99 protein-coding genes and 2 pseudogenes (1 of these 101 only partly in view) are annotated in these 114,207 nt (G+C 62.7%); 51 read left to right on the top strand and 50 right to left on the bottom strand.

Features of this window, described 5'->3' with window-relative positions; genetic code table 11:
• Nucleotides 1-85: 85 nt before the first annotated feature.
• Entirely contained in the window at nt 86-427 is a 342-nt protein-coding gene (locus DNK06_RS05155) for a hypothetical protein (RefSeq protein WP_131178955.1), read from the bottom strand.
• A 179-nt stretch (nt 428-606) separates the two neighbouring features.
• Between DNK06_RS05155 and leuS the strand changes: the two genes are divergently transcribed.
• From leuS to DNK06_RS05125, 6 genes are all read left to right on the top strand, one after another.
• Nucleotides 607-3,213, top strand: coding sequence for a leucine--tRNA ligase (gene leuS, locus DNK06_RS05150; protein WP_131178954.1), 2,607 nt, complete (start codon nt 607-609; stop codon nt 3,211-3,213).
• Between the two features lie 114 nt (nt 3,214-3,327).
• Nucleotides 3,328-3,933, top strand: a complete 606-nt coding sequence (locus DNK06_RS05145; RefSeq protein WP_131178953.1) for an LPS-assembly lipoprotein LptE — start codon at nt 3,328-3,330, stop codon at nt 3,931-3,933.
• Between the two features lie 276 nt (nt 3,934-4,209).
• Complete coding sequence (holA, locus tag DNK06_RS05140) at nt 4,210-5,244, top strand: DNA polymerase III subunit delta (protein WP_131178952.1); 1,035 nt, start codon at nt 4,210-4,212, stop codon at nt 5,242-5,244.
• 86 nt (nt 5,245-5,330) lie between these two features.
• Entirely contained in the window at nt 5,331-5,483 is a 153-nt protein-coding gene (gene arfA, locus DNK06_RS05135; RefSeq protein ID WP_131178951.1) for an alternative ribosome rescue factor ArfA, read from the top strand.
• 71 nt (nt 5,484-5,554) lie between these two features.
• Nucleotides 5,555-6,847, top strand: a complete 1,293-nt coding sequence (locus DNK06_RS05130) for a lytic murein transglycosylase (RefSeq protein ID WP_131178950.1) — start codon at nt 5,555-5,557, stop codon at nt 6,845-6,847.
• A gap of 161 nt (nt 6,848-7,008) precedes the next feature.
• Nucleotides 7,009-8,160, top strand: a complete 1,152-nt coding sequence (locus DNK06_RS05125; RefSeq protein WP_131178949.1) for an acyl-CoA dehydrogenase family protein — start codon at nt 7,009-7,011, stop codon at nt 8,158-8,160.
• 14 nt (nt 8,161-8,174) lie between these two features.
• On the opposite strand, the gene DNK06_RS05120 is transcribed toward DNK06_RS05125, so the two are convergent.
• The 4 genes from DNK06_RS05120 to DNK06_RS25465 form a co-directional block, all read right to left on the bottom strand.
• A complete protein-coding gene (locus tag DNK06_RS05120; protein ID WP_131178948.1) occupies nt 8,175-9,815 on the bottom strand; it encodes a Na+/H+ antiporter in 1,641 nt (546 codons plus the stop codon).
• Nucleotides 9,816-10,061: 246 nt separating this feature from the next.
• Nucleotides 10,062-10,784, bottom strand: coding sequence for a hypothetical protein (locus DNK06_RS05115; RefSeq protein WP_131178947.1), 723 nt, complete (start codon nt 10,782-10,784; stop codon nt 10,062-10,064).
• A 538-nt stretch (nt 10,785-11,322) separates the two neighbouring features.
• Entirely contained in the window at nt 11,323-11,415 is a 93-nt protein-coding gene (locus DNK06_RS25470; protein ID WP_341352793.1) for an HD domain-containing protein, read from the bottom strand.
• A gap of 4 nt (nt 11,416-11,419) precedes the next feature.
• Nucleotides 11,420-11,599 (bottom strand): HD domain-containing protein, encoded by a 180-nt coding sequence (locus tag DNK06_RS25465; RefSeq protein ID WP_341352788.1) that lies wholly within the window; start codon nt 11,597-11,599, stop codon nt 11,420-11,422.
• Between the two features lie 338 nt (nt 11,600-11,937).
• Here DNK06_RS25465 and DNK06_RS05105 point away from each other — a divergent pair, with 338 nt between their 5' ends.
• From DNK06_RS05105 to DNK06_RS25495, 6 genes are all read left to right on the top strand, one after another.
• Entirely contained in the window at nt 11,938-12,285 is a 348-nt protein-coding gene (locus tag DNK06_RS05105) for an ArsC family reductase (protein WP_131178945.1), read from the top strand.
• Nucleotides 12,286-12,324: 39 nt separating this feature from the next.
• Nucleotides 12,325-13,359: a 2,3,4,5-tetrahydropyridine-2,6-dicarboxylate N-succinyltransferase gene (gene dapD, locus DNK06_RS05100; RefSeq protein WP_131178944.1), complete on the top strand. Its 1,035-nt coding sequence runs from the start codon at nt 12,325-12,327 to the stop codon at nt 13,357-13,359.
• Nucleotides 13,360-13,430: 71 nt separating this feature from the next.
• The gene (locus DNK06_RS05095; RefSeq protein ID WP_131178943.1) at nt 13,431-14,636 is read left to right on the top strand and encodes an aminotransferase class V-fold PLP-dependent enzyme; all 1,206 of its coding nucleotides are present in this window, start codon (nt 13,431-13,433) and stop codon (nt 14,634-14,636) included.
• Nucleotides 14,633-15,043 carry a SufE family protein gene (locus DNK06_RS05090; RefSeq protein ID WP_131178942.1) on the top strand — a complete coding sequence of 137 codons (411 nt, stop codon included), beginning with the start codon at nt 14,633-14,635 and terminating at the stop codon, nt 15,041-15,043. The genes DNK06_RS05095 and DNK06_RS05090 overlap by 4 nt, the downstream gene beginning before the upstream one ends.
• A 16-nt stretch (nt 15,044-15,059) precedes the next feature.
• On the top strand, nt 15,060-15,185 hold the full coding sequence (locus DNK06_RS25185; RefSeq protein WP_131178968.1) for a winged helix-turn-helix transcriptional regulator: 126 nt from the start codon (nt 15,060-15,062) through the stop codon (nt 15,183-15,185).
• Nucleotides 15,140-15,412: a PepSY domain-containing protein gene (locus DNK06_RS25495; RefSeq protein WP_369073642.1), complete on the top strand. Its 273-nt coding sequence runs from the start codon at nt 15,140-15,142 to the stop codon at nt 15,410-15,412. The genes DNK06_RS25185 and DNK06_RS25495 overlap by 46 nt, the downstream gene beginning before the upstream one ends.
• A gap of 34 nt (nt 15,413-15,446) precedes the next feature.
• On the opposite strand, the gene tcdA is transcribed toward DNK06_RS25495, so the two are convergent.
• Nucleotides 15,447-16,253 (bottom strand): tRNA cyclic N6-threonylcarbamoyladenosine(37) synthase TcdA, encoded by an 807-nt coding sequence (gene tcdA / locus DNK06_RS05075; protein WP_131178941.1) that lies wholly within the window; start codon nt 16,251-16,253, stop codon nt 15,447-15,449.
• A gap of 228 nt (nt 16,254-16,481) precedes the next feature.
• On the opposite strand from tcdA, the gene DNK06_RS05070 reads away from it, so the two are divergent.
• The 11 genes from DNK06_RS05070 (at nt 16,482) to DNK06_RS05020 (ending at nt 28,501) form a co-directional block, all read left to right on the top strand.
• Nucleotides 16,482-19,079: a glycosyltransferase gene (locus tag DNK06_RS05070; RefSeq protein WP_131178940.1), complete on the top strand. Its 2,598-nt coding sequence runs from the start codon at nt 16,482-16,484 to the stop codon at nt 19,077-19,079.
• 96 nt (nt 19,080-19,175) lie between these two features.
• Complete coding sequence (dapE, locus tag DNK06_RS05065; RefSeq protein WP_131178939.1) at nt 19,176-20,318, top strand: succinyl-diaminopimelate desuccinylase; 1,143 nt, start codon at nt 19,176-19,178, stop codon at nt 20,316-20,318.
• On the top strand, nt 20,318-21,127 hold the full coding sequence (locus DNK06_RS05060; protein ID WP_131178938.1) for a putative RNA methyltransferase: 810 nt from the start codon (nt 20,318-20,320) through the stop codon (nt 21,125-21,127). The genes dapE and DNK06_RS05060 overlap by 1 nt, the downstream gene beginning before the upstream one ends.
• A 25-nt stretch (nt 21,128-21,152) precedes the next feature.
• Nucleotides 21,153-21,524: a hypothetical protein gene (locus tag DNK06_RS05055; protein ID WP_131178937.1), complete on the top strand. Its 372-nt coding sequence runs from the start codon at nt 21,153-21,155 to the stop codon at nt 21,522-21,524.
• Between the two features lie 537 nt (nt 21,525-22,061).
• Entirely contained in the window at nt 22,062-23,183 is a 1,122-nt protein-coding gene (locus DNK06_RS05050) for a Re/Si-specific NAD(P)(+) transhydrogenase subunit alpha (RefSeq protein WP_131178936.1), read from the top strand.
• Nucleotides 23,184-23,238: 55 nt separating this feature from the next.
• Nucleotides 23,239-23,568, top strand: coding sequence for an NAD(P) transhydrogenase subunit alpha part 2 (locus DNK06_RS05045; RefSeq protein ID WP_131178935.1), 330 nt, complete (start codon nt 23,239-23,241; stop codon nt 23,566-23,568).
• A 1-nt stretch (nt 23,569) separates the two neighbouring features.
• Nucleotides 23,570-25,018, top strand: coding sequence for an NAD(P)(+) transhydrogenase (Re/Si-specific) subunit beta (locus DNK06_RS05040; protein WP_131178934.1), 1,449 nt, complete (start codon nt 23,570-23,572; stop codon nt 25,016-25,018).
• Nucleotides 25,019-25,436: 418 nt separating this feature from the next.
• Nucleotides 25,437-25,649 (top strand): DUF1127 domain-containing protein, encoded by a 213-nt coding sequence (locus DNK06_RS05035; RefSeq protein ID WP_131178933.1) that lies wholly within the window; start codon nt 25,437-25,439, stop codon nt 25,647-25,649.
• A 192-nt stretch (nt 25,650-25,841) separates the two neighbouring features.
• Nucleotides 25,842-26,159 (top strand): DUF2388 domain-containing protein, encoded by a 318-nt coding sequence (locus tag DNK06_RS05030; RefSeq protein ID WP_042555128.1) that lies wholly within the window; start codon nt 25,842-25,844, stop codon nt 26,157-26,159.
• Nucleotides 26,160-26,234: 75 nt separating this feature from the next.
• On the top strand, nt 26,235-26,555 hold the full coding sequence (locus DNK06_RS05025; protein WP_278248822.1) for a DUF2388 domain-containing protein: 321 nt from the start codon (nt 26,235-26,237) through the stop codon (nt 26,553-26,555).
• Complete coding sequence (locus DNK06_RS05020) at nt 26,555-28,501, top strand: DUF7844 domain-containing protein (protein WP_131178931.1); 1,947 nt, start codon at nt 26,555-26,557, stop codon at nt 28,499-28,501. The genes DNK06_RS05025 and DNK06_RS05020 overlap by 1 nt, the downstream gene beginning before the upstream one ends.
• Before the next feature lie 149 nt (nt 28,502-28,650).
• On the opposite strand, the gene DNK06_RS05015 is transcribed toward DNK06_RS05020, so the two are convergent.
• Nucleotides 28,651-30,012 (bottom strand): ATP-binding protein, encoded by a 1,362-nt coding sequence (locus DNK06_RS05015; protein WP_131178930.1) that lies wholly within the window; start codon nt 30,010-30,012, stop codon nt 28,651-28,653.
• The gene (locus DNK06_RS05010; protein ID WP_131178967.1) at nt 30,009-30,674 is read right to left on the bottom strand and encodes a response regulator; all 666 of its coding nucleotides are present in this window, start codon (nt 30,672-30,674) and stop codon (nt 30,009-30,011) included. Before DNK06_RS05010 ends, DNK06_RS05015 begins: the two co-directional genes overlap by 4 nt.
• Before the next feature lie 148 nt (nt 30,675-30,822).
• On the opposite strand from DNK06_RS05010, the gene DNK06_RS05005 reads away from it, so the two are divergent.
• The 3 genes from DNK06_RS05005 to DNK06_RS04995 are packed head-to-tail and all read left to right on the top strand — an operon-like array spanning nt 30,823 to nt 33,314.
• Nucleotides 30,823-31,089 carry a PepSY domain-containing protein gene (locus DNK06_RS05005; protein ID WP_131178929.1) on the top strand — a complete coding sequence of 89 codons (267 nt, stop codon included), beginning with the start codon at nt 30,823-30,825 and terminating at the stop codon, nt 31,087-31,089.
• The gene (locus DNK06_RS05000; protein ID WP_131178928.1) at nt 31,089-31,628 is read left to right on the top strand and encodes a cytochrome b/b6 domain-containing protein; all 540 of its coding nucleotides are present in this window, start codon (nt 31,089-31,091) and stop codon (nt 31,626-31,628) included. Before DNK06_RS05005 ends, DNK06_RS05000 begins: the two co-directional genes overlap by 1 nt.
• Before the next feature lie 15 nt (nt 31,629-31,643).
• Nucleotides 31,644-33,314 (top strand): phosphoethanolamine transferase, encoded by a 1,671-nt coding sequence (locus tag DNK06_RS04995; RefSeq protein ID WP_131178927.1) that lies wholly within the window; start codon nt 31,644-31,646, stop codon nt 33,312-33,314.
• A 41-nt stretch (nt 33,315-33,355) separates the two neighbouring features.
• On the opposite strand, the gene DNK06_RS04990 is transcribed toward DNK06_RS04995, so the two are convergent.
• Genes DNK06_RS04990 through DNK06_RS04980 form a run of 3 tightly spaced genes read right to left on the bottom strand, consistent with a single transcriptional unit; the run spans nt 33,356 to nt 36,864 of the window.
• The gene (locus DNK06_RS04990; RefSeq protein WP_131178926.1) at nt 33,356-34,591 is read right to left on the bottom strand and encodes a nucleoside permease; all 1,236 of its coding nucleotides are present in this window, start codon (nt 34,589-34,591) and stop codon (nt 33,356-33,358) included.
• Nucleotides 34,592-34,633: 42 nt separating this feature from the next.
• Nucleotides 34,634-35,701 (bottom strand): sugar phosphate isomerase/epimerase family protein, encoded by a 1,068-nt coding sequence (locus tag DNK06_RS04985; protein WP_131178925.1) that lies wholly within the window; start codon nt 35,699-35,701, stop codon nt 34,634-34,636.
• The gene (locus tag DNK06_RS04980) at nt 35,701-36,864 is read right to left on the bottom strand and encodes a Gfo/Idh/MocA family protein (RefSeq protein WP_131178924.1); all 1,164 of its coding nucleotides are present in this window, start codon (nt 36,862-36,864) and stop codon (nt 35,701-35,703) included. Before DNK06_RS04980 ends, DNK06_RS04985 begins: the two co-directional genes overlap by 1 nt.
• Nucleotides 36,865-37,035: 171 nt before the next feature.
• Here DNK06_RS04980 and DNK06_RS04975 point away from each other — a divergent pair, with 171 nt between their 5' ends.
• The 3 genes and pseudogenes from DNK06_RS04975 to DNK06_RS04965 all read left to right on the top strand — a co-directional run bounded on the left by DNK06_RS04975 (nt 37,036) and on the right by DNK06_RS04965 (nt 40,975).
• On the top strand, nt 37,036-38,022 hold the full coding sequence (locus DNK06_RS04975; protein ID WP_131178923.1) for a LacI family DNA-binding transcriptional regulator: 987 nt from the start codon (nt 37,036-37,038) through the stop codon (nt 38,020-38,022).
• Between the two features lie 151 nt (nt 38,023-38,173).
• Nucleotides 38,174-39,068: pseudogene (locus DNK06_RS04970) on the top strand (LysR family transcriptional regulator).
• 650 nt (nt 39,069-39,718) lie between these two features.
• A complete protein-coding gene (locus DNK06_RS04965) occupies nt 39,719-40,975 on the top strand; it encodes an OprD family porin (RefSeq protein ID WP_131178922.1) in 1,257 nt (418 codons plus the stop codon).
• Between the two features lie 372 nt (nt 40,976-41,347).
• Here DNK06_RS04965 and DNK06_RS04960 read toward each other — a convergent pair whose 3' ends face one another.
• From DNK06_RS04960 to DNK06_RS04890, 15 genes are all read right to left on the bottom strand, one after another.
• The gene (locus DNK06_RS04960) at nt 41,348-41,923 is read right to left on the bottom strand and encodes a nucleotidyltransferase family protein (protein WP_242674610.1); all 576 of its coding nucleotides are present in this window, start codon (nt 41,921-41,923) and stop codon (nt 41,348-41,350) included.
• Nucleotides 41,924-41,943: 20 nt separating this feature from the next.
• Nucleotides 41,944-42,912, bottom strand: a complete 969-nt coding sequence (locus DNK06_RS04955) for an XdhC family protein (protein ID WP_131178920.1) — start codon at nt 42,910-42,912, stop codon at nt 41,944-41,946.
• 37 nt (nt 42,913-42,949) lie between these two features.
• Nucleotides 42,950-45,172, bottom strand: coding sequence for a xanthine dehydrogenase family protein molybdopterin-binding subunit (locus DNK06_RS04950; protein ID WP_131178919.1), 2,223 nt, complete (start codon nt 45,170-45,172; stop codon nt 42,950-42,952).
• Between the two features lie 154 nt (nt 45,173-45,326).
• Nucleotides 45,327-46,310 carry an FAD binding domain-containing protein gene (locus DNK06_RS04945; protein WP_131178918.1) on the bottom strand — a complete coding sequence of 328 codons (984 nt, stop codon included), beginning with the start codon at nt 46,308-46,310 and terminating at the stop codon, nt 45,327-45,329.
• Nucleotides 46,310-46,993: a (2Fe-2S)-binding protein gene (locus DNK06_RS04940; protein ID WP_131178966.1), complete on the bottom strand. Its 684-nt coding sequence runs from the start codon at nt 46,991-46,993 to the stop codon at nt 46,310-46,312. Before DNK06_RS04940 ends, DNK06_RS04945 begins: the two co-directional genes overlap by 1 nt.
• A 678-nt stretch (nt 46,994-47,671) precedes the next feature.
• Nucleotides 47,672-47,995, bottom strand: a complete 324-nt coding sequence (locus tag DNK06_RS04935) for a hypothetical protein (protein WP_131178917.1) — start codon at nt 47,993-47,995, stop codon at nt 47,672-47,674.
• A 117-nt stretch (nt 47,996-48,112) separates the two neighbouring features.
• Entirely contained in the window at nt 48,113-48,577 is a 465-nt protein-coding gene (locus tag DNK06_RS04930; RefSeq protein ID WP_242674612.1) for a response regulator, read from the bottom strand.
• Between the two features lie 158 nt (nt 48,578-48,735).
• Entirely contained in the window at nt 48,736-49,140 is a 405-nt protein-coding gene (locus DNK06_RS04925) for a GFA family protein (RefSeq protein WP_131178916.1), read from the bottom strand.
• Between the two features lie 191 nt (nt 49,141-49,331).
• Nucleotides 49,332-50,507: an XdhC family protein gene (locus tag DNK06_RS04920; RefSeq protein ID WP_131178915.1), complete on the bottom strand. Its 1,176-nt coding sequence runs from the start codon at nt 50,505-50,507 to the stop codon at nt 49,332-49,334.
• A 56-nt stretch (nt 50,508-50,563) separates the two neighbouring features.
• Nucleotides 50,564-51,829: an OprD family porin gene (locus tag DNK06_RS04915; RefSeq protein WP_131178914.1), complete on the bottom strand. Its 1,266-nt coding sequence runs from the start codon at nt 51,827-51,829 to the stop codon at nt 50,564-50,566.
• A 271-nt stretch (nt 51,830-52,100) separates the two neighbouring features.
• On the bottom strand, nt 52,101-53,417 hold the full coding sequence (locus DNK06_RS04910; RefSeq protein WP_131178913.1) for an MFS transporter: 1,317 nt from the start codon (nt 53,415-53,417) through the stop codon (nt 52,101-52,103).
• Nucleotides 53,418-53,599: 182 nt separating this feature from the next.
• Nucleotides 53,600-54,238, bottom strand: coding sequence for an N-carbamoylsarcosine amidohydrolase (locus tag DNK06_RS04905; RefSeq protein ID WP_207389931.1), 639 nt, complete (start codon nt 54,236-54,238; stop codon nt 53,600-53,602).
• Nucleotides 54,239-54,248: 10 nt separating this feature from the next.
• Nucleotides 54,249-55,001 carry a maleate cis-trans isomerase family protein gene (locus DNK06_RS04900; RefSeq protein WP_131178911.1) on the bottom strand — a complete coding sequence of 251 codons (753 nt, stop codon included), beginning with the start codon at nt 54,999-55,001 and terminating at the stop codon, nt 54,249-54,251.
• Complete coding sequence (locus DNK06_RS04895) at nt 54,998-55,819, bottom strand: alpha/beta fold hydrolase (protein ID WP_131178910.1); 822 nt, start codon at nt 55,817-55,819, stop codon at nt 54,998-55,000. The genes DNK06_RS04900 and DNK06_RS04895 overlap by 4 nt, the downstream gene beginning before the upstream one ends.
• The gene (locus DNK06_RS04890; protein ID WP_131178909.1) at nt 55,816-56,964 is read right to left on the bottom strand and encodes an FAD-dependent monooxygenase; all 1,149 of its coding nucleotides are present in this window, start codon (nt 56,962-56,964) and stop codon (nt 55,816-55,818) included. The genes DNK06_RS04895 and DNK06_RS04890 overlap by 4 nt, the downstream gene beginning before the upstream one ends.
• Nucleotides 56,965-57,283: 319 nt before the next feature.
• Between DNK06_RS04890 and DNK06_RS04885 the strand changes: the two genes are divergently transcribed.
• The 4 genes from DNK06_RS04885 to DNK06_RS04870 all read left to right on the top strand — a co-directional run bounded on the left by DNK06_RS04885 (nt 57,284) and on the right by DNK06_RS04870 (nt 63,423).
• Nucleotides 57,284-58,336 (top strand): 2,5-dihydroxypyridine 5,6-dioxygenase, encoded by a 1,053-nt coding sequence (locus DNK06_RS04885; RefSeq protein ID WP_131178908.1) that lies wholly within the window; start codon nt 57,284-57,286, stop codon nt 58,334-58,336.
• 88 nt (nt 58,337-58,424) lie between these two features.
• Nucleotides 58,425-58,874, top strand: coding sequence for a MarR family winged helix-turn-helix transcriptional regulator (locus tag DNK06_RS04880; RefSeq protein ID WP_131178907.1), 450 nt, complete (start codon nt 58,425-58,427; stop codon nt 58,872-58,874).
• A gap of 515 nt (nt 58,875-59,389) precedes the next feature.
• A complete protein-coding gene (locus DNK06_RS04875; RefSeq protein ID WP_131178906.1) occupies nt 59,390-59,884 on the top strand; it encodes a (2Fe-2S)-binding protein in 495 nt (164 codons plus the stop codon).
• Complete coding sequence (locus DNK06_RS04870) at nt 59,875-63,423, top strand: molybdopterin cofactor-binding domain-containing protein (protein WP_131178905.1); 3,549 nt, start codon at nt 59,875-59,877, stop codon at nt 63,421-63,423. The genes DNK06_RS04875 and DNK06_RS04870 overlap by 10 nt, the downstream gene beginning before the upstream one ends.
• Nucleotides 63,424-63,429: 6 nt before the next feature.
• Here DNK06_RS04870 and DNK06_RS04865 read toward each other — a convergent pair whose 3' ends face one another.
• The gene (locus DNK06_RS04865) at nt 63,430-64,077 is read right to left on the bottom strand and encodes a TetR/AcrR family transcriptional regulator (RefSeq protein WP_131178904.1); all 648 of its coding nucleotides are present in this window, start codon (nt 64,075-64,077) and stop codon (nt 63,430-63,432) included.
• Between the two features lie 159 nt (nt 64,078-64,236).
• On the opposite strand from DNK06_RS04865, the gene DNK06_RS04860 reads away from it, so the two are divergent.
• The 4 genes from DNK06_RS04860 (at nt 64,237) to DNK06_RS04840 (ending at nt 70,194) form a co-directional block, all read left to right on the top strand.
• Nucleotides 64,237-65,151, top strand: coding sequence for an AEC family transporter (locus tag DNK06_RS04860; RefSeq protein WP_131178903.1), 915 nt, complete (start codon nt 64,237-64,239; stop codon nt 65,149-65,151).
• Between the two features lie 608 nt (nt 65,152-65,759).
• Nucleotides 65,760-66,533: a TerC family protein gene (locus DNK06_RS04850; RefSeq protein WP_131178902.1), complete on the top strand. Its 774-nt coding sequence runs from the start codon at nt 65,760-65,762 to the stop codon at nt 66,531-66,533.
• Nucleotides 66,534-67,141: 608 nt separating this feature from the next.
• Nucleotides 67,142-68,785: a Na/Pi cotransporter family protein gene (locus tag DNK06_RS04845; RefSeq protein ID WP_131178901.1), complete on the top strand. Its 1,644-nt coding sequence runs from the start codon at nt 67,142-67,144 to the stop codon at nt 68,783-68,785.
• Complete coding sequence (locus tag DNK06_RS04840; protein ID WP_131178900.1) at nt 68,785-70,194, top strand: M16 family metallopeptidase; 1,410 nt, start codon at nt 68,785-68,787, stop codon at nt 70,192-70,194. The genes DNK06_RS04845 and DNK06_RS04840 overlap by 1 nt, the downstream gene beginning before the upstream one ends.
• Before the next feature lie 86 nt (nt 70,195-70,280).
• On the opposite strand, the gene DNK06_RS04835 is transcribed toward DNK06_RS04840, so the two are convergent.
• Nucleotides 70,281-71,462 (bottom strand): fumarylacetoacetate hydrolase family protein, encoded by a 1,182-nt coding sequence (locus DNK06_RS04835; RefSeq protein WP_131178899.1) that lies wholly within the window; start codon nt 71,460-71,462, stop codon nt 70,281-70,283.
• Nucleotides 71,463-71,617: 155 nt separating this feature from the next.
• Between DNK06_RS04835 and DNK06_RS04830 the strand changes: the two genes are divergently transcribed.
• From DNK06_RS04830 to DNK06_RS04810, 5 genes are all read left to right on the top strand, one after another.
• A complete protein-coding gene (locus tag DNK06_RS04830) occupies nt 71,618-72,571 on the top strand; it encodes a LysR family transcriptional regulator (RefSeq protein WP_131178898.1) in 954 nt (317 codons plus the stop codon).
• Nucleotides 72,572-72,961: 390 nt separating this feature from the next.
• Nucleotides 72,962-73,951: a tripartite tricarboxylate transporter substrate binding protein gene (locus tag DNK06_RS04825; RefSeq protein WP_242674613.1), complete on the top strand. Its 990-nt coding sequence runs from the start codon at nt 72,962-72,964 to the stop codon at nt 73,949-73,951.
• A gap of 239 nt (nt 73,952-74,190) precedes the next feature.
• Nucleotides 74,191-74,646 (top strand): tripartite tricarboxylate transporter TctB family protein, encoded by a 456-nt coding sequence (locus DNK06_RS04820; RefSeq protein WP_131178897.1) that lies wholly within the window; start codon nt 74,191-74,193, stop codon nt 74,644-74,646.
• A 10-nt stretch (nt 74,647-74,656) separates the two neighbouring features.
• A complete protein-coding gene (locus tag DNK06_RS04815; RefSeq protein ID WP_131178896.1) occupies nt 74,657-76,177 on the top strand; it encodes a tripartite tricarboxylate transporter permease in 1,521 nt (506 codons plus the stop codon).
• Nucleotides 76,174-77,220: an Ldh family oxidoreductase gene (locus tag DNK06_RS04810; protein ID WP_131178895.1), complete on the top strand. Its 1,047-nt coding sequence runs from the start codon at nt 76,174-76,176 to the stop codon at nt 77,218-77,220. Before DNK06_RS04815 ends, DNK06_RS04810 begins: the two co-directional genes overlap by 4 nt.
• Before the next feature lie 130 nt (nt 77,221-77,350).
• Here DNK06_RS04810 and DNK06_RS04805 read toward each other — a convergent pair whose 3' ends face one another.
• The 6 genes from DNK06_RS04805 to DNK06_RS04780 form a co-directional block, all read right to left on the bottom strand.
• On the bottom strand, nt 77,351-78,475 hold the full coding sequence (locus DNK06_RS04805) for an alpha-hydroxy acid oxidase (protein ID WP_242674614.1): 1,125 nt from the start codon (nt 78,473-78,475) through the stop codon (nt 77,351-77,353).
• A 145-nt stretch (nt 78,476-78,620) separates the two neighbouring features.
• The gene (locus DNK06_RS04800; protein ID WP_131178893.1) at nt 78,621-79,469 is read right to left on the bottom strand and encodes a fumarylacetoacetate hydrolase family protein; all 849 of its coding nucleotides are present in this window, start codon (nt 79,467-79,469) and stop codon (nt 78,621-78,623) included.
• Nucleotides 79,466-80,383 carry an NAD(P)-dependent oxidoreductase gene (locus DNK06_RS04795; RefSeq protein ID WP_131178892.1) on the bottom strand — a complete coding sequence of 306 codons (918 nt, stop codon included), beginning with the start codon at nt 80,381-80,383 and terminating at the stop codon, nt 79,466-79,468. The genes DNK06_RS04800 and DNK06_RS04795 overlap by 4 nt, the downstream gene beginning before the upstream one ends.
• 197 nt (nt 80,384-80,580) lie before the next feature.
• Nucleotides 80,581-81,603, bottom strand: a complete 1,023-nt coding sequence (locus tag DNK06_RS04790) for a TRAP transporter substrate-binding protein (protein WP_131178891.1) — start codon at nt 81,601-81,603, stop codon at nt 80,581-80,583.
• A gap of 96 nt (nt 81,604-81,699) precedes the next feature.
• Entirely contained in the window at nt 81,700-82,977 is a 1,278-nt protein-coding gene (locus DNK06_RS04785) for a TRAP transporter large permease subunit (RefSeq protein ID WP_207389935.1), read from the bottom strand.
• 74 nt (nt 82,978-83,051) lie between these two features.
• Nucleotides 83,052-83,558, bottom strand: a complete 507-nt coding sequence (locus tag DNK06_RS04780; protein WP_131175969.1) for a TRAP transporter small permease — start codon at nt 83,556-83,558, stop codon at nt 83,052-83,054.
• A gap of 231 nt (nt 83,559-83,789) precedes the next feature.
• Here DNK06_RS04780 and DNK06_RS04775 point away from each other — a divergent pair, with 231 nt between their 5' ends.
• A complete protein-coding gene (locus DNK06_RS04775; RefSeq protein WP_131178889.1) occupies nt 83,790-85,325 on the top strand; it encodes a UxaA family hydrolase in 1,536 nt (511 codons plus the stop codon).
• Between the two features lie 10 nt (nt 85,326-85,335).
• Here the strand turns inward: DNK06_RS04775 and DNK06_RS04770 are convergent, their stop codons facing one another.
• The 7 genes and pseudogenes from DNK06_RS04770 to DNK06_RS04740 all read right to left on the bottom strand — a co-directional run bounded on the left by DNK06_RS04770 (nt 85,336) and on the right by DNK06_RS04740 (nt 93,063).
• Nucleotides 85,336-86,313, bottom strand: coding sequence for a GntR family transcriptional regulator (locus DNK06_RS04770; RefSeq protein ID WP_131178888.1), 978 nt, complete (start codon nt 86,311-86,313; stop codon nt 85,336-85,338).
• Nucleotides 86,314-86,640: 327 nt separating this feature from the next.
• A complete protein-coding gene (locus DNK06_RS04765) occupies nt 86,641-87,294 on the bottom strand; it encodes a methionine ABC transporter permease (protein ID WP_165493573.1) in 654 nt (217 codons plus the stop codon).
• Nucleotides 87,278-88,318: pseudogene (locus DNK06_RS04760) on the bottom strand (methionine ABC transporter ATP-binding protein); the annotation flags it as partial. The pseudogene DNK06_RS04760 and the gene DNK06_RS04765, both read right to left, overlap by 17 nt.
• Before the next feature lie 59 nt (nt 88,319-88,377).
• Nucleotides 88,378-89,172 (bottom strand): MetQ/NlpA family ABC transporter substrate-binding protein, encoded by a 795-nt coding sequence (locus DNK06_RS04755; protein ID WP_131178886.1) that lies wholly within the window; start codon nt 89,170-89,172, stop codon nt 88,378-88,380.
• A 19-nt stretch (nt 89,173-89,191) separates the two neighbouring features.
• Nucleotides 89,192-90,592, bottom strand: a complete 1,401-nt coding sequence (locus DNK06_RS04750) for an LLM class flavin-dependent oxidoreductase (RefSeq protein WP_131178885.1) — start codon at nt 90,590-90,592, stop codon at nt 89,192-89,194.
• Nucleotides 90,592-91,791: an SfnB family sulfur acquisition oxidoreductase gene (locus DNK06_RS04745; RefSeq protein ID WP_131178884.1), complete on the bottom strand. Its 1,200-nt coding sequence runs from the start codon at nt 91,789-91,791 to the stop codon at nt 90,592-90,594. The genes DNK06_RS04750 and DNK06_RS04745 overlap by 1 nt, the downstream gene beginning before the upstream one ends.
• Before the next feature lie 3 nt (nt 91,792-91,794).
• Complete coding sequence (locus tag DNK06_RS04740; protein ID WP_131178883.1) at nt 91,795-93,063, bottom strand: SfnB family sulfur acquisition oxidoreductase; 1,269 nt, start codon at nt 93,061-93,063, stop codon at nt 91,795-91,797.
• A 605-nt stretch (nt 93,064-93,668) separates the two neighbouring features.
• Between DNK06_RS04740 and plsB the strand changes: the two genes are divergently transcribed.
• The 3 genes from plsB to DNK06_RS04720 all read left to right on the top strand — a co-directional run bounded on the left by plsB (nt 93,669) and on the right by DNK06_RS04720 (nt 98,442).
• Entirely contained in the window at nt 93,669-96,152 is a 2,484-nt protein-coding gene (gene plsB, locus DNK06_RS04735; protein ID WP_131178882.1) for a glycerol-3-phosphate 1-O-acyltransferase PlsB, read from the top strand.
• A gap of 387 nt (nt 96,153-96,539) precedes the next feature.
• A complete protein-coding gene (locus DNK06_RS04725; protein WP_207389932.1) occupies nt 96,540-97,637 on the top strand; it encodes a peptidoglycan-binding domain-containing protein in 1,098 nt (365 codons plus the stop codon).
• 127 nt (nt 97,638-97,764) lie between these two features.
• Nucleotides 97,765-98,442 carry a DUF4197 domain-containing protein gene (locus DNK06_RS04720; protein WP_131178879.1) on the top strand — a complete coding sequence of 226 codons (678 nt, stop codon included), beginning with the start codon at nt 97,765-97,767 and terminating at the stop codon, nt 98,440-98,442.
• 83 nt (nt 98,443-98,525) lie between these two features.
• Here DNK06_RS04720 and DNK06_RS04715 read toward each other — a convergent pair whose 3' ends face one another.
• Nucleotides 98,526-101,612, bottom strand: a complete 3,087-nt coding sequence (locus DNK06_RS04715; protein WP_131178878.1) for an efflux RND transporter permease subunit — start codon at nt 101,610-101,612, stop codon at nt 98,526-98,528.
• A 6-nt stretch (nt 101,613-101,618) separates the two neighbouring features.
• Complete coding sequence (locus DNK06_RS04710) at nt 101,619-102,722, bottom strand: efflux RND transporter periplasmic adaptor subunit (protein WP_131178877.1); 1,104 nt, start codon at nt 102,720-102,722, stop codon at nt 101,619-101,621.
• 90 nt (nt 102,723-102,812) lie between these two features.
• Between DNK06_RS04710 and DNK06_RS04705 the strand changes: the two genes are divergently transcribed.
• Entirely contained in the window at nt 102,813-103,448 is a 636-nt protein-coding gene (locus tag DNK06_RS04705; RefSeq protein ID WP_131178876.1) for a TetR/AcrR family transcriptional regulator, read from the top strand.
• A gap of 161 nt (nt 103,449-103,609) precedes the next feature.
• Nucleotides 103,610-104,002 (top strand): GFA family protein, encoded by a 393-nt coding sequence (locus tag DNK06_RS04700; RefSeq protein WP_131178875.1) that lies wholly within the window; start codon nt 103,610-103,612, stop codon nt 104,000-104,002.
• An 87-nt stretch (nt 104,003-104,089) separates the two neighbouring features.
• Here DNK06_RS04700 and DNK06_RS04695 read toward each other — a convergent pair whose 3' ends face one another.
• From DNK06_RS04695 to galB, 3 genes are read right to left on the bottom strand one after another with little or no spacing between them, the layout of a single operon-like run.
• Complete coding sequence (locus DNK06_RS04695; RefSeq protein WP_131178874.1) at nt 104,090-105,157, bottom strand: 4-oxalomesaconate tautomerase; 1,068 nt, start codon at nt 105,155-105,157, stop codon at nt 104,090-104,092.
• A gap of 1 nt (nt 105,158) precedes the next feature.
• Nucleotides 105,159-105,875, bottom strand: a complete 717-nt coding sequence (locus tag DNK06_RS04690) for a 4-carboxy-4-hydroxy-2-oxoadipate aldolase/oxaloacetate decarboxylase (RefSeq protein WP_131178873.1) — start codon at nt 105,873-105,875, stop codon at nt 105,159-105,161.
• The gene (galB, locus tag DNK06_RS04685) at nt 105,872-106,606 is read right to left on the bottom strand and encodes a 4-oxalmesaconate hydratase (RefSeq protein ID WP_131178872.1); all 735 of its coding nucleotides are present in this window, start codon (nt 106,604-106,606) and stop codon (nt 105,872-105,874) included. Before galB ends, DNK06_RS04690 begins: the two co-directional genes overlap by 4 nt.
• 157 nt (nt 106,607-106,763) lie before the next feature.
• On the opposite strand from galB, the gene DNK06_RS04680 reads away from it, so the two are divergent.
• Nucleotides 106,764-107,966: a LysR family transcriptional regulator gene (locus DNK06_RS04680; RefSeq protein WP_131178871.1), complete on the top strand. Its 1,203-nt coding sequence runs from the start codon at nt 106,764-106,766 to the stop codon at nt 107,964-107,966.
• Between the two features lie 19 nt (nt 107,967-107,985).
• Here the strand turns inward: DNK06_RS04680 and DNK06_RS04675 are convergent, their stop codons facing one another.
• The 3 genes from DNK06_RS04675 to DNK06_RS04665 form a co-directional block, all read right to left on the bottom strand.
• Nucleotides 107,986-109,248 (bottom strand): gallate dioxygenase, encoded by a 1,263-nt coding sequence (locus tag DNK06_RS04675; protein WP_131178870.1) that lies wholly within the window; start codon nt 109,246-109,248, stop codon nt 107,986-107,988.
• Between the two features lie 21 nt (nt 109,249-109,269).
• Nucleotides 109,270-110,607 carry an MFS transporter gene (locus DNK06_RS04670; protein WP_131178869.1) on the bottom strand — a complete coding sequence of 446 codons (1,338 nt, stop codon included), beginning with the start codon at nt 110,605-110,607 and terminating at the stop codon, nt 109,270-109,272.
• A gap of 455 nt (nt 110,608-111,062) precedes the next feature.
• Nucleotides 111,063-111,917 carry a LysR family transcriptional regulator gene (locus DNK06_RS04665; RefSeq protein ID WP_131178868.1) on the bottom strand — a complete coding sequence of 285 codons (855 nt, stop codon included), beginning with the start codon at nt 111,915-111,917 and terminating at the stop codon, nt 111,063-111,065.
• Nucleotides 111,918-112,015: 98 nt separating this feature from the next.
• Here DNK06_RS04665 and DNK06_RS04660 point away from each other — a divergent pair, with 98 nt between their 5' ends.
• A complete protein-coding gene (locus DNK06_RS04660) occupies nt 112,016-112,927 on the top strand; it encodes a DMT family transporter (RefSeq protein ID WP_131178867.1) in 912 nt (303 codons plus the stop codon).
• 66 nt (nt 112,928-112,993) lie between these two features.
• Here the strand turns inward: DNK06_RS04660 and DNK06_RS04655 are convergent, their stop codons facing one another.
• Entirely contained in the window at nt 112,994-113,773 is a 780-nt protein-coding gene (locus tag DNK06_RS04655; protein ID WP_131178866.1) for a class I SAM-dependent methyltransferase, read from the bottom strand.
• A gap of 237 nt (nt 113,774-114,010) precedes the next feature.
• Here DNK06_RS04655 and DNK06_RS04650 point away from each other — a divergent pair, with 237 nt between their 5' ends.
• A protein-coding gene (locus DNK06_RS04650; protein WP_131178865.1) for a hypothetical protein crosses the window boundary here: on the top strand, nt 114,011-114,207 show its beginning. 211 nt of this gene lie beyond the right edge of the window; 197 of the gene's 408 nt are visible here — the first part of the coding sequence; the start codon lies at nt 114,011-114,013; its stop codon lies beyond the right edge, outside the window.

The raw sequence follows: 114,207 nt of genomic DNA, 5'->3' as shown, positions 1-114,207 counted from the left end.
GTCTGTTGCGGCTGCAGCACAAGCCGAGCCGCTTTTGAGTTAGAAGACCAAACCTGCTCGCCATCTCTCCGCGCTGCCCCGCACGTCATATTTCGGGAAGAACCGAAGCAGATGAGTGCCACCACTGCCCAGCAGAGAGGATCGAATGGCGTTCGAACGGTGGCTGCACAGGCTCCGAAGGCACCACACCTGACCAATACTGCTGCGCAGCCGTGGCATGCCAGCCCTTCAGCCAATCGTGATCGTTGGCCAGATAGGCCGCGATCAATGCCAGCTCGGCAGCGGACAAACCGCGCACCTCCATTTCACCGGGAGGCTCGTCGGACAGACGCGCAAGGCTGCTGGCCTCATCAAGGGCACAAGTCAGCCGTCGCAATAAACGCCCGTAGGGATCCGTCTCATCATCGATACTTGCTAAATGCTCCATCGCACACCTCCGGGCAGGACGCCCTACAAATGAGCTTAGCGCTCAGCCCGGGACGAGCCGGGTACCGCGACAAACGGCGACGCACACGCCCGGCAGAGCAATCAGCGTTTCCCTCCGTCAAGGGGGGTCATGTATGCTACGGCGTTTCCCGAAAGCCCCTTTCCCTAGCGCAAGTAGCCATGCACGAACAGTATCAGCCACGCGAAATCGAAGCCGCCGCGCAATCCCATTGGGATTCGCAGAACTCCTTTGTAGTCAGCGAACAGCCCGGCAAGGACACGTTCTATTGCCTGTCAATGTTCCCCTACCCGAGCGGCAAGCTACACATGGGGCACGTGCGCAACTACACCATCGGTGACGTGATTTCCCGTTACCAGCGCATGCTGGGCAAGAACGTGCTGCAGCCGTTGGGCTGGGACGCCTTCGGCATGCCGGCGGAAAACGCTGCCATCGACAACAACGTCGCACCGGCCAAGTGGACGTACGAAAACATCGACTACATGAAGACCCAGCTCAAGAGCCTGGGCCTGGCCATCGACTGGTCGCGTGAAATCACCACCTGCAAGCCGGACTACTACCGCTGGGAACAGTGGCTGTTCACCCGCCTGTTCGAAAAAGGCGTGATCTACCGCAAGAACGGCACCGTGAACTGGGATCCGGTCGACCAGACCGTACTGGCCAACGAGCAGGTCATCGACGGTCGCGGCTGGCGCTCGGGCGCGCTGATCGAGAAGCGCGAAATCCCCATGTACTACTTCAAGATCACCGCCTACGCGGATGAGCTCTTGAGTAGCCTGGATGAACTGGATGGCTGGCCGGAACAGGTCAAGACCATGCAGCGCAACTGGATCGGCAAATCCCGCGGCATGGAAGTGCAGTTCCCCTACGATCAGGCATCGATCGGCGAAGCCGGCACTCTGAAAGTGTTCACCACCCGCCCCGACACCCTGATGGGCGCGACCTATGTCGCGGTGGCCGCCGAGCATCCTCTGGCTACCCTCGCAGCGCAGGGCAATGCCGAGTTGCAAGCCTTCATCGATGAATGCAAGAGCGGCAGCGTGGCCGAGGCCGACGTTGCCACCCAGGAAAAACACGGCATGCCAACGCCGCTGTTCGTCGAGCACCCGCTGACCGGAGAGAAGCTGCCGGTGTGGGTCGCCAACTACGTGCTGATGCACTACGGCGATGGCGCGGTCATGGCCGTACCCGCCCACGACGAGCGTGACTTCGAGTTCGCCACCAAGTACGGGTTGCCGATCAAGGCCGTGGTTCGCACCAGTGCCGGCGACGAAACGCCTGCACCCTGGCAGGCCGCATACAACGAACATGGCCAACTGATCAACTCCGGCGAATTCGACGGCCTGGATTTCGCCGGCGCGTTCGACGCCATCGAAGTCGCTCTGCTGAAGAAGAAACTCGGCGCCTCGCGCACCCAGTTCCGCCTGCGCGACTGGGGCATCAGCCGCCAGCGCTACTGGGGCTGCCCGATCCCGATCATCCACTGCGATAGCTGCGGCGACGTGCCGGTGCCGGAAGATCAACTGCCGGTGGTGCTGCCCGAAGACGTGGTGCCCGATGGTGCCGGCTCGCCCCTGGCACGCATGCCGGAGTTCTACGCGTGCAGTTGTCCGAAGTGTGGCGCGCCAGCCAAACGTGAAACCGACACCATGGATACGTTCGTCGAATCGTCCTGGTATTACGCCCGCTACGCCTCCCCGCATTACGAGGGCGGCCTTGTCGAGCCAAACGCGGCCAACCACTGGCTGCCGGTGGATCAATATATCGGTGGTATCGAACACGCGATTCTGCACCTGCTCTACGCGCGCTTCTTCCACAAGCTGATGCGCGACGAAGGTCTGGTGACCTCCAACGAGCCGTTCAAGAATCTGCTGACCCAGGGCATGGTCAACGCCGAGACCTACTTCCGCATGGAAGCCAACGGCAAGAAGACCTGGATCAACCCTGCCGACGTAACCCTGGAGCGCGACGCCAAGGCCAAGGTCATCGCCGCCACGCTGACCAGCGACGGCCTGCCAGTCGAAATCGGCGGTACCGAGAAGATGTCGAAGTCGAAGAAAAACGGCATCGACCCGCAGACCATGATCGATCAGTACGGCGCTGACACCTGCCGCCTGTTCATGATGTTCGCTTCGCCGCCTGACATGAGCCTGGAGTGGTCGGACTCCGGTGTCGAAGGCGCCAGCCGCTTCCTGCGCCGCGTCTGGCGTCTGGCCCACGGCCACGTCAGCCAGGGCCTGCCGGGGGTGCTGGATATCGCCAAACTGGACGACGCCGGCAAGGGTGTTCGCCGCGCCATCCACCTGGCGATCAAGCAGGCCACTCAGGATGTCGGCCAGCACCACAAGTTCAACACCGCCATCGCCCAGGTGATGACCCTGATGAACGTGTTGGAAAAAGCCCCTCAGGACAACGATCAACAGCGCGCCCTGCTCCAGGAAGGCCTGGAAACCGTCGCCCTGCTGCTCGCCCCGATCACCCCGCATATCAGCCATGAGCTGTGGCAGGAACTGGGTCACGAGGAAGCGATCATCGACGCCGCCTGGCCCGTCGTGGACGAAGCTGCCCTGGTGCAGGACAGCCTGCAACTGGTGATTCAGGTCAACGGCAAGCTGCGCGGTCAGATCGACGTGCCGGCCGACGCCAGCCGCGAAGCGGTCGAAGCGGCTGCCCGCAGCAACGAAAACGTACAACGCTTCACCGAAGGGCTGACGATCCGCAAGGTCATCGTGGTGCCTGGCAAGCTGGTCAACATCGTCGCCAACTGAGGCGGCAAGTGAGGTGTCGGCGTGCTGCCGACACCGGGTCAACGTATCGGCAACGCAGGCACCCGTGCCTGCCCATGCCGGCCAGCGGAGCCGGCAGGACAAGGGGATAACGAGATGATCAAGCGCAATCTGTTGGTAATCGGCCTGGCAGGCCTGCTCGGCGCATGTGGCTTCCAGCTGCGCGGCACCGGTGACGTGCAGTTCGCCCTCGACGAACTCGAGGTCAGCGCCCGCGACAGCTACGGCGAAACCGTACGTGACGTTCGTGAAGTACTGGAAAACAACGGCGTGCGCGTCTTCCCGGGCGCCGCCTACAAGCTGTACCTGGCCAACGAGCAGGAAAAACAGCGCTCCGCCAGCTACACCAGCTCTGCTCGCAGCGTTGAATACGAGCGTACCCTGACACTGGATTACGAAATCCGCGGCGCCAAGGATCTGCTGCTGATGAGCAATCAACTGGAAGTGCAGAGCTACTACGTGCAGGACTCCAACAACCTGATCAGCAATGATCAGGAGTCGGCTCAGTTGCGTACGGAAATGCGCCGCGACCTGGTGCAGCAACTGGCCCAGCGCCTGCAGCAGATCACCCCGGATCAACTCGACGCCCTGCAACAAACCGCCGAAGCCAAGGCCAAGGCAGAAGCAGACGCCCTGGAGGCAGCACGTCAGCGCGAAGCCGCCCAGCCGCAGCAGTCACCCATCGAACTGCCGGTTCAATAAGAACCGGTTCACGATCTTGGTGTACTTGGCAAAGAGAACCCGTATCCCTATGGATCGACGGCAATAAGGCGGAAGCGGACGTAGGGTGGATGACGCTCTTTTCATCCACCAGCCCGTAGGATGGGTGAAACCCATCAATTTCCGATGGGTTTCACCCATCCTACGACCGTCCGCTTGCGCCTTTTTGCTGCCACTGCACGTGAAGGCTCGTCGAAAAATCGTGAACAGGCTCTAAGACGGATGGGGTCGCTCCTTCGGCCCTCAGGTTAGAAACTCATGAAACTCGCCCCCGCCCAACTCGGCAAACATCTTCAGGGTTCCCTGGCTCCCGTCTACGTGGTCTGCGGCGACGAAGCGTTGCTGTGCCAGGAAGCCGCCGACGCCATTCGCAACGCCAGCCGCACCCAAGGCTTCAGCGAGCGCGAGGTGTTTCACGCCGAAGCCAACTTCGACTGGGGCATGCTTTATGAAGCCGGCGCCAGCATGTCGCTGTTCGCCGAGAAACGTGTCATCGAGCTGCGTATTCCAAACGGCAAGCCCGGCGACAAGGGTGCTGCAGCGATCATCGAATACCTCGGCCGGCCGCCGGAAGACACCTTGTTACTGATCAGCCTGCCCAAACTCGACGGCAGCGCGCAGAAAACCAAGTGGGCCAAGGCGCTGATCGACGGCCCGCATTGCCAGTTCGTGCAAATCTGGCCGGTGGACGCCAATCAGCTGCCGCAGTGGATTCGCCAGCGCCTGGCACAGGGCGGCATGAACGCCACCGCCGACGCGGTGGATCTGATCGCCGCCCGGGTAGAAGGCAACCTGCTGGCTGCCGCCCAGGAGATCGAGAAACTCAAGCTGCTCGCCAACGGCCAACAGATCGATGCCGGCACGGTGCAGGCGGCGGTTGCCGACAGCGCCCGTTATGACGTTTTCGGTCTGATCGACGCCATCCTCAACGGCGAAGCCGCCCATGCCCTGCGCATGCTCGATGGTTTGCGCGGCGAGGGTCAGGAGTCGCTGTTCATCGTGGTTATGCTGGCTCGCGAGCTGCGTCAACTGGCCAATCTTTCCTACCAGTTCAGCCAGGGCGTACCGCTGGACAAGGCCTTCGCCTCGGCGCGCCCACCAGTCTGGGACAAGCGCCGTCCGCTGGTCAGCAAAGCCCTGCAGCGCCACTCGTCGGCACGCTGGAATGCGTTGTTGATGGATGCCCAGCAGATCGATGCCCAGGTCAAAGGCCAGGCGGCCGGCGATCCCTGGGCCAGCCTGTCGCGCCTGGTGTTGATGATGGCCGGCCAGCGCCTGAAGCTCGGTTCCTAAGCCTGCATCAAGTGTGGACATCGCCACCCGAGCGGCGCATGATTTCTACCGCTCGCACCGGCACGAGCACTGATCGAGGACATGCCATGAGCAAGAAAGCACGCCCGAACAAGGCCAAATCCATCGTCGCCCAGCCACTGTTCCGCTCACGCCAGGAACGCCCCGGCAAAGGAAAAGGCAGCTACCGTCGCCAAGCCTCCCAGCAAAACTGGGAGGCTTCTTCATTTATGGTGGCTTGAAAACCTCGCCCAGCCCGCATTCCTGCTCATCCGTGCTAAGGTGTTCGCCTGCAAAACGTGTTGAGATGACCATGCCCAACCTGTTCATTCGCGGCCTGCCAGCCACAGCTGCGGCCAGCTTCCTGCTCCTGCTCACGGCCTGTGCCGATGCCCCTGCCCAGCCCCTGGCGGCCCCGAGCACCCCGCAGAGCAATACCTCGATCAATACCGCGTTCACCCAACCCGTTCAGGAGCAACTGAGCTTCGAACAATGGCGTGACCTGCTGCGCAGCGACGCGATGGCCGCCGGTATCAGCCCGACCCTGTTCGACCGCGCTTTCGCGGGCGTCGTCCCGAACCCCGATGTGGTCAAGGCCGACAGCAGCCAGCCAGAGTTCAGCCGTCCGGTATGGGAATACCTGAAAGGGGCCGTTTCCCCCAGCCGCGTCGCCCGTGGCCGCATCCTGCTGACGCAGAACCGCGCCATGCTCAACCAGATCGAACAGCGCTATGGCGTCGACGCGGAAACGCTGGTCGCCATCTGGGGCCTGGAAAGCAACTTCGGCAGCAACATCGGCAGCCACAACGTGGTGCGCTCCCTGGCGACCCTGGCCTACGAAGGTCGTCGCCAGGCTTTCTGGCGCAGTCAGTTGCTGGCCGTCCTGCAGATTCTCCAGCACGGTGATATCGCTCCGGAAAGCCTGGTCGGCTCCTGGGCCGGCGCCATGGGCCAGACCCAGTTCATGCCCACCACCTATAACGAACACGCCGTGGACTTCGACGGCGATGGCAAGCGCGACGTGTGGACATCCTCTGCCGACGCGCTGGCCTCGGCGGCCCACTACCTACAAGGCTCCAACTGGCAACTACGCCAGCCCTGGGGTTTCGAAGTGCAGCTGCCGCAAGGCTTCGATTACGCCCTGGCCGACCCGGAGGTGCGCCGTAGCCTGAGCGAATGGCGCGCCCTTGGCATTCACCCCGTAGGCCAGCCGCTGAGAACCCCGCGTGACGATGCCAGCGCTACCCTGCTGCTGCCCGCCGGGCATCGCGGGCCGGCCTTCCTGCTGCTCGGCAACTTCCGCAGCATCCTGCGCTACAACAACTCCACGTCCTATGCGCTGGCGATAGGCCTGCTGTCCGACAGCCTGCGTGGTGGCAATGGCATTCAAGGCACCTGGCCGGAAGGTGATCGGCAGTTGGGCCGCAGCGAACGCGTCGAACTGCAGGAGCGCTTGAGCGCCCGAGGCTTCGACTCCGGCCACGCGGATGGCATCATCGGCGCCAACACGCGCAAGGCGATTCGCGCCTTCCAGCTGCACCTGGGCTGGCCGGCCGATGGGTATCCGGACAGCAACCTGCTCGAGCAGTTGCGCCAGCAGAACTGATCCCCTCCAGCGCGGTGACGACCGTCACCGCGCGCGTTCTTGCGTTTGCGATTAGCCCGTTCCTGGGCGACTCTGTAGTCAGCCTGCCACGCGATCCGTGGTAGCCGCACCTGCCCACCTGCCGTGATCCGGCTCGGGCCAATGACAACAGAGAGGTCGCTATGCACGACATCGAACTAGACGAAGAACAACGCATGATCCGCGACTGCACCCGGCAGTTCGCCCGGCGTGCCATCGCTCCGCACGCTCAGGAATGGGAAAAGGCCTGCTGGATCGATGATGCGGTAGTCGCCCAGATGGGCGACATGGGCCTGCTGGGGATGATAGTACCGGACACCTGGGGCGGCAGTTACCTCGACTATGTGGCCTATGCCCTGGCCGTGGAGGAAGTCTCCGCCGCCGATGCCGCCACCGGCACCCTGATGAGCGTGCACAACTCGGTGGGCTGTGGCCCCCTGCTCAACTATGGCAGCGATGCGCAGAAGAACGATTGGCTGCCGCGCCTGGCCAGCGGTGAAGTGATCGGCTGTTTCTGCCTGACCGAGCCGCAGGCCGGTTCCGAAGCCCATAACCTGCGCACCCGCGCCGAGCTGCGCGATGACCGCTGGGTACTCAATGGCGCCAAGCAGTTCGTCAGCAATGGCCGACGCGCCGGCCTGGCCATCGTCTTCGCCGTCACCGATGCCGCGTTTGGAAAACAGGGCATCTCCGCCTTTCTGGTACCGACCAATACACCCGGTTTCCGCATCGAACGCAGCGAACACAAGATGGGTATTCGCGCTTCGGATACCTGTGCCATCACCCTGGAAGACTGCAGCATCCCTGCGCAGAACCTGCTCGGCGAGCGCGGCAAAGGCCTGGGCATAGCCCTCTCCAACCTCGAAGGCGGACGCATCGGCATTGCCGCCCAGGCCGTCGGCATCGCCCGCGCCGCCTTCGAAGCGGCCCTGCTCTACTCCCGCGAGCGGGTGCAGTTCGACAAGCCCATCGGCGAGCATCAGAGCATCGCCAATCTGCTCGCCGACATGCACACCCAGATCAACGCCGCACGCCTGCTGACCCTGCACGCCGCACGCCTGCGCAGTGCTGGCCAGCCGTGCCTGTCGGAAGCCTCCCAGGCCAAACTGTTCGCCTCGGAAATGGCCGAGCGTGTTTGTTCCAAGGCACTGCAGGTTCACGGCGGTTACGGTTATCTTGAGGACTTCCCAGTGCAGCGCTATTACCGGGATGCACGCATTACCCAGATCTATGAAGGTAGCAGCGAGATCCAGCGCCTGGTGATCGCCCGTGAGCTGAAGCACTACGCGCTCTAGCAGGAAACGAGCGATCAGCCCTTGAGCAGGCGCGCCTCGGCGTTGTCCAGGTCGCGGAGGATTTCCGCCAGCATGTCATCGTCCAACTGGTTCTCCTTGCGCATCCGGTACAGCTCCAGGCGCTGAGTGCGCAGCGCCTGGAGTCGCATGCGGTATTCCAGCTGGTCGGCCTGGCGCTGATACTCGCGCGACTCTTCCGCACCGCGCGTGCGGGTGCGTTCGAGCAGGTCGCGGTATTCGCTCATCAGCTTGGCCCTGATCTCGGCAATGGCGATCGCGCCTTCGGCATTCGCCGCCTTTTCGTCGTCGGCTTCCAGGCTGAGAATGGCGGCCTGCAGCACCTGCGCGCGGTGACGATTGAGTTCGCTTTCCTGACGCGCCACGTTGTCCTGAGGCAACAGCGGCAGAATCCTCGGCAAGGCGACACTGGCAATCAGCAGCGATAGCAGAATCACTCCGGCGGCGATAAGGATCAGCAGATCGCGCTCGGGAAAATCCTGACCATTGTTGAGCAGCAGCGGCAGCGACATTACACCGGCGAGGGTCACTGCGCCGCGCACGCCACCGAGCGTCAGCACCGCAGTCAGAGCAAGACGGGATTGCCCGGCGAAACGCGTCGGCTTACCCCGCCAGCGGCGCAACATTCCGGACGTTCGCCAGTAGCTGTAGACCCACACGAAACGCAGCGTCATCAACACGGCGTACACCGCCAGCACATAACCCAGCGCCGGCAGCAGGAATTGCCAGGAATCGGCGTGATCGCCGACGGCGGCCTTGAGGATATCCGGTAGCTGCAGGCCCAGCAGCAGAAATATCAGGCCATTGAAGGTGAACTCCAGCATGGCCCACACGCCGCGGTTGAGCAGTCGCGTAGTGGTCTGCCGCGGCAGCAGGTCGAGGCGGCTCTGCATCATCCCCGCCGCCACCGCCGAGAGAATGCCCGACAGCCCCAGGTGTTCGGCCGCCACGTAAGCAGCGAAAGGCAGCAACAGCATCAGCAGCACATGGGGCGCCGGTTCTTCCCAGCCACGGGCGATCATCCAGGCCCGCAAGTGGCCCAACAGATAACTCAGTGCCATGCCGATCAGCAGCCCGCCGATGGCCACCAGGACGAACTGCACACTGGCATCGCCGAGGGAAAACACACCCGTCAGCGTCGCCGCCACGGCGAACTTGAAGGCCACCAGGCCCGAGGCATCGTTCATCAGTGCCTCGCCCTGCAGCAGATTGTTCAGCGTGCTGGGCAGGCGCCCATGGGCGATGGCCGAAACCGCCACCGCATCGGTCGGCGACAGCACCGCCGCCAGCGCGAAGCAGGCTGCCAACGGCACCTGGGGCAGCAACCAATGAATGAAATAACCAGCACCGAGAATGGTGAAGAACACCAGGGCGAAAGCGAGAAACAGGATCGGCGTACGCAGCTTGCGAAACTGCCCCTTGGGCATGCGCCAGCCATCGACGAACAGCAGTGGCGGGATGAACAACAGGAGGAACAGTTCGGGATCGAGCCGCACATGCAGCCCCAGTACCGGAATCGCCAAGAGCGCACCGATCAGAATCTGCAGGATCGGTAGCGGCAAGGGAATGAACTGGGCGCTGATACGGGTGCCACTGACCACCAGCAACATGATCAGAATGGTGTAGAGAAGCTGCATGACGGAAGGAATCCTTTACGAACATGACCGCATGACTTGTAGGTAGCGATGCATTCTAACGCACCAAGCATAGAGAGATATGGCTGACGAGCCAGGGTCGCACTATCTGGAGACTTACTATCGATTCGTCCCCGCTGGCGCGGGGAACACTACGTCACGTTCGGCCACCTATGCAGCCAACGCTGATCAGCCCCCCCTCCTGAGCCTCAGGACACACGCCGTGCCGGCATCAAGCCGGCACTGCCTTCATCTGTAAGCAACGACGGACTGGGGCTGATACTCGGGTGCATCGACCCACTGCCCATCCACGAGCTTTTCCCAACCGTCGTAGCGCTTCTCACCGTTGCGCCACAACTGGATGTCCCACTGACCGTTGAAACGATCCTGTCCGGACTGAGCGCCAACGCCAAGTGCCCGTCCAAGGTCGATCGTACTGGCGTAGTTGTCCAGATCCAGATGGAATTTGCCGTACTCATATACCGCGCTGGCAGCCACGAATTCCATGCTCAGCCTTGCAAAGCTATTGGCGGCATTCACCAGCGTAGAAGAAGTATTCATCGCCGTTTCGAGGCGCTGGATCTGATCTTGACTCAATGAACCTGCATTGACGGCAACCAGACGACCATCCTGACCGACACTGAAACCAAAGCTCTTCTCGGCAAGGTCAGGATCAGTCGCAGCCAGTGCCTTCTGAAAGTCCGTGTAGGCTGATGCCAAGGAAGTTTGAACGGCTCCGAGTTCAGCCAATACGACCGGTTCGGCGCGGGTCGCGTAGTTGGACGCGGGACGTCCCGTCTTCTGATACACGTCGAAATCGCCGCGATCGTCAGGGTCTTCCGAGCTTGGATGGTAGATCACCGAGGGCTCGGGTGCCGGCGCGTCGTGACGAACCAGAGGCGATTGCCCCTGCTGTGCCGCCTGCCCTGCGGACGCGACCTTGGCTTGCCACGCCAACAGCGTGGTGGACATTCCAGCGTTCTCCATCGCACTTCCCTCCTCTCACGACAGTGTACCCCTACCCAGAGCGTCGGCAGCACCTCCGAGAACTTGAGCGGGTACACGGCGGAACGCGATTGCCTCTACCCGGCGGCCTCCAGCCAATTGCTTGCGACCCTCGGTCGGCGCGCACCCGCATCGGCATAATGTTCGGTCAGCGACTCACACCGCTCCCCGGCCAGCCACTGCACCGCCGGTTGCGACAGGGCTTCGAGCTGCGGAGTGCCTGACGGCGCGGGCACCGCCCAGTAGGCGGCAAAGATTTCCTTACGCGCCTCGCTCCAGGCTGGCGGCTCGAACGACGGTTTGGCGCGATTGAACTCTGTCTGGTTGTCTGGTTGAAGTTGTAACCATGATGAGCACTGATGGCCTGCAAAGCGTGCCGTATCCACAACAGATGACTAATGTCCTGATGCGGCAGATGCTCCCACAGCAGCGCTGCACTGGCGCAGGCATGATCGGCGACACTCAGCGAGCGCGGCGGGAACGGCAAGCCCAGCGCCTCAGCCTGTCACCCTTCGAACCACTTGTCCTGAAAGCCGGGAATAGCTTTGCCAAAATCATGCAAACCAACCAGGCAGGCCACCCAGCGCGCCACATGCATTCGCTCAACGCCCAGCGCCTGCGCTGCCCAATCGAGCGAGGCTACTGACTGGCTCATGGGCCAGCATGCGCCCGGCAACCGCCGCGACATCCAGAAGGTGAGCCAGCACACCATGACCGAAGCCCTCACCACTTTTTGCCCACAACCTGCGAGCTTGATCGCTCAGGCCGGAGAATCCTTTCATCTGTCACTCCCAGTAAATAGGGCGTAAGCCTTGCCGCAGAAGCGACCGAGTACAAGCTGCCACCCTATATGCAGCCCGGCAAGACATCTCTGCGCCTCAACGGCTGCTTGTCATTGTAGGAATCCGCTAATGTGACGAACCGGTGATATGAGCATGTCATGCGGAGCCCGTAGCCTGCTTGCGAAACAGTGCATGCAACTCTGCACCTGCATGGCGCGATCACTTGATCGCCCCCAACAGCAGCGCCGCAAGCCGAGTCGACGTGGCATAATCCACCGCTCGGTATTAACAAGGTATTGAGGAGGATTCGACGAGTGGAATCCTTCCGAGGAAAATCAATGAGTAATGTCCTTTATGGGATCAAGGCCTGCGACACCATGAAGAAGGCCCGTACCTGGCTCGAAGAGCAGGGTATCGCTTACCGCTTTCACGATTACAAGACCGACGGTATCGACCGCGGCAACCTGCAGAAATGGTGTGACGAGCACGGCTGGGAAACCATCCTCAATCGTGCCGGCACCACATTCCGCAAGCTCGACGACGCCCGGAAAAGCGATCTCGACCAGGCCAAAGCCATCGAACTGATGCTGGCCCAACCGTCGATGATCAAGCGCCCCGTACTGGATCTGGGCGCACGTACGCTGGTCGGCTTCAAACCCGAGCGCTATGCCGCCGAACTGGCCTGATACCGTCACCTCAATCGAATTCGCTGCAAGGAAAAATCCATGTCCAATACGCTGTTCAGCCTGGCCTTCGGGGTCGGCACTCAAAATCGTCAAAGCACCTGGCTGGAAGTGTTCTACGCACAGCCCCTGCTCAACCCGAACGCCGAACTGGTAGCCAAGGTCGCCGAGAAGCTCGGCTACAGCGGCGGCAATCAGGCCATTGCAATCACCAACCAGCAAGCGGGTGAGCTGGCCAGTGCTCTGAAAGGTATCGATGCCGTTCAAAGCGCCCTGCTCACCCGTCTGGCGGAAAGCGCCAAGCCACTGGTCGTCACCCTGCTGGCCGAAGACGCCACCCTGACCAGCACCCCAGAGGCCTACCTCAAGCTGCACCTGCTGTCGCATCGTCTGGTCAAGCCCCACGGCCTGAACCTGACCGGCATCTTCCCGCTGCTGCCCAACGTCGCCTGGACCAGCCAGGGCGCTGTCGATTTGGCCGAACTGACCGAACGCCAGCTGGAAGCACGCCTGAAAGGCGACCTGCTGGAAGTCTTCTCGGTGGACAAGTTCCCGAAAATGACCGACTACGTGGTACCGACCGGCGTACGTATCGCTGACAGCGCACGTATCCGCCTGGGCGCCTACATCGGTGAAGGCACCACCGTGATGCATGAAGGTTTCGTCAACTTCAACGCCGGCACCGCTGGCCCGGGCATGATCGAAGGCCGCGTCTCGGCGGGCGTATTCGTTGGCAAGGGTTCGGATCTGGGCGGCGGCTGTTCGACCATGGGCACCCTGTCCGGTGGTGGCAACATCGTCATCTCCGTGGGCGAAGGCTGCCTGATCGGCGCCAACGCCGGTATCGGCATCCCGCTGGGCGACCGCAACATCGTCGAAGCCGGTCTGTACGTGACCGCTGGCACCAAGATCGCCCTGCTCGATGACCAGAACAACCTGGTCAAGGTGGTCAAGGGTCGTGACCTGGCGGGTCAGGCCGACCTGCTGTTCCGTCGCAACTCGCAGAGCGGCGCGGTAGAGTGCAAGACCAACAAGTCGGCGATCGAGCTGAACGAAGCCCTGCACGCTCATAACTAAGAGGCAGCGCCAAGCTGCAAGCCACAAGCTGCAAGCCGCAGCCCTGACTTGCAGCTTGCAGCTTGAAGCTCATGGCTCTCACTTCCCCTTGGCGCGCCGACTTTCCCGGCATGCTGGCTCTCGATAGCGAAAGCCAGACCTACCTCGACAGCGCCGCCACGGCGCAAAAACCGCAAGCGGTACTGGATGCCCTGCTGGCCTACTACGCGGGCGGCGCAGCCAATGTGCACCGTGCCCAGCATCTGCCCGGCGAACGCGCCACCCGTGCCTTCGAAGACACCCGCGACAAGGCGGCTCGCTGGCTGAACGCCGCCAGCGCCGAAGAAATCGTCTTCACCCGTGGCGCCACCGAATCCCTGAACCTGCTCGCCTATGGGCTGGAGCACCTGTTCAGCGCGGGCGACGAAATCGTCATCAGCGCCGCCGAACACCACGCCAATCTGCTGCCCTGGCAGCAACTGGCCGCGCGCAAGGCCCTCAGGCTGGTGGTACTGCCGCTGACGACTGCCGGCGATATCGACCTGCCACAGGCCACCACGCTTATTGGCGCAAGAACCCGGCTGCTCGCGGTCAGCCAACTGTCCAATGTATTGGGACGCTGGCAGCCACTGGAGTCGCTGATACAACTGGCGCGCGACCAGGGCGCACTGACGGTCGTGGATGGCGCCCAGGCCATCGTGCATGGTCGCCAGGACATGCAGGCACTGGGCTGCGACTTCTACGCCTGCTCCAGCCACAAGCTGTATGGCCCGGATGGCGTTGGCCTGCTCTACGGTCGGCGTAGTGCGCTGCAGTGCCTGCAACACTGGCAGTTCGGTGGGGAAATGGTGCAACAGGCGAATTATCACGCCGCCACTTTCCGCCATGCCCCCCTTGGTCTGGAGGCTGGCACGCCACCGGTGTCCGGTGTGATCGCCCTTGGCGCGACCCTGGATTATCTCGACAGTCTCGACGCCGATGCCGTCAGCGCCCACGAAGCCGCGTTGCACCAGATGTTGCTGGCCGGCCTGCAACGCTACGAGGATGTGCGCCTGCTCGGCGAGCCGCAAACAGCACTGGCCTGCTTTACCATCGACGGCATACACAGCGGCGACCTCGCCCACCTGCTCACCGAGCAAGGCATCGCCGTGCGGGTCGGCCATCATTGCGCGATGCCATTGCTGCAACGGCTGGGCGTGAACGGCGCCATTCGCGTGTCGCTGGGGCTCTACAACGACGAAAGCGACCTGCAGCGTTTCTTCGCTGCACTGGACAACGCCCTGGAGCTGCTGCGATGAACCTCCCCGACGGCGCCCGCGAAGCACTCGATGCGTTCGCTGCCTGCTCCGGCTGGGAACAGCGAGCGCGACTGCTGATGCAGTGGGGCGAGCGCCTGGAGCCTCTCGACGAAGCCGAGCGCAGCGAAGCGAATCGCGTGAACGGCTGCGAAAGCCAGGTCTGGCTGGTCGGCGAACAACTGGGCGGGCGCTGGGTATTTCGTGCATCCAGCGATGCACGCCTGCTACGCGGCCTGCTCGCTCTGCTGCTGGTACGCATTGATGGCCTGGATGCACAGACACTGACAAGCGTGGATGTCGCCGGCTGGTTTGAGCAGTTGGGCCTGTCGCGCCAGCTTTCGCCGTCACGCAGCAATGGTCTCAATGCCGTCGTGCAGCAGATGCGTCGGCTGACCGAACAGACCTGACCTCACGCAACAAGAACTGACCCGGCCACTGCGCCTGTTCGAACGCCGCAAGCTCGTTCAACGCACGATATATGCCGAGGTACCGCCGCGTGTGGAATACCAGATTACCGGGCTGGGCAGGTCACTGCGCCCAACGGGCTGACATCAGTCTGGCTGCACCCATGGTCTGGAGAGGTACTTGCCATCCATCGCTGGAACGAACTCGACCCCGGCGCACGGGCCGTCGCGGTGATCTATCCGCTTCACACGGGTGCGCTGGGAGGCACATGGCTGGAGGCTGTCATGGCCGCTGGTGGGCTGGCACTCACGCTTCTGGGCATTACCGGCATAGGGTTATGGTGGCGACGAAACAGGGTGCGGCGCACCTGATACGAACGTCAGCAACGAGCGTGCGGCACCCACATTACCCTGGCTCGCGCTCTGCCGGTCGCCGCGCACCCGCCACCAGCTTGTCGACGATACGCGCGGCGGCGACCATGCCGAAGGTCGCGGTGACCATCATCACCGCGCCGAAGCCACCGGCACAATCGAGTTTCACCCCTTCGCCCACAAAAGCCTTGCTCTGGCACACGCTGCCATCGGGCGTCGGGTAACGCAGCTGCTCGGTGGAGAACACGCAGGGCACGCTGTAGTTGCGCCCCGGTGTACGGGAGAACCCGTAATCGCGGCGCAGTGTGGAGCGCACCTTGGCAGCCAGCGGGTCGTTGAAGGTCTTGTTCAGATCCCCCACCTGCACCTGACTCGGATCGATCTGCCCACCCGCACCGCCAGTGGTGATGATGGCGATCTTGCGCCGCTTGCACCAGGAGATCAGCGCCGTCTTGGCCGCCACGCTATCGATGCAGTCGACCACCGCGTCGAGCTCGACGGTGATGTAGTCGGCCATGGTATCGCGGGTCACGAAGTCAGCCACCTCATGCACCACGCAGGCCGGGTTGATCGCCCGCAGCCGTTCGCCCATTACTTCGACCTTGGCGCGACCGACCTGGCCTTGCAGGGCATGGGCCTGGCGGTTGGTGTTGCTGACACAGACATCGTCCAGATCGAACAGGGAAATCTCGCCCACCCCGGAGCGCGCCAGCGCCTCGGCCACCCAGGAGCCGACACCGCCGATACCGACCACTGCCACGTGGGCAGCCGCCAGCCGCTGCGCGCCTTCACGGCCATACAACCGGGCGATTCCGGCGAAACGTTGCTCATCGAACGACATGCGGGCTCCTCTTGGTGGGCGCACATTATAGGAAGCCTGGTCGATCATCCCAAGCACCATCGGGCCGGCTCTCCGTACAAGCGTTCAGCGCGCGTAAAAACGACGCTGTGCATGCTCAAACAGACGTTCCGAGCCGTGCTATACAGTCCTTCAACGACGGAGTAGCATGCGCGCCAACCGGCGTTCGCCGGCCCTCTCCCCGTTCCAACTCCCGGAACCTGACACAGCATGCTTTCGCGCAAGTTCGGCCTCAATCTGATTGTTTTCCTGGCTATCGCCGCCTTGTTCACCGGCATCTGGGCGCTTTACAACCGTCCGGTCACGGCCCCGGACTGGCCCGAGCAGGTCTCCGGCTATTCCTTCTCGCCGTTCCGTCAGGGGCAGAGCCCGCAAACGGGCGTCTATCCCAGTGACGAGGAAATGCGCGAGGATCTCGAGTTACTGTCGCAGCAGACCGACAGCATCCGCACCTATTCGGTAGACGGCGCCCTGGACAAGATTCCGCTGCTCGCCGAAGAGTTCGGCCTGCGCGTGACCCTCGGTGTGTGGATCGGCACCGACGAGGAGCGCAACGAGCGCGAAGTCGCCAAGGCCATCCAGCTAGCCAACGATTCGCGCAGCGTGGTGCGCGTGGTGGTCGGTAACGAGGCGCTGTTCCGCCGCGAGGTCACCACCAAGCAGTTGATCGGCTACATGGATCGGGTGCGCTCGGCGGTCAAGGTGCCGGTCACCACGTCCGAACAATGGCACATCTGGCAGGAATACCCGGAGCTGGCCGATCATGCGGATCTGATCGCGGCTCACGTACTGCCGTACTGGGAATTCATTCCGATGAAGGATTCCACCCAATTCACCCTGGATCGTGCCCGCGACCTGAAAAAGCTGTTCCCGAAAAAACCGCTGCTGCTCTCCGAAGTCGGCTGGCCCAGCAACGGCCGCGTACGCGGTGGCGCCGAGGCGACTCAGGCGGATCAGGCCATCTACCTGCGTACGCTGGTCACCACGCTGAACGCCCAGGGGTACAACTACTTCGTCATCGAAGCCTTCGACCAGCCGTGGAAATCAGGTGACGAAGGGTCGGTGGGTGCCTACTGGGGCGTGTACGACCTCGATCGCCAGGCGAAATTCAATTTCGAAGGCCCGGTCGTGGCCATCCCGCAATGGCGCTTGCTGGCGGTCGCCTCGGTGGTCATGGCGCTGCTGTCCCTGGCGCTGATGCTGATCGACGGCAGTGCCTTGCGCCAACGCGGCCGCACCTTCCTGACCTTCGTCGCCTTCGCGGGCGGCTCGGCCCTGGTGTGGATCGGCTACGACTACAGCCAGCAGTACAGCACCTGGTTCAGCATGCTGGTCGGCGTATTGCTCGGCGTTGGCGCCATCGGCGTATTCATCGTACTGCTCACCGAGGCCCATGAACTGGCCGAAACGGTGTGGACGCAACGGCGGCGCCCGTTCACCCCAGTGATTGGCGATAGCGACTACCGGCCCAAGGTGTCGATACACGTACCGTGCTACAACGAGCCGCCGGAGATGGTCAAACAGACCCTGGACGCCCTGGCCAATCTCGACTATCCGGACTTCGAAGTCCTGATCATCGACAACAACACCAAGGATCCCGCGGTGTGGGAGCCGGTGCGCGACTACTGCGAAGAACTCGGCCCGCGTTTCCGTTTCTTCCACGTGGCACCGCTGCATGGTTTCAAGGGTGGCGCGCTGAATTACATCCTGCCGCATACCGCAGCGGATGCCGAAGTGGTGGCAGTAATCGACTCCGACTACTGCGTCGACCGCAACTGGCTCAAGCACATGGTGCCGCACTTCGCCGACCCGTCGATCGCCGTGGTGCAATCGCCCCAGGACTATCGCGACGGTGAGGAAAGCACCTTCAAGAGGCTCTGCTACGCCGAGTACAAGGGCTTCTTCCATATCGGCATGGTGACCCGCAATGACCGCAACGCGATCATCCAGCACGGCACCATGACCATGATCCGCCGTACCGTGATGGACGAACTGAAGTGGGCCGACTGGACCATCTGCGAAGACGCCGAGCTGGGTCTGCGCGTGTTCGAGAAGGGCTATTCGGCCGCCTACGCCCATGACAGCTTCGGTAAGGGGCTGATGCCGGACACCTTTATCGATTACAAGAAACAACGCTTCCGCTGGGCCTACGGCGCCATTCAGATCATGAAGGGCCACACTCGCGAGCTGCTTGCCGGCCAGGGCAGCGAACTCAAGCGCGGCCAGCGTTATCACTTCATCGCCGGTTGGCTGCCGTGGGTAGCCGATGGCCTGAATATCTTCTTCACCGCAGGCGCCCTGCTCTGGTCGGCGGCGATGATCATCGTGCCGCAACGGGTCGACCCGCCGCTGCTGATCTTCGCGATCCCGCCGCTGACGCTGTTCCTGTTCAAGGTCGGCAAGATCATCTTCCTGTATCAACGGGCGGTGGGGGTCAACCTGAAGGATGCGTTCTGCGCGGCGGTCGCCGGGCTGGCGTTGTCGCACACCATCGCCAAGGCGGTGCTGTACGGCGCCTTCACCAAGAGCATCCCGTTCTTCCGCACCCCGAAGATGCGTTCCAGCCACGGCCTGATGGTGGCTCTGGCCGAAGCCCGCGAAGAAGTCTTCATCATGCTCCTGCTGTGGGGCAGTGCCCTGGGTATCGGCATCGTTCAGGGCCTGCCCAGCTACGACGTGAAGTTCTGGGTGATCATGCTGCTGGTGCAATCGCTGCCGTACCTCGCCTCGCTGATCATGGCGCTGCTGTCGTCGCAGCCCAAGCCGCTGGAAATTCCGGTGGTGCAGATCGAAACGGAGAACGCCTGATCCCCGCCTGCTGCGCAACCACGGCGGCCAACTGGCCGCCGTTTTGCTTTAAGATGTCGGCCCTTTCCCGCCCCGAAACGCTTTACCGGAGTTCCCATGACGGCCCTGTCCCCCACCCTCGAGCTCGCCTGCGACCTGATCCGCCGACCATCCGTCACGCCACTGGATGAAGGCTGTCAGGAACTGATGATGCGCCGGCTCGCGGCTCTGGGTTTCGCCATCGAAGCGATGCGTATCGAGGACGTGGACAACTTCTGGGCCAGCCATGGCGATCAGGACGGCCCGGTGCTGTGCTTCGCCGGTCATACCGACGTGGTGCCCACCGGCCCGGTGCAGGCCTGGCAGCACGGCCCGTTCGAAGCCTTGATCGACGAACAGGGCATGCTCTGCGGGCGCGGCGCCGCCGATATGAAAGGCAGCCTGGCGTCGATGATCATCGCCGTGGAGCGTTTCGTCGCCGAATACCCGAACCACAAGGGACGCATCACCTTTCTGATCACCAGCGACGAAGAAGGCCCGGCCCACCACGGCACCAAGGCCGTGGTCGAACGCCTGGCCGCGCGTAACGAGCGACTGGACTGGTGCATCGTCGGCGAACCGTCGAGCACGTCGCTGGTCGGCGACGTGGTGAAGAACGGTCGCCGCGGTTCGCTTGGCGCGACCCTGACCGTGCGCGGCATTCAGGGCCACGTGGCCTACCCGCACCTGGCGAAGAACCCGATTCACCTGGCCGCCCCAGCCCTCGCCGAACTGGCCGCCGAACACTGGGACGACGGCAATGCGTTCTTCCCGCCGACCAGCTTCCAGGTCTCCAACCTGAACGCCGGTACCGGTGCGACCAACGTGATTCCTGGCGAGCTGAAAGCGGTGTTCAACTTCCGCTTCTCCACCGAATCGACGGTCGAAGGCCTGCAGCAGCGGGTCAACGCCATCTTCGACAAGCACGGCCTGGACTATCACATCGAGTGGGCGCTGTCGGGTCTGCCGTTCCTCACCGAGCCGGGCGCCCTGCTCGATGCGGTCAGCGCCAGCATCCGTGCCGTCACCGGCCGCGAAACCACACCAAGCACCAGCGGCGGCACCTCCGATGGTCGCTTCATCGCCACCCTCGGTACTCAGGTGGTCGAGCTCGGCCCGGTCAACGCGACCATCCACCAAGTCAATGAACGTGTGCTGGCCAGCGATCTCGAGGTACTCACCGAGATCTACTACCAGACCCTGGTCAAGCTGCTCGCCTGATGCTCAGTTGCCCGATCTGCCAGGCGCCGCTGCAGGCCGTCGACAATGGCGTCGCCTGCCCGGCCAACCACCGTTTCGACCGCGCACGTCAGGGCTACCTCAACCTGCTGCCGGTGCAGCACAAGAACAGCCGTGACCCTGGCGACAACGCCGCCATGGTCGAGGCGCGTCGGCGCTTTCTCGATGGCGGCCACTACGCGCCCCTGGCTGCCCGGTTGGCGGAACTGGCGGCTGGCTACAGGCCGCAGCGCTGGCTAGATATCGGTTGCGGCGAGGGTTATTACACCGCACAGATCGCCGAGGCGCTGCCGGATGCCGATGGTTACGCCCTGGATATTTCCCGCGAAGCGGTGAAACGCGCCTGCAAGCGTGCCCCGCAACTCAGCTGGTTGATCGCCAGCATGGCCCGTGTGCCCCTGGCGGACGCCAGCTGTCAATTGCTGGCCAGCGTGTTCAGCCCGCTGGACTGGCAGGAGGCCAGGCGCCTGCTTGCCCCCGGCGGCGGCCTGCTGCGCATGGGGCCGACCCGTGACCACCTGATGGAGCTGCGCCAGAAGCTCTACGACGAAGTGCGCGACTACGACGACCAGAAACACCTTGAGCTGATCCCGCCAGGCATGCGTCTGGCGCACAGCGAAACCCTGAGTTTCCCGCTGTTGCTCGACACACCGCAAGCACGCGCCGACCTGCTGGCGATGACGCCCCATGGCTGGCGCGCCAGTGCCGAACGCCGCGCTGCGGTGATCGCCGAAAGCTTCGAAGTGACCGTCGCCATCCGCTACGATTGGATCGAGCGTGATGCGTCTTGAGCGCCCCGACCAGATGAGGATGAACATGCGCCAACCGGATATCGAGATTTACCTGAAGGATGCCGATCACCAGGCCATCGCCGCCTGGCTGACTCAGGCCCTGGGGCCCTGCTCCGGCTGGCAGCAGAAAGGCCAGACCTTTCAGTGCCGCGCCGGCGATACCCCGGTGACCTGGCTGCCCAAGGCCGTTGGCAAATGGCACAGCCTTTACCTGGAGAGCGATACCACGCCCTGGGAAGACGACCTGGCCTGCGCCAAGGCCGCCTATGCCGCACTGAACGTGGAAGTCCGCTGTGCACCTGGCAGTTGGGAGGAAGAGGAAAGCGATGAGCAGGCCGACCAGTGGCTGCGCATCAGCGCCGACGGTGTGCAGGAAATCACCTGGCGCACCGGCTGAGCGGCCACGCGGTTTCTCCCGGTATTTTCTCGCTCACCTGGGTACGGGTCGAGTGATCAAAACGCAGGAGTGCCATTCAGCTGCACGCCTCATAAGCAGCTATCGACCTGCCTCCATCCTTACCTTAGCGCCAAAGTGCCGACAAAATCCCACTCCAACAATCTGTAGCGATAAATAAATATCGCTACAAAAACATCAAAAACCCTGCCAAACAGCTGTTCAACGGCCTGTAAACGATATTGAACAGTGCGACAAGGCGCCGCAGGCCTCTCGATAGCAAGCTATCATATTCACAGACATTTATTCATGATCGGTACAATTTATCGAATTTTATCGCCAAAATTCGCTTATTTATCTAGATAATCCCGCATGAAAAATAACAATATCTCCAATAACTTGTAGTCATGCGAAATAAACGCTCCATGAATATTGCTTACTGATCCGCTTCCTTTGCAGAATGCCGGGATATCGACTTTAGTCGATAACGTACCTCCGCCACCCTCGGGTGAATCTGCAACGATCGCAGGAGATGCAAGCGTGCACATTGGTGTTCCTCTCGAAACCCAGGCAGGCGAGACGCGGGTTGCCGCGACGCCGGAAACCATCAAGAAGCTGATTGGCCAAGGCCATCAGGTCACCGTTCAAAGCGGCGCCGGCATCGACGCCAGTATTCCGGACAGCGCTTATGAAGCTGCGGGCGCCACCATTGGCGATGTCGGCGCCACATTCGGCGTCGCGCTGGTGCTCAAGGTGGTGGCGCCAGACGACGCCGAGCTGGCACTGATGCAGCCCGGCACGGTGCTGGTTGGCATGCTCAACCCATTCAGCGTCGAAACCATAGAGCGCATGAACGCTCGTGGTATCACCGCCTTCGCCCTGGAGGCCGCGCCGCGCACCTCGCGCGCCCAGAGCCTGGACGTGCTGTCGTCCCAGGCCAACATCGCCGGCTACAAGGCGGTGATGCTGGCAGCCAACCATTACCCGCGCTTCATGCCGATGCTGATGACCGCTGCCGGCACGGTGAAAGCCGCCCGCGTACTGATCCTCGGTGCCGGCGTCGCCGGCCTGCAGGCCATCGCCACGGCCAAGCGCCTGGGCGCGGTGATCGAGGCGTCCGACGTGCGCCCGGCAGTGAAGGAGCAGATCGAGTCCCTCGGCGCCAAGTTCGTCGACGTGCCGTTCGAGACCGATGAAGAACGCGAATGTGCGGAAGGCGTCGGTGGTTACGCGCGCCCCATGCCCGCTTCATGGATGGAGCGCCAGGCCAAAGCCGTGCATGAGCGCGCCAAACAGGCCGACATCGTCATCACCACCGCACTGATTCCCGGTCGCAAGGCACCGACGCTGCTGCACGAGGCCACCGTCGCCGAGATGAAGCCTGGCTCCGTAGTCATCGACCTGGCTGCGATCCAGGGCGGCAACTGCCCGCTGACCGAACTGGACAAGGTCGTGGTCAAGCACGGCGTGACCCTGGTCGGCCACGGCAATCTGCCGGCGCTGGTAGCCGCCGATGCCTCGGCCCTGTATGCGCGCAACCTGCTCGATTTTCTCAAGCTGGTGATCCACGAGAACGGCGCCTTCCACCTCAATCTGGAAGACGACATCGTCGCCGCCTGCCTGATGTGCAAAGACGGCGAGGTCAAACGCATCAACAAATGATGGCCTCCCTCTCTCTTTATGGAGAGGGCCAATCACTACCAAAAGGATCACCCCGATGGATCTGATTTCCGACGGCATCTACAACCTGATCATCTTCGTGCTGGCCATCTATGTCGGCTACCACGTGGTGTGGAACGTCACCCCGGCTCTGCACACCCCACTGATGGCGGTGACCAATGCGATTTCCGCCATCGTCATCGTCGGCGCCATGCTCGCCGCCGCGCTGACCGTCACACCGCTGGGCAAGACCATGGGCACCCTGGCCGTGGCCCTGGCGGCGGTCAACGTCTTCGGTGGCTTCCTGGTCACCCGCCGCATGCTGGAAATGTTCAAGAAAAAAGCCCCGAAAGCCCAGGTGGCTGTCACCCAGGAAGAGAGCCACTGAGATGAGCATGAACCTGATCACCCTCCTCTATCTCGTGGCCTCGGTGTGCTTCATCCAGGCGCTCAAGGGCCTGTCCCACCCAACCACGTCGCGGCGCGGCAATGCTTTCGGCATGATCGGCATGAGCATCGCCGTACTGACCACCCTCGGTCTGATCTACAAACTCGGCAGCGAACTGGCCGTGCAGGGCATCGGTTACGTGATCGTCGGCCTGCTGGTCGGCGGTACCGCTGGCTCGATCATGGCCAAGCGCGTGGAGATGACCAAGATGCCGGAACTGGTCGCCTTCATGCACAGCATGATCGGCCTGGCCGCGGTGTTCATCGCCATCGCCGCCGTGGTCGAGCCGCAGTCACTGGGCATCGTCGCGGCGATCAGCGACCCGATCCCCCACGGCAATCGCCTGGAACTGTTCCTCGGCGCGGCGATTGGCGCCATCACCTTCTCCGGCTCGGTGATCGCCTTCGGAAAACTGTCTGGCCGGCTCGTATTTGGGCGGAAGTTTCGCCTGTTCCAAGGCGCGCCGGTACAGTTCGCCGGCCAGCACCTGATCAACCTGGCGGTCGGCCTGGCGATCGTCGGCCTGGGCCTGATGTTCACCTTCACCGGCAACCTGACCGCGTTCGCCGCGCTGGTGGCCCTGGCCTTCATCATCGGTGTGCTGATCATCATCCCCATTGGCGGGGCCGACATGCCGGTGGTGGTGTCGATGCTCAACAGCTACTCGGGCTGGGCAGCGGCTGGTATCGGCTTCTCGCTGAACAACTCGATGCTGATCATCGCAGGCAGTCTGGTCGGTTCGAGTGGCGCGATCCTCTCCTACATCATGTGCAAGGCGATGAACCGCTCGTTCTTCAACGTCATTCTCGGCGGCTTCGGCGGCGCCACGGATGCCGGCCCTGCCGCGAGCGGCGGCGAACAACGGCCGGTCAAGTCCGGCTCGGCCGACGATGCCGCCTTCCTGCTTGGCAATGCCGACAGCGTGATCATCGTTCCCGGCTACGGCCTGGCCGTGGCGCGCGCGCAGCATGCGTTGAAGGAACTGACCGAGAAGCTGGCGCACAAGGGCGTGACAGTCAAATATGCCATCCACCCGGTGGCTGGACGCATGCCAGGGCACATGAACGTATTGCTGGCCGAAGCCGAAGTGCCGTACGACCAGGTGTTCGAAATGGAAGACATCAACGCCGAATTCGGCCAGGCCGACGTGGTACTCGTGCTCGGCGCCAACGATGTGGTCAACCCGGCGGCGAAGAACGACCCCAAATCACCCATCGCCGGCATGCCGATTCTCGAAGCCTTTAAGGCCAAGACCATCATCGTCAACAAGCGCTCGATGGCCAGCGGCTATGCCGGCCTGGACAACGAACTGTTCTATCTGGACAAGACCATGATGGTGTTCGGTGACGCCAAGAAGGTCATCGAAGAGATGCTCAAGGCGGTCGAATAAGCGTCGAGTGATCGGTTGACGAGAAAGAGGCGAGGGAGCACCCCTCGCCTCTTTTTTCTGCCGAACCGCAATTCCTTGCACAGGCTCTGCCAACAAGCACAGCCCAGAACATTCCCCGCTCGACACGGCAAAAATAAAAATAATGAGCTTAGCAACGAAGTCACACAATTGAAACTGTACCTGTTGCTAATCACTTAAAATAAACAGATTTACAGGTCAAAACACTGCCTAACGTCGTAAGTCACGGCAAATCCACAAACACCGGTACAGTTACATTCTAAATAAGCGAAACAGTTACAAAGCAACCTATCTAGTATGCAGCTTATTTACTTCAGCTGTGACTACTGCTAATCCCACGCGAGGACGAAAATAGGCTCCAGAACTTACCAACCCCGCCAAAAGCGGAAGGATGCACACCATGGAACGTACCCTCAGTTCCGATCTGCTTGCCGACAACTCGTCCAAATCTGCAGCCAGCCTGCCACTGAATCTTCTCGCTACTCTGCTCCTGTGGCAGCGTCGCATCGTCAGCCGCCGCCAGTTGGCGCGTCTCGACACTCGCCTGCTGGCAGATGCCGGTATCAGCGAAAGCCAGCGTTACGCCGAACTGAGCAAACCGTTCTGGCGCTAATCGCGACCGTTGAGCTTCTCCCGCAAAACCCCGCCGGCATGCAGCGCCAGCGGGGTTTTGTCGTTCTGGGCCTGCCATTATTTGAGCAACTCGCAGGCCGCATACACCTTTACACAAACTGTGCAGGTCTTTTTCTTCCGCCCCACGCAGAGCGGTTAGAATGCTGGTTTTCAGAGCCGTAGAGTCCAGACCATGCCAATCGCCCGTACCCTTGCGTTCTTCAGCCTGTTCAGTCTGGCCGCTGGCGCCTCTGCCAGCAGCTTTCTGGTGACCACAGACACCCTGGTCAATGCGCTTGCAGCCAGTATCGAAGGCACATCCGATGCGACTTCCTCGGTAGTCGACAACAAGGTCGTACTGGCCGCCAAGGATGACGCTGCCAGCTTCGTCGCCAGCCAGGGCACGCTGCGTGGCGCGCACCTGGAAGCCGCACTGCAACACATCCGCGGCCGCCTGCCGACGCTGCAAGCCGATGATGGACAGTTGGCACAGGCCATCCTGGCGCTTTAAACACCTGTCATTGTCGGAACTGCGGCGGGTGTTCCTCGTCCAACCAGCCATTCCAATCCCATTCGGAGACCGTTCATGAAGCGTCCGTTGTTCGCCGCCGTGGCATCCCTTGCCCTGTTCGCCGGCGCCGTTCAGGCCCAGACCCTGGTGGCCACCAGCAACATCATCGTCCGCGCCCTCGACCGCACCATCAACTTCACCTCGGACACCACCACGTCGATCCGCGACATGAAAGTGGTGATCGAGGCCCGTGACGACGCCGCCAGCTTCGTCGCCAGCCAGGGCGATATCCGCGGTGCCCAGTTGGAAGCCGCCTTCGGCGCCCTGCGCAGCCAGCTTCCCGAAGCGCAGAACGCCTCCGATCAGGTGCTGGCCGAAGCCATTCTCGCTCTGTGATGCCCCCCCGCGGCTGGTTTCTGCTGCTGACCTTGCTGGTCAGCACGACCAGTAACGCCCAGCTCAAGCTGACGCTGGATGAAAGCCTGTTGAACAGCGCCGAGCGCCAGGCCAGCCAGGCGCTGCTCGACGAAGCCCTGGAGGCCATGCCTCCACAGTTGCGTGAAGCGCTGGATCGAACCGTCACCGTGCGTTGGGTACCACTGCCCGAACAGATCTATGGACGTGCTGGCCGCCTCAGCGGTGTCGAGCTCAATGCCGGCCTGTTGTCCGGTCTTACCGACGGCAGCGCAGCGCATGCCGCCAACGGGCGCCCCCATGGCACCGTGCGCCGCGAGTTGCTGGCAACCGTGCTCCATGAAGTGGCACACCTCTATGATCGTGGCACTTACTGGGGCAGCGAACAGCGCCTCCTGCTGCGCCGCTGCCAGCGCCAGAACAGCAACCTGGGCGCGGTCGGCCTGCCTGCCGAATGCCGCGGCCAGACCGAGCGCCGCTTCACCCTCAGCGACGATCCACGCCTGCTCGATCTGGCCGGTTGGCCACAGCGCGTCGGCACCCGCGGCCAACGCGACCAGCACAACGGCCAGGTGGCGCGCAGCCCGGACAGCTATGAACTGAGCAACCCCCGCGAATTCGTCGCGGTGAATATGGAGTACTTTCTCCTCGATCCCGAATATGCCTGCCGCCGTCCTTCCCTGGCGCGCTTCTTCAGCGAACATTTCGGCTGGTCGCCGGCGAATGGCGCGCCCTGCGGCACAGGCTACGCCTACCTCAATGCGGGACGCGATTTCGACAAGCAGGCACTGGCCAATCTCGATCCCGAGCGCGTTTATGAGGTCGACTACCTGCTCGCCGAAGCCAACCAGAACATGGCCAGCCGCTGGGGCCACAGCATGCTGCGACTGGTGATCTGCGCACCGGGCCGTCCACGGGGGCCGGATTGCCGGCTGGATCTCGACCAGCATCTGGTACTGTCCTACCGGGCCTTCGTCGGCGACGTCCAGCTGTCGAGCTGGGACGGCCTGACCGGTGCTTACCCGTCGCGCCTGTTCGTACTACCCCTGGCCCAGGTGATCGAGGAATACACCAAGGTCGAGCTGCGCAGCCTGGCCTCGGTGCCGCTGACGCTGCCCCGCGAACGCCTCAAGCAACTGGTTGCCCGCGCCGTGGAACAGCACTGGAGTTACGACGGCGACTACTTCTTCGTCTCCAACAACTGTGCGGTGGAAACCCTCAAGCTGCTGCGCAGCGGCACCGACCTTGCGCGCCTGCAGGATCTCGACAGCATCACCCCCATCGGCCTGCTGGAAGTGCTCGAGGCCCGCGGCCTGGCCGATAGCAGCGTGCTCGACGATTCCCGTGAAGCGCTGCGCCTGGGCTACCGGTTCGATTCTTTCCGTGACCGCTACCAGGCCATGTTCAAGGTGCTGCAGCAACGTCTGCCGATCCGCCAACAACAGGTCGAAGACTGGCTGGAGCAGCCGTCCAGTGAACGCCGCCAATGGTTCGAGCAGGCCGATCTGCGCGCCAGCGCCGCCATGCTGCTGCTCGAGCAGGCGGCGATGCGCCGTCAGTTGCTGCTGTCACAGGACGAACTCAAGCAGCGTTACCTGACCGGCCGCGCCGCCAAGGATCCGAACCTGGACAAGGCCGGTGACGCGCTGGAACAGATCCTCGCCGGCACCGGCTTCCTCAGCCGCCCCGCCGAACTGCTCGAAGGCGGATACGGCCTGCCGCAACAGGGCGAATGGCAGCGCCTGGAAAGCGAAACCCGCAACCGCCAGCAACAACTCAGCCTGCTCAGTGCCGACCTCGACGAAGAAGTGCGCCGCCTGCTGGAACCTCAGCGCCTGGCCGAACTGGAAGCCAACGAGGCCAACCTGAAGCTGCTCGGCGAGCACCTGCGCAAACTGCACAAAGCCAGCGGCGGGCTGCAGTTGTAGCGATCGAATTGGTCACGTGTATCGCTGAACCAGCCCCACGCCCTGCGTCGGTACCCAGGTTACCGCCCATGATCAGTCTAATGCATCAGCCAGGGGCCTTTGGCCAAAGTACCGTGCGATGATCGGTACCCCCGATACACGAGGCATGATCAAAGCGCCGAGTAGGGAAAACTGACCACGGCGCGGAAGCCCTTGGGACTCGCGTTACTGAAGCCGATGGAGCCGCCCAGGTGCCGGGCGATCATCCCGACAATGGCCAGCCCCAATCCTGCCCCCTGAGGATTGCCCGCACTGTGGAAACGTTCGCCCAGGCGCGGTAACCGGGCTTCCTCGATACCCGGCCCCTGATCGACGACCTGCAGACGCACACCTTCGTCTTCACGGCAAACGCGCACGCTCACCTCGCTGCCGGGTGACGAGAAGGTCAGCGCGTTGCTGACCAGGTTCTGCAACAGGATGACGATCAAACCGCGGTCACCCTGAATCACCACAGCCTCGTCGGCCTCCAGCGCCAGATCGATGCGACGGTTCAGTGCCAGCGGCGCCAGATCCGCCAGCTCCTCGCGCACCACGGTAGTCAGATCGAGCGGTTGCAGGCTTTGCGAGGGGGTTTCCAAGCGTGCCATGGTCAGCAGTTGGCTGGCGATGCGGGTGGCGCGATGCACGCCCTGCTGCAGGAATGACAGGGCTTCGTCACGTTCCTGCACACTGCCGGCCTGCAACGCGTTGCGCACGTGGATATCAAGGATTGCCAGCGGCGTGCGCAGCTCATGGGCGGCATCGGCGATGAAGCGGCGTTCACGTTCGAGCAGCGCGCGCAGCTGGCTCAATACGTCATCCAGAGCCAGGCGCATCGGCTCCAGCTCTGGCGGCAGAGGGCCGGCTGGCAGGGGGGCGAGGCTGTGTTCGGGGCGTTCACGCAGTTGCTGGGCCAGGCGCTGCAGGGGTCGTAATCCCCAACCCAGCAGCAGCCAGATGAATGCCGCCAGTAGCGGCAGGCAGACCAGGGTCGGCATCAGGGTGTGCTGGAGAATCTGCTGAATCAGATCCTGGCGCAGATCTTCACGCTCGCCGACCCAGATACGCAGGCCCTGACCGGCGTCTTCCAGCAGCACGCCGCACCACTCCTGATCATCGAGAAAAAATTCATGAATGCCGGGCGCGGGCGGCGACGCCAGCGGCGGGGCTTCTTCGGAACGCACCAGCAGAGTGCCGTCCTCGGCCCACACTTGAAAGGCCAGGTTGATTTCGTAGGGATGCGAGAAGATACCCTCGGCGGAACGATCCATAGCGCCGTCCAGTGCCTGCCTGACGAACGACCAGTCGATCTGCTGCCCATCCGGCTGCTGCAGCAGCCCCTGCAACAGCCGAGCCGCCTGTACCAGTTGCGCATCGTAGACCGCTTCGGTCTGCCGATGACTGTCACGCAGGGCGAGCAGAACCAGCGCCAGGCTGCCGGCGAGTACCAGGGCGATGGTCGGCGCGAGGATGCGCGTGCGGATGGAAATCATGGCGTTCGCTCCACCAGGTAACCGACCCCGCGTACCGTGCGGATGAGGTCGCTGGACAATTTGCGGCGCAAGTTGTGAATCAGCACTTCCAGGGTGTTGCCCGGCCCGCTTTCCTGCCAACCATAGAGGGCATTGCCGAGCCGCTCGCGGGTGACCACCACACCGGGGCGGATCAGCAACTGATGCAACAGCTGATATTCCATGGGCGTCATCGGCACGCTGCTGCCCTGGTAGCGCACTTCCTGGGTGGCCGGGTCGAGGCTCACGCCAGCGAACTCCAGCACCGGCTGAGCCCGGCCCTGGCTGCGGCGCAGCAAGGCGCGGATGCGTGCCTTCAACTCCTCGGGATCGAACGGCTTGACCAGGTAGTCGTCGGCGCCGGCATCCAGCCCGAGGATGCGATCCTCCATGGCATCGCGGGCGGTGAGCACCAGAACCGGTACGGCATTCTCGCTGCGCGCGCGCAACTGGCGCAGCAGCGTCATGCCATCCAGGCGCGGCAGGCCGAGGTCGAGCAGCACCAGGTCGAACTGCTCGCTACGCAAGGCATGGGCGGCTTCGACACCGTCCTCCAGCCAGTCCAGCGTATACCCTTCGCCGCGCATGGCGACGCGAATTCCGCGCGCTAGGGCGCGATCATCTTCAACCAGCAGGACACGCACGCGACGCACCTCGTCAGAAATGGTGGCCGCCATGATGCGCCGCCTACGGCCCGATTTGCACGGACAGATGTTACCGAGATTTGCCCATTAAGACTTTCCTAAGCTTCGCGTCGCAAGGTGAGTCTCCCCCTCACAGGAGAGTCCCACCATGCGTTATTTCGTCCTTCTGGCGCTGCTGCTCGGCAGCCCGCTGGCCCTGGCCAGCACCGAATGCACCACCGCCGACCGCCCGACCTGGCAGGATCCAGAGAAATTCCAGACTCAGTTGAAGGAGCAGGGTTACCAGATCAGCAAGTTCAAGGTCACCAAAGGCAACTGCTACGAGATCTACGGCTTCGACAAGGACAAGCGCAAGGTCGAGATCTACCACGACCCGGTATCCGGCAAGGCCATCAAGACCGAGATCGAAGACTGATGCCCGCGGCGACGATACGACTCTGGGATCCGCTGATCCGGCTGTTCCATGTGTCGGTAGCCGGGGTCTTCGTCGCCAACTATTTCCTCACCGAGGAAGGTGACGACTGGCATACCTGGCTCGGCTACTACGCCTGCGCCTGGCTGGCAGTTAGGCTGGTATGGGGGTTCGTCGGCACGCGCAGCGCGCGCTGGCAGGATTTCTGGCCGACTCGCGCGGGCCTGACCAAGCATCTCAGCCAGGTGCTGAAAGGCCGTGCCTATCGCCGCCTCGGCCATTCGCCACTGGGCGCCCTGGTCATGCTGCTGATGATGGCGGCCATCGCCATGCTCGGTATCAGCGGCTTCCTGATGCAGGAAGTGGATGCACTGTGGGGCGTCGACTGGCCGCTCACACTGCATGGCTGGATTGCTGATGGCCTGGCTGCTCTGGTGGTCATCCATATAGCCGCCGCGCTCATCGAAAGTGTTCACCTGCGCGAAAACCTGCCGCTGTCGATGATCACCGGCAAGCGCCGCGCACATTCCGAAGACCGCTGATACTCAGGAAAACCCATGCTGCCCGTTCGTGCCCGTCATCGCTCTGGGGCGTTGCGCTCCTGGTTGTCGCTCGTGGCCCTGGCCACCCTCAGTTGCCTGTTGCTGCTCGCCGATGATTTCCTGCAGCAGTTATTCACCCCCAACAACCGCGCCGAACCGGAATTCGGCTATGTCGCCGTGCTCTGGCTGTTCAGTGCGGGGCTGTGGCTGTGCAACCTGCGCTGGCTCAGCGCGAGCATCCTGGGGCTGTTCGCGGCGATGCAACTGATACAGCTGGCCAATATCAGCTTCTTCGGCGAGCCGCTGACCGCCATCGATATCCAGTCGCTGCTCAACGACCCTGGCGAGGTTCGCGAAACGGCGACGCACAGCCTCGCTCAGCATTGGCCGGTTCTGCCCTGCGTGGCTATTCCCTATGCCCTGCTGCTCGCCCTGCACCTGCGCCTGCCGAGCAGGATCGAACTGCCGGAGAGTCGCTGGGCACTGGTGTTGATCGCCATGGTGCTGCTCTCGAAACCCTATCGCGCCACCTATCGCAATCTCGACTCGTTCGCCGCCAGCCCCAGCCGCAGCGCACTGCACAACAACCTCAACGTATTCTCCGCCTGGGCCGTACGTCTGGCTTTCGAGCCGGAGGTCGAACTGCCACTTGCTCCCTTCTCGCCATACGGGCTCAGCCCCAGCCTCAGCGAAGCGCGACACGTCTGGCTGGTGGTAGCCGATTCGCTGCGCAGTGATCGCCTCGGCGTGTTCGGCTACAGCCGCGACACCACGCCGCAACTGGCCAGCTACCTGCGCGATCACCCCAGTGCCTTCGTACGCCCCGGCATCGCCGCGGGGGTGGCTACCGATGTCAGCCTGCCTTACCTGATCAACCCGATTCGTGAGCCGGGCCAGGACTCGATGCTGCGCACCGGCGACATCAACCTGTTCCGCTTCGCCAAGCAGGCGGGCTTTCGCACCCACTGGATTTCGTCCCAGGAATCCAAGCTGCTGGCCAACCTGGGTAGCCGTTATCTGGACGTGTCGATCACCCGTGAAGACCATCCAGTACGTTTCCTGAAACAGCAGGATCGTGCCCTGTTGGACGTCCTCGACGGGCAACGATGGGGTGAACGCAACTTCGTGGTGCTCAACCTGCGTACCGCCCACCTTCCCTATGCACAGAACTATCGTCACGAGGCGAAGCCAGCACCTTGGACGGATCAGGGCCCGAACGGTCAGAGCAATGCCTATGACAATTCGGTGCATTACCTCGACAGCCTACTGGCCGAAGTCATCGCCGACTTCGACCGCCTGGAAGGCGAGCGCTACCTGATCATCACTGGCGATCACGGCCAGCGTCTGGGAGAAGGTGGCCATTGGGGACACAATGATCTGGTGCCGGAAGTCAGCGACGTACCGGTGATCGTCATCGGTCGCGAGGCGCAGCCGGAAACCCTAGCAAGCCTGTCAGCGAAGCGCTGGATCAGCCACTACGAGGCCGGAAAATGGCTGGCCGCGCGTCTCGGTACGCGCATCGACAACCCCAACCTGCGCCCCAACGAGCATTTCGTGCACGGCAAACTGCTGTTCACCGACAACTTCATCCAGCGCGTCTGCGAAACGCCAAACGGCTTGATCCATCATCCCCCGCAGCAACTGAGCATGTTGCTCAAACAGCCAGAGATCCGCTGCGAGGGATGATCCGCACCGCAGATGGCTTGCACCATCCGCGGCGCTTACCGTCAACGAGTCCGTGAAGCGTCAACCGGCTTGATCGCGGCACGCTCGCGGAAGGTCAGCAGGAACGCCAGCAGTACGGCAACCGAGAACACCGCCGGGAACAACCAGATGCTGCGCCAGTCGTGGGCACCCTGGCTGGAGTAGTGATCGGACACCATGCCGGCCACCCAGAAACCGATCAGCATGCCGACACCATAGGTGGCCAGGGTGATCAGGCCCTGGGCCGAACTCTTGATGCTCTCGCCGGCCTTGCCGTCGGTGTAGATCTGCCCGGAGACGAAGAAGAAGTCGTAGCACACGCCATGCAGGACGATACCGGCGACCAGGAATGCCACCAGCTCGCCGCTGTTGCCGTAGGCGAACAGCACATAGCGCAGCGCCCATGCCGCCATGCCCACCAGCAGCGTCGCCTTGATCCCGAAGCGCTGGATGAACAGCGGCAACAACAGCATGAACAGCACTTCGGAAACCTGGCCGAGGGTCATCATGCCGGTCGGGTTGGCAACGCCGATTTCGGTGAGAAACAGGTTGGCGTTCTGGTAGTAGAAGGCCAGCGGAATGCAGATCAGGATCGATGCCAGAAAGAAGGTGGCGAAGCCGCGATCCTTGAGCATCTGCAAGGCATCCAGACCCAGCAGGCGCTTGATGCCGGTCTGCTGGCCAGGCACTGGTGGCGTGGCCGGCAGGCTGAAGCTGTAAAGCCCGAGCAGCAGCGAGGCACCGGCGCAGAGCAGGAAGGTGTTGCGCAGCGCGCCGTCGGCGATGGCCTGCTGGGCGTCCCAGGCGAATACGAAACTGATTACCAGCCCCGCGACGATCCAACCGATGGTGCCCCACACACGCACCTTGGAGAACTGCTGTACCGGATCACTCAACTGCCGAAACGCCACCGCATTCACAAGCCCCAGGGTCGGCATGTACACCACCATGTAGCACAGCACCAGCGGATAGAAGGTGGCGAAATCTTCGGCCCGGTACAGCAGGTACAGCAGCACGGCGCCGCCCAGGTGCAACACCGCCAGAAGACGTTCGGCGTTGAAGAAGCGATCGGCGATCAGACCGACCACGAAGGGCGCCAGAATCGCTCCCCAGGACTGGGTCGCGTAGGCCATGCCGATCTGCCCGCCGCTGGCCTCCAGGGTTCGTCCGAGGAAAGTGCCCAGCGTGACGAACCAGCCTCCCCAGATGAAGAACTGGAGAAACATCATGAAACTCAACCTGACATTCAAAGTGCTCATGTTCTTATCCTTCTTGTTGTTCACGAGACAGCGTTAAGGGTGCTACTCCAGGCCGAGTAACCTCCGGTTGCGCGAGGCGCTGGTCGCGACCCCGGCGAAGTCGTCGAATGCGCGTTCGGCGCGAGTGATCAGGTGGCGCTCGATGAAATCCGCGCCTTCGGCAGCGCCCTGGGCCGAGTCCTTCAGGCAGCATTCCCACTCCAGCACTGCCCAACCCTGATAGCCATATTGAGTGAGCTTGCTGAAGATCGCCTTGAAGTCGATCTGGCCATCGCCCAGCGAACGGAAACGACCGGGACGATCCACCCAGGACTGATAACCGCCATACACACCGGAGCGGGCATCGGGGCGGAACTCCGCATCCTTGACGTGAAACATGCGGATGCGCTCGTGGTAGCGGTCGATGAACCCCAGGTAGTCCATCTGCTGCAACAGCATGTGGCTGGGGTCGTAGAGGATGTGCGCGCGCGGGTGATTGTCGACGGCCGCCAGAAAGCGCTCGAAGGTGGCGCCATCGTGCAGATCCTCACTGGGGTGCAGCTCGTAGCAGAGGTCGACACCCGCCTTGTCGAAGGCCTGCAGGATCGGCAGCCAGCGCCGTGCGAGCTCAGCGAACCCCTCTTCCACCAATCCAGCCGGCCGCTGCGGCCAGGGGTAGAGATATGGCCACAGCAGCGCGCCGGAGAAAGTCGCGTGGGCTGACAAACCCAGTCGCTGGCTGGCCTGAGCCGCCAGCTTCAATTGAGCGACGGCCCAGTCGGTACGCTCGTGCGGGCGGCCCCTCAGTTGCACCGGGGCGAAGTCATCGAACAGATCGTCGAACGCCGGATGCACGGCCACCAACTGGCCCTGCAGGTGAGTGGACAGTTCGCTGATCTCGACGCCCGCCTCGGCGCAGATGCCCTTGAGTTCGTCGCAGTAGGTCTGGCTCTCGGCAGCGCGCTGCAGATCCAGGCAATGCGGCCCCAGGGTCGGCAACTGGATGCCCTTGTATCCGAGCGAAGCCGCCCAGCGAGCGAGATTCGCCAGGTTGTCGAACGGGGCCTCGGCGGACAGGAACTGCGCGAGAAAAATGCCTGGGCCGCGGATGCCCTGGGTCACGGAAGTCATCAGCGTGCTCCTTCAGTCGGTGACAATGCCGTCCATTTCGCCTCACTAGCGTGGCTAGCCAGCGCCGCCTCGATAAAGGCCATGCCACGTTTGCCGGTCTCGATACCGGGCAGTGCGGCAGCGGCAACGCTGGAACCGCCAATCGCCCGGGCGAAATCGCTGTAGAGATTGGCCATGGCCTCCAGATACCCCTCCGGATGGCCCGCTGGCAGACGAATTCGATGCAGTGCTTCAGCGCACAGCCAACTGTGGTTGGCGCCGGCACGCAGCACGCGCATCGGTTGATCGAGCGAGCGATGGATCAGGCTGTTGGGCTCTTCCTGGCGCCACTCCAGACCGCCCTTGTCGCCGTAGATGCGAATCTTCAGGGCGTTCTCTTCGCCAGCGCAGATCTGGCTGGCGAGCAGCACACCGCTGGCGCCCTGCTCGGTCAGAAACAGCATGGCGCAATCGTCGTCCAGCGTGCGGCCAGGTACGTGGGTACCGAGGTGCGCGCAGATGCGCTCGATACGCTGCCCACTGACGAACTCGGCCAGGCTGAAGGCATGGGTGCCGATATCGCCGATGCAGCCGCCCTGTCCCGCCAATTGCGGATCGCCACGCCAGGCCGCCTGCTTGTTGCCCTGACCGGCCAGATCATCGCTCAGCCAGCCCTGGGGATATTCGACATAGAGCTTGCGCACGCGGCCTATCTCGCCGGCCTGCACCATATGCCGGGCCTGCCAGATCATCGGGTAACCCTGGTAGGTGTGGGCCAGGCCATACAGGACATCGCTCTGCACCAGAAGATGCGCCAGGTCGTGGGTCTCGGTGCTGCTCAGCGCGGCGGGTTTTTCGCAGAACACATGAATACCGGCGCGAATGGCGGCGGCGGCGATGGGGGCATGCAGATGATTGGGCGTGACGATCGCCAGCAGGTTGATGCGCATGCCTGGATCGAGACGGGCCTCGCCGTCCAGCAGCGCCTGCCAACTGGCATATACACGCTGCGTTTGCAGACCAGCCTCGCGACCCGTTTCGGCATTGTTGGCCGGATCGCGGCTGAAGGCTCCGGCCACCAGTTCGATGCCACCCGCCAACGCAGCGGCCTGACGGTGCACCTTGCCGATGAACGCGCCAGAACCGCCGCCGATCATTCCCAGCCTTACGCTTGAAGCAGGCATTGAACAACTCCGTTTTACGCTCTTTTTATTGGTACTTTACTTCAATGTAACCGGTTACATTGAAAGATATATAGACCTGGCTGCTACACAGGTCAAGCGCGCCACGACGGTCGGGTTGCGGTAACCTAGCGGCAAATCGGAGCCCAGCAACGGCCAGAAAACAGAGGTTGCATGACAAATATCCGCAAGGTGGCCGCACTGGCCGGCGTCTCTGTCGCCACGGTTTCCCGCACCCTGAAAAGCCCCGCCCAGGTCTCGCCGGAAACCCGTGAAAAGGTGCTCGAGGCCGTCGAGCAGGCTGGCTACAAACCCAACCTGATGGCCATCCAGTTTCGCTCCCAGCGCACCCGCAATCTGGTGGTGCTGGTACCGGATATCGCCAATACCTTCTTCGCTCAGGTCATCCGCGGCATCCAGGAAGCGGCCAGCGCGTTCGATTATCGGGTCTTGCTGTGCAACACCCTTGGCAACCCGGACACCGAACGGCAGTTCGCCGAGCTGGTGGATGCCAAGCAGGCCGACGGGGTCATTCAACTGCGCGCCTTCGACCCGTTCGCACGCGAGGATCATCCGCCGCTGGTGAACATCTGCGAGATCGTCGACAACGCCCCCTGGCCCACGGTCAGCCTGGACAACCGCGGCGCCGCCCGTACCATGACCGAGCACCTGCTAGCACTCGGTCACCGCCGTATCGGGCTGATCCAGGGGCCACCGGACAGCCCGCTGACCCGCGAGCGTTTCGCCGGTTACCGGGAAGCCCTCGACGCAGCGGGTCTCGAACTCGACCCGGCACTGCTGCAGGATGGCGATTACACCTGCCAGTCCGGGCATGCCGCAGCGGCGCACCTGCTGTGCAACGAAGCCCGTCCGACGGCGATCTTCTGCGAGAATGACGAGATGGCCATGGGCAGCATCCAGTGCATCCGCCAGGCCGGCCTGCGGGTTCCCGAGGACATTTCGGTCGCCGGCTTCGACGATATCTCCTTCGCTGCCTTTTGCGATCCACCACTGACCACCATCGCACAACCGGCCGAAGCCTTCGGGCAGCATGCGGTCGCCATGTTGCTGGCGCTGCTCGATGGCAAAAGCATTTCCGAGCATCACCTGATCCTGCCTTTCGAACTGGTCGTGCGCTCGAGCACAGCAGCCCATTCATAGGCGCTTCGCCAGCCCTGGAAGGCCCGTGCCAGCAGCGCTGCTTGCCTGATACTGCGGCTGAAATCAAAAGAGAAAATTACCGTTAAACGAGACGCTCGCAGCGTGCTTATGATGCTGCGCTCAATGCCCGCTTACCGAGCCCGAATCGCAGATGCCCAGAGAAAACTTCAACGACCTGCAGGCTTTCGTCGTCATTGCGCGGGAAGGCAGTTTTACCCGCGGCGCAGCGCAGCTCGGGGTTTCGCAGTCGGCCCTCAGCCACTCCATCCGTGGCCTGGAATCACGCCTTGGCGTGCGCCTGCTGACCCGTACGACACGCAGCCTGGCTGCTGACCGGAGCGGGGGAACGACTGTACGCCACGGTGGCGCCGCGCCTTGAGGAAATCGAGGCGGAGATGAGCGCCGTCAGCGAGTTTCGCGACAAGCCGGTTGGCACACTGCGCATTACCACCTCCGAGCATGCCGCCAACAATATCCTCTGGCCCAAGCTGCACAGGGTTCTTCGCGATTACCCCGATATCAAGGTCGAGATCACCGTCGACTACGCCCTCACCGATATCGTGGCGCAGCGCTACGACGCTGGCGTGCGCCTCGGCGATCAGGTCGCCAAGGACATGATCGCCGTGCCGATCGGCCCGACCCTGCGTATGGCGGTGGTCGCTTCGCCGGATTACTTCACTCGCTACGAAGTGCCGATCACTCCGGCCGACCTGGCCCGGCACTGCTGCATCAACCTGCGCCTGCCGACCTACGGCGGTTTGCTGCAATGGGATTTCGAGAAGGACGGCCAGGAGATGAAGGCTCGAGTAGAGGGCCAGTGGACGTTCAACAGCAGCGGCCCGGTGCTGCGTGCGGCGCTGGCCGGCTGCGGGCTGGCCTTCCTGCCCGACGATATGGTGCAGGAGCAGTTGGCAGACGGCACCCTGGTGCGCGTGCTGGAAGACTGGTGCGAGCCGTTTGCCGGCTACCACCTGTACTACCCGAACCGTCGCCAATACTCCCGCGCCCTCGGCGTGGTCATCGACGCGCTGCGCTACGAGCGCTGAATCCATACCCTCCTGATCAGGTGAAACACGGTTTATCTCGCTTGTTCAGGAGGTGAATCGGCTGCGGCCTTATGTGACATCGGCACCGCAACAGGATGCCGTTTTTCCTGTAAGACTTTGCGACAGGAAAATCGACAGCACTTACGCATGCCGCCAAGTAAACAGACCATCTATAAAGATAAATACCGCCTAAATAAAGACTCAACTTCCGCATACACCCATGAGCAGAAGTCATCAATAAAAACGTCGACAATTGAAAGAGCGCGCACGAACATGAATACACACAGGATATATCGCTCATTCCGCTAAAAACGGCACGAAGCAAAATTCACGCCTGAACTTCATCAACTTTTCTACAGCCAAAAAAAACCGCCTCATATAGAGGCGGAAACCAAAGGATGATGAACTGGAGAGACCACCGGCTTCTCTCGAAAGCCAATGACCATGAGTTCATCACCCCGAATGGTATAGATAACCTGCCACGTCGAAGCATCATTTGCATCGATAGTAATAATCGACTCCTGTGGTTGGCCCGTGCGCCGGCACGATGATAACTATCGCACTGTCTTGGTATATCGAGGCAAATAATAATTAGGTTCTGGAACTGGTGAATCAACAATTCAACACCTGCCAACTGACTAGGAGCATCCATGTTCAAGCACAAGAAACTCGCACTCGCCTGTGCCTGCTTAGCGGCAGGCATTCCACTGGCACATGCCAGTGAGCAATCCGAGTCCAACGGATTCATTGCAGACAGCAGCCTGAAACTCCTGCTGCGCAATGCGTACTTCAACCGTGACTTCAAGAACAACGCCGCCGACGCCAAGGTGTGGGGCCAGGGCTTCATCACTACCTTCGAGTCCGGCTTTACGCAAGGCACCGTCGGCGTGGGTGTCGATGCCTTCGGGTTGCTGGGGGTCAAGCTCGATAGCGGTCAGGGCCGCAATTACAGCGCCTTCTTCGATACCGACAGTGACGGCCATCCGGTCGACGATCTGTCCCAGGCAGGCGCGGCGGTCAAGCTTCGTTTTTCCAACACCGTGGTCAAATACGGCAACCAGTTCCCGTCGCTGCCCGTACTCGCCCATGACGACAGCCGCCTGCTCCCGCAATCGTTCACCGGCACCCTGGTTACCAGTAACGAAGTGCAAGGCCTCGAGTTGAACGTGGGCCGCTTCACGGCGGACAGCCCGATGGGCGATCCGGCACGCGACGCCAACCGCCTGAAGAAAATCGACGTGGTGGGCGGCAGCTACGCCTTCACCGACAACCTGAGCGCCGCGCTGTATCACTCGGACGTGGAAGACGTTTACGAGAAGTACTATGCGAACCTCAATTACACCGCGGCGCTGAGTGAAAGCCAGGCACTCAACTTCGACTTCAACCTGTACCGAACCGACTACGACAACAACTCCGTCGCCGCTCTGGATTTTGGCGGCGACGGGCGCAATGACCGCAACAACATCTGGAGCCTGGCGGCGAAATACAGCGTCGGCTACCACGCCTTCATCATCGCCCACCAGCGCAATACCGGCGACGCCGGCTATGCCTACGACTACGGCGACGGCGGCAGCAGCGTTTACCTCGCCAACTCCTACTACTCGGACTTCAACCTGAAGGATGAGCGCTCCTGGCAAGCCAGCTACGAGCTGGACTTCTCCGGCTACGGGGTACCAGGCCTGCGCTACAAGTTCGCCTATGTGCGCGGCGATAACATCGACACGGGTGCGGACAAGGAAGGCAAGGAGCGCGAGCTGTTCAATCAGGTCAGCTACACCGTGCAGAACGGTGCGGCCAAAGATCTTTCCCTGCGGCTTCGCAACTCCATCTACCGCTCCAGCAATGCGGTAGGCCCCGATCTCAACGAGATCCGTGCCTTCGTCGAATACCCGCTCAGCATTCTGTAAGGAGAGCCGAGGCGGCCACGGCGATTGCCTGAACGGATTGCCGTGGACAATGCGCAAGCGACGACCATCAGGTCGTCGCTTCTTTTGCGCTTATCACCCTGGTGTCGCGACAACGGTCATATGTCGGCCAGGGTGGTCGATGTGCCCGAGGCGGCGAACGGGGTATCGTAATGTGGGATGGCAGCCATGTGGCGCAAGCGGCCTGTCGTAGGGTGGACGACGCTTCACCTACGCGGCCCGACCCGTCCACCGCTCTGTGATCGCAATGGTGGATGAAAAGAGCGTCATCCACCCTACGTCCGCTACCGCCTTTGAGCGACCACTCAGCCCAATCGCTCGGATACGACATTTGATGTGTGACGCTACACTAGCTCACACCTGCTCGCCAGAGCCCCTGAACTGGACGGAAGCTTCGAGCAGACCGCGCACCCGCTGCAGATCCTCGAGCGTATCGATATCCGTCAGGATGCCGGGATCATTGACTTCGAGTTGCAGAACGCGACCCTCGGCGCGGTACCGCCGCACGATCGACACAGCCCCCGCCTCGCCGCTGAGTGCGACCAGCTCATCGAAGCATTCACGCCCGAACCCGACCGGGTGGCCTTTTTCACCGCTCGAGACCGGCACCACTACCAGATTGTCCACCAAGGCCGCCGCCACGCTGCGAATGCTCTGGGCTGTCACCAGCGGCAGATCGCCCGGCAGCACCAGCCAGCCTGAAGCGTTTGCCGTTGCGCGCACACCTTCGGCAATCGAGTCGGCCATGCCATCACCGCGGGCACTGTGCACCACATGCACGCCGAGTCCGGAGCGTTCGACCGCCGCCAGCACATGCTCGAGAATCGGCTTGCCGTGCAGGTCAGCCTGCAGCTTGCTCGTGGTGCCGCCCGAGGCGCGAAAACGCGAGCCGCGCCCGGCGGCCAGCACGATAACCACAAGGCTGTTCACAAGGCTGTTCGGTACCATGGCTACACCTCACCCCGTTCGATGCCGTTAGCGACCCTCAGCACATCGGCCATGGTTGCCAGGGCGATCTCCGCCGGCGACTTGCTGCCCAGTTGCAAGCCGATCGGCGCATGAATCCGCGCCATCTCATCTGGCTTCAAGCCGCCTAAACGCGCCAGCCGCTCCAGGCGTTTTCCGCTGGTGCGCTGCGAGCCCATTGCGCCGATGTAGAAAGCCTCGGTACGCACGGCCTCGATAAGCGTCAGGTCGTCCATGCGCGGATCATGGGTCAGGGCAAGAATCGCGGTGGCGCGATGGGCGCCCTGTTCGGCGATGAAACGCGCCGGCAGCAACTCGAGAACCTGTACGCCTGGCACCGTCACTTCGGCGATGACCTCGGGGCGCGGATCGCAGAGAATCACCTCGTAACCGAGCGACGTCGCGAAGCTGGCGCAGAACTCGGCAACAGGCGACCAGCCCGCCAGAATCACCCGCAGCACGGCGCCAACCCTGATAGACACACGCTCGTCGCCGCGCTGTATCTTCGCGTCGCTCATGCTGCCTGGGCGGCACTCACTGGCGCCATTGCCAAGCGGCACGTCACGGATCAGCAGCTCGCCACCGCCGAGGGCATGCTCGACCTGGCGCAACATCTCTTCGGCACCATCGCCTGGCGGGATGTATTCGATCAATACATCCAGTACACCGCCACAGGGCAACGCCCGGGTAGGCGCCAAACCGCCCTCGCCGTAACGCACCACCTGATTGCGCTCGGCAAACGACCCCGTCGCCACCCGCTCGAGAAAATCCTCCTCCACGCAGCCGCCGGACAGCGACCCACAGAACGCCCCCGTGGGCAGCGCCACCAGCATCGCGCCAGGCGCCCGCGGTGCCGAGCCGAATGTCGACAGCACGGTGCACAACCAGACCGGTCGTCCCTCTTCCAGCCATGCACGAGCCTGCTGAACGACCTGCAGGTCAAGTTGCTTCATCAAAACCACCTCGTCACATCAGCTCAGGCAACGGAGACTACCGAACGGCCATCAGTTTTTCCTTGGTGATGGGCAGACTGCGCACGCGCTGACCCGTGGCATGGTAAACGGCGTTGGCGACGGCGGCCGCCAGCCCTGTCACGCCGATCTCACCAATGCCCCGTGCGCCGAACTCACCGAGCTGGTAGTCGGGATAGTCGAGCAGCAGCACGTCGATGTCCGGCTGATCGCCGTGAACGGGCACCACGTACTCGGCGAAATTGTTGTTCGCCGGCAAGCCATTGCGCGGGTCGTACTCGGCCGCCTCGAACAGCGCCATGCCGATACCCATGACGATCGCGCCCTCGACCTGATTGCGCGCCGCCAGCGGGTTGACCACCTTGCCGACGTCGATGGCGCTGACCACCCGCGAAACCCGCAGGCGGGAGATGCCCGGATCCCAGCGCACCTCGACAAAATGCACGCCAAACGAGCGGAAGGAGTACTTGTCGTTCCCCGATGCATCGCTGTGGTAGGTCGCTTCGGCCCGCGACAGGCGCTGACGAGTCAGCACATCGGCGAAGCTGGCACGCACACCGTCTTTGCTCAGTTGTCCGCTTTCGCCCAGTTCAAGGCTCCGCGGATCCTGGCCGGCGAATGGGCCGTTATCCATCACCGCATACTCGCGTAATTTCTCCAGCGCCTGCCGGGTCGCCCCAGCGACGGCGGGCATCAGGCTGGCGGTCACCCAGGAACCGCCGGACAAGGCGCCAGGCGGGAACGACGAGTTGCCCAATTGCACCTCGATGCGCTCCATGGGCAGGCCAGTCAGTTCGCTGACCGTCTGCGCGATGATGGTATAGGTGCCGGTGCCGATATCCTGCAGGCCGCATTGCACCAGCGCGCGACCATCGGCACGCAGAATCACGCGGGCGTCGGTCGCCACCTGGAAGGCCTCCCAGTTGCAGGCACCCACGCCGTAACCGATCAGTTCGTCGCCGTCACGCATGGCACCCACGGCCGGGTTGCGCCGATACCAGCCGAAGCGCTCGGCGGCCTTTTCTATCGCTTCAGGCAAATGGTTGCTGGACCACGGCAGATCCATGCTTTCGTCTTTCGTGGCGAGGTTCATCTGCCGGAACACCAGAGGATCCACCCCGCTGGCCAGGGCTATTTCGTCGATTGCCGACTCCAGGGCGAACAACCCCGGTGCCGCCCCGGGCGCGCGCATGGAGGTCGGCGTACCGCGATTGAGCGGGCTGACCGAATTGCTGACCAGCACGTTCGGGCAGGAATACAGGCTCTTGGTGACCCCGCCGCAATTCTCGGTGTAGCTGTCCAGGGTCGACGTGCTGTTGTAGGACTCGTGGCGGATGGACAGCAGCTTGCCCTCGCCATCGGTGGCCAGGCGCAAACGCTGGCGGGTTTCCGGACGATGGCCAACGGTGGTGAACATCTGCTCCCTTGGTACCACCAGTTGCACCGGGCGCCTGGTGACCTTGGCAGCGGCACAGGCGGCAATCGAGTGCGGCCAGGGCCAGAGTTTGGCGCCGAAACCGGAGCCGATATAGGGCGCGAGCACTTCGACCTGATCCGCGGACAGGTCGAAGACATTGGCCAGCACGTTACGATGGTTGACCACGCCCTGACTGCTTTCGTAGACGTACAAACGGTCGTCACGCCAATGGGCGGTGGTGGCATGCATTTCCATGGGATTGTGGGTTTCCACCGGCGTGGTGTAGATCACGTCGATGCGGTGCGCGGCCTGCTGATACGCCGCCTCGGGCTCGCCACGCTCATGGCCGCCATTACCGGAACGCGCACCGCGGGTGCGCAGCGCATCCTGCAGGCTGTTGATCGACTCTTCCTGCCGATAATCGACGCGAACCTGATACGCGGCCGCCCTCGCCTGCTCGAAGCTTTCGGCCACTACCAGGGCAACGAACTGTCCCGGGTAGTAGACGCGATCATCCTCGAAGGGCAGACGGTGCTCGTCCACCTTGCTGGCAGTGAGGATATTCTTGATCAGGTTCACAGCCCCGCTGGGGGTGCGGTGCAGGCGGGGGAAATTACCGTGGTGCAGCACCTCGACGACGCCGGGCATGCGCCGCGCCTCGTCATCGTGAATAGCCACGATCTGCCCGCTGGAAATGCTGCTGTAAACGCCATAGGCATACAGCTGACCGTCCAGATGATGATCTGCGGTATATAACGCCGCGCCGCTGACCTTCTGCCGGCCTTCGACGCGCCGCTGGGCGACGCCAATGATTTTCTCGCTCATGAAAAAAGCTCCTAAGAATCTTTTCACGATCTAGCGAGCTAGAGCCATACAAGGCAAAAACAAGCGAGGAAGCGGAGTTTACGAGCTGTAAATGAGCATTCCGAGCTTGTTTTTAACGCAGTAGGGCCGACGCGCAGCAGATCGTGAACAGGGTCTACGCCGTCAGGTCGCGAAGGCTGCGCACAACCACCTGCTGCCCCAGTGGAATTTTGAAGGCGTTGTGCTCGTATGCCCGCGCCCCTTTCAACGCCAGTTCGGCCACACGGGCGAACGTCTCCGCCGTCGCCCGTTGGCCGATCAGCGCCCGCTCGGCCTCTGTGGCCCGCCACGGCTTGCTGGCCACACCGCCCAGGGCGATGCGGGCATCGGCGATGCGCTGCCCGTCGAGCACCAGGATGATCGCGCTGGAGGCCAGGGCGAACTGGTAAGAGGCGCGGTCGCGCAGTTTGAGATAGGCGCCGCGGCTACCGGCCAGCGGCGCGTCCAGCGTTACATGGGTGATGAGCTCACCGCGCTCCAGCGCATGTTCGCGCCATGGCGTGTCACCGGGCAGCAGATGGAAGTCGCCAAACGGGATTTCCCGCTCGCCCGTGGCGCCGCGTACCGTGACCCGTGCGCCGATGGCGGCCATCGCCACACACATGTCCGAAGGGTGTGTGGCGATGCAATGTTCGCTGGTACCCAGCACGGCATGCACGCTGCGATTCAACCCGCCAATGGCCGCGCAACCCGAACCCGGCTCGCGCTTGTTGCAGGCCGAGGAACCATCGCGAAAATAATTACAGCGCACGCGCTGCATGAGGTTGCCGGCGGTGGTCGCCTTGTTGCGCAGCTGCGTGGAGGCGCCAGCCAGAATGGCCTGTGACAGCACCGGATAGTGCTCGCGTACCAGCGGGTGATTGGCCAGATCGGTGTTGCTCACCAGCGCGCCGACACGCAGCCGACCATCGGCCAGGCGCTCGACCTGCTTCAACTGCAGGTGATTGATGTCGACGATCTGCTCGGGCTTCATCACGTCCAGCTTGACCAGATCGAGCAGCGTGGTACCGCCCGCCAGGTAGGCTTGTGGCTGGTCGCCGGTCATCGAACCGATGGCGTGTGCGGACGACTCGGCACGTACGAAATTGAAAGTGCGCATCAGACCGCCCCTCCCATCTTCGAACGCGCGGACTGCACCGCGCTGAGGATGTTCTTGTACGCGCCGCAGCGACAGATGTTGCCGCTCATGGCTTCGCGGACGCTGGCGTCATCGCTGGGGATGTTCGGATCCTTGAGAATCGCCACGGCGCTCATGATCTGCCCGGAGGTGCAGTAACCGCATTGGTAAGCATCGTGCTCCCAGAAGGCTTCCTGTACCGGGTGCAGGGTGTCGCCCCGGGCGAGGCCTTCGATGGTGGTGATGCTGTCGCCGTCGTGCTGCACGGCGAGCGACAGGCAGGCGTTGATCGCCACATCGTTGACCAACAGGGTGCAGGCACCGCACTGGCCGTAATCACACCCCTTTTTCGTACCGGTCAGTTGCAGACGATCGCGCAACACATCGAGCAGGATCGCATTGGCCGGCACGTTCAACGCGTGCACCAGGCCATTCACCGTCAGGCGAATGCGCTGCTCGCCAACTCCAGGAATCGATTTGTCTTCGATGCCGGGGGCAGCTTCCCGGACTGCCGCCAGGGCACTGTCGGGCAGCAAGCCGGACAGCGTTGCCGCGGCGATACCCGAGGCACCGAACTTGAGAAAACTGCGGCGCGTCGGCGTTGCCGCCAACGCTACCGGATCCACTTCCACCACCGGGCTCTGCAAGGTCTTCTGATCTTTCATCACGGTCACCTCAAGGTCGCTCATGTTGGCAGGCCCCTGAAAACCGCAGGCTGCCACGACTCATTTCGTTTTATTGTCACTACACCAGGCACTGAACTTGGTAGCTGCAGCTCTCGCTTCAGTTCACTGTTTTTCAGGGCAAGGATTATTCTGTGCGCTACGAATTGTTAATCGCTCCTGTTGCCACATGACTATAGCCGGCTGCAGTCGATCTATTTCGCCAAACATTGGTGTTCACGGATGCGAACTTATTCGCTTGACCAAGACGGTATGCGAACAACGGCTGAAGCTAACACCTGCGACCACAGGCGATTAGTAGGAAATATTGCAAAGCCTGATGAGCGAGACTCATAAATGCCTGATCGTCAATTTGACCAACAGTAATCGAGACAGTATTGGGCAATGATCGACTTACTTCAGAAACACGTAAGCTCTGCCTTATTTTACCGGTAAGACTAACGATTTCGTCGGCAAACTTACCTGTATGAAGAGTTGAATATAGGTTTTTTGCCAAACACCGGGGTGATTACTCAACTTGGTGCCGGTAACTGAATCAGGCAATAAAGGCGGGATTTATCCGGCAGAACCAAGTGCTGGATCGGGCAACTGAAAACCACTGAAGAGATAGGCTGCCAAGACCGGAGCATATTCGTCTCGCGGCCCTGACAGCGGCACCGATTAAACGTACGCCTGACGAGCCGCACCGCGTGGCAGTCGGTTGCGGCCTGGCATCTGCTCCAGTTTCTGCCGCCATGCTGCCCGTACGCTCAGGGCAGTTTTCGGCTCAGGTTGCTTGGCCGCAGCTTTCGCCGCCCGAGCGGCTGCACGCAGCTCGGCCAGGGTTGGCGTGCGATTGACGGCCTCGGCAGGGGCAGCGTCCTTCTCCAGCGAGCGCAGGCAAAGCTTGCAGGAAACCTGCGTCTGATCCTGGGTAGCGCTGAGGCTCGAACCGGTGCGGCCACAAGCGACAGTGTTCTGGGAAGGCGAGTAGTGAATGGCCAACGTGACATCTCCAGCAGTAAAACGGGGCGGGGATTTTACATATCCACCGAGGTTTCTGCGCAGTCACATGATGGGAGTTTTTGTACGCAGGACATCGCAGCTCGCTGCTCGAATCGCTTACGCCTGCCGAATGTCGGTCTGGGGTGTTTTTTCGGGGATCATCGCCGCGCATATGGCGAGTAGCTGGCTAACCGTCCACGGCTTGGGAATCACCGCCACGTTCAAGCCCTCGAAATCGCTCGTCTCTTCCAGAAAACCGGAAGAGATGATGATCGGCAGATCCGGGAAGCGATCACGGATCAGGTGGGCGAGAAAAATACCGTCGATATCGCCAGGCATGCTGAAGTCGGTCAGCACCATCTGCACCTGACCGTCGCAGCTGGCGAGGAATTCCCAGGCGTCGTCGGCACAGGGGAAGGCTTTCACCTGATGACCTTGTTCTTCGAAGATCTCCACGAGGAGCTCTCTGATGGAGCGTTCGTCTTCGGCTATGACTATCAGTGGCATCGCTTGGATCCGGGCAGTAGCGGTGGGAGTCAGGCTCTGACCGACAGCCAAGGGCAAGATTTCATAAATATCCACGTCATTTCGATTGACGGAAGTGGTTCGCCAGCGTCGGCTGGTACGCGGCAAGCTCCGAGCCTTTCTACAGGTTGTCGATCATCTCCTGGGCGTCATGTCGCCGGTGGATTCCAGGGCTTCACGCTGAACATCAGGAGGCGCCTTTACATGCGGCACGCTCACTCGATGCACTCCTGGTCTTCTTCCGGCAAGTGAGTGTCCACCTGCAGCCAGGGCAGTCGGCTCTGCGTCCAGATATGCCGATCCGCCGGCGCCTGTTCAGGGTGATCCAGCGTCGCGATGGTGACATCCAGCGACTGCGGGCTCAGCGCAGTGAACAGGGCCAGATGAGCGCCGCACGTCGGGCAGAAATACCGTGTGCAGCTTGGCGATGAAGCGTAGCGGGCGGGCTCGCCCTTTAGCCAGACAAAGCGCGCCAGCGGGACGGTGATCCAGGTCACCAGAATGCCGCCGGTGCTGCGCCGACAGATCGAGCAGTGGCAATGGGCGATATCGGTCAGCGGTGCCTGAAACTGATAACGCAGTGCACCGCACTGGCAGCCGCCACTGTGGATACCGAGCATCATCATCTCCTCCGCTGTACCGACCCCATCCGCTGATAGTGCACCCGGATACGACGCAGCACCATGCCTGCGAACACTTCATGCACGCGGTCATCCCCGGAGCAGGTCGGCGTCGTGCACCCCCCAGAGTTCGTCGAACGCTTCGCCGGCCAGATCCAGCGTGGCCACCAGCAGCAACGCGGCCACGCCACTCAACGGCTGGCCCGTCGCTGCGCGCGCATGGCGACGGCACAGGCGCCATGCTCGGCTTCCCGCTCATGAATGCTGCCGCTACGCCCGCTGAGCAGGCCGCCCTGGCGTCCGTTGCCCACTGCGGCGATTTCCGCCAACACGGCGAGGGCCACGTTCTGCGGCGTGTCGCCACCGATGTCCAGGCCCATGGGATAGTGCAGCACCGCCAGGCCGGGCTGCGGCGCCCCCTGGTCGCACACCTCGGCCAGCAGCCGCTCGGTTCGGCTGCGCGGGCCCAACTGGCCGAGGTAGAAGGGGCGACAGTCGAGCATCGCCTTCAGCCAGTGGCGATCCTGGCGGTAGCTGTGGCTCATGATCAGCACCGCCGCGCCGTCGGCCAGGGCCGACCAGTCGAGCGGCTCGTCGAGTTCGATGCAGCGCACCGCGTGCGCCCCGGGAAAACGCTCGTGGCGAGCGTAGTGGCGCCGGCTGTCGATCAGCGTGACCTGCCAGCCCATCAGCCGCGCCATCTCCACCAACGGCTGGGCATCGTGGCCGCCGCCGAACACCAGCAGCCGGCGCGGCGGCGCCAGGTACTCGCAGAACACCTCGAGCTCCCCGTCGGCCAGCGGATAGCGGCACAACGCGCTGCGGCGGTCGTCCAGAGTGCGCTGCAGGTCGGCGCGCAGCAGCGCGGCCACGCCATCCGGCAAGTCGCTGCGCCAATGCCGGCCAGGCGCGCAACTCAGATACTGCCCCAGCCGCACGCCGCTCCTCGCGGGACAGCCGATGACTCGCGCCATGGCTCCGGGCTCGCCTTGGGCCACGACCTCGCGTAACAGCTCGATGGCGGGCGCCGGCAGGGTACGGCTGTGCCGCTCCAGCAGCAGGTACAGGGTGCCATTGCAGCCCAGACCGAACAGCCCGTCGTCCTCGTCCTCGCCGGCGGTGCTGCTGTAACGCTGCAGCACCGGCTGCCCGCGCTCGGTCAGCCACCAGGCCTTTTTCGCCACGGCCGACTCCAGGCAGCCGCCACTGATGGTGCCTTCGGTAGTGCCCAGCGAGGAGATGAGCATCCTTGCGCCGGGCCGTCGGTAGGCCGAGCCTTGCACCTTGACCACGGTGGCCAGTACGGCCTCGTCCTGCTCCTGTTCGACCTGTGCGCAGGCTGCCAGTAGTGCCTGTATATCCGTCATGGGTACTTTCCCCTGGTGCCCCCGCCCTGCCGATAGCCTGGCAGGGCGAGCCTCGACTAGAACAGACTCAGCGTATAGCTGAGTATCAGGCGGTTTTCGTCGATGTCGGTTCGGTAGTTGGAACGGGCCGTGACATTGCGCCAGCGCAGCCCGACTCCTTTGAGCAGACCACTCTGCACAACGTAGGCCAGATCCAGATCACGCTCCCAGTCCTTGCCTTCGTACCCCTGCCCGGTACGCACGTTATCGCCGCTGACGTAACGCAGAGTACTGGTCAAACCAGGGATGCCGAGTACCGCAAAATCGTAGTCGTGACGCACCTGCCAGGAACGTTCGCCAGGGGCGGCGAACTCATAGGTGGGCAAGGTATTGCCCATGGGATTGGTATTGGCTCCGACCTGAATGAAGCCATCGTCACCGTCGATGCGCTGGTACCCCAGGTAGAAGGTATGGCCGCCGTGCCGGGCCGAGAACAGGGCGAAGGTGGCCTGGTTGTCCAACTTGCCGGCGATGCTGCGCCCTTCGTCGCGGCTGTCGAAGTAGCCGGCGTTCAGCCCCAGTGTCCAGTCGCCAATCGGCTCGGCATGCTTGAAGCTGTAGAAGCGCTGCTGGTAGATGTCCTGCAACTGCGCCTGCCACAGGCCGACACTGGTGCGGTTGGCGTTGAAGGCGTAGTCGGCGCCGAGGTAATTGAAACGGTCGCTGGTGAAGCGGGCGATGCGCGCCGGGTTAACCGGATCGTTGATCAGCCCGTACATCGCCTGGCGATCGGTGGAATCGCGCAGGCTGGTGGAGCGCATTTGCCCGGCCTGCAGCATCAGCCCCTGAATCTCGTTGGATACCAGCGCCGCCCCCTGATAGGTCGGCGGCAGCAAGCGCAGATCGCTGTGAAACAGCACCGGCAGGTGCGGGCGCAGTTCACCGACCTTCAGCTCGGTGCGCGACACCCTGGCCTTCAGCGCGGCCCCCAGGCGCCCGTACTCGTCGGCAGCCCGACCGTCGTGCACCGGCAGCAACCCGCTGCTGGTATGGCCACGACCACTGTCGAGCTTGATGCCGTACAGGCCCAGCACATCCACGCCAAAACCTACCGGGCCCTGGGTATAACCCGAGCGAAAATCGAAGATGAAACCCTGAGCCCATTCCTGGGTTCTCGACTGAGGATTGCTGCCAACGATGCCGGAGTAGTCGCGACTGAAGAAATAATTGCGCAGTTGCAGATCGGCATGGGAACCCTCGATGAAACCGGCCTCTTCGGCCTGGACGGCGACACTCAGGCCACCGGCCAGACAACCGGCGAAAACACGATGCAGACGACTCATGATCGACTCCAGAAAAAGCGTGCACGTCACCACGCACAGCCTTTGGCAGCGCGAGTGAATGCAAAAAAGGGGGGAAATTCCGCAGCACGTCTCGCGACGCGCTGCGGTAAACCAGGAGTGCTGCGGGCTTAGAGCCTGTTCACGATCTCGCGAGCTAGAGCCATGCAAGGCAAAAACAGGCGAGGAAGCGGAGTTTACGAGCTGTAAATGAGCATTCCGAGCCTGTTTTTAACGCAGCAGGGCCGACGCGCAGCAGATCGTGAACAAGCTCTTAGCGGTTAACCAGCCTGGCCGGCAGCGCAATCACCAGGAAACAGCTGAGCAGCAGGCAGCCGGCGAAGAACCACAGTGCTGCGTGGCTGGTACCGGTCAGGTCGGTGACCAGGCCCATCAGCGAGTTGCTCACCAGACCGGCGATATTGGCCAGCGAGCAGGCCAGGGCGAAACCGGTGGCCGCCGCCGTGCCCTTGAGAAAGGTCGCCGGCAGGCTGAAGAACACCGGCACAGCACCGATGATCGCTGCCGAGGCAATGGCGAACAGGGTTACCGTCATCACCAGGTTGTGACTGAAAATGGTGCTGCTGGCCATGGCGATGGCGCCGATGATGAACGGCACGATGATGTGCCAGCGGCGTTCGCGATGGCGATCGGAACTGGCGCCTATCAACAGCATGCCAGCCAGTGCGGCAAGGCTTGGTATCGCCGTCAGCAAACCGATATGGAAGGTATCGATGACACCGGTATTGCGGATGAAGGTCGGCATCCAGAAGCCCATCGCGTACGCACTGAGCAGGATGGAAAAGTCGATGCCACCGAGCATCCACACCTTGAGGTTGAAGAAGCCGTCACGGAAGCTGTGCTTGCTGCTCTTGCCTTCCGCATCGTCGGCTGCCAGGTCGCTGGCCAGCTGCGCTTTTTCATCGGCATTGAGCCACTTGGCCTGATTGAAGTGATTGGGCAACGCCCAGAAGGTCAGGATACCCAACAGTACGCTGGGAATGGCCTCCAGCAGGAACAGCCACTGCCAGCCGCGCAGACCGTGCACCTGATCGAAGTGGTTCATGATCCAGCCGGAAAGCGGCCCGCCGATGACGCTGGAAAGCGGCAGGCCGATCATGAACAGCGCAATGATTCGGCCACGCCGGTAAGTCGGGTACCAGGTCGTCAGGTAGTACAGCACCCCCGGCAGGAATCCGGCTTCCGCGGCCCCCAGCAGAAAGCGGATGATGTAGAACTGGGTGGTGGTGGTGACGAACATGGTGCAGGCCGACAGCAAGCCCCAGGTGATCATGATCCGGGCGATCCAGACCTTGGCACCGACCTTTTCCAGGATCAGGTTGCTGGGTACCTCGAAGAGGATATAACCGACGAAGAACAGACCGGCACCAAGCCCGTAAGCGGCCTCGCTGAACTGCAGATCTCCAAGCATCTGCAACTTGGCGAAACCGACGTTGATGCGATCCAGATAAGCAGCGAGATAGCAGAAACACAGGAAGGGGATCAGCCTCCAGGTCACTTTGCGGTACAGCTCGCGAGAGCTGTCGGTAGCACTGCCCAGGGCCGTGCTGGTGGTGGGTACGTAGGACATTGCGTTGTCTCCTGGCGGTGACTTGTGATTGTTTTTGAAGCCAGCAGTCGTAGACGCACCCAGGCGCCATCAACTGATGACCTTCCAAGGCAGCGTCAGTGCCACACCATGGGCGCGGCGGCCATCCTGCACACGGATGACCAGTGGAAAAAGCGGCGTACCGCAGATTCCTTATTGGGTATTCACGCAGACAGTTGATCGAGGTAAGCAAGAGCCTCCTGCAGCCCGACCACATCGCCGTACTTGCTGTCGATATCGAATAGGTTGGCCTCATGCGGCGCCTGATGCCGATCGCCTACGCACTCGCGCACGACGATGGTGCGAAAGCCATGCTGCACGCCGTCCACCGCGCTGGCGCGGATGCAGCCGCTGGTCGAACAACCTGCCAGCAGCAGGGTGTCGATACCCTGCGCGTGCAACTGAGAAGCCAGACTCGTGCCGAAGAACACACTGGCGTACTGCTTGGTCAGTACCTGCTCGCCTGGTTGCGGCGCCACCTGCGGACAGAACTCGGCCAACGGGTTGCCCTCGACCATGGCCTTCATCACCGGCGCCTTGCGCACCCACATGCCGCCATCGGCGCAGTCGTCGGCTCGGTAGCGGATATTGCTGTGCACCAATGCAATACCGGCACGCCGTGCATGAGCCAACAACATGTCGGCCCGCTCCACCGCCTCGACCACGCCTGGCGCATACAAAGGAGCGCCCGGTGTGGTGTAGGCCTGCATGAAGTCGATCATCAGCAGGGCGGGACGGCTGCCGAAACCGATGCGCTGCCCCCATACGCCCTGGTAGTTGTCGCTCAGGCTTTGCTCCTGCATGGCCATCTCCTCAATAAGCGCCGGACAACAGCGCGCCAGCACCCGGCACCACCGGCTCCAGATCCAGCGCCTTGAGCAGGGCGTAGGTGGTGGCGATGGCCGCGGTCACCACTGGCTTGCCGGTTTGCGCCTCGACCTTGGCGACTGCCGCGAGCGAGGGCATCTGCACACAGGCGGAGAGCACCACCACGTCGACCCCCTCCAGGTTCATGCCGGCGACGATACCGGGCAGGTTAGCCGGATCATGGCGGGCCACATCGAGGTTGTCGGGGATTTCCAGGGCACGCCAGTCGACCACCTCGAAGCCTTCCTCGCGGATGTAGTCGACCACCAGTTCAGTGAGCGGCTTCATGTACGGCGCGACGATGGCGATACGCCTGGCCTGCATGACTTTGAGCGCTTCGACCAGGGCGCCGGCGCTGGTGACGACCGGCGAGTTGGCATCGTTGTCGGCCGTTACCTGGCGCAGACGCCGCTCGGACTGGCGGTGATAGCCCAGCCCCATGGCCATGATCGCCACCAGGCAGGCGTAGCCCAGCACATCGACCCTGGCGTCGGACAGCTCCAGCGCGCAGCGATCCGACTCGGCATCCATGGCCGCCAGCTCTTCCTTCTTCACCTGTTTCATGCGCATGCGCGCCGAGTGAAAGGTGAAGCGTTCCGGGCGAATGGCCTGGCGCGCCAGCAGCATCGCCGGAATTTCGGTTTCCATGGTGGTATTGGAGCTCGGCACGATCTGGCCGATACGGTAGAGCCTGTTCATGGCTGAATCCCCTGGCGAATCGGCTGACCGAGAAAGTCGCCGAAGGCAGCGAAGAACCCCTCGAGATCGTCCCAAGGGATCATGTGTCCTGCATCCGCTACGCGAGCGACCTGCAAGTCGGTTTTCAGTTCGCGCAGCTCGGCTTCATCGGCCGGCTCGATGACCCCGCCACGCCCCGCGACCATCAGCAGCGTGGGCTGCCGCACGGCCGGCAGATGCTGGTGAATGTCCACCGTGTGGAACTCTTCGAAAGCCTGCACGATGGCCGGCTCGAAGCAGGTGTGCAGCCACTCGGCGCGCAGTTGCCGTTGTGCCTGGCTCCAGGTCGGGCAGAAGGCCTTCATCGCCTCGGCATCCATGCCCTGCTCGGCCTGGCGGATCGAGTCGACGTACCAGGGCAACTTGCTCGGGTAGGCGCGCCGACCGGGGCCGGACACCGGCGGGTCGATCAACACCAGGCGCTCCAGCCCGGGAGCACCGAGTGCAGCGGCGCGAACGGCGAAGCGCGCGCCCATCGAGTGCCCGAGCAGGCTATAACCCGTAAACCCCAGCGCCGCGGCGAAGGCGAGAATGTCCGCGGCACAGGTGTCGGTGTCATAGGCCAGTTGCGGGCCACTCGACGACAGGCCACGACCACGCACGTCGAGGATATAGGTATCGAACTGGTGCCCCAGCACCTCGCCGACGAAACCCCAGGTGATGGCCGGGCTGGTGATGCCGGGCACCAGCAGCAGCACCGGGCCCTGACCGCCGTAACGCAGGTAGTGCTGGCGAATGCCATTGGCCTGCACGTTGCCGCCGCCGATCAGGGTGCTCATGCCGCTACCCCACTCTTCAGCGGCTGGGCATAGAGGTCGTAACCATAGACCCAGGCAGGATCTTCCTGGGTACGCAGAAAGGTATTGGCATTGGAAACGGCCTGCACGCGCGAGGCCCGCTCCTTGCGGTTGGCCTCATAAAGTTCGAAGGCGGTACGGAAATCCGCCAGCCCGGTTTCCTGCAGGCAGCGGGTGAGCATCGCCGCATCCTCGATGGCCATGCCGGCGCCCTGTGCCATGTGCGGCTTCATCGGGTGGCAGGCGTCACCGAGCAGCACCAGGCGGCCACGGCTCCACAGCGGCAGCGGGTTGCGGTTGCGCAGCGGCCACTTGGTGATGTCCTCGGTGGAGCGGATCAGCTTCTGCACCGTGGGGTGGTACCCCTCGAACGCGGCCAGCATTTCCTCCTGGCTGCTGTCGACGTAGTTGCCCTGGAAATCCCAGGCCTCATGTGGCACTCCCGAGACGAAGTAGTACTCATCGCGCTTGCCGGTGGTGTGGTAGACCATCAGGTGGCGATCATCCGTCCACCACTTCACGCAGGGCTCGAACAGATCGGCGTGACGCACCAGGCTGTCGCCGCGGATCAGCGCGCGGTGCGCCACCCAGCCACTGTAGATGGGCGCTTCGACGCCCAGCAGTTCCTCGCGAATTTTCGAGTGGATGCCATCGGCACCGATGACGATATCGGCGGTGGCTTCGGTGCCATCGGTAAAACTCAGGCGCACCTGATCGCCTTCATCGACGATGCGCTCCAGCTTCTTGCCGAACTGCACCGAGCCCGGCGCGATGCTGTCCATCTGCAAGACATGCATGTCGCCACGATGAACGGTGATATAGGACGCGCCGTACTCGCGACGGGCGAACTCGCCCAGCGGAATGCGCGACAGGTAGTCACCGCTCTCGCCATCGCGGCTGTGCCAGAAATCAGGATGCGAACCCATTTCCTCGAGCGGTTTCTCCAGGCCCATGCGCCGGAAGATCTTCATCACGTTCGGCCCGACGTGAATGCCAGCCCCCAGCCGGGAGAACTCCGGTGACTGTTCGTAGACGGTGACCTCGAACCCTGCCTGCTGCAACAAGGTGGCGGCAGCCGCGCCTCCCAGGCCGGCACCGACGATGGCAATTTTCTGCTGAGCCCCCATGGGCATGTCTCCTCTTCTTGGGTACGACCATGCGGGATGTTCCCGCCAGACAATTACAGTGTATGCACTATATTTTTTTAAAAGTGAAGAGGCCTTTTGCGATTTTTTAAAAACAGCTGTTCGAATGCTAAAAATAGATAAACAACATCACAGATCAGTAAATGTGTAGATAGGTAACGCAACACCAAGAACCTTGCCAACTGCTTTAGCTTGGTGTTTGATCTAGACAAATAGAGTGCATGCTCTATAAATACGCACCGAAAAGCAGCGCAAGGCACCAACCCGGTGCAACCTATTCACATCCACCAGGAGGCATGTCATGCCGGTAAGCGATAGCGAACTGACCCAGATGTTCGAACAGGTGCTGACCCTGTCCAGGGTCGACGCGACCCAGAGCGTCGCCATTCTCAAGAGCCATTACTCGAACCCGCGAACCGTGCGCGCCGCCATGGATGCCGCGCAGCGCCTGAAGGCCAAGGTGTATGCGGTGGAACTGCCGTCCTTCAACCATCCGCGAGCGATGGGCAACGACATGACGGCCTACTGCGGCGATACCGCACTGACCGGCAATCTGGCCGCACAGCGCGCCCTGGAGGCCGCCGACCTGGTCGTCGATACCATGATGCTTCTGCACTCGCCGGAGCAGGAGCAGATACTCAAGACCGGCACCCGCATCCTGCTGGCGGTGGAGCCACCCGAAGTGCTGGCACGCATGCTGCCCAGTGAGGAGGACAAGCGCCGCGTATTGGCCAGCGAAACCCTGCTCAAGCAGGCTCGCAGCCTGCATGTGAAATCCGCTGCCGGCAGCGACTTCCATGCCGATCTGGGACAGTACCCGGCTGTCACCGAATACGGCTTCGCCGACGAACCAGGGCGCTGGGATCACTGGCCCAGCGGTTTCCTGTTCAGTTGGCCGAACGAGGAAAGCGCCCAGGGCACCCTGGTGCTCGACGTCGGCGACATCCTCCTGCCGTTCAAGAACTACTGCCGCGAGCGCATCACCCTGGAAATCGACAAGGGCTTCATCACCGGCATCCACGGCGGTTTCGAAGCCGAGTACCTGCGCGACTACCTGAAGTACTTCAAGGATCCCGAGGTCTACGGTATTTCCCACATCGGCTGGGGCCTCCAGCCCCGCGCCCAGTGGACGGCCATGGGCCTGCATGATCGCAACGACGGCATGTGCATGGACGCTCGCGCCTTCTACGGCAACTTCCTGTTCTCCACCGGCCCGAACACCGAAGTGGGCGGCACCCGCAAGACGCCGTGCCACCTGGACATCCCGCTGCGCAACTGCGACATCTACCTGGATGACCGGGCCGTGGTGCTGGCCGGCGACGTGGTGTATCCCGAAGCCTCCAGAGCCCATTGATCCGTTTCGGGGGCGGCGGGAGCCGCTCCCCGGTAACAACGCTACGCGGTTATACTCGGCACCTTGCGCCTCGAACCGAACCCCTCTCATGTCGACCGACGATTTCCCAGCAGACAGCTATCAGGTGACCGAGCAGATCGGCCATCTGCTGCGCAAGGCCTACCAGCGCCATACAGCGATCTTCCAGCAGAACGCCTGCGACGCACAGCTCACCTCCATCCAGTTCGTTACCCTGTGCGCCTTGCGTGATCACGGCCCCAGCTCTCAGGCCGAACTGATCAAGGCCACCGCCGTCGATCAGGCCACCATCCGCGGCATCGTCGAGCGCCTCAAGGCTCGTGATCTGGTCGCCCTGTCGCCAGACCCGGACGACCGTCGCAAGGTCATCGTCGAACTCACCGACACCGGCCAGACCCTGCTGACCGAGATGATTCCCTGTGCCCAGCAGATCAGCGAGCTGACCATGGGCAGCCTCAACCCGGGCGAACGTATCGCCATCCTCTACCTGCTGCGCAAGATGAACGACAGCAGCGACTGACTCCCCGCACCAATCCGCGGCGCGGTATCAGCAGCCAACCCCATCGATCAGTGCCATGCCATGCGGCGTGGTTTCACGCATTCTGCCGCTCGTCCGTCCAGGTCATGCCGCTGGCCCGTTCTTTACCTACATGATCAGGGTTTCATGTAGCCCGTAGGATGGGTGAAACCCATCAATTTCCGATGGGTTTCACCCATCCTACGACCTACAAGTCGATAGCGGACGTAGGGTGGATGACGCTCTTTTCATCCACCATTGCGATTGCAGAGCGGTGGACGGGTCGGGCCGCGTAGGTGAAGCGTCGTCCACCCTACGAAGGGCTGCTATCGCCTTCTTGCGGACGTACACGAGTAAACGCCCACCGGCCATTATCTCCCTCTGCCGCCTCGCCGCTGGCCCGTTCCTTGCCTACATGATCAGAGTTTCATGTAGTAAGCACTTAATGAACAAAAAACCCTTGCCCTGAGTACAACGGTAACGACGGGACATGGGCCGACGACGTAGCAAGGCATCCCATGGAAAAGAACCTGACCCTGCAGGTGAACGGGAAAACGGTGCAACTGAGCGCCGAACCCCAGACTCCGCTGCTGTACATCCTGCGCAACGACCTTGCCCTCAATGGCCCCAAGTACGGCTGTGGCCTTGGTGAATGCGGCGCCTGCACGGTCATCGTCGGTGGTCGCGCCACTCGCTCCTGCGTGTTCCCCGTGGCCGGTGCCGCAGGCCGCTCGGTGACCACCCTGGAAGGCCTGGGCTGCCGCGAGCGTCCCCATCCGGTGCAGCAGGCCTTCATCACCGAGCAGGCAGCGCAGTGCGGCTATTGCCTCAACGGCATGATCATGACCCTCAAGGCCCTGCTCGATCGCAACCCCAATCCCAGCGACGCAGAACTGCGCAACGAGCTCTCGGCGAACCTGTGTCGCTGCGGTACCCATGTCGAAATCATGCGCGCGGCCCTGCGCGCCGCTGGCCGCCCCGCCGCCCCGCACGGAGAAACCCCATGCGCCTGACTCGTGACCAATGGCTCGAACGCCAGGATGTACTGTTGGTGGTCGATACCATCCAGCCGCCCTCCGGGCCCATGCCCAAAGGCCAGAGTGCCGAAGCCAAGCCCAGGGAACTGGGTTTGTTCCTGGCCATCACGGGCGAAGACCAGGTGTATGCCTTCAACGGCCACGTCGACCTGGGTACCGGCATCCGCACTTCGTTGGCGCAGATCGTCGCCGAGGAACTGAACCTGGATCTGGAGCAGGTGGAGATGGTGCTCGGTGACACCGAACGCGCACCCAACCAGGGCGCTACCATCGCCAGCGCCACCATCCAGATCAGCGCCGTACCGCTGCGTAATGCCGCCGCCGAAGCACGGCGGCACCTGAACCAACTGGCCAGCGAGCGCTGGCAGACGAACAGCGAGCAGCTCACCCTGGAACGCGGCTACTTCCGCCACCCTGACGGCCGCCAGTTGAGCTTCGGCGAACTGGTCGCCGGCCAGCACATCCGCCTGCACATCAGCGGCGACGCCCCCCTCAAACCGGCGAACGAGTATCGCCTGGTCGGCCAGGGCGCCGCGCGTGTGGATATCCCGGCCAAGGCTACCGGTGAACTCACCTACGTCCACGACATGCGCTTGCCCGGCATGCTGCATGGCCGAGTGGTGCGCCCACCGTACGCCGGCTACGATAGCGGCGAGTTCGTCGGCAACAGCCTGCTGGCGGTCGACGAAAACTCCATCGCCGACATCCCCGGCATCGTCGCCGTGGTGGTGATTCGCGACTTCGTCGGCGTGGTCGCCGAGCGCGAGGAACAGGCCATCCGCGCCGCGCAGCAGTTGAAGATCGATTGGAAGCCCTGGACACACAAGCTGCCCGACATGCGCGACGTGGCCCAGGCGATCCGCGATAACCCGCGCATCGCCCGTACCGTGCTGGACAAGGGTGACGTCGAGCAGGCATTGGCCAGTGCCGATCAGCGACTGACCCGCAGCTATCTGTGGCCGTATCAGTTGCACGCCTCGATCGGCCCATCCTGCGCCCTGGCCGATTATCAGGAACAACATTCGCGGGTCTGGTCCGGCACCCAGAATCCTCATCTGTTGCGCGCCGATCTGGCCTGGCTGCTGGAGTGCGATGAAAATCAGATCGAAGTGATCCGCATGGAAGCTGCGGGGTGCTATGGACGCAACTGCGCCGACGATGTTTGCGCCGACGCCCTGCTGCTGTCACGCGCGGTGGGCAAACCGGTACGGGTGCAGCTGACCCGCGAGCAGGAACACCTGTGGGAGCCCAAGGGCACGGCCCAGTTGATGGAGGTGGACGGCGGCCTGAACGCCGATGGCAGCATCAGCGCCTATGACTTTCAGACCAGCTATCCGTCCAACGGCGCGCCGACCCTGGCGCTGCTGCTCACCGGCCGTGTCGAACCGCTGCCGATGATGTTCGAGATGGGCGACCGCACCTCGATCCCGCCGTACGACTACGCGCACATGCGCGTCACCATCAACGACATGGCGCCGCTGGTGCGTGCATCCTGGATGCGCGGCGTTTCCGCCATGCCGAACAGCTTCGCCCACGAGTCGTACATCGACGAACTGGCATTCGCCGCCGGGGTAGATCCCGTTCAATACCGGCTGCAGCACCTGGACGACCCTCGCGCCAAGGATCTGATTCAGGCCACTGCCGAACGCGCCGACTGGCAACCCAGAACCCAGCCACAGCAGACGCCTGCCGAGGGTGACGTGCTGCGCGGTCGCGGCTTCGCCTATGCCCGCTATATCCACAGCAAGTTTCCCGGCTTCGGCGCCGCCTGGGCGGCCTGGGTCGCCGATGTGGCCGTGGACAAGCGCACCGGCGAGGTGGCGGTTACCCGCGTGGTGATCGGCCACGACGCCGGCATGATGATCAACCCCGAGGGTGTGCGTCATCAGATCCACGGCAATGTGGTGCAGTCCACCAGCCGGGTACTCAAGGAGCAGGTGCAGTTCGAGGAATCCCGGGTCGCCAGCACCGAATGGGGCACCTACCCGATCCTGACCTTTCCCGAAGTGCCTGCCATCGATGTGATGATGATGCCAAGGCAGACGGAGCCGCCCATGGGCAGCGGCGAATCGGCTTCGGTGCCGAGCGCGGCGGCCATCGCCAATGCCATCTATGACGCCACCGGCCTGCGCTTTCGCGAGTTGCCGATCACCGCCGAACGGGTTCGCGCCGCACTCAATGGTGGCGAAGCAGGCGGCGCCGCAACGCCAGCTTCACCCGCCGCCAGCAAGCATGGCAAATGGTGGCTCGGCGGGTTGGCCGGGGTGTTTGGCGCGACGCTGGGGCTGCTGACTACCGCCCTGCCCTGGCGTGCGGAAATCGCTCCAGTGGCACCAGCGGCATCGGCAACCTGGTCTGCCGCCACCCTGGAGCGCGGTCGCCTGCTGGCGGCCGCTGGCGACTGCGCGGTTTGCCACACCGCCCCGGACGGCGTCACCAACGCCGGCGGCCTGGCCATAGATACGCCCTTCGGCACGCTGTACAGCACCAACATCACCCCGGATCGTGAAACGGGTATCGGCTCCTGGTCCTTCGGCGCCTTCGAACGTGCCATGCGCGAGGGCATCAGCCGTGATGGCCGCCACCTGTACCCGGCCTTTCCCTATACGGCGTTTCGCAACATCAACGACACCGACATGCAGGCGCTATACGCCTACCTGATGTCGCAAACACCGGTGAAGCAGCCAGCCCAGGCCAACCGGATGAGCTTCCCGTTCAACATCCGCCCACTGATGGCCGGCTGGAACGCGCTGTTTCTCGGGCGTGGCGAGTACCAGGCCGACACCACGCGCAGCGAGCAATGGAATCGTGGCGCCTACCTGGTCAACGGCCTGGGCCACTGCGCGGCCTGTCACTCGCCACGCAACCTGCTGGGGGCAGAAAAAAGCGGCCAGTCGTTTCTCGCCGGCGGCATGGTCGATGGTTGGGAAGCACCGGCACTCAGCGGCCTGCGCAGCAACGCCACACCCTGGACGGAGGCCGAGCTCAGCGACTACCTGAGTAGCGGCTTTTCCGAGCGCCATGGCGTGGCGGCAGGGCCCATGGGGCCAGTGGTCAGCGAACTGGCGACGTTGCCCAAAAGCGATGTGCAGGCCATCGCCAACTACCTGATATCGCTCGATGCGCCCGCACCGCAGACAACGACCGCAAGCACCGCCAATGCACCCGATGCCCTGGCGCTGGCCCGCGGCCAGCGCACGTTCGAAGGTGCCTGCCAGGCCTGCCACAGCGATGGTCTCGGCCCCAAGCTGTTCGGCGTGAGCCCGTCGATGGCAGTCAACAGCAACGTGCATAGCGCGATACCGGACAACCTGCTGAACGTCATCCTGCATGGCATCGACAAACCAGCCACCCCGGAGCTGGGCTACATGCCGGCCTTCAAGGACAGCTTCAGTGATCGCCAGGTGGCGGAGCTGGTCGCTTATCTACGCCACCGCTTCGCCAGCGAACGCCCGGCCTGGAACGGCCTGACCGAGAAAGTTGCCCATGTCCGCGCCAACCCCGGCAGCCACTGATCACCGTCAACCGTGCACGCGGCGCAGGCCACGCAGCACCAGATCGCAGATGAAATCCAGCCAGCGCTGCTTCTGTTCGGCAGTGGCCAGGCCGTCGTCGAGAAAGCAACTGAGGGTGTGCAGGTTGGAGTTGTAGAAGTAGCACAGCGAGGCAATCATCAGGTAGACGTGGTTGAGCTCGATATCCTCACGGAACAGCCCCTGCTCCTGCCCTGCCCGGATGATCGGCTGCAGCACGCCGACGGCCTTGCCGGACAGCGCGCGCAGGTTGCCGGACTTGCGCGCGTGCACGCCCTTGAGCAGATTTTCCGTGCCCAGGATGGTGATGAACTCCGGGTGCTTGAGGTAATAGCCCCAGATGAAGGTAACCATCTGGCGCACGGCCTCCTCGGGTCGGCTCAGGTCGAAGCGCTGACGCGCCTCGGCGCGATTGAAACGCTCGTAGATGGACTCCAGCACGCAGACGAACAGCTGATCCTTGCTGCCGAAGTAGTAATAGATCATCCGCTCGTTGCACTTGGCCAGGCTGGCGATCTGCTCGGTGCGGGCTCCGGCATAGCCCTGGCGGCTGAACAGGCTGACGGCGGCCTTGAGAATCGCCGCACGGCTGCGATCGGCCTGGGCGACCCGGGTGCCGCTCTTGGGCTTGTCCATGGGTACTCCGCAGAGGAAAGGGAAGCGAAGTATGCGTCATCGGCAACATCCGCTCCAAGACGCTCACCTGGCTGCGACGCGTCTACCCCACCACCCCGACGGCTTGCATGATCGGCAAACGCTGGCGAAGATAGGCGCCCACCACCACCGGGGGCTCCCGTGACTGACCTGCTTCTGGCCCTCTGGCCACTCTTCGCGCTGATCGTCAGCGGCTATGAACTGCGTCGTCGCGGCTTCCCCAGCGAAGCCTTCTGGCCCGGCGCCGAGCGTCTCAACTACTTCATTCTGTTCCCTGCCCTGCTGTTCAACAGCCTGGCCACCGCGCCACTGGACAACCCGCAACTGCCGCGTCTGGCATTAGCCGTGCTGCTCGGCCTGGGTATCGCCTGGCTGGCACTGTTGATCGTGCGCCGTCTGCGTGGCTGGCCGGCGGCGCGCTTCGGCGCGTTCAGCCAGGGCATCCTGCGTTTCAACACCTACCTGGGCCTGGCTGCAGTGGGCAGCCTGTTCGGCCAGCCAGGCCTGACCCTGGCCGCGCTGATGCTGGCGCTGATGGTGCCAGCGGTCAACGTGCTGTCGGTCTGGTCGCTGACCGCCGAGCGCGGCGTCAGCGTGCGCAGCCTGTTGCTGCCGATCATCCGCAACCCTCTGATCCTCGCCTGCCTGGCCGGCGCCCTGGTCAACATCAGTGGCCTGGGTCTGCCTGGCGGCAGCGACCGCCTGTTGAGCCTGCTCGCCGCCGCCAGCCTGCCACTGGGTTTGCTGTGCGTCGGCGCGGCGCTGAAACCGGAACAGCTGGGCGGCGAAGTTCCAGCCCTGGCCTGGAACAGCCTGCTGCGCCTGCTGCTGATGCCGCTGCTGGCCTTCGCTGTCGCTTATGCACTGCAACTGCCTGCGATGGAGAGCACCGTGCTGGTACTGTTCTTCGCCCTGCCTACCGCGCCAACCTCTTACGTGCTCACTCGCCAGTTGGGCGGCGATGGAAATCTGATGGCGGGCATCATCACCCTGCAGCATCTGCTCGCCGCCGCTTCGCTGGTAGGGATGCTCTATCTACTGGAGCGCGTGCTTTAGAATCTGTTCATGATCTTCAAGGCAGGTTTCTGGTATTTAGGCAGCAAAGTGGCGCAAGCGGACGGTCGTAGGATGGGTGAAACCCATCGGAAATTGATGGGTTTCACCCATCCTACGGGCTGGTGGATGAAAAGAGCGTCATCCACCCTACATCTGCTTACGCCTTGTAGCAGCCCACGCATGTCGTTCACCCCGAACTTCACGAGTACGCAAGTAGGTCGTAGGATGGGTACAACCCATCGGCAGTTGATGGGTTTCACCTGCACGGCCCGACCCATCCTACGGGCTACCAGATATAGATTTCCTAGTGGGCAATAAATGTCCAAGAGCCTGCTGGCGGTCATCCCTGATACCTTCGGCCCGTACCTGCGGCCTATCTGCTGATCGGCCTGGCGAAGATCGAGTTCGCGACCTGCAACGTTTCACCCTGAAGTGGGCAGCACTGCTGTGCATGACCATCCTGGTCACGGCACTGGTACTGGGTGTATTTCCACTATTTGGTAGCTGACGCGCGAACATTTTGACGAAATTTTCACACCACTGGCGCTAGAATTCGGCCTCTTGGCCGCATTAGCGCCAGGCATTCAATCACCTGCAAGGAACCTCTAATGGAATGGCTGACCAACCCGGAAATCTGGGTTGCTTTCTTGACTCTGACTGCTCTGGAAATCGTTCTGGGCATCGACAACATCATCATGATCGCAATTCTGGTCAGTCGCATGCCGGCACACCTGCAGGCGCGCACCCGCTTCTTCGGCCTGGCCCTGGCCATGGTCACGCGTATCCTGCTGCTGCTCTCCATCACCTGGATTATGCGTCTGACCGCCGACCTGTTCCACGTCTTCGGTCAGGGCATCTCCGGCCGTGACCTGATCCTGTTCTTCGGCGGTCTGTTCCTGCTCTGGAAGAGCAGCAGCGAGATCTATCACAGCCTGGAAGGCGAAGAAGAAAGCATGGATCAGCCCAAGGGCGCGGCCAAGCACTTCATCGGTACCATCATCCAGATCGCCATCATCGATATCGTATTCTCGCTGGATTCGGTGATCACCGCGGTCGGCATGGTTTCCCATGTGCCGGTCATGGTCGCCGCCATCGTCGTTGCCGTACTGGTGATGATGCTCTGCGCTGGCGCCATCAGCGACTTCATCGAGAAGCACCCGAGCCTGAAGGTGCTGGCTCTGTCGTTCCTCATCGTGGTCGGTACCGTACTGATCGCCGAAAGCTTCGAAGTTCACGTGCCGAAGGGCTACGTCTACTTCGCCATGGCCTTCTCGCTGGGCGTGGAAGCCTTGAATATCCGTCTGCGTACCGCCCGCCGCCGCAAGGAAGGACTGGACGACGTAGAGCCGGTGAAACTGCGCAAGGACATTCCTGGCCAGTAATCGGCTTACGCTGATGCAACATGAAAAACGGAATCTACTCAGAGCGTGTGAAAACCCGCTGATGTAGGTATTGGCACCCGGCAAACGCCCTGACATCGTTCGGGGCGTTTTCTTTTGTGCGATTCAGAAGGTCACCACCGGACTTTTCAGGCGAGCATCTCGATCATCCGGCGCGCCCCCAGCACCTTGATGGCTCGCTTGAGGTTGTATGCCTGCACCGCCAGTGACATTTCCGCACGCACTCTACTGGCTCCGTTTTTCATGGCTGACAAGAAAAGGCGCACACCGACCTCCGGCTTGCCGCGCAGCGCCCTGCCTGTGCAGGAACCGGGCGGCAGGCCGCATGCCCGCTCGAAATCCTCTACGAACTTAGTCGGCGGTCGTCCCTCCAAGTGCCTATCACCGCGTTGCATGAGGCTGATGTCAGCAGCTGCCGACAACTGAACTGCGCTCGACTCAGCCGAGGCGCTGCATCGCTCTGCAACTACAGTCAAATTGAAGGCTTGTTCGACAAACCGTATGCCCGTATGTGACTGGCGCCTGCAGCGGCCCGTCACCGGCAGTATCCCAAGTCACGGGATCGAACCTGCGTATCAGGGAGATGCGTGATGTTGACTCTGCTCAATCTGCTTTCCGCCATTGCCCTGCTGATCTGGGGCACTCATATCGTGCGTACCGGCATCCTGCGGGTGTATGGCTCGCAGCTGCGTCGCATGCTCAGCCATAACGTCGGCAAACGGCCCATGGCGTTCGTCGCCGGTATCGCCGTGACCGCCCTGGTGCAAAGCAGCAACGCCACGGCACTGCTGGTCACTTCCTTCGTCGGCCAGGGTTTGATGGCGCTGACCCCGGCGCTGGCGATCATGCTCGGTGCCGACGTCGGCACCGCCTTGATGGCGCGGGTACTGACCTTCGACCTCAGCTGGCTGTCGCCGCTGCTGATCTTCCTCGGCGTGGTGTTCTTCCTCTCGCGCAAGCAGACCCGCGCCGGCCAGCTCGGCCGCGTGGCCATCGGCCTGGGCCTGATGATCCTGGCCCTGCAACTGATCGTCGCCGCCGCCACGCCGATCACCGAGGCCAAGGGCATCCACGTGCTGTTCGCCTCGCTCACCGGTGACCTGCTGCTCGACGCCGTGGTCGGTGCGCTGTTCGCACTGATTTCCTACTCCAGCCTGGCTGCCGTGTTGCTGACTGCCACGCTGACCGGCTCCGGGGTAATCGGCCTGCCGGTGGCCATCGGCCTGGTGATCGGCGCCAATATCGGCAGCGGCGTGCTGGCCTTTCTCAACGCCAGCATGCAGAGTCAGGCCGGGCGTCGCGTGGCCCTGGGCAGCCTGCTGTACAAGCTGATCGGCCTGCTGCTGGTGATTCCGGTACTCGATCCACTGGTGCACTGGCTGGACAGCCTCGAGTGGCATCCGGCGGAACTGGTGATCGGCTTCCACCTGCTCTACAACACCCTGCGCTGCCTGCTGATGCTGCCGACCCTCGGCCTCATGGCGCGCTTCTGCAACTGGCTACTGCCGGATCGCCCGGACATGAACGCCGTCGCCAGGGCCCGTCACCTCGACCCCACGGCGCTGTCCACGCCAAGCCTGGCGCTGTCCAACGCGGTTCGCGAAACCCTGCGCATCGGCGACCTGGTCGACAGTATGCTCGGCCATCTGCTCGACGCCTTGCGTGGCAGCCAGCCGATTCTCGGCAAGGATCTGCGCCGTCTCGACGACGATATCGACGCGCTCTACACCGCTGTGAAACTCTACCTGGCCCAGGTACAGCAAGAGGAGTTGGGCGAACAGGACAGCCAGCGCTGGGCCGAAATCATCGAGTTCTCGGCGAACCTGGAGCGCGCCGGCGACATCATCGAACGTATGCTCGGCAAGATTCAGGACGAGAAAACCTCCCAGCGCCACGCGTTCTCCGATAGCGGCCTGGAAGAGCTCACCGAACTGCACGAGCGCCTGCTGGGCAACCTGCGCCTGGGCCTGTCGGTGTTCTTTTCCGCTGACGCCGATGCTGCTCGCCAATTGCTGCGCGAGAAGCGGCGCTTCCGTATCCAGGAGCGCCGGGTGGCCCACTCACATGTCGAACGTCTGCACCACCAGGTGGTCAAGAGTCTGGAAACCAGCTCTCTGCATCTGGAACTGATCGACGACATGAAACGCCTCAATTCTCTGTTCTGCGCCAGCGCCTACGCCGTACTCGGCAACCGTGAAACCGGCGCCCTGCTCGCCGAAGAAGGTGGCGAGTAGTGCTCTCGACCGGCCGCACGCTAACGCTGCTTCTGAACCTGTTGCTGTGCAGCCATCTGCTGGCGGCGGATCGCTTCAAGGTGGAAGGCTACCCGCTGGATAACGGCATGCAGCTGATCCTCAAGTCCACCAGCGAACGGGGCCATGTATCCATTCGCCTGGTGGTCGGCGTCGGTTTCGATCAGTTCGACTGCCGCCACAAGGAGCTGCCGCACCTGCTCGAACATCTGCTGTTCAGCGGCATCGACGGCAGCGGCGAAGCCGGGCTGGAAGAACGCATGCAGGCACTGGGCGGTGACTGGAACGCCTACACCCGCGACAGCGACACCACCTTCGTCCTCGAGGTGCCGGCAGCCAATCAGCGCGCCGCCCTCGACCTGCTGCTCGCCGCGCTGTTCAACACCGAGCTGAGCGAAGCGCGTATCGAGGCGGCCAAGCGCGTGATCAGCCATGAAAACGGTGAACATCCTGCAGCCTGGCAGCGGCTGCTCGACAGTTCTGTCGGCGCTGATGACGCCACCGGGCAACTGGCTGTGGAACTTGGCCTGGCCTGTGCCGAACCCGACTCGCTCGAGCATCTGAATACCGACGCTCTGGAGCGCCTGCGCAGCGAATGGTACGTCGCCAACAACATGACCCTGATCATGGTCGGCGACCTGGATCGACGCCTGCCCGCCTACCTCGAACGCCGCTTCGGCGAACTGCCGCCCGGCCCCATGCCAGAACTGCGCGAACTGCCGGAAAGCACCGGCAACGCCGACCCCGAACGTACGCTGAGAAATGGCCTGGCCGGTGAGACGGCGAAGGTACATCTGATCTTTGCCGAACCCTGGGTCGGCGTACTCGACCACGCCACCTGGCAGTTGCTGCGCGACTACCTGCAATGGGCGGTGTATCGCGATCTGCGTCTCGAGCACGGCCTGGCCTATGGCCCAGGCGTCGAACGTAGTGCCTACGCCGGCAGCAGCTTCTTCAGCATCAATGCCGAGGTAGCACGCAGCGATGTCGAGGAAACCGTGCAGCGCTTGCACGACCTGCTGCACAAGCTCGCGCGTGACGGCCTGGACACTGAAACCGTCGAGCGCCTGCGCAACGTCGCCCTCGCCCGCCAGAACTGGACAGCCCAGGGCAACAGCGCTCTCGCCGACTACTACTGGAACTCGCTGAGCGACTATGAAGAAGGCCGTTTCGCCGACCCGGCCAAGGAACTGCGCCAGATCCACACCGCACAGCTCGACGCAGCGTTGAATCTGCTCCTGAAACAGCCCACCTACCAGCGGGTGGAAAAACCGCTGCTGAGCACCACGGGACTGTACGCGGGCGTTGCCGGTTTGGCGCTGTTTCTGCTGCTGGTCGCTCTGGGCCTGTGCAGGATGTCACGCAGAGGCAAAGGACCCCGGACGAACTAGAAGAAGAATTTTACGAGCGATTCATCAGCGCCATTGGCGCTGACTCAGCATCCGGCCTACGCCTAACCGACGGTACGCAGACGAGCTCAAAGCAACCGACGCTCCGCCAAGTTTCTGATAAGCGCCAACAAGCCGAACTGCCAGGCGGCCAGTTGATCGCTGTATTGCACACGGTTATGCAAACCGCCAAGCTGGCGGCAACTGATGCTGACATGATCGCCCAGTTTATGGGTAAAGCCGCTGCCCGGCTGGTCGCGATCTTCAGTGGGTGCGAACAGTGTCCCCAGATAAAGCAGGAATCCATCGGGGTACTGATGGTTGGCGTTCAACGTCTGGCCCACCAGATCCAGCGGGTCGCGGCTAATCTGACTCATGCTGCTACGGCCGTTGAGCACGAAACCGTCCTCGCCCTCGACTCGCAGATCCACCTCGCAGTTGCGTACATCGTCGATACCAAAGCTGGCGTCGAACAGGCGAATGAACGGCCCGATGGCGCAGGAACCGTTATTGTCCTTGGCCTTGCTCAGCAACAGCGCGCTGCGCCCTTCGAAATCGCGCAGGTTGACGTCGTTACCCAGCGTGGCACCGATCACTCGACCCCGGCTATTGACCACCAGCACCACCTCCGGCTCCGGATTATTCCAGGCTGACTTCGGGTGAATACCGATGTCCATACCGCTGCCCATGGCAGCCAGTACGGGGGCCTTGGTAAACACCTCGGCATCCGGGCCGATACCCACCTCGAGGTACTGCGACCACAGCCCTTTCTCCTGTAGCAGAACCTTCAGGCGTGCTGCATTCTCCGAACCCGGAACCAGGCTGCGCAGATTATCGCCAATCATTTCGCGCACCTGGCCACGGATTTCCTCGGCACGCTGCGGATCGCCGCCGGCGCGCTCCTCGATCACCCGCTCGACCATGCTCGACGCGAAGGTCACCCCTGCCGCCTTGATCACCTGCAGGTCGGCTGGTGCCAACAGGCTCGGGCGTGTCTCATCGCGCTCGCTGCCGCTATTGGCAAGCAACTCGGCCACACTGCAGACTCGCGGCATGCGGCTATCGTGCACATGCGCGTGAAGATTCTCCCGCTCGCACAGTCCGGCGAGTGTAGGAGACAGTGCGCTGAGGTCGAAAACGCCATGCTCATGCAACAGCACGGGGACAGGCCCCGCAATCGCACCGGGGAGCCAGATCCGCCCGATCAGAGTACCGGTCAGACCATCTTCAGGCAGCGTGTTGTCGGGGGTCAGGATTACAGGACGGGCCATATACGAGCTCTTTTATTATGTGGGTAGGCGCATGGGTCAATGGAGGACAAGACTGATGCTGTGCGACCATAACCAAGCATTTGCATCGGTGACCAATGACGAATCGTCAACACTCGATACGCCCTGGTTATCACCACGAACCTCCTGGTAACCCCATGACAGCGAACCCGAGCAAGCTTCCCACGCTGCATAACTGGCTGCGTCTACGCCATCTGCAACTGATCGAGACCCTCGCCGACACCACCAACATGCACGCCACCGCGCAACGGATGGGGCTCAGCCAGCCGGCCGTGAGCAAGATGTTGCGCGAGATCGAGCAGATGCTCGACTTCCTCCTGTTCGATCGCCAACCCCGCGAACTGGTGGCGACCGAACTCGGCCTCATCGTCATCGCCTACGCCAGGCGAACCCTGAACGACTGCCAGCACTTCGCCCAGGAACTGGAAAGCCTGCGCCAGGGCGGCTATGGCCACCTGCGCATCGGCGCCATCGTTGCCGCGACCGCCCAGGTGGTGCCGAGCACCCTGCTGCACCTGAAACAGCAACGTCCCCTGTTGACCATCGAACTGTTCGAGCACACCAGCGACCAGTTGCTGCAGATGCTCCTGCACAAACAGCTGGATCTGGTCATCGGACGCTTTACCGAGCCTCGCCAGCAGGAGCACTTCAGCTACCAGGAGGTCGCCAGCGAACCCTTCCTGCTGTGCGCCGACCCCACCCATCCGCTGGCCCGACAGACAGCCCCCAGTGCCAGGAACCTGGAGCAATGGCCCTGGGTGGTCTATCCACCCAACACCCCGCTGCGGCGGATGATCGAACAGGCCTTCGGCGATGCCGGTATCCCCTTCCCCGGTAACCGGGTGGAAACGGTATCCGTACAGTCCACCCTGCACCTGTTGCGCCATAGCCAGGCCCTGGCCCTGCTGCCCGAGGCCATCGTCCTGCAGCAGGTCGCCCTGGGACAGTTGGTGCTGCTGCAACCTCCGCTGCAGACACCGTCGCTCGGCTACGGCCTGATCCGGCGCAAGGACGAGCCGCTGTCAGCCAATGCAACGCAGTTCTGCGAGGCTCTGCGCCAGGTGCTGGACAATCCTGCTGTCACACCATAGATCGACTGGCGGTCGAACGGTTTCTCGTAGGGTGGGTTAGCCGCCTGTTGCATATGTCGGGCAACTCGCGGTTTCCGGGGCGGCGTAACCCACCATGGGCGCAACACCTTCCACCGCCTGGTGGGTTACGCGGGGCGGCCATCCGCGACGCACCACGACAGCGGTACCTGTCAATCCGTGCCCGGCGTCGCTAACCCACCCTACCTACTGCGCCAGGTGCTGGCCCCGGAATAACCTCTCGTTATGGCGTGATTACCAAGCCTCATTAGACAACCCGGCTCGCCAGGCAATAGGGTGCCAACCATGTCCACCGCTCTGGCATGGGCTATCGCGACCGGGCTCCCAGCGCATCGGCGTGATCACTGACAATAATTTCAATAGGTGACCAGCATGCTTTCCTACCTGGCTGCGCGCGTTTCGCGGCATACCTGCAAATCCCTCCTGCTCTCCACGCTGCTCGTCTCGCCCATGGCCATGGCGGCCTATCCGGAAAAGCCCATCCAGTTGATCGTGCCCTGGGCCGCCGGGGGCGGCAGCGATGCCGCCGCCCGCGGGATCGCCGCGGCGCTGGAGAAGGAGCTCGGTGTCACCATCAACGTGGTCAACCGTGCGGGTGGCAACGGGGTGGTCGGCCATAGCGTGATGGCCAGCGCCAGGCCGGATGGCTATACGCTGGGCTTCATCACTGGCGAATTGAACATGATGCACTGGCAGGGGTTGACCAAGCTGACCTACGAGAACTTCACCCCGATCGCCATGACCAACTATGACTATCCGGGCGTGCAGGTGGCGGCGAACGCGCCCTACGACAGCGTCAGCGACCTGCTGGAAACCATTCGCACCCAGCCCAAAGGCACCATCAAGGCCTCCGGTACCGGCCTGGGCGGCATCTGGCACGTGGCGTTCGCCGGGCTGTTGCTGGAGCAGGGCATCGAGCCGGACAAGATCACCTTCGTTCCCAGCCAGGGTGCGGCACCGGCCATGGTCGAACTGGCCGCCGGCAGCATCCAGCTGGTGCCGACCTCGGTGCCCGAAGCCCGCTCGATGATCGATGCCGGCAGGGCCAAGGGCCTGGCGATCCTCTCGCCGGAGCGCAACCCGGCCTTCCCGGACATCCCGACCCTCAAGGAAAGCCTGGGCAGCGACTACTCGCTGGGCGAGTGGCGCGGCATCGCCGGGCCGAAAAACCTGCCGCCGGAGATCGTCGCCACGCTCGAAGCGGCCCTGGAGAAGGCCTACAACTCCGAGCTGTACCAGGACTACATGCACAAGCTCGGCTTTGGCATCGAGTGGCGCAACGCCGCCGACTTCTCCACTTTCCTCGAAAAGAACAATACCTACATGGGCGGCATCATCGAAAAGATCGGCATGAAGAAGTAAGCCGTTCCTTTACAACGATGCCCTGCGGGGCGTCGTTCGTCTCCGTTCTGCGGCAAGAGCCTGTTCAAAGTCTTGCGAGCTAGAGCCATGCAATACCGATGGCGGCCCCGCAAAAACAGGCGAGGAGCGCTCGGAGTCGCGCTCGACTTTACGAGTTGTAAATGAGCAGTCCGAGCCTGTTTTCAACGCAGCAGGGCCAACGCGCAGCAGACTTTGCACAGGCTCTAAGAGAATTCCCCATGAAAGATCTAACCTTCGGTCTTGTTTTCATCGCCCTGGGCATCACCGTCTGGGTGCTGGCACAGGATTTCCCCGCCGTCCCCGGCATGCAGTACGGCGCCAACCTGTTCCCCAGCCTGATCGCCGCCGGCATGGTGATCGGCGGCGCCCTGCTGAGCGTCACGACCCTGCGCAAAATGCGTCGGGCTTCGAGCGATAACCTGGGCAGCGGGGTCTTCGCCCTGCCCCACCCCGGCCTGCTGGTGCCCTGCCTGATGGTGGTGGCCTACATCTACCTCAGCGAGGTGTTCGGCGCGGCCCTGACGATGCTGCTGATCATGCTGATACTGCTGCTCCAGGGCGGCGTGCGCTGGCTGCCATCGCTGCTGATCAGCGCCGTGTCCACCGCGGTGATCAGCCTCTCCTTCGGCCACATGCTCAAGGTTCCGCTTCCTAGCGGGCCCTTCGGCTTCTGAGGCACTGCCCATGAACGCACTACTCGACGGCATCCTGCTGGTGTTCAATTTCCAGACGCTGCTGGTGATTCTCGCCGCAGCGATCTTCGGCGTCTTCGTCGGCGCCATTCCCGGCCTTTCCGCGACCATGGCCGTGGCCCTGCTGGTACCGGTCACCTTCGCCATGGAACCGACCGCGGCCATCGCCGCGATCATCACCACCTCGGCCATGGCGATCTTCGCCGGCGATATTCCCGGCGCCTACCTGAACATTCCCGGCACGCCCGCCTCGGCCGCCTACGTCAGCGACTGCGCCGCGCTCGGCCGCCAGGGACGCGCCCGCGAGTGCCTCGGCGTCAACCTCACCTGCTCGGTGATCGGCGGCCTGTTCGGCACCACGGTGCTGGTCATGGTGGCGCCGTCGCTGGCCGAATTCGCCCTCAACTTCAGTTCCTTCGAATACTTCTGGCTGGCGGTGCTGGGTCTGAGCAGCGCGGTGTTCATCTCCACCGGTTCGGCGCTCAAGGGCTTCCTCTCGCTGATGGTCGGCCTGCTGCTGTCCACCATCGGCCTGGACATGGTCACCGGCGCGCCACGCTTCACCTTCGACGTGCCGGATCTGATGGCCGGGATCAACTTCATCCCGGTGATGATCGGCTTCTTCGCCATGTACGAGGTGATGAAGCTCTATAGCAACCACGACAAGGACGACGCCGGAAAGACCATCCCCAAGCAGTACGGCAACGTCTTCGGCAAGGTGCCGATGCACCTCAAGCGCTACTGGAAGAGCGTGATCCGCGGCAGCGGCGTGGGCGGTTTCATCGGCATCCTGCCGGGGGCCGGCGCCGATATCGCCGCCTGGATCGCCTACGCCATCAGCAAGAAGCGCTCGAAGACCCCGGAGGCCTTCGGCACGGGCCACATCGAAGGCCTGGTCGACGCCGGCTCGGCGAACAACTCGGCGGTCGCCGGCTCCTGGGTGCCGGCGCTGGTGTTCGGCATTCCCGGCGATTCGATCACCGCCATCGTCATCGGCGTGCTGTACATGAAGGGCATGAACCCCGGCCCGACCATCTTCATGGACAACAGCGCCATGGCCTACGGCCTGTTCACCGCCTTCTTCGTCGCCAACCTGGTGTTGCTGCCGATCGGCTACCTGGCCATCCGCAGCGCCCACGTATTCGCCGTGACGCCGCTGCGCGTGCTGATGCCGATCATCCTGTGCTTCTGCATCGTCGGCGCCTTCGCCATCAACAACAGCCTGACCGACGTGTGGATCATGCTGGTCTGCGGCATCGTCGCCTACCTGATCGCCACCGCCGACGTGCCCCTCGCTCCGGCCATCCTCGGCCTGGTGCTGGGCAACATCCTGGAAACCAACTTCATGACCTCGATGATCAAGGCCGACGGCAACCTGCTGGCCTTCGTCGAGCGGCCGATCAGCGCCTGCCTGGCCCTGTTCGTCCTGCTCATCGCCCTGTTCCCGCTGCTGGCCAGGCTCTGGCGCAAGCGCGGCAACGCCCCTCTGGTGCCGAAGGAAGTCATAGAATGAGCCGTATCGCCCCCCAAGCGCTGGAGCGCTTCGTCGAACGACTGTTGCTCGACGCCAAGGTCAGCCCCGACGTAGCCACGGTGGTCAGCCGAGTACTGGTCGAAGGTGATCTGCTCGGCCACCACACCCATGGCGTGAAACTGGCCCAGGGCTACCTCAAGGATCTGCGCAACGGCCAGGCCAAGGGCAATGCCGAGAGCCTGAGGATCGTCCGCCAGACCCCGGCAGCGGTGCTCTACGACGCCGACTACCTGCTCGGCCCGTATTGCGTCGAACAGGCGCTGGACTTCACCGCCCGGGCCGCACGCACCTTCGGCATTGGCGTCGCGACCATTCGCCGCTCGCACCATATCGCTTGCCTGGCCGCCTACCTGCAGCGCTACACCGAGCAGGATCTGATTCCGCTGGTGCTGACCTCCGACCCGGCCGTGGCTTCGGTGGCACCCCACGGCGGGCTCGATCCGGTGTACACGCCGAACCCGCTGGGCATCGGCATTCCAACCGGGGACAAGCCAATCCTTATCGACGTCAGCATGTCGACCATCACCAACGGCCTGATCAACAAAACCCACCAGGCCGACGGCCAATTGGAACATGCCGCGCTGATCGGCCAGGACGGCCAGCAGACCCGCGACACCGCTGCCTACTTCGCCACACCGCCGGGGGCGATCCTGCCGCTGGGCAGCCTGGAGTTCGGCCACAAGGGCTTCGCCCTCGGCACCCTGGTCGAGGCGCTGACCGCCGGCCTCGGCGGCTTCGGCCGCAAGGACGGGGTCAGGCAATGGGGCGCGGCGGTGACCGTGCTGACCTTCGACCCGGCGTTCTTCGGTGGCGTCGACGAGCTCAAGGCGGAGATGGATCACTTCGTCGGCGCCTGCCTGGACAGCCGCCCGCGCGTGGTGCAAAACCCGGTGCGCATGCCGGGCCATGCCGGCATCGCGCGGCGGACGAAGGCCTTCGAACAGGGGCTGGAGCTGCCGGAGGATGTGCTGGCGGCGCTGCGTACAGCTGCCAGCGAGGCCGGGCACGACTATCCATTCTGAAACGCACGGCTAACCCCCGAGGGGCGGCATGACCGCCCCTTTTTCTTGCCTGGAAAAGGTGGGCTACAAGGTGGAAGAAAAAACTGCCTCGCACCTGCAGATTCGTGGGTGGGTGCGAGGCAGTGGGAAACTAGCGACGGCTGGCTTCGGCCAGGCCGCGCCAGACGGGATCGTGGATCAGCTCCGGCGTCAGATCCGCCAGCTCGCGGCAGCCCAGCAGGCCCAGGGAGCGATCCATCTCGCTGCGCAGGATCTCGATTGCGTGGCTGGCCCCCGGGCCTTTGCCCGCGGCCAGGCCATACAGGCCCGCCCGCCCGAGGAACACCCCATCGGCGCCTAACAGACGCGCCTTGAGAATGTCCGTGCCGCGGCGGAAACCACCATCGAGGAACACGCTGACGCGCCCCTTGAGCTGCTGCACGATACCGGGCAGCACCTCCATGGCCGACACCGCACTGTCGAGCTGGCGACCGCCATGGTTGGACAGCACCACGCCATCGACGCCGTACTTGATCGCCTGGGGCGCATCGTCCGGATGCATCAGGCCCTTGACGATGAGTTTGCCGGGCCACAGGTCACGCAACCAGGCAATATCCTGCCAACTCAGGGTAGCGTCCAGTTCCTGGCCGATGGCACTGGCCGCACCTTTCACCGAGTCCTGCCCCGGCTTCAACAGATTGCCCAGGTTCTTGAAGCGCGGCACGCCATGGGGTACCAGCACATCCCAAATCCAGGCGGGATGGGCCGCGACGTCCAGCGCATTGCGCAGGTCGAGCTTCAGCGGCCGGCGGTAGTTGCGCCGATCCCACTCGCGATTACCGAGAATCGCACTGTCGGTGGTGACCACTATGGCCTCCAGTTCCAGAGCCTTGCAGCGTGCCACCAGATCGGCGACATGCTGGCGGGTGCGATACAGGTAGATCTGCATCCAGGTGCGCGCCCCGTCAATGGCAGCGATTTCTTCGATGGCGATGGTCGAGGCATTACTCAGCACAAAGGGAATTCCGGCACGGGCGGCCGCCTGGGCCAGGTGCCAATCGCCACGATCGGTCAGCAGGCCATTGAAGCCGGTCGGGCCGATCAGAAAGGGCATGCTCGAGGGGCGCTCGAAAAAATGGCAACCCAGGTCACGCTGGCCGACATCGATCAGCGTGCGCGGTTGCAGGGTGATGCCCTCGAACACGCTGCGGTTACGCCTTAGCGTCACTTCATCGTCGGCGCCGCCCTCAACGTACTCGAAAGAAAAGTTCGGCATCCGGCGACGCGCCATCGCCCGCAGTTCATCAATGCTTTGGGCGCGTCGATAATCGCGGCCCGTATAGAAACGTCTCATAAATGCTCCAGGCTAATGCCAAAAGCGCGCCTCGAGACGCGCTTGTTCGGATGCCCTCTCGGCAGTATCAGCGCTGCCAGGCAACCACGTCCTGACACTGCTCACCGAGGCCGCTGATGCTCAGGCGCATGCGGTCGCCGGCCTTGAGGAACCGCGGCGGCTTCATCCCGGCGCCGACGCCGGGCGGGGTACCGGTGCAGATCACGTCGCCTGGATCGAGGGTCATGAACTGGCTGATGTAGCTGACGATCTCATCGATGGAGAAGATCATGGTGCGGGTGTTGCCCTGCTGGCGAGTTTCACCGTTCACACTCAGGTGCATGTCCAGGTCGCGCAGGTCGGCGATCTCGTCAGCCGTCACCAGCCACGGACCGATCGGGGCGAAGGTGTCGCAGCCCTTGCCTTTGTCCCAGGAGCCGCCACGCTCATGCTGGTAGGCCCGTTCGGAGACGTCGTTGACGATGCAATAGCCGGCCACGTGATCCAGCGCCTGCTCGCGCTCGACATACTGCGCCCTGCGCCCGATGACGATGCCCAGCTCCACTTCCCAGTCGGTCTTCTGTGCGCCGCGCGGGATGATCACCGTATCGTTCGGCCCGCAGATGGCGCTGGTGGCCTTCATGAACAGCACCGGCTCGTCGGGCACCGGCAGGTTGGACTCCCTGGCGTGGTCGGCGTAGTTCAGGCCGACACAGACCAGCTTGCCGATATTGGCGATGGGCGTACCGATACGCACGCCGTCCTCGACCCGGGGCAGGCTGGCGTGATCCAGAGCTCGTAACTCATCCAGCACCTGTGGGTCGAGCGTGCGCGGGCCGATGTCCGGCACATGCGCAGACAGATCGCGCAAGCTGCCATCAGCGGCAACGACTGCCGGTTTTTCCTGACCGGGCTGGCCATAACGCAACAGCTTCATGCCTTGCTCTCCTCATGGGCACGCACGCGTACGCCGTTGATCTCGCCCAGCACGTCGAACAGGTGCGGTACGTACTTGTCGCCATGGCCGAGCGCCTTGGCCAGCATGAAGGTCTGGTACACCGCATCGGCCACCGGCCCGGTGGCGGGAGTGGAACGCGCCAGATCGGTGTAATAGCGCATGTCCTTCTCGCAGTTGGCCAGGGCGAACTTCTGGCCGCTGTCATCGCCCTCGAGGACGAAGGGGATGATGCGCTCGAAGGTGCGGCTGTAGCCGCCGCTGAGCCGGCAGATATCGGCGAAGGCACGCAACTCCAGGCCGTTCTTCGCCGCGGCGCAGAAGGCTTCGGCGAGAATCGCGGCGTTGCCCTGGGCGATGAAGTTGTGAATCACCTTGGCCTTGTGACCACTGCCGACCGCGCCGAGGTGATGCAGGGTTTCACAGAATGTCTGGAGAACCGGTCGGGCTTGCTCGACATCGGCGTCGGCGCCCCCGGCGAGGCCATTGAGTCGGCCCTCGGCGGCCTCCTTGGGCGTGCGATTGACCGGTGCGTCCATGTAACGGCCACCGGCCTCGCGCACCAGGGCGGCGATCTCGGGGGTTTGCGCCGGGTCGCCGGTGCTGCAATCGACCACCAGTTGCCCAGGCTGCAGGCCGGCCAGCAGGCCGCGCGGGCCTTGCAACACGGCATGCACCTCACGGCTGCCGGGCAGGCACAGCAGCACCAGGTCGCTGCAACGGGCCATGGCGCTGGCGTCCTCGACCTCCACCGCGCCCCGGGCGACCAGGGCTTCAAGCGGCGCACGGTTGCGGTGAGCCATGATAGTGAGGGCAAAACCCTTGTTCAGCAGATTGCTGGTCATGCCCTGGCCCATCAGGCCCAGGCCGATAAAACCTACGGTAGTTTGCGTCATGAGCATGGGTTCCAAATGCCCCGGCCAGACCGGGGCAAGCTGCGGTATGTGCCTCAGAGCCTATTTACGATCTCGCGAGCTAGAGATAAACGGTGGCGAAAATGGCCGAGGAAGCGGAGTTTACGAGTGGTAAATGAGCATTCCGAGGTCATTTTCAACGCCGTTTAGCCGACGCGCAGCAGATCGTAGACAGGTTCTTAGTTCTTGCTGCGGATGTCGGCCAGAGTCTTGTTCAGCTCAGCCACGAGCTCAGCGCCGAACACCTCGGTGTACTTCTCGATAGTCGGCTTGAGGTGTTCGCGCATGCGCTCGATCTCGGCAGGCGACAATTCGTTGACCGTCATGTTGTCCAGCGTGGACAGGTAAGCCAGGGCCTTGCTGCTCGACTCGCGGGACACCTGGCGCTCGTAGATGCCGGCTTCGCGAGCGGCCTCGGAGACGATGGTGCGCTCACGCTCGTTGAGACGATCCCAGACCTTCTTGCTGAAGATCACCGCCAACGGATCATAGAAGTGGCCAGTCAGCGACAGGTACTTCTGCACTTCATAGAACTTCGACGCCTCGATCGAAGCCAGGGGGTTCTCCTGACCGTCGACCGTGTGGGTTTCCAGCGCGGTGTAGATTTCAGTGAAGGACATCGGCACCGCGTTGGCGCCCAGACGGTTGAAGCTCTCCACCGCCGAAGGAATCTGCATGATGCGCAGCTTGAGACCGGCCAGGTCTTCCAGCTTGGTGATCGGGCGTTTGCTGTTGGTCACGTGGCGAAAGCCATGATCCCAGTAATCCAGGCCGATCAGTCCATTGTTGGGCAGGGTATCCAGCAGACCCTGGCCCAGCGGGCCGTCGAGTACCGCGTCGACTTCTTCGAAGTTGTTGAAGGTAAAGGGCAGGCCGAATACGCCGAAGCCCTTGTTGATACCGGTCAGCAGGCCGGGTGTGACCATGGCCATGTCGACGGTGCCGCCCTGAATCGACGAGATCACCTGGGCATCGCCGCCCAGAGTGCCGCTGGCGAACACCATGACCTTCATCTTGCCGTCGCTTTTCTGCTTGACCAGCTCGGCGAACTTCTGCGCACCCAGGCCATGGGGATGATCCTTGGCCTGTACGAACGCCACCTTGAAGGTACGCTTGTTGATCTCTTCCTCGGCCTGCACGAAACCGCTGAGCAGAGTGCTGGCACAGAACACTGCACCGATCAATTTTGGAATTGTTTTCATGATCTACCTCTTGTCGAAAAGCGCTCTAGCAGAGCATTGAGCGGGCCGTGCAACGACCCATACGGGAGTCGCCCGCCAGGCGGGCGACCTGACGGTTCAGAACATCCAGCGCATCGGCACCGTGATCAGCTCGGGGATCAGGGTAATCAGCGCCAGCACCACCAGCTCGGCCAGCAGGAACGGCAGGCAGCCGCGCACGGTATCGAGCAGATCCAGCTTGGTCACGCCGGACACCACGTTGAGCACCAGGCCCACCGGTGGCGTGATCAGGCTGACGGCGCAGGTGACGACGAACACCACACCGAAATAGATAGGGTCGATACCGGCGGCCACGGCCACCGGCAGCATCACCGGCGCGAGGATCAGGATCACCGGCGACATGTCCATGGCAGTACCTACCGCGAGCACGATCAGCACCATGATCACCATCAGCAGGCGCGGGCTGTCCATCAGCGGCTCGAGCAGGTTGATCACTTCGCTGGGCAGGTCGGTCACGGTGATCACCCAGGCGGCAACCATGGCCGCTGCCACCAGGAACATCACCATGGAGGTGGTGCGCACCGAGGCCAGCAGCACTCGGGCCAGGTCGGCGAAGCTCATTTCGCGGTACACCAGCACCGACACCAGAAAGGCGTACACCGCTGCCACTACGCCGGCTTCGGTCGGGGTAAAGATGCCGAACTTGAGCCCCACCAGAATGATCACCGGCAGCATCAGCGCCCAGACGCCTTCACCGAAGGCTTTGAGGCGTTCGGCGCGAGTGGCCTTGGCCTTGATCTCCACCTGCTCGCGGCGGGATATGAAGTACCAGGCCACGCAGAGCGATACGCCCATCATCAATCCGGGAATGATCCCCGCGAGAAACAGCTTGGTGATCGAGATATTGCCGGCCACACCGAACAGGATCAGGCCGATGGAAGGTGGCAGCACCGGGGCGATGACCCCGGCCGAGGCGATCAGACCGACCGAGGTGGCCTTGTTGTGCCCGGCGCGAACCATCATGGGCACCAGCAAGGCGGCCAGGGCGGCCGCGTCGGCGGCGGCGGAGCCGGACAGGCTGGCCAGCAGCACGCCAGCCAGAATCGCCACGTAGCCGAGACCGCCCTTGATATGGCCCACACTGGTAATGGCCATATTGACGATGCGTTTGGACAGGCCGCCGGCGTTCATCAACTCGCCGGCCAGCATGAAGAAGGGAATCGCCATCAGGGGGAAGCTGTCGGAACCGTGAATCAGGTTCTGCGCAATGATTTGCGCATCGAACAGATCCAGGTAATACATCATGCTGACGCCACACAGAATCAGGGCATAGGCGATGGGCACACCGATAGCCATCGCGCCGATCAGGGTCAGCACGAACAGACCAATGATGATCATGAGATCACTCCGCTTGTTATTTTTCTAATCGCTAGGCACTACACCGGGCTGGCGCAGCGCGGACTCGGTAATCAGTGAGGCACGATGTTCGGGTCACTCGGCGGCTCGGGTAAGCCTTCACCGCGCAGCAGGCGGTACATCTCATAGAGATGGATCAGGCTGGCGCACAGGCCGAAGACCATACCGGCACCGTAGAACAGGCCCATGGACAGACCCGTGGCGGGTGAAGGGGTATGAATATTGATTTCCACCTGCTGCCAACTGCCCCAGAAGAACAGCATCGAGCACATCAGCATCAGCAGTTGCCCCACCCACAGACAGGCTCGCTGGGCGAACACCGGCATCTTGCGCAATGCGGTGTCGACGCGCATGTGCTGCCGCTCGCGCAGCACGATGATGGCCCCGATGAACGTCAGCCAGACGAAGGCCCAGCGCGACAGCTCCTCGGAAACCGAGATCCCGGTATTGAAGCCATAGCGCAATATGACGTTGCCAAAGACCAGTACCAGCATCACCAGCAGGAAGAACACGGCCAGCACCTTGAGGCCGTTGAAATACCACTCCACCCACCTAGCCATGAACCACCTCCAGGCAAGAGGGGCCGACCAGTATTGGGGCTATTTCACGATGGGGGCACGTTGAACGCAGAGCCATGGCACTAACCATATGAGTACACCTTGATGTTGTTCTTATCAGGGGGGCATTACCGACCCTTCTGGGAGGCACGTTAGCACTTAAAAACATTGCATGCAATGTACATATTTGCGACCATCGCGGCACCTCAATCACAACAACAACGAGACCCTGTCATGCAGCTCATTACCAATACCCCGACCGTGGTCACCCTCAGCGAACTGGACTCGGTCTCCGTCGCACGCCGCGCCCTGGCCGGCGGCAGCCGAGTCGAAAGCCTCGACCTTGAGGTGCTTGAAGACATCCCCGCCGGACACAAGATCGCTCACCGCGCCATCGCCGCCGGCCAGCCCGTGCTCAAGTACGGCCAGGTCATCGGCATCGCCAGTCAGGACATTCCAGCCGGCACCCATGTGCACACCCACAACGTGGTGATGCCGCAGAGCCACGCCAGCAACGAACTGCCGCCAGCCATCGAACGCACCCTGGTGCTGCCACCGGAGCAGCGCCGCCGCTTCATGGGCTATCGCCGTCCGGACGGCCGGGTCGGCACGCGCAACTACATCGGTATCCTCTCTACGGTGAACTGCTCGGCCACGGTGTCGCGTGCGGTGGCCACGCACTTCAACGGCTCGGAGCTGCTCAAGCGCTACAACATCGATGGCGTGGTAGCGCTGACCCACGGCAGCGGCTGCGCGATAAACACCGAATCGGAAGGCTTCAAGTTTCTCGAACGCAGCATCTGGGGCTATGCCAGCAACCCCAATATCGCCGGCGCCCTGATCATCGGCCTGGGTTGCGAGACCAACCAGATCTCTTCACTGATGAAGCGCTACAACCTCAGCGAAGGGCCGAACTTCCGTGTCTTCAACATCCAGAACGTTGGTGGTACCCGTGCCAGCATCGAACGCGCCATCGAGCAGGTGACCAGCATGCTGGAAGCCATCGGTCGCCTGGAACGTACCTCGGAAAGCGTCGAGCACATCATGGTCGGCATGCAGTGCGGCGGTTCGGATGGCTACTCGGGCATCACCGCCAACCCGGCACTCGGCTATGCTGCCGACCTGCTGGCGCACAATGGCGGCACCGCGATTCTCAGCGAAACCCCGGAGATCTATGGGGCCGAGCACCTGCTGATCGCCCGCGCCACCAGCCACGAGGTGGCGCAGAAACTGCTCGACCGGCTGACCTGGTGGGAAAACTACACCCGCATCAACGGCGCCGAGCTGAACAACAACCCGTCACCGGGCAACAAGGCCGGTGGGCTGACCACCATCCTCGAGAAATCCCTGGGTGCTGCGGCCAAGGGCGGCAGTAGCTCGCTCAACGGTGTGTACGAGTGGGGTGAACCGATCACCGAGCACGGCTTCGTGTTCATGGACAGCCCCGGCTATGACCCGGTGTCCGTCACTGGACAGGTGGCCTCCGGTGCCAATCTGATCTGCTTCACCACCGGGCGCGGTTCGGTGTCAGGTTTCAAGCCGGCACCCTGCGTCAAGCTGGCCACCAACACCGACATGTATCGGCGTCTGGAAGAGGATATGGACATCAATTGCGGCGGTATCATCGACGGCGAACTGAGCATCGCCGAGGCCGGGCAGAAGATCTTCGACATCCTCATCGAGATCGCCTCCGGCACGCCGTCGAAAAGCGAGCAGTACAACTATGGCGACAACGAGTTCGTCCCCTGGCAGGTAGGTGCAGTCACCTGATCGCCTCTCCTCAGGAAAACAGCTCCAGATAGGGCACAGCCGTAATACGGTTGTGCTCCCTGAAGTATGCCAAACGCTGCCTGACCTTACGCTCGGCGACTACCAGGTGTTCTTCCATGCTCTGCGCCGCAAGATCAGCACGCCCCGCCTGCAGATGCTCGAAAATACCCAGGTGCTCGCGGAAGAAAGGCTCTTCGTCGGGGAAATAGCTCTTGTCGAGCAGAATGTGCTTGCCCGACAGCAGCAGGGAGTGAGTGCGCCGCAAAACCTGCAGCATCTGTCGGTTCGGGCAGTGCCCCAACGTTTCGATATGCAGGTCGCTTTCAAGGTCATCGAACTGCCGGCTATCCATGTCCGGGTAGATAGCCATGGCCTGGTGCAAGCGCTCGATGTAGCCCTTGAGCTGTTCCGGTCGCAAGAACTCTGCAGCGCGCACCAGCACATAGGGCTCCAGGTGCCGACGCATCTCATACAGTTCGCCGAGGCGTTCCTCGTCCCACTGCCCGAGCAGCCAGCGCGAGCGCTCGTCGCGCTCCACCAGCCCCATCAGCGACAGGTGGATCAGAACCTGGCTCGACACTGTGCGGCTGATCGAATAATGGCGTGACAGCTCCAGTTCATTGATGTGGTAGGAGCCGAACAACGACTGGTGCAGCAAGTCGCGCTCAATCTGGTTGTAGACCGCCTTCCAGGTCTCGGTCTTGCGCGGTGCCTGGGTATTTCCTTCGCTCAGTTTGAAATCGCTGGCTTCCAGCTTGCGCCTGAGCACCTTACCCGGCTCCGCCCCGACCAGATAACCGCGCCCGTCGAAGGTGCAGATCAGGCCTTTCTCATGCAGATTGACGAGTGCCTGGCGTACCGGGGAACGGCTTACACCAAACAGCTCTGCCAGAGGCCCTTCCAACAGCAAGGTACCTTTTGGCAATGCACCCTTTTTGATGCTCGAGGAGATGACTTCGTACAACTGATTATTAAGGTGCTTTTTCATCTTGTTGTTTTCACTGCGAATGGTTTGTGAATACCCCTCTATTACGTCACCTGTTCAGGAGTATCGACATGATGGTCGTTCGCCATTGTCACGCCCCATGACTTTGCATGCAATGTACCTTGCATAAGCTGCAAGCTTTAAGCGGCAAGCTTCAAGTTAAAAGCGGTTCAAGCGTGACACCTATGCTTTCGCTTGAAGCTTGAAGTCGTAGGGTGGACGACGCTTCACCTGCGCGGCCCGACCCGTCCACCGCTCTGCGATCGCAATGGTGGACAAAAAGAACGTTGTCCACCCTACGCCCGCTTGTAGCTTGTAGCTTTCTGCCCCCTACGCCCGCTTGTTCAGCCCCCTGGCCAGGCGGTCGCCAGCGAACTGGATCAGGCTGACCAGCACCACCAGGGCGACGATCACGGTGAGCATCACCTGGCTGTCGAAGCGCTGATAACCGTAACGGTAGGCCAGGTCGCCAAGGCCGCCGGCGCCGATAGCTCCGGCCATGGCCGAGGAGTTGATCATGGTCACCAGGGTGATGGTGAAACCGCCGACGATGCCCGGCAACGCCTCGGGCAACAGCACGTGCCAGACGATATGCCAGCGGCGGCAGCCCATGGCCTGGGCCGCTTCGATCAGGCCGTGGTCGACCTCGCGCAGGCTGACTTCGGCGATACGGGCGAAGAACGGCGTGGCGGCGATGGTCAGCGGCACCACCGCGGCCCATACCCCATAGCTGGTGCCGACGATCCAGCGGGTGAAGGGGATCAGCGCAACCATCAGGATCAGGAAGGGGATAGAGCGGAACAGATTGACGAAGCTGCCCAGCACCTGGTTCAGCCGCGGCGCTTCGAAGATCCCGCCCTTGCTGCTGGTGACCAGGAACACCGCCAGCGGAATGCCCGCCAGCAGGGCCAGCAACGACGACACGCCGACCATCAGCAGGGTGTCGAGAAACGCCTGCCAGAGGCGCTCAAGCAGCAGCGACATAACCCAGTACCTCCACGTGATCCGCCAACTGGTGGGCGTTGTGCAAGAGTGCTTCGCGGCTGTGCGGTGAAGCGCTCACCGCCAGCAGCAGGTAACCCAGGGCATGCCCCTGGATGCGTTCGATACCGCCATCGAGCAGCGCCAGGCGACCGCCGAGTGCGCCGGCCACCGCGGTCAGATCCGGCTCGGGGTTGTTGCCGGAAAACTGCAGGCGCAGCACCAGCGCGTCTTCCGCTTGCTGCTGGTGTTCGCTGAGCCGCGCCTGCACGTCCGCCGGCAGCCCGTGGCGCAGGGGCGCCAGCAGCGTGCGGGTGACTTCGTGGCGGGGCGCGCCGAACACCCGCCAGACCTCACCCTGCTCGACCACTTCGCCCTGTTCGAGCACCACCACGCGATCGCAGATATCGCGGATCACCGCCATCTCGTGGGTGATCAGCACGATGGTCAGGCCCAGGCGCCGGTTGATCTCGCGCAACAGGCCGAGGATCGCCTGGGTGGTCTCCGGGTCGAGGGCCGAGGTCGCCTCGTCGCACAGCAGGATCTGCGGATCGTGCACCAGGGCGCGGGCGATACCCACGCGCTGCTTCTGCCCGCCGGACAGTTGCGCCGGATAGACGCCGTGCTTGTCCTGCAGGCCGACCAGTTCCAGCAGCTCGCGCACCTTGCGCTGGCGCTGTTCACGCGGCACGCCGGCAACGCGCAGCGGCAGCTCGACGTTCTGCCACACGGTCTTGGCCGACATCAGGTTGAAATGCTGGAAGATCATGCCGATGCGCCGGCGCAGCTGCACCAGGTGATCCTCGTCGAGCAGGCCGATGTCTTCGCCATCGATCAGCACCTGACCGCTGCTCGGCGTTTCCAGGCGGTTGATGGTGCGGATCAGCGAAGACTTGCCGGCGCCGCTGCGGCCGATGATGCCGAACACCTCGGCGCGGGTGATCGCCAGATCGATATCGCGCAGCGCCTGCACCGAGCCCTCGGTGCTGTCGTAGACCTTGTTCAGGCCGACGAAACGCAGCTGCGCGGCGCTGTCCTGGCGGGCCTGGGCGACCTGCTGCAGATGGGGATCGAAACCGCTCATGCTCAGCTTTCCCAGCCCGGCTGGTAGAGCTTGCCGTGGGCCTTGTCGAGGGCGGCGCGCACGGCCGGCGAATGCTGGTAGATATCGACGAACTTGCGCAGGCGCTCATCGTCCTTGCTCGCCGGCTGGATGACGAACTGGATGATGTACTCCGGGTTGTCCACGCCATCGAACAGCAGTGCCGACTCCGGATCGTGGGTGCCGGCCAGGCGGATGTAGTGCGGGTAGCCCTGGGCCAGATCGACCTCATCCAGGGCGCGAACCAGTTGCACGGCTTCCAGCTCGATGATGCGGATGTTCTTCGGATTGCTGGTCACGTCTTCGAGGGTGGCACGGTAGCCGACGCCCGGCTTGAGGGAGATCAACCCGGCCTTCTGCAGCAGTTGCAGGCCACGGCCGCCGTTGATCGGGTCATTGGCGATGGCCACCTTGGCGCCTTCGGGCAGGCTGGCGATGTCGGTGTATTTCTTCGAGTACAGGCCGACGTTGTTGATCACGCCCGGCGCGTAGGGCACCAGGTCGTAGCCGCCATCCTTGTTGGCGTTCTCGAGGAACGGCACGTGCTGGAAGTAGTTCACGTCGATATCGCCGTTGGCCAGGCTGACGTTGGGCGCGATCCAGTCGCTGAATTCGATCAGTTCCACCTCCAGGCCCTGCTTCCTGGCTTCGGCGACCGCCACTTCCAACGGAGGGGCGAAGGCAGCGGTGGTGCCCAGCTTGAGCGGTTGCGCCGCCGCGGCCAAGCCGGAAACGCTCAGCAGGGCTCCCAGAGCGAGGGTTTTCAATAACGTAGACATGGCTTTCATCCTTGGTCGATCAGTGAGCGTTGTTTGCAGCATTGGCAATCGGCGATGCAGCGTCAGCCCGTCGCCAGGCGGCGCCACTGTGGTTGCCCGGCAGGCGTGGCCCCTGACCGAACAGCTTGTGGCGCAGGCTGCCTTCGGCGTAGGCGGTCTTGTACAGGCCGCGGTTCTGCAGCTCGGGCACCACCAGTTCGATGAAGTCGGCGTAGCTTTCCGGCGAGACGATGCGCGTCAGGTTGAAACCGTCCAGGCCGGTTTCCTCGAACCAGGCCTGCAGTTGATCGGCCACCTGGGCCGGCGAGCCGATCACTACCGGGTAACGGCCACCGAGGGCGTGCTGTTCCAGCAGGCGGCGCTTGGTCCAGCCGCTGTCCGGGGCGGTGAAGGCTTTGACCACCGACTCGATGGCGTTGGTCTTCTGGTAGCGAATCGGTTCGTCCAGGTCGTACTCGGCGAAGTCGATGCCGGTGGAGCTGGAGAAATGCGCCAGGCCCGCTTCCGGGCTGGCGTAGCGCAGGTACTCGGCGTGCTTGTCGCGCGCCTCGGCCTCGCTCGGCGCGACGATCACGCTGATGCCCATGAACACCTTGATCGCGTCGGCCGGACGCCCGGCGCTCAACGCACTGGCGCGCACCTTGTCGACCTGCTCGCGCACCGCCGCCTTGTTGTGCCCGCCGATGAATACGCACTCGGCATGCTGACCGGCGAAGCGCAGCCCGCGCGCCGACGAACCGGCCTGGAACAGCACCGGCGTACGCTGTGGCGACGGCTGGCTGAGGTGGTAGCCCTCGACCTGATAGAACTCGCCCTGGTGCACCACCTTGTGCACCCTGCCCGGCTGCGCATAGACACGCCGGGCGCGGTCGGCGACCACGGCATCGTCCTGCCAACTGCCCTCGAGCAGTTTGTACAGCACCTCCAGGTACTCGTCGGCCTGGTCATAGCGGCGATCGTGCTCGACCTGCTGGCGCAGGCCCATGGCCTTGGCGGCGCTGTCCAGATAGCCGGTGACGATGTTCCAGCCGACCCGGCCGCCGCTCAGGTGGTCGAGGGTGGAGAGGCGCCGGGCAAACAGGTAAGGCGGCTCGTAGGTCAGGTTGGCAGTCACCCCGAAGCCCAGGTGTCGGGTCACCCCGGCCATGGCCGAGACCAGCAGCAATGGATCGTTGACCGGTAGTTGGATGGCCTCCTGCAACGTCAGATCGACGCCCTGCCCGTACACGTCGTAGACACCGAGGATATCGGCGATGAACAAACCATCGAACAGCCCGCGCTCGAGCAGTCTGGCCAGATCCGTCCAGTACTCCAGCTCGTTGAACGCCGTGGCGTTGTCCCGCGGGTGCGTCCACAAGCCGTGATGGATATGCCCCACGCTGTTCATGTTGAAGGCGTTGAGCAGAATCTGTCTGGCCATCAGATGGTGCCCCGACGTGGCGGTAGTGCATCGTTGAGGTAGTAGTTGCCCACCGCGTGGTATTTCCAGCGCACCGGATCGTGCAGGGTGTGGGTTCGCGCGTTGCGCCAGTGGCGATCGAGATTGTGCTCGGCCAGGGTGGCGCGGCTGCCAGCCAGCTCGAGCAGCTTGCTGGACAGCGCCAGCGAGGCTTCGGTACCTATCGCCCGCGCCTCGGCCACGGCGATGGAGGCGGCCGCCACGCTGGCCGCATCGGGTGCCGCCTGAGCGAGGTCGAGAATTTCACCAGCGCGCTCTAGCAGCGCTTCGGCCGCGTGCAGGTGGATGGCCAGACGGCCGACAGCCTTGAGGGTCAGCGGATCGTCGCTGGCCTTGTCTACGCCAGAGTCGATCCAGGGGCGCGAACTGTTGCGCACGAAGGTCAGGGTGTCTTCATAGGCAGCGCGGGCGATGCCGATATCGATGGCGGCATGCAGCAACTGAGCGAACGGCCCGACCGTGGTCGGTCGCTCGAACGAAGCCTGGAACGGCACCACGTCCGCGGCGGCCACCGGCACCTGTCGCAACAGCACCGAGCCGCTGCCCGTGGTGCGCTGACCGAAGCCGCTCCAGTCATCGATGATCTCCAGCCCCGGAGCATGACGAGGTACGAAAGCCAGATGGCCGACGCCCTGCTCATCCACCGCCAGGGTGGGGATGCGCTGGGCGTACAAGGCACCCGTGGCGTAGAACTTGCGCCCGTCGATGCGGAAATTCTCGCCATCGGCGATCAGCCGCGTGGTGCGATCCTGCGAGGTTTTAGTGCCCAGTTCAGCCAGGGCATTGCCGAAGCGCACGCCCTGCAGCACCTCGCCGTACAGGCGACGCTGCTGTTCGGCGGTGCCGTTGATGCGCAGCACCTCCAGGGCATAGAAATGGTTCTGGGGAATCTGCCCCAGCGAGCCGTCGGCCTGGGCAATTCGCGCGATCACCTTGGCGAGGGTGACGCTGGATACGCCGGCGCCACCAAACGCCTTGGGTACACTGATCGCCCACAGGCCGGAACGGCTGAATCGCTCCAGTTCGGCATGCGGCAGCAGGCGTTCGCGGTCGCGCTGGGCGGCGCCGGTACGAAATACCTCGGCCAGGGCGTTGGCGATCTCCAGCGCTTCGGCATCGCTACCGATCAGCGCCGGCGCGGTATGCAAGGGTGCGTTCATGGCTCAGATCCAGGAGTGACGGGCGGGATGCCGCCCATTGAGGTGGTAGGCGCCGACCGCGTGGTACTTCCAGCGCACCGGGTCGTGCAGGGTGTGGGTGCGGGCGTTGCGCCAGTGCCGGTCGAGGCCGAACTCGGCCAGGGTGGCGCGGCTGCCGGCAAGTTCCAGCAGCTTTTCGCTGGCCAGCAGGCTGATTTCGGTGGTCAGCACCTTGGCTTCGGCGACGGCGATCGAGGCACGCGCGGCCGCCTCGGCATCGATAGGCCCGACATTGATCTCATCCAGTACCCGAGCGGCCTTGCGCAGCAGCGCCTCGGCAGCGTGCAGGTCGACCTGCAGGCGGCCGATATCGGCGATCACATAGGGATCGTCGCTGGCCCGTTCGACATTGGCATCGACCCAGGGGCGGGACTTCTCGCGGATGAAGGCAATCGCGTCGCCCAGCGCGCCAGCGGCGATGCCCGCATCGATGGCCGCCTGGATCAATTGCGAAACGGCACCCTGGATACTGGGCTGCTCGCCGAACGGCCACAGCGGGATCAGGTTGTCGGCATCCACCTCGACCCGATCCAGCAGCACCGTGCCGCTGGCCGTGGTGCGCTGGCCGAAGCCGGACCAGTCATCGACGATGCGTAGCCCCTGGCGCCCGCGCTGGATCAGCGCCAGCACCGGCCGCCCCTGGTCATCCAGCGCCTTGGCGGCGACCCAGTGCGCGAAGATCGCGCCGGTGGAATAGAACTTCTCACCACTGATGAAATACCGCTCACCATCGCGCTGCAGACGAGCGCGCAGATCCAGCGTGTGCTTGCTGCTGCGCTCGGGCCCGGCATTGCCGATGCGCCAGCCTTGCAACACGCTGGCGAACAAGCGCTGGCGCTGGGCCGGGGCCGCCAGCAACTGCAGCAGGGCGAGGATGCCGAACTGGTTCTGCGGAATCTGTCCCAGTGCGGGATCCACCGCGGAGATGATGCGGAATACCTCTGCAATAGTGCCGAAGGATAACTGTGGGCCACCGAACTCACGGGGCACGGCGATGCTACCCAGGCCGCTGGCAGTGAACTGCTCGACCAGCGCCCAGGGCAATTGCCGCTCACGATCACGTTCGATGGCTTGAGCCCTGGCCGCGTCGGCAAGCTCGTGGGCAGCCTGCAGGGCTTCTGCGTCACTGCGCAAGATGCGCGCTGGCGCCAGCCGCGGCGCCACGTCCGGTTCGACCTCTCGGGGATTTTGCAGCGCAGACACAGCGTTCTCGGCAGCCGTCGGACGAACCATACACACCTCGATTTGCAGGACATCGCGCCAGGCAAAACGAGGGGCCACGACGCAGGATCGATATACCCTAATTGAAGGAATACAAAATAATTAAATAGCTTTTTCGCATAAGGTTAGACGGGCTTGGAAGCGCCGAAGCCGATCCGGCGCCTGGGAAACCGTCGTGCTATTCATCGGCCATCAGATCGGCGACCTGGGGCTGGTGAAAGTGGTGCGACGCCTGCTCGAGGGTGTAAGAACCTGTTCACGATCTCGCGAGCCGAAATCAAGAGAACGCTACAAGGCGTAAGCGGACGCTCACCCCGTAGGGTGGATGACGCTCTTTTCATCCTACGACCGGCTGCTCTCGCCTTCTTGCAGTCGAACATGTTACGTCTGCTGGCGGAACGCAGCAGATCGTGAACAGCGTCTAAGAGGGCTTCGAACGGCCGCATGTGACTGACAGGCCAGCAGGCGGTGCTCTAGCGCCTCACTGCTAACCAGACGGTCACCAGATGTGCTTTTCGCGGCGAAACGCCAAGTTTTACAAGATTTTGCCGACAGGGCGGTGATCCGGCACACTAACGCCCCCAGAGCCCAGGCTCGTCGCCACAGCCAGATCCCGTATGACCCGCTCCCCGCTTCGCCGTCTCGCATTCGGTACCCTGCGCCGCCTGCTGTACCTGTGGGTGCGCTCGGAAACCATCAACCAGTCGGCCTTCACCCTCAAGCTCGACCGCAGCAAGCCGGTGTTCTACGTGTTGCAGCAGCCTTCGGTGAGCGACCTGGCGGTGCTCGACCGCGAGTGCACCAAGGCCGGCTTGCCACGGCCGGTGTTGCCGGTGGCAGTGGGCGACCTGATGGAGCCGGCGGCGTTCTTCTACCTGACCCCGGAGCCCGACTGGCTCGGCCGGCAGGACAAACGCGGCATTTCGCCGACCTTGCAACGGGTGGTCAGCGCCCTCGGCGAGCACAGCGCGGAAGAGGCTCAGATCATTCCGGTCAGCGTGTTCTGGGGCCAATCGCCGGATCATGAAACCAGCGCCTGGAAGCTGCTGTTCGCCGACAGTTGGGCAGTTACCGGCCGCCTGCGCCGTCTGGTCAGCATTCTGATCCTGGGCCGCACCACCCGTGTGCAGTTTTCCACGCCTATCCAGTTGCGCGAACTGATCGCCCAGAACAAGGGCCAGGAGCGCACCCTGCGCATGGTTCACCGCATCCTGCGGGTGCACTTTCGCAACCAGAAGGCCGCGGTCATCGGCCCGGACGTGTCGCACCGACGCAACCTGGTCAAAGGCCTGGTGCATGGCCCGCAGGTACGCCAGGCCATCGCCGAAGAGGCCGAGCGCGAGAACATCTCGGCGCAGAAGGCCGAGGCCCTGGCCCTTCGCTACGGCAACGAAATCGCCTCGGATTACACCTACACGGCGATTCGCTTTCTCGAGCTGATCCTGTCCTGGTTCTGGAACAAGATCTACGACGGCATCAAGGTCAACCATATCGAAGGGGTGCAGGACATCGCCCAGGGTCACGAGGTGATCTACGTACCCTGCCACCGCAGCCATATCGATTACCTGCTGCTGTCCTACCTGCTGTTTCGCAACGGCCTGACGCCACCGCACATCGCCGCCGGCATCAACCTCAACATGCCGATCATCGGTGGCCTGCTACGTCGCGGTGGCGCCTTCTTCATGCGCCGTACCTTCAAGGGCAACCCGCTCTACACCGCGGTGTTCAACGAGTACCTGCGTACCCTGATCAGCAAGGGCTATCCGGTGGAATACTTCGTAGAGGGCGGCCGTTCGCGCACGGGTCGCATGCTGCGGCCCAAGACCGGCATGCTCGCCATCACCCTGCGCAGCTACCTGCAGAGCCATCGCCTGCCGGTGGTGTTCGTGCCGGTGTACATCGGCTACGAGCGCGTGCTGGAGGGCCGTACCTACCTGGGCGAGCTGCGCGGCGCGAGCAAGAAGAAGGAATCGATCTTCGATATATTCAAGGTCATCGGCGCGCTCAAGCAGCGTTTCGGCCATGTCTGGGTCAACTTCGGCGAACCGATCAAGCTCGATAGCTTTCTCGATGGGCAGCAGCCTGACTGGCGCGACCAGAACCTGGGGCCGGACTATCGCCCGACCTGGCTCAACGAAACCACCAATCGACTTGGCGAACGCGTGGCTCAGCGCCTCAACGAGGCGGCGGCGATCAACCCGGTCAACCTGGTGGCCCTGGCGTTGCTCTCCACCAGCAAGCTGGCCCTGGATGAACGTGCGCTGACGCGCATCCTCGATCTTTACCAGAGCCTGCTGCGCCGCGTGCCCTACTCACCGCACACCACCCTGCCGGAAGGCGATGGCCTGGCGCTGATTGAATACGTACGCGGCATGCAACTGCTCTCCGAGCAGAAGGACGCCCTGGGTCGCATTCTCTATCTGGATGAGCAGAACGCCATCCTGATGACCTACTACCGCAACAACGTATTGCACATCTTCGCCCTGCCCGGCCTGCTGGCGAGCTTCTTCCAGAACAGCGGACGAATGAGCCGCGAGCAGATCCTGCGTTTCGTTCATGCGCTGTATCCCTATCTGCAGGCCGAGCTGTACATCCGCTGGTCCGCGGACGAACTCGAAGGCGTGGTCGATCAGTGGCTGGAGGCGTTCGTCGAACAGGGCCTGCTCAAGGTGGAGAACGACCTCTACGTGCGCCCGGCACCCAGCTCGCGGCACTTCGTGCTGCTGACCCTGCTATCACGCGCCATCGTCCAGACCCTGCAGCGTTTCTACATGGCCAGCGCCCTGTTGCTCAACGCCGGGCAGAACAGCATCAGCGCCGAAGAGCTGGAAGACCTGTGCACGGTCATGGCTCAGCGCCTGTCGATCCTGCATGGTTTGAATGCCCCGGAGTTCTTCGACAAGAGCCTGTTCCGCCACTTCATCCAGACGCTGCTCGACCAGGGCGTGCTGCGCAAGGACGAAGCCGGAAAACTCAGTCATCACCCCGAATTCGCCGAACTGGCCGAAGGTGCCGCCAAGCGCGTGCTACCCGCGGAAATCCGCCTGTCCATCCGCCAGGTGACGATGGATCGTAGCGAGGAGTTGCTGGACGGGATGTAGACCGATTGGGTTCCTGGGCCGTAATGTCGTTCTGATACGACGCTAGGGTCTGTTGACGTTTCAACGCGAGCCGCGTTGCTGCGAGAAATCTCGCCAAGCGAGGCGGAGGACGCAGGGAATGGCGTTCCCTTTTCAAGTCCTCCAACGACGCATGGCGAGATTTCCCGCGCAACCCGTAGGGCCGGGCCCGTTTTGCCGCGATGCTGCGTTTCTCGCCGGCTCATTTAGCCAGCTAAACTTCGCGGCTCGTGCCTTGCCTCGCGGCAAAACGGGTTCCGGCGCGGCCGTGCATGAAATGTCAACAGACCCTAGGATTCGTCCGTTATTGAGCTTTACCGCGACAGCCCCTACTATGCGTCGTCGAGGCCATTCAGGGCAGGGATTTTCGTGCGTTATTACACCATTCTGGGATCACTGGCGATCATGGTTTCGGGTTGCGCCATGCAGCCGTCATCGACCAATAACGAAGACAAACCGGCACAACCGGCACCAGTCGCTCAGCAAGCCGCTACCGCACCAGCCACACCGCAGCCGGCGCCTCAGGGCGTATCCCGCGCAGCGCCGAGTGGCCAGCCCGTGCAGGCTCAGGCGCCGGTGGCCGCCCTGAGTTCCCAGGAGCCCCAGGAATACGAAATCCAGCCTGGCCAGTGCTGGGTCTACGCCCAGGTCAGGCCGCGTCCGGTGCAGAGCACCCAGGACATCGTGGTCAAGGATTCGGTCAACAAGATCACCGTCACCCCTGCCGAGCTCGACAAGGGCTTCAAGCAGGTGGTCACCCGCGAAGGCACCAAGACCTACCGCATCGAGCCGCCGACCTACCGCGTGGTATCCGAGCAGGTGATGATCCGCCCTGAGGTCAAGCGCTACGTGGTAGTGCCGGCGGTCTACGAGGATGCCCAGGAAACCGTCACCCTCGAAGAAGCCAAGACCGTACTCGACCAGTGCCGCGCAGCAGGTACCCGCTACTCGAGCGGTACTGGCGTCATGTCTTTCTGCGCACGCCAGGTGCCGGCCAAGCAGGAAGTGGTCAAGATCAAGAAACTGGTGTCGCCGGAAACCGTGCGGGTCGAAACCGATCCGGCCGAGTACAAGAGCGTCACCCGCTGGATCGTCGACAAGCCGGTCCAGGCAGTGGAAGTGATCATAGATCCGGAATACACCAAGGTCGCCTCCACCGAGCTGGTCAAGCCGGTCGAAGCCAACCAGATCATCGTGCCGGAAGAGAAGCGCCAGTTGCAGATCACCCGCTTCGAGGGCAACGCCCGTATCGTGTCGCGCCAGACCGTCTGCGACAACGATATCGACGACAACCTGGTGACCCGCCTGCAGCAGAGCCTGGTCAAGCGCGGTTTCAACCCGGGTACCGTCGACGGCCTGCTAGGCAAGCGTACCCTTGACGCACTGACCGAATTCCAGACCGCCAACGGCCTGGCCGTCGGCGCCCTGACCCTGGAAAGCCTGACCGTTCTCGAAATCGAACGATGATGCACCCGGCACGCCCTCAGAGGGCGTGCCGCCTCCCCTCGCCCCCTCCTCCGCTCTTCAACCTTCGCCGAGTACCTCTGCCGCCTGCTAAGCTCGCTGCATAACTCATCGTCTGAAGGTCACCGCCATGCTCCGCATCTCCACCCTCGTCACCGGCTTGCTGCTGTCCGCCAACGTGTTCGCCCTGTCGCTTTCCGATCTCAGCCAACAGGACGCCAGCGGCGGCCTGAAGGATGCCCTCACCCAGGGCGCCAAAGTGGCCGTGCAACAACTCGGCAAGCCTGGCGGCTTCAGTGGCAATCCGGACGTGCGCATCGAGCTGCCGGGTACACTCGGCAAGGCCGCCAAGACCATGAAGATGATGGGCATGGGTGCCCAGGTCGAGCAGTTGGAAACCAGCATGAACAAGGCCGCCGAAGCCGCCGTGCCGCAAGCCCAGGCGCTACTGGTCGACGCGGTGAAGAAGATGACCGTGCAGGATGCCAAGAGCATCCTTTCCGGCCCCCAGGACTCGGCAACTCAATACCTGAACAAGAGCAGCCGTGAGCAGATCCGCGCCAAGTTCCTGCCCATCGTCAAACAGGCTACCGACCAGGTCGGCCTGGCCAAGCAATACAACAGCTTCGCCAGCCAGGCAGCCACCTTCGGCGTGATCGACGCCAAGAGCGCGAATATCGAAAACTACGTGACCGAGCAGGCGCTCGACGGCCTGTTCGAGATGATTGCCCAGCAGGAAGCCGGCATTCGCGAGAACCCCGCAGCCGCCGCGACCAGCCTGGCGAAGAAAGTCTTCGGCGCGCTGTAAGAAGGGTTCAACCGTAGGGTGGATCGAGCGCGCGAAGAACGTTGGTTGAACGGTGAAGCGTGTTCCACCCTACGGGTTCTCGACTATGCAGTGTGCGTTGGCTTGTCGTCTCTCTGCACCCGGAACCACGCCGCATACAGTGCGGGCAGGAACATCAGGGTCAGTGCAGTGGCCACCACCAGCCCGCCCATGATCGCCACTGCCATCGGCCCGAAGAATACGCTGCGCGACAGCGGAATCATCGCCAGCACCGCGGCCAGGGCGGTCAGCACGATGGGCCGGAAGCGCCGAACCGTCGCCTCGACGATGGCATTCCAGGCATCCAGCCCCGCCGCTCTGTCCTGCTCGATCTGATCGACCAGAATCACCGAGTTGCGCATGATCATCCCCGACAGCGCGATGGTGCCGAGCATGGCGACGAAACCGAACGGCTGACCGAACAGCAGCAGGAACAGTGTCACGCCGATCAGCCCCAGCGGCGCGGTGAGAAACACCATCGCCGAACGCGAGAAACTCTTCAGCTGCAGCATCAGCAGCGTCAGCACCACCACGATGAACAGCGGCACACCGGCATTCACCGAGGCCTGCCCCTTGGAGGAATCCTCCACCGTGCCACCCACTTCCAGCAGGTAACCATCCGGGAGGTTATCGCGCACCTCGGCCAGGGTCGGCAGGATCTGCTGAGTCAGGGTCGCTGGCTGCTGCGGCCCGTAGATATCGGCGCGCACTGTCACCGTCGGCAGGCGGTTACGGTGCCAGATCACACCTTCCTCGAAGCCATACTCGAGGGTTGCGATCTGCGACAGCGACACGCTCTTGCCGCTCTCGGTCGGCACCGCCAGACTCGGCAGCAGTTGCAGAGCCTGACGCTCCAGCGGCGTGCCACGCAGGAGGATCTCGATCAGCTCGTTGTCCTCGCGGTAGTCACTGACCGATGAGCCATTCAGCGCGCTGCGCAGGAAACTCGACACGTCGGAGGTACTCACGCCCAGGGCTCGCGCACGATCCTGATCGATGTTCAGGTACACCACCTTGCTCGGTTCTTCCCAATCCAGGTGCACGTTGACCACGTGGGGATTGTCACGCACCTTGTCGGCGACCTGGCGGGCCAGCCCGCGCACCTCGTCGATATGCTCGCCGGAAACGCGGAACTGCACCGGATAGCCTACTGGAGGCCCGTTCTCCAGACGAGAAATGCGCGTACGCAGGCTCGGGAACTCATCGTGCAGCACGCCGATCAGCCAGCTGCGCAGCACCTCACGATCCTCGATGGTTTTCGCCAGCACCACGATCTGCGCGAAGCTGGTCGCAGGCAGTTGCTGATCCAGCGGCAGATAGAAGCGCGGCGAGCCGGTGCCGACATAAGCTACATAGTTATCCACACCGGGATGCCCGGCCAGGCGCTCTTCCAGGCGCCGCACTTCGGCCTCGGTGGCGACCAGCGAAGCGCCTTCGGCCAGTTTGAAATCGACCATCAGTTCCAGCCGCCCCGACGCCGGGAAAAACTGCTGCGGCACGAAGCGAAACAGCAGAATCGAGCCGACGAACAGTGCCAGGGTCAGCACGATCACCGTCTTGCGCCGCCGCACGCAACCGTCCACCACACGCCGTACACGCTGGTAGAACGGCGTGCTGTAGGGATCATGCCCGGCATCGCTGCCGCCATGTTTTTGCGCCGCACGCTTGGCCAGATCCGGCAGGAAGCGAGCGCCGAGATAAGGCACGAACATCACCGCCGCTACCCAGGACATCAGCAGGGCGATGGTCACCACCTGGAAGATCGAGCGGGTGTATTCGCCGGTGCCCGACTGCGCCGTGGCGATCGGCAGAAAGCCCGCTGCGGTGATCAACGTGCCGGTGAGCATCGGGAACGCCGTACTCGTCCAGGCGAAGCTCGCCGCCTTGAGACGGTCGTAGCCCTGCTCCATCTTGATCGCCATGATCTCCACGGCAATGATCGCGTCGTCCACCAGCAGGCCCAGAGCCAGAACCAGGGCACCGAGGGAAATCTTGTGCAGGCCGATGTTCAGGTAGTACATGGCGGCGAAGGTCATCGCCAGTACCAGGGGAATCGACAGCGCCACCACCAGTCCGGTGCGCAGGCCCAGGGAGAAGAAGCTCACCAGCAGCACGATGATCAGCGCCTCGGTGAGCACTTTGACGAACTCACCGACCCCGGTCTTCACCGCTGCCGGTTGATCCGAGACCTTGCGCAGCTGCATGCCCGCCGGCAGGTTGTTCTGCAAGCGGGTGAATTCGCCCTCCAGCGCCTTGCCGAGCACCAGAATGTCGCCGCCCGGCTTCATCGACACCGCCAGGCCAATGGCATCTTCACCCATGAAACGCATGCGCGGCGCGGGGGGATCGTTGAAGCCGCGGCTGACATCGGCCACGTCGCCGATGCGGAAGGTACGGTCAGCCACACGGATGGGAAAATCGCGAATCTGCTCGACCGTCTCGAAACTGCCGCTGACCCGCAGCTGCACACGGTCGGAAGCGGTTTCGAAGAACCCCGCCACGGCCATCGCGTTCTGTTGTTCGAGGGCCTGTTGCACGGTTCTGAGCGGTAGCCCGAGAGTGGCCAGCTTGGTGTTGGACAGCTCGATCCAGATCTTCTCGTCCTGCAGGCCGACCAGCTCGACCTTGCCGACGTCCTTGACGCGCTGCAGCTGCAACTGCACGCGGTCGGCATAATCCTTGAGCACCGCGTAGTCGAAACCGCTACCCGTCAGGGCGTAGATGTTGCCGAAGGTGGTGCCGAATTCGTCGTTGAAGAACGGCCCCTGGATGCCACTCGGCAGCGTATGGCGAATGTCGCCGATCTTCTTGCGCAACTGGTACCAGAGTTCGGGAATCTCGTTGGAGTGCATGGAGTCCCGGGCCATGAAGGTGACCTGGGATTCACCGGGCCGCGAGAAGGACACGATGCGCTCGTACTCGCCGGTCTCCATCAGCTTCTTCTCGATGCGCTCGGTGACCTGCCGTGCCACCTGCTCGGCCGTGGCGCCCGGCCAGTTGGTTTGCACCACCATGGCCTTGAAGGTGAAGGGAGGATCCTCGCTCTGGCCGAGTTTGGAATAGGACAGCGCACCGACGATGCCCAGCAGCAACATGAGGTACAGGACGATCTGACGATGATGCAGCGCCCAGGCGGAAAGATTGAAAGACATGGACGCCTACTCCTTCGCCGCCAGGTCTACCGAGCGGTTCTGCCGATCCACCGGGCGTATCTGCTGCCCTTCCAGCAGCACCTGTACGCCGGCCACCACCACCCAGTCGCTGGCCTTCAGGCCCTCCAGCACCGGCACCAGCTTTTCGCCATAGGGGCCGACCCGCACCGCGGTGCGCTTGAGTTTCGAGGTTTGCGGATCGACCACCCAGACGTAGGGCTGATCCTTTTCCGCCGTCAGTGCCGACAGCGGCACCGCCAGCGGCACATCGCCGTTGTGAGCGATGAACACCCGCGCGCTCTGGCCAAGCTCCACTTGCGCATCGCGCTGCTGCAGGGCGATGCGCGCGGCGTAGGTACGCGAACGTGGATCGGCCGCGGGCGACAGCTCACGGATACGACCGGCCAGCCGCTCGCCCGGCTGCGACCACAGCTCCACGGCTACGTCCTGGCCGATGCGCAGGCTTCTGATCACCTGTTCGGGCAGGTCGATCAGCACCTCGCGCTCGCCATCGGCCGCCAGCACGAACACCGTCTGGCCAGCCGAAACCACCTGCCCGACCTCGGCGCTGCGCTGCACGATCACGCCACTCTGCGGAGCCTTGAGTACGGCATAACCTGCCTGATTATCGGCGACGTTGAGTTCTGCACGCACCTGGCGCAGGCGCGCTTCGGCGGCGCGGAAAGTGTTTTCGGCATTATCGAACTGCGACTGACTGACCATCTGCCGCTGCTGCAAGATGCGGTAGCGCTCACGCTCGGCCCGCGCCAACTGCAGATTGGCTTCGGCCGCCAACGCCTGGGCGCGCGACGCATCTAGCTGCAGGCGCACATCCTGCGGATCCAGCTCGGCCAGCGGCGCGTCCTTCTCGACCCGCTGCCCCACCTCTACCAGGCGCTTGGTCACCTTGCCGCCAATGCGGAATGCCAGTTCCGGTTCCAGCCGCGCCCTTATCTCGCCAGGGTAGGTATCCACCAACTCCGCCGCCAATTGGGGCTGCGCCACCATTGCGGGGCGAATGCCGGGCGGTGGCGCCTCCGCATTGCTGCAGGCGACCAGAGACAGGACAAGACAGACAGGCACAACGCGAGACAGAGCATGGCGGAACATGATGAATGTCCTTTCAGGAAACTTTTAATACTTGTACTGCTCGGTATAGTAAAAATAGCGTACTCGCCAGTCCAGTATTAAGATAGCCCGATGTCGAATACTTCATTGCCCCCCAGCGGCCCCGGCCGCCCCAAAGATCCCGCCAAGCGCGAGGCCATCCTCGAAGCCGCCAAATGCCTGTTCCTGCGTTATGGCTACGCCGGCAGCAGCATGGATGCCATTGCGGCCCACGCCGGTGTATCCAAGCTGACCGTGTATAGCCATTTCACCGACAAGGAGACGCTGTTCTGCGCAGCGGTGAAGGCCAAGTGCGAAGAGCAGTTACCCGAACTGTTCTTCGAGCTGCCCGAGAATGCCGCCGTGGAGGCTGTGCTGCTGAACATCGCCAGCGGCTTCAGTCGCCTGATCAACAGCGCCGAATCCGTCGAACTGCATCGCCTGATGACCAGCCTCGGTACTCAGGATCCGCTGCTCGCGAAAGTCTTTTACGAAGCCGGCCCGTTGCGGCTGCTCGCGGAAATGGAGCGTTTGCTGAACAAGGCGGATCAGCATGGCCAGTTGCGCATCGAGTCGGCCAAGGTGGCGGCGGATCAGTTCTTTTCCCTGCTCAAAGGCTGCGCCAATTTCCGCCTGCTGATCGGCTGCGGCGCCCCTCAGAATGAAGCGGAACAGGAGCAGCACGCCCAGGCGGCGGTGCAGATGTTCCTGCGCGCCTATCGCCCTTGAACGCTTATGCGCTCAAGGGCGCATAACTGCTGAGAAGCCATCCTGGTCGTCGCTTAACTGCTACTTTCTTTACCACGACAATCGGCATTTGCGAGCGGATACCGGTTCGCCCCTTTAAACGACCGGCCATGCCGACGGCTTGATTTCAGAGGAGGTGCAGGATGGATCGATTCACCGGCGGTTGCCTGTGTGGCAACGTTCGAATCGAGGCGTCGGGGGCTCCCTACCGGGTCGGTCTTTGCCATTGCCTCGATTGCCGCAAGCACCATGGCGCCCTCTTCTACGCTGCAGCCGTATTCCCTCGGGATGCCGTGACCATCAGCGGCGAAACACAGGATTATGCCGGGCGTTTTTTCTGTCCCCGCTGTGGCTCATCGGTTTTCGCCCGTAGCGCAGACGAAATCGAAGTGCACCTGGGTGCCCTCGATGCGCCAGACCAATTGGTACCAACCTACGAAAGCTGGACGACCCGCCGCGAATCCTGGCTACCGGCCTTCCCTTTCAAAACGCACTACAGGCACGACCGTGACGCTACAGGCCGCTCCGAGGATTGAGCCGCACGCGCCAGACGCCAGAGAAGGTCGGTAACGAACCGAGTGCCGAGATCACCCGAGCTTTAAAAAAGCGGCTCATGATCCGGATCATAGATTCCGAGGTACGCATACATCTCCAGCAAACAGAAGACGTGTAGTGCGAACTAACCCACAACCTGTTATTCGGCCATCTCGCAGGCGAACATCAACGCTAAATTCCCCGCTTGGATGCTCCACCGACAAGCGACGAAGATCGCCTGTACCCTTGTTTGCCAGATCCTCGACTATGCTGCCTTCGACCAGGCAGGCCACCGCTGCACTCACCGCTCCGAACACGCCAATGGCGGCGTGGCAACGATGAGGAATGAACGAACGGGTATTGAGCGCTCCACCGTGACGGGGCGCTGAGACCAGGCACATCTTTGGAACATTGCGCTGGCTGACATCCCCAAGATTCATGTGTGGCCCGGCTTGCAAACGAATGGATTGCAGACGTACTTTCAGGGCGTGATTGGCGTCCAGTTCCTCTCTGCTTTCGTAGCCGCTGCAGCCCAGATCCTCGGCACGCAAGAGAATCACCGGCATGCCGTTGTCTATACACGTCACCTCAATGCCGTCGTAGGTATCGCGGGCGTTGCCAGTCGGCAGCAGGGCCCCGCAAGTGGAGCCGGCAATATCGGCGAACTCCACCACCATGGCGGCAGCAGAACCCGGCACACCATCGATCCTGGTGTCGCCGGCATACTCCACTTCGCCATTCGGAGTGGGTACTTGGGCGACAGCGGTCTGGCCGGTGTTCTGCATGAAGATCCGCACCCATGTGTACGGCTTGCCGGCGGGCACCAAGCCTCGCTCGATGGCGAACGGGCCAACGCCAGCCAGAATGTTGCCGCAGTTCTGTCCGTAATCGACCCGCGGTTCGTCCACCTGCACCTGGGCAAAGAGATAGTCGACGTCGGCGTCCTCGCGTTGCGACTTGCGGACGATAGCCACCTTGCTGGTCAGAGAATCAGCACCGCCAATGCCGTCGATTTGACGTTTATCGGGTGAGCCCATGGCCGCCAGCAGCACCTGATCGCGGAGAGCGGGGTCATCTGGAAGGTCATCAGCCAGAAAATAGGCCCCCTTGGAAGTACCGCCGCGCATCATCAGACAGGGAATGCGGGTTTGGCTCATGTCAGGCATCCAATTCGTCGAGGCTATCCACGTAACGCAGGCCTTTTTCTTCCAGGCGTGGGCGCATGTTGTATATGTCCAGCCCCAACTCCCCGGCGGCCAGACGCAGGCGTTTCTGCTCTTCGAGATCGGCCCGCTTGTTGGCGGCCTCAAGCACTTGCTCGGCTTCGCCAAGCCGAACCACCGCCACACCGTCATCATCAGCGATAACGATATCGCCGGGGTTTACCAACTGCCCGGCACATACCAGCGGCAGGTTCACAGAGCCGAGCACTTCCTTGACCGTGCCTTGAGCATTGACCGCCTTCGACCATACGCAGAACCCCATTTCGCGCAGGGTATGGCTGTCGCGGATACCCGCATCGATCACCAAGGCGCGCACGCCGCGGGCCTTCAGCGAGGTAGCCAGCAGGTCGCCAAAATAGCCATCGCAGCATGGCGAACTGGGCGCTACGACCAGGATGTCGCCCTCGCGACATTGCTCAACGGCAACGTGAAACATCCAGTTATCGCCGGGCGCCACCAGCACGGTCACCGCCGAACCGGCCACGCTCACGCCTTGCTGAATGGGGCGAATGCTGGTGTTTAACAAACCCTTGCGCCCCTGCGCTTCGTGTACTGTGGCGACGCCCAGGCGACCCAAGGCGTCAATGACGTCCGGCTGAGCGCGAGGGATATTGCGCACGACGATACCGGTTCTGCCTATCAGCGCACTCATGCCAGGTTCTCCGTGACCCGCGGGAATACGCTCTGGAACCCTTCGGCATAGATGATGTTGCGTGCACTGGTGATGCCGACATTACGCTTGGCCTGCACGCCACGCTGCAGAGCGACGCGGGTGTAGTACTCCCATAGGTGTTCCTGACCGGCCATGCACTGAATGGCGGCGTATTTCTTGTTCCACACCTCGGTGATGTCGAGGAAGGTATCTGGGCACCACTCGCACTGCTCCGGCTGATGTGGCTCAAACGCGTACACCGGTGGGGCGCCGACGATTTTTTCACCCGGTTTGTAACCTTCCGCCTGGGCAATGATGCGCGCTTCCTGGGTCAAGTTCATGGCTAACGGATGATCGTAGTTGTAGGGATCTTTCATCGAGTGGCTGATTACGAACTCCGGCTGCACGCGGCGAAAAACATCGGCGAGGCGAAACAGAGTGTCCTTGTCGGCGCGCATCGGGTAGTCACCGATATCGAAGAATTCGACACTGGCCCCCAGAATCTCGGCAGCGCTCTGAGCTTCCTCGCGACGCGCGGCCTTGACCTTTTCCTCGGTCATTTCGCCCTTACGCCACAGTTTGGCCGATTCCCCACGCTCGCCGAATGACAGGCAAACGATGTGCATGGCATAGCCCTGGGAAGCGTGAAGGGCGATGGCGCCGCCTGCACGCCACACGAAATCGGCGGAATGGGCACTGACCACCAGGGCGGTTTTTTGTCGTGCATGCATAGTGAATGGCTCCTGTGGGTGAGGAACCCAGAATGTCACCGCGTGGCGGGGGCGGACTAATGCGTTCAGTTTTTTTGGGTATGCGTTTTATTTATTGAGATGATCAGGGGCGAAGTGCATAGTCCCCTTTGAGCATGATCGCGGCCCGAAGGTACAGATGAATCGAGACGAGCTTCCAAACCTGATGCAAGTGCGTGCCTTCGTCCGCGTGGCCGATCTGGGCAGCGTGTCGCGCGCGTCCGAGACTCTGTTCAGGGCGCAGTCGGTGGTTACCCGGGCGATTTCCGAACTGGAGGCCTGGCTGCAGGTGCCGCTGTTCGAGCGCCACGTCAACGGTATGCGGCTGACCGACTTTGGCGGTTGCGTCCTGCCCCGGGCACGTCGCGTACTGGTGGAGCTGGGCGAGGTACCGCGCTCGCTCGGCGCTACACCTGTGGAACCGCTGTATCTGTTCCAGGCGCGGCGGCTGGAGATTTTCGTGAAGCTCTGCGAAGCCCGCCACATGCAGACCGTGGCCAGTCATTTCGGTCTCAGCCAGCCGGCGGTCAGCTCGGCGCTCAAGGTGCTGGAAGGAGGCTGCGGGTGTTCGCTGTTCGAGCGCACGCCGCGAGGCCTGCAGCCGACTCAGGCGAGTCACGACATTCTCTTTCCGATCCGCCGGGCACTAAACGAACTGCGCCATATCCGTGCCGACCTGAGCGCCATGCGGGGTGCGCTGCGGGGCGTCGTTCATGTTGGCGCCCTGCCGCTGGGGCGAGCACGCATCCTGCCGGAGGCCATTGCGCGGTTGACCGCCGAGCATCCGGGCGTGCGGGTGATCACCAACGAGAGCCCCTTCGACCTTCTGGCTACCGAGCTGCGTACCGGTGATGTGGATTTCGTCTTTGGCGCCCTGCGTTCGACTGACTATGCCAGTGATCTGGATGGCGAGGCGCTGCTCACCGAGGAGATGATGTTGCTGGCACGCCGCGGCCATCCCTTGCTTGGACGAAGGGTCGTCCTGGATGACCTGCAGCAGGCGCGCTGGGTACTGCCGCGTGCGGGCTCACCAGCGCGTCATCTTCTCGACGCGTGCTTCGAAGCCTCCGGCATGGCGGCCCCCTGGCCAGTAGTGGAGAGCGGCGATCTGGCGATCATCCGCGGCCTGCTGCTTAATTCCGACATGCTTGCAGCGGTCTCCATGCATCAACTGGAGCATGAAATTCGCTCCGGTGAACTATGCGGCCTGACCTTGCAGCTGAATCGAACCACTCGGCCGATCGGCCTGACCTGCAGAAGCGGCTGCCTGCATTCGCCTGCTTCGGCGGCCCTGATGGAAACTATTCGTCAGGTGGTTCGGGAACAGGCGCAGCCGTTCTAGCCGATCAGGCACTGCGCGTTCAGCTCACCGCCTTGGCTGCTACCGAATAGCGCACCTGCTGGTTACGCGTCTTCATGAAATCCTCGACGCTCTGGCCGCGCATGGCAGCATAGATATCGAGGTTGGAAACACCTAGCACGGCACCAAGCTTCTCCAGCACGAAGAAGATAACGCCGTAGTGAATCATCCCGCGCCAGTCGCGACGCCGCAGCAGGTCGCGCTCCTCGTCGCTGAGTTCGGCCTCGACGAAGAGCGTTTCGGGCTCTTCGAGAAAGCGCCGGCGCCATTGCGGCTCGATCATGCGGTGTAGAAACTTATTCAGCCGATAGCCTTTGGCGCTGCGCTCCAGGGTGTACGGATAGGTTCCTTCGAGCTTTTCCACGCCTGCCAGTTGATGGCGCATGTGCTCGCGGTGGCGCTCGTTCACCGGCGCCGGAAGCGGCTGGTCGAGGTTTTCCAGCAGGAGCGTGGCGATCCCGGTCATCGAAGGCAGGTAATAATCCTGATGCCGCTTGTTGACCCGTGAGGACAGGGCACCGCGCATGATCAGCCAGGTGATCACTTCGGCACCTTCCATGCCGCCGAGCGTGGCGTACTCGGCCTGGGTCATTTCAGTCAGGCGCTCGGGGTCGTTGACCAGCAGGTCGAGAAACTGCGCATCCCATTCAGGGTTGTTGAAGCCGCAGCGCTCGCCGTGCACCTGGTGCGAAACGCCACCTGTGGCGACAATCGCTACCTTGATGTCTTCTGGATAGCTTTCGATGGCGCGACGCAGTGCCTGACCCAACTTGTAGCAGCGGCGCGCCGTGGGAATCGGAAACTGCAGCACGCCGACCTGTAGCGGCACGATCTGCACCGGCCAGCGATCGCTGCTGGGCAGCAAGGCCGACATCGGCGAAAAGAATCCGTGATCCAGCGGCCGATCACGGAAGAAACTCATGTCGAACTCATCCGCCATCAGGCTCTGGCCGATATGCCGAGAGAGCGCGGCATCGCCACCGATCGGCGGCAGAGCACGTGGTTCGCCACCTTCGTCGGCTACCTCGTAGCGATCGTCGACGCCCAGGGTGAATGCGCTGTAATGATCGAAGAAGAACGAGGTCACATGATCGTTGAAAATATAGAACAGCACGTCCGGCTTCTGTTCTTCGAGCCAGGCCTGCATCGGCTCGAAGCTCTTGAAAATAGGTGCCCAGGCCGCTTCTTCCTGCTTGTTATGGTCGACCGCGAAGCCGATGGTGGGCGTGTGTGAAACGGCAAGGCCGCCAATGATGCGTGCCATACGGGTTTGCCTCCGGGCAGATTACGGGATCACCAGTGCGGCGGCCGCACGGCGACGGGCGCGGCCATTGGCAATGATCGCCAGCGCCGCGATGAAGGCCGGTAGGCCGAGAAGGGTGAAAAGTGTAGCCAGGCTTAAGCCGAGGCTGAGCACTGCACCACCGATCAGGGAGCCGAAAATCGCTCCGAAACGGCCGATACCAAGCATCCAGCTAACGCCGGTAGCGCGGAAATCGGTCGGGTAATAGCCCGGCGCGAAAGCGTTCAGGCCGGTTTGCGCGCCACTCATGCAGAACCCCGCGAGAGTCACGCCAATTACCAGCAGGCTGGATTCGAGGCTCATCGTACCCAGCGAGAGAATGCACAACCCGCCCATGGCGTAAGCCGTGGCGATGACATAATTGGGGTTGCGCTTGTCCATGATCCAGCCGACCACAATGGCACCAATGGTACCGCCGATCTGGAACAGCCCGGTGATGGACGCCGCTCGTTCGATGGACAGTCCACCATCGCGCAACAGGGTCGGCATCCACCCCATGGTCAAATAGATCACCAGCAGGCCCATGAAATACGTCGTCCACAGTGCCAGGGTTCCCATACGATAACGCTCAGAGAACAACATGCGAATGGGCGCCTTGCCTGGAACCTCCGGCTCGCTGACAGTGAAGCGAGTGCCTTCGGCGAAGCGTCCGCCGATTTTGCCCAGCGCCGCGGCGATCTGCTCGGCCGGAGCCTTGCGAGCGGCGAGAAAGCGTGCGGACTCAGGCAACAGCAGCCAGAGCAACGGCACCAGCAGCAACGGCAGCACCCCGCCTGCGAGCAGTACCGAGTGCCAGCCGAAATTCGGAATCAGCCACGCCGCCACGAAGCCACCCAGGCCGGAGCCAAGGTTAAAGCCGGTGAACATGATGGTGATTAGAAACGAACGGCTACGCTCGGGCAGGTATTCAGACAGCAGCGTCGTGGTGTTTGGCAGCGCCGCGCCCAGGGCGATGCCCGCCAACAGGCGAAGCAAGGCGAGTTCGATAGGCCCGCCGGCGAAGGCACATGCTACGGTCAGTACACTGAAGGACGTCACTGCAGTGAGCAGCACCTTCTTGCGCCCGATCCGGTCGGCGTAGGGGCCGGCAGTCAGCGCGCCGATTGCCAGACCAACCATGCCGGCACTCATCACCGGGCCGAAAGCGGTACGTGACAGGCCCCACTCCTGCATTAGCGAAGGCGCGATGAAGCCCATTACGGCGACATCGAAGCCATCGAACAATACGATCAGGAAACACAGGGAGAGGATAAGCCACTGATAAGCTGAGACCGGTTGACCATCGATCCAGTCTTTCACATCGACAGATTGCTTGAGCATTCGCATTCACCTAGTTGTTCTTGTAATGGTGAGCATTTCGAAAGCGCGCACGAGTGGCGTCGACCAATCGAAATCACCTCGCCGTCGAGCGGCGTTGAGGTCGAATGTAAGCGCTTGGCAGCATATCCGGCCTCTGGGAAATCCTTAACCGGGTATCTGTTTTATTTATTTCGTACCTGCACCAAAGATACGGAAGACACGGATTCGGCATGTGAGCATGGGTAGCCTCCGGTGTGGATGAGGCGTCCGCTGCGCTATTCGGGGCGGGCACGTCATGCAGTAAGCATGCGCTCGGTGGATGCTGCTGCCATTGACGTTAAGCGTCGCGACCTCCATTGAGGCCTGAGAAGACTGCTTTGTGATCCCGAGTCCGTCCTAAGCTCATCGGCGTACTCATGGGTATTGCAGCCGGTTCTCGAGGCCAGGCGCTGGACAATGTCAGCCAACTCACCCCATCACAGCCGAAAGTGTTGATGAATGGCCTGGGCGAGCAACTCGATCGCCTCGTTGGTTTGTGCTGTCGATGAGCGCAGGAACACGACCTCATGCTCGGGTACGTGCGGCAAGCCGTCGAGAATGCGCATGCTGTCGGAGACGCGCGCACGGTCTATCAGAGTGATGGCGAGACCTGCTTCCACGCAGGCCTTGATGGCCTGACTCGAGGGGCTGTCGAGCACGACGCGCCACTTGCGACCACTCTGCTTCAGCGACTCCAGCATCGCACTGCGGTAAGGGCAATCCGCTGCATGGACGGCAAGTGGCAATGGATCACTCCACTCGAACAGGCTTATCGCTGCACCGACCCAGACCGGGGTAGTGGTGACGAGAACGTGCGCCTGCTCGCCCTCTTGCCCCTTGGGCTGGGTCATCAGCGCGGCGTGTAGCTTGCCGCGCTGTACGTAGTCACGCAGTGAGTGGCTTGGCGCCGTTTTCACTTCCAGCACGACGTTGGGCCAGGCTGCCGCGAAAACCGGGAGGATGTCGCGGATGACGTGCGCTGCATACTCATCAGGCATCCCCAGCTTGATGCGCCCGACCAAGCGCGGGCCATGCAACTCCGCGAGCACTCGGTCGTGGGTGGAAAGCAGATCGGTTGTCGAGGTCAGCAATCGTCTGCCCAGGGCCGTGAGCCCCACCGACTGATTGTCGCGATCCAGCAGACGCCCTCCAGCGACGGCTTCGAGTCGCTGGATGTGGACGCTGATGGCCGCCGGGCTCTTGTGAAGCTGCTCGGCGGCGGTTTTGAACTTGCCGCTGCGCGCCACCGCGTGAAAGGTACGCACCAGTTCGATATCGAGAACACCACTCATGATTCAAAAAATCCGAATTACTAATCCAATCAATTTTGATTTATTAGACTAACCGCATTCCTTAGCCTGCGCATACACCCTTCGTCTCCTGGACTGTCATGCCCGGCCAACACTCGATGCGTATCTGGCACAGAACCATTCCCCTGCTGCTTCTCGAAGCCGGATTGGTGCTGGCCTGGAGCTCAGGATTCGTGGGGGCACGGTTCTCGATCGATCACGCGCCGGCCATGCTGGTGGTGTTCTGGCGCTGCATACTGGTCACTCTGGTGCTGCTGCCATTCGTATTCAGGCAGTTGCGCCAGGCGTCGCCAATTGCACTGTTGCACAACGCCGGCATCGGCTTTCTGGCGATGGCTGGATATCTCGCTGGCGTCGTTCAGGGCATTGCCATGGGCGTTCCGGCAGGGCTTGTAGCGTTGCTGGCCGACCTGTTGCCGATCGGCGTAGCCGTGCTCGCGGCTGCGGCCTTCCGGCAACGGCTCTCTTGGCGTACCTGGGCGGGTTTGACTATCGGTTTGGCGGGCGTGGTACTGGTGACCTCCGACGCCCTGGCCTGGGGCAACGCGCCGCTCTGGGCTTACGGCTTGCCAGTGCTCGGCATGCTGTCGCTTGCCGTTGCCACGCTGTGGCAGAAGCGCTCGAACGCATCAACTTCGCTGGATCTTCTTACCAACCTGTGGCTGCAGTGTTGCGTTTCCAGCATTGCCTTCGCTCTGCTCGCCGCCATGGAAAGCAGCCTGAAACCGATACCTTCGACGGGGTTTGCAATGAGCGTGCTGTGGACAGCCGGCATTTCGACACTCGGCGGTTACGGGCTCTACTGGGTGTGTTTGCGGCGCTCCACACCAACGCGAGTCGCCAGCGTACTGTATCTCAGCCCGGCAGTGACCCTGTTGTGGGCCTGGGCCATGTTCGATGAACCCCTGTCCTGGCTGATGGCGCTTGGTACGGCCGTGTCTGGCGTGGGGATCTGGATGGTCGTTCGCAGCGAGCCCATCGAGAGACGATAGGAGCTGCCTTGGGTAGGCAGCTCCACTGCGCGCAATCTACTCGAAATGAACCCCTGCACTGTTCACTCACGGGGTCAGTTTCTTTAGCGGGTAGATGTCGTAACGGCTGGATTTACCTTCCAGGGCATAGCCCGGCTTGGCACCCTCGATGATCGGTGCCTTGCGTGGGCGTTTGACCACCACACGGTGGCTGGCCAGTCCGAGGGCCGCCTCGAGCAACGCGGGAGCGTCAGGGTCATCCCCCACGAAGGGGCGGAACAGGCGCATTTCCTTCTTCACCAGCGCACTCTTGTCGCGATGGGGAAACATCGGGTCGAGGTAGACCACCTGGGGGGCTTCCTCCTGCCAGTCAGCCATGATCGAGATGGCATTGCCCTGCAGCAAGCGCATGCGGGCGACGATGGCCGCTACTTCGGCATCAGCGGCAGCGCGCTGCAGGCCATCCTCCAGCAAGGCGCCGATCAGCGGCTGGCGTTCGATCAGGCTGATGGTGCAGCCGAGGCTGGCCAGAACGAAGGCGTCGCGCCCCAGCCCCGCGGTGGCATCCAGCACGCGAGGCCGGATGCCTGGCTGAATGCCGACGGCCTTGGCGATCATCTGCCCGGCGCCGCCACCGAACTGACGTCGATGAGCGACCGCGCCCTCGACGAAATCCACCCGCACCGGCCCTGGCGCCTGGGGGCCAAGTTCGACCAGTTGCAGGCCGCCCTCGCCTAATTGCAGCGCGAACTCGGTCTCCCCTTCCACTGGCAATCCAAGGCGCTGTGCCCACTGTTGCGCGGCCTCATGCAGATGCGGCGCAAGGGCCTCCATGCGAATGCGCGCGGCGGGCTGTTTTTCACTCATTACGGATCGTCCATCGATAACAGTAGAGGGCACCTCTAAAAACGTAGGCGAGGCAGTCAGCACAAGGCAAAAACAGGTGAAAATGCGGAGTTTACTGGCTGTAAATGAGCATTTGAGCCTGTTTTTAACGCAGTGATGACAACGCGGGTAGTTTTTAGCGGTGCCCTTGGGGCTCAACTCAGGCCTCATGCGGCCGATACCCTGTATATGCGATAGTTTGCCAGAGCCAGCCGTTCGATGTTCAACGTCATCTCCCGTATTCCTGGTGACTCCCAGGTTGCCTCTCAAAAAACCGGAACGTCCTCCAGCGCCAGCTCGGCGCTGTATGACCAGATTCTGCGCAGCGTGCTGCTGTCGATGGAGACTCCGGCGACCAACCCGCTCACGTCGCCAGCGCCAGCGGACGAGACGCACTGGCGGGAAAATCGCACGCT

The organism is Phytopseudomonas daroniae (assembly GCF_004327285.1).
Taxonomy (GTDB): domain Bacteria; phylum Pseudomonadota; class Gammaproteobacteria; order Pseudomonadales; family Pseudomonadaceae; genus Aquipseudomonas; species Aquipseudomonas daroniae.
Note: the sequence above shows the minus strand (reverse complement) of the source record. Positions and strands in the feature narration are given on the sequence as shown.

Excerpts from the sequence above, each read along its gene's own strand:
- DNK06_RS05155 (WP_131178955.1), bottom strand. The coding sequence starts at position 427 with ATGGAGCATTTAGCAAGTATCGATGATGAGACGGATCCCTACGGGCGT.
- leuS (WP_131178954.1), top strand. The coding sequence starts at position 607 with ATGCACGAACAGTATCAGCCACGCGAAATCGAAGCCGCCGCGCAATCC.
- DNK06_RS05145 (WP_131178953.1), top strand. The coding sequence starts at position 3,328 with ATGATCAAGCGCAATCTGTTGGTAATCGGCCTGGCAGGCCTGCTCGGC.
- holA (WP_131178952.1), top strand. The coding sequence starts at position 4,210 with ATGAAACTCGCCCCCGCCCAACTCGGCAAACATCTTCAGGGTTCCCTG.
- arfA (WP_131178951.1), top strand. The coding sequence starts at position 5,331 with ATGAGCAAGAAAGCACGCCCGAACAAGGCCAAATCCATCGTCGCCCAG.
- DNK06_RS05130 (WP_131178950.1), top strand. The coding sequence starts at position 5,555 with ATGCCCAACCTGTTCATTCGCGGCCTGCCAGCCACAGCTGCGGCCAGC.
- DNK06_RS05125 (WP_131178949.1), top strand. The coding sequence starts at position 7,009 with ATGCACGACATCGAACTAGACGAAGAACAACGCATGATCCGCGACTGC.
- DNK06_RS05120 (WP_131178948.1), bottom strand. The coding sequence starts at position 9,815 with ATGCAGCTTCTCTACACCATTCTGATCATGTTGCTGGTGGTCAGTGGC.
- DNK06_RS05115 (WP_131178947.1), bottom strand. The coding sequence starts at position 10,784 with ATGTCCACCACGCTGTTGGCGTGGCAAGCCAAGGTCGCGTCCGCAGGG.
- DNK06_RS25470 (WP_341352793.1), bottom strand. The coding sequence starts at position 11,415 with ATGCATGTGGCGCGCTGGGTGGCCTGCCTGGTTGGTTTGCATGATTTT.
- DNK06_RS25465 (WP_341352788.1), bottom strand. The coding sequence starts at position 11,599 with ATGAAAGGATTCTCCGGCCTGAGCGATCAAGCTCGCAGGTTGTGGGCA.
- DNK06_RS05105 (WP_131178945.1), top strand. The coding sequence starts at position 11,938 with ATGAGTAATGTCCTTTATGGGATCAAGGCCTGCGACACCATGAAGAAG.
- dapD (WP_131178944.1), top strand. The coding sequence starts at position 12,325 with ATGTCCAATACGCTGTTCAGCCTGGCCTTCGGGGTCGGCACTCAAAAT.
- DNK06_RS05095 (WP_131178943.1), top strand. The coding sequence starts at position 13,431 with ATGGCTCTCACTTCCCCTTGGCGCGCCGACTTTCCCGGCATGCTGGCT.
- DNK06_RS05090 (WP_131178942.1), top strand. The coding sequence starts at position 14,633 with ATGAACCTCCCCGACGGCGCCCGCGAAGCACTCGATGCGTTCGCTGCC.
- tcdA (WP_131178941.1), bottom strand. The coding sequence starts at position 16,253 with ATGTCGTTCGATGAGCAACGTTTCGCCGGAATCGCCCGGTTGTATGGC.
- DNK06_RS05070 (WP_131178940.1), top strand. The coding sequence starts at position 16,482 with ATGCTTTCGCGCAAGTTCGGCCTCAATCTGATTGTTTTCCTGGCTATC.
- dapE (WP_131178939.1), top strand. The coding sequence starts at position 19,176 with ATGACGGCCCTGTCCCCCACCCTCGAGCTCGCCTGCGACCTGATCCGC.
- DNK06_RS05060 (WP_131178938.1), top strand. The coding sequence starts at position 20,318 with ATGCTCAGTTGCCCGATCTGCCAGGCGCCGCTGCAGGCCGTCGACAAT.
- DNK06_RS05055 (WP_131178937.1), top strand. The coding sequence starts at position 21,153 with ATGCGCCAACCGGATATCGAGATTTACCTGAAGGATGCCGATCACCAG.
- DNK06_RS05045 (WP_131178935.1), top strand. The coding sequence starts at position 23,239 with ATGGATCTGATTTCCGACGGCATCTACAACCTGATCATCTTCGTGCTG.
- DNK06_RS05040 (WP_131178934.1), top strand. The coding sequence starts at position 23,570 with ATGAGCATGAACCTGATCACCCTCCTCTATCTCGTGGCCTCGGTGTGC.
- DNK06_RS05035 (WP_131178933.1), top strand. The coding sequence starts at position 25,437 with ATGGAACGTACCCTCAGTTCCGATCTGCTTGCCGACAACTCGTCCAAA.
- DNK06_RS05030 (WP_042555128.1), top strand. The coding sequence starts at position 25,842 with ATGCCAATCGCCCGTACCCTTGCGTTCTTCAGCCTGTTCAGTCTGGCC.
- DNK06_RS05025 (WP_278248822.1), top strand. The coding sequence starts at position 26,235 with ATGAAGCGTCCGTTGTTCGCCGCCGTGGCATCCCTTGCCCTGTTCGCC.
- DNK06_RS05020 (WP_131178931.1), top strand. The coding sequence starts at position 26,555 with ATGCCCCCCCGCGGCTGGTTTCTGCTGCTGACCTTGCTGGTCAGCACG.
- DNK06_RS05015 (WP_131178930.1), bottom strand. The coding sequence starts at position 30,012 with ATGATTTCCATCCGCACGCGCATCCTCGCGCCGACCATCGCCCTGGTA.
- DNK06_RS05005 (WP_131178929.1), top strand. The coding sequence starts at position 30,823 with ATGCGTTATTTCGTCCTTCTGGCGCTGCTGCTCGGCAGCCCGCTGGCC.
- DNK06_RS05000 (WP_131178928.1), top strand. The coding sequence starts at position 31,089 with ATGCCCGCGGCGACGATACGACTCTGGGATCCGCTGATCCGGCTGTTC.
- DNK06_RS04995 (WP_131178927.1), top strand. The coding sequence starts at position 31,644 with ATGCTGCCCGTTCGTGCCCGTCATCGCTCTGGGGCGTTGCGCTCCTGG.
- DNK06_RS04990 (WP_131178926.1), bottom strand. The coding sequence starts at position 34,591 with ATGAGCACTTTGAATGTCAGGTTGAGTTTCATGATGTTTCTCCAGTTC.
- DNK06_RS04985 (WP_131178925.1), bottom strand. The coding sequence starts at position 35,701 with ATGACTTCCGTGACCCAGGGCATCCGCGGCCCAGGCATTTTTCTCGCG.
- DNK06_RS04980 (WP_131178924.1), bottom strand. The coding sequence starts at position 36,864 with ATGCCTGCTTCAAGCGTAAGGCTGGGAATGATCGGCGGCGGTTCTGGC.
- DNK06_RS04975 (WP_131178923.1), top strand. The coding sequence starts at position 37,036 with ATGACAAATATCCGCAAGGTGGCCGCACTGGCCGGCGTCTCTGTCGCC.
- DNK06_RS04965 (WP_131178922.1), top strand. The coding sequence starts at position 39,719 with ATGTTCAAGCACAAGAAACTCGCACTCGCCTGTGCCTGCTTAGCGGCA.
- DNK06_RS04955 (WP_131178920.1), bottom strand. The coding sequence starts at position 42,912 with ATGAAGCAACTTGACCTGCAGGTCGTTCAGCAGGCTCGTGCATGGCTG.
- DNK06_RS04950 (WP_131178919.1), bottom strand. The coding sequence starts at position 45,172 with ATGAGCGAGAAAATCATTGGCGTCGCCCAGCGGCGCGTCGAAGGCCGG.
- DNK06_RS04945 (WP_131178918.1), bottom strand. The coding sequence starts at position 46,310 with ATGCGCACTTTCAATTTCGTACGTGCCGAGTCGTCCGCACACGCCATC.
- DNK06_RS04940 (WP_131178966.1), bottom strand. The coding sequence starts at position 46,993 with ATGAAAGATCAGAAGACCTTGCAGAGCCCGGTGGTGGAAGTGGATCCG.
- DNK06_RS04925 (WP_131178916.1), bottom strand. The coding sequence starts at position 49,140 with ATGCTCGGTATCCACAGTGGCGGCTGCCAGTGCGGTGCACTGCGTTAT.
- DNK06_RS04920 (WP_131178915.1), bottom strand. The coding sequence starts at position 50,507 with ATGACGGATATACAGGCACTACTGGCAGCCTGCGCACAGGTCGAACAG.
- DNK06_RS04915 (WP_131178914.1), bottom strand. The coding sequence starts at position 51,829 with ATGAGTCGTCTGCATCGTGTTTTCGCCGGTTGTCTGGCCGGTGGCCTG.
- DNK06_RS04910 (WP_131178913.1), bottom strand. The coding sequence starts at position 53,417 with ATGTCCTACGTACCCACCACCAGCACGGCCCTGGGCAGTGCTACCGAC.
- DNK06_RS04905 (WP_207389931.1), bottom strand. The coding sequence starts at position 54,238 with ATGCAGGAGCAAAGCCTGAGCGACAACTACCAGGGCGTATGGGGGCAG.
- DNK06_RS04900 (WP_131178911.1), bottom strand. The coding sequence starts at position 55,001 with ATGAACAGGCTCTACCGTATCGGCCAGATCGTGCCGAGCTCCAATACC.
- DNK06_RS04895 (WP_131178910.1), bottom strand. The coding sequence starts at position 55,819 with ATGAGCACCCTGATCGGCGGCGGCAACGTGCAGGCCAATGGCATTCGC.
- DNK06_RS04890 (WP_131178909.1), bottom strand. The coding sequence starts at position 56,964 with ATGGGGGCTCAGCAGAAAATTGCCATCGTCGGTGCCGGCCTGGGAGGC.
- DNK06_RS04885 (WP_131178908.1), top strand. The coding sequence starts at position 57,284 with ATGCCGGTAAGCGATAGCGAACTGACCCAGATGTTCGAACAGGTGCTG.
- DNK06_RS04880 (WP_131178907.1), top strand. The coding sequence starts at position 58,425 with ATGTCGACCGACGATTTCCCAGCAGACAGCTATCAGGTGACCGAGCAG.
- DNK06_RS04875 (WP_131178906.1), top strand. The coding sequence starts at position 59,390 with ATGGAAAAGAACCTGACCCTGCAGGTGAACGGGAAAACGGTGCAACTG.
- DNK06_RS04870 (WP_131178905.1), top strand. The coding sequence starts at position 59,875 with ATGCGCCTGACTCGTGACCAATGGCTCGAACGCCAGGATGTACTGTTG.
- DNK06_RS04865 (WP_131178904.1), bottom strand. The coding sequence starts at position 64,077 with ATGGACAAGCCCAAGAGCGGCACCCGGGTCGCCCAGGCCGATCGCAGC.
- DNK06_RS04850 (WP_131178902.1), top strand. The coding sequence starts at position 65,760 with ATGGAATGGCTGACCAACCCGGAAATCTGGGTTGCTTTCTTGACTCTG.
- DNK06_RS04845 (WP_131178901.1), top strand. The coding sequence starts at position 67,142 with ATGTTGACTCTGCTCAATCTGCTTTCCGCCATTGCCCTGCTGATCTGG.
- DNK06_RS04835 (WP_131178899.1), bottom strand. The coding sequence starts at position 71,462 with ATGGCCCGTCCTGTAATCCTGACCCCCGACAACACGCTGCCTGAAGAT.
- DNK06_RS04830 (WP_131178898.1), top strand. The coding sequence starts at position 71,618 with ATGACAGCGAACCCGAGCAAGCTTCCCACGCTGCATAACTGGCTGCGT.
- DNK06_RS04825 (WP_242674613.1), top strand. The coding sequence starts at position 72,962 with ATGCTTTCCTACCTGGCTGCGCGCGTTTCGCGGCATACCTGCAAATCC.
- DNK06_RS04820 (WP_131178897.1), top strand. The coding sequence starts at position 74,191 with ATGAAAGATCTAACCTTCGGTCTTGTTTTCATCGCCCTGGGCATCACC.
- DNK06_RS04815 (WP_131178896.1), top strand. The coding sequence starts at position 74,657 with ATGAACGCACTACTCGACGGCATCCTGCTGGTGTTCAATTTCCAGACG.
- DNK06_RS04810 (WP_131178895.1), top strand. The coding sequence starts at position 76,174 with ATGAGCCGTATCGCCCCCCAAGCGCTGGAGCGCTTCGTCGAACGACTG.
- DNK06_RS04805 (WP_242674614.1), bottom strand. The coding sequence starts at position 78,475 with ATGCCGAACTTTTCTTTCGAGTACGTTGAGGGCGGCGCCGACGATGAA.
- DNK06_RS04800 (WP_131178893.1), bottom strand. The coding sequence starts at position 79,469 with ATGAAGCTGTTGCGTTATGGCCAGCCCGGTCAGGAAAAACCGGCAGTC.
- DNK06_RS04795 (WP_131178892.1), bottom strand. The coding sequence starts at position 80,383 with ATGACGCAAACTACCGTAGGTTTTATCGGCCTGGGCCTGATGGGCCAG.
- DNK06_RS04790 (WP_131178891.1), bottom strand. The coding sequence starts at position 81,603 with ATGAAAACAATTCCAAAATTGATCGGTGCAGTGTTCTGTGCCAGCACT.
- DNK06_RS04780 (WP_131175969.1), bottom strand. The coding sequence starts at position 83,558 with ATGGCTAGGTGGGTGGAGTGGTATTTCAACGGCCTCAAGGTGCTGGCC.
- DNK06_RS04775 (WP_131178889.1), top strand. The coding sequence starts at position 83,790 with ATGCAGCTCATTACCAATACCCCGACCGTGGTCACCCTCAGCGAACTG.
- DNK06_RS04770 (WP_131178888.1), bottom strand. The coding sequence starts at position 86,313 with ATGAAAAAGCACCTTAATAATCAGTTGTACGAAGTCATCTCCTCGAGC.
- DNK06_RS04765 (WP_165493573.1), bottom strand. The coding sequence starts at position 87,294 with ATGTCGCTGCTGCTTGAGCGCCTCTGGCAGGCGTTTCTCGACACCCTG.
- DNK06_RS04755 (WP_131178886.1), bottom strand. The coding sequence starts at position 89,172 with ATGTCTACGTTATTGAAAACCCTCGCTCTGGGAGCCCTGCTGAGCGTT.
- DNK06_RS04750 (WP_131178885.1), bottom strand. The coding sequence starts at position 90,592 with ATGGCCAGACAGATTCTGCTCAACGCCTTCAACATGAACAGCGTGGGG.
- DNK06_RS04745 (WP_131178884.1), bottom strand. The coding sequence starts at position 91,791 with ATGAACGCACCCTTGCATACCGCGCCGGCGCTGATCGGTAGCGATGCC.
- DNK06_RS04740 (WP_131178883.1), bottom strand. The coding sequence starts at position 93,063 with ATGGTTCGTCCGACGGCTGCCGAGAACGCTGTGTCTGCGCTGCAAAAT.
- plsB (WP_131178882.1), top strand. The coding sequence starts at position 93,669 with ATGACCCGCTCCCCGCTTCGCCGTCTCGCATTCGGTACCCTGCGCCGC.
- DNK06_RS04720 (WP_131178879.1), top strand. The coding sequence starts at position 97,765 with ATGCTCCGCATCTCCACCCTCGTCACCGGCTTGCTGCTGTCCGCCAAC.
- DNK06_RS04715 (WP_131178878.1), bottom strand. The coding sequence starts at position 101,612 with ATGTCTTTCAATCTTTCCGCCTGGGCGCTGCATCATCGTCAGATCGTC.
- DNK06_RS04710 (WP_131178877.1), bottom strand. The coding sequence starts at position 102,722 with ATGTTCCGCCATGCTCTGTCTCGCGTTGTGCCTGTCTGTCTTGTCCTG.
- DNK06_RS04705 (WP_131178876.1), top strand. The coding sequence starts at position 102,813 with ATGTCGAATACTTCATTGCCCCCCAGCGGCCCCGGCCGCCCCAAAGAT.
- DNK06_RS04700 (WP_131178875.1), top strand. The coding sequence starts at position 103,610 with ATGGATCGATTCACCGGCGGTTGCCTGTGTGGCAACGTTCGAATCGAG.
- DNK06_RS04695 (WP_131178874.1), bottom strand. The coding sequence starts at position 105,157 with ATGAGCCAAACCCGCATTCCCTGTCTGATGATGCGCGGCGGTACTTCC.
- DNK06_RS04690 (WP_131178873.1), bottom strand. The coding sequence starts at position 105,875 with ATGAGTGCGCTGATAGGCAGAACCGGTATCGTCGTGCGCAATATCCCT.
- galB (WP_131178872.1), bottom strand. The coding sequence starts at position 106,606 with ATGCATGCACGACAAAAAACCGCCCTGGTGGTCAGTGCCCATTCCGCC.
- DNK06_RS04680 (WP_131178871.1), top strand. The coding sequence starts at position 106,764 with ATGAATCGAGACGAGCTTCCAAACCTGATGCAAGTGCGTGCCTTCGTC.
- DNK06_RS04675 (WP_131178870.1), bottom strand. The coding sequence starts at position 109,248 with ATGGCACGCATCATTGGCGGCCTTGCCGTTTCACACACGCCCACCATC.
- DNK06_RS04670 (WP_131178869.1), bottom strand. The coding sequence starts at position 110,607 with ATGCTCAAGCAATCTGTCGATGTGAAAGACTGGATCGATGGTCAACCG.
- DNK06_RS04665 (WP_131178868.1), bottom strand. The coding sequence starts at position 111,917 with ATGAGTGGTGTTCTCGATATCGAACTGGTGCGTACCTTTCACGCGGTG.
- DNK06_RS04660 (WP_131178867.1), top strand. The coding sequence starts at position 112,016 with ATGCCCGGCCAACACTCGATGCGTATCTGGCACAGAACCATTCCCCTG.
- DNK06_RS04655 (WP_131178866.1), bottom strand. The coding sequence starts at position 113,773 with ATGAGTGAAAAACAGCCCGCCGCGCGCATTCGCATGGAGGCCCTTGCG.